This window comes from Intrasporangium mesophilum (genome assembly GCF_054783095.1).
Map to the genome: position 1 here is coordinate 1 of NZ_BAAGRF010000016.1, position 112,349 is coordinate 112,349.

Sequence of the window (112,349 nt, forward strand, 5' to 3'; positions counted from 1 at the left end):
CGGGGTGGAGCGCGTTGGCGACACTCAACCTGTCCACCGACCACCTCGCGACCGCCTACCGCGCGGCTCCCACGGCGGGGGCCCACACCGCCACCGGGACCAGCGGCGGGCAGTGGATGACAACCCTCATCGCCTTCAGGACGGGGTGACCGAAAGGCAGCTGCGCGCGCGGTTCAGGCGGCGATGTTCTCGGCGACCGGCCTGGCGGCGCCGATGGTCGAGACGGCAGCTTTGCCGCGACGGTAGAAGTCGTTGGGCAACGAGAGGCGGAATACCTTCTTCCATGCCGACGCGACCTGGCGATAGAGCGGGCCCGTCGTGTAGCTGAGGCCGTACTTCTGGAAGAGGGCTTGCACCTGCGGCGCGATCTGCTGGTAGCGGTTGCTCGGCAGGTCGGGGAAGAGGTGGTGCTCGATCTGGAAGCTGAGGTTGCCCGTCATGAAGTGCATGGCCTTGCTGCCGCTGATGTTCGCCGAGCCGAGCATCTGGCGCACATACCACTCCCCGCGGGTTTCACCGACGATCGACTTGCGCTCGAAAGTCTCGACGCCCTCGGGGAAGTGGCCGCACATGATGACGGAGTGGGTCCAGAGGTTGCGGATGACGTTGGCCGTCGCGTTGGCGCCGAGTGTGCTGAGAAACGACGGGCCGGACAGCAGCGGGTGGATGACGTAGTCCTTAGTCATCTGGTTGCGGATCTTCCTCAGGGTGACCTTGGCGCGAGCGCGGAACTCCGGGTCCTGGCGGCGCTCCTTGGTCGCGAGGTTCTTGCCGAGCTCGAGGTCGTAGGCCGCGATGCCGTACTCGAAGAAGCAGGCGTTGACGAAGTTCCACAGCGGCTGGGCCGCGTAGAGCGGCACCCAGCGCTGGTCCTCGTCGACGCGCATGATGCCGTAGCCGAGGTCGTTGTCCTTGCCGATCACGTTCGTGTAGGTGTGGTGCAGCTCGTTGTGTGAGTGCTTCCACTGCTCCGCGGGGCTGGCGTTGTCCCACTCCCACGTCGTGGAGTGGATCTTGGGGTCACGCATCCAGTCCCACTGGCCGTGCAGGACGTTGTGCCCGATCTCCATGTTCTCGATGATCTTGGCGACGGCGAGGCCGGCTGTGCCGACAAACCACGCGGGCGGGAACATCGACACGAGCAGGACCGCCCGGCTGGCGAGCTCGAGCTTGCGCTGCGCGTTGATGACTTTGCGGATGTAGGCCGCGTCGTCGGCTCCGCGGGTGTCGATCACCGACTGCCGGATGGCGTCGAGCTCGACACCGATCTGCTCGATGTCCTCGGGCGTGAGGTGGCCGATCGGGTTGTGGGCCTTCTTCTGCAGGACGGTCATGATGACTCCTCTGGTCTGGGGTCGGTTGCTCTGTGAGTCTGGTCAGTGGTCGATGACGCAGGCGCCGGCGGCTGCCGAGATGCAGGTCTGGATCGGCACGCCGCGTCCTTCGGTCTCGCCGGGGGTGGCTGTCGTGACGGCCCCGGTGCGCAGGTCGCGGACGGCCCCTTCGCGCAGCGGCAGCACGCAGCCGAAGCAGATGCCCATGCGGCAGCCCGACGGCATGAGGACCCCGGCGGCCTCGGCCGCATCCAGGATGGGCGTGCCACCATCCGCATCGACGGTGGTGCCCGAGCGGGAGAAGTCGACCGTGCCCCCCTCGCCCACTACCAGCGTGGTCGCGCGGAACTGCTCGGTCAGCAGCGGCAGCCCACGTGCGTCGTGGTGTTGCTGGAGGGCGTCGAGCAGGCCTCCCGGCCCGCACGCGAGCGTCTGGCGCTGGCGCAGGTCGGGGACGAGGTCGTCCAGGTGGTCGACGTCGAGTACGCCGTGGACATCGTCGTAGCGCGCGACGAGCCGGATGAGGCCGGCCGCGTCCAGCGCCCGGAGGTTGTCGATGAAGATCGAGTCGGGCTCGCTCGGCGCCACGTGCACGACGACGATGTCGTATGCCGCCGCGCGGGCCAGGCGCACGACGCCGGAGTCCGCGACCGGGAAGAGGTTGCGCAGCATGCCGATGACTGGTGTGACGCCCGACCCGGCGGTGACGAAGAGGAACTGGCCGCCGTCGGTCGGCAGCACGAACTCGCCCTGGGCCTGCTCGAGGTGCACGAGGGTGCCTGGCCTGGCCTCGCGGACGAGATGCGTGCTGACGAGGCCGTCCGGGACAGCCTTGACGGTGATCGAGATCTGGCCGTCGGGACGAGGGCCGTGGGTCAGCGAGTAGGCCCGCCACTGACGGACGCCGTTCACGTCGACGCCGATGCGCACGTACTGGCCAGGCACGTGGCCGGCCCAGTCCGCGCCGGGACGGATCACGATCGTGGCGGCGTCGGCGGTCTCGGGATGGACTTCGACGATACGGCCGCGCAGGTCGGCGCCGGCTCGCAGCGGGTCGAAGAGGTCGAGGTAGTCGGCCGGCAGCAACGGCGAGGTCGCCCGCTCGGCCAGCTGGACGAAACGTCGACGCAGCGACGGACGGGCGGCTCGGGTCGAGGGTGCGGTCAGGCTCATATCTCCAGCATGACTGACACAAGGGAGTAATATCCTGACCGGAAGGCGTGAGGCGCCCGGGAACTCTTGTTCGGAGGAGATAGTTCATGGCTCCAGAGGGCAGCAGTCCCGCGTTCCGCGGGGCCGCCGCACTGCAGTTGGACCATGCGGTGCTTCGCGTGCTGCGCGAGCGGCTCCCCGCCATCGCGACGACGACGGTGGCGGCCGTGGTCAACGAGGTCCCCGACTACCGGGGCGCTTTGGGGGGCTCGACGGGCGACACGATCGAGAGGGCTGTGCAGATGGCCATCGCCGGTTTCCTCAAGCTCGCGGCCGGGGGCAGCGACGTCGATCCGAGCACCCCTCTGGGCCCTACTCGCGAGGGCGCCTACGCGCTGGGAAGGGGCGAGGCGCGCGGAGGACGGTCCGTGGACAGCCTCCTCGCGGCATACCGGGTGGGGGCCCGCGTGTCGTGGCGCGAGCTCGCCCGGGCGGCCGCCGAGGCCCGACTGCCCGCGACGACGATGGCGAAGTTCGCCGAACTGCTCTTCGCCTACATCGACGAGCTGTCCGCTGCCAGCGTGGCAGGTCACAGCGACGAGCTGACCACGAGCGGCCGAGTGCGCGACCGCTACCGCGAGCGTCTGGGGCAGCATCTGCTCGCCAGAGCCGACGCCGACGTGCTCGCCGCCGCCGCCGCTCGAGCCGAGTGGACTCCACCGACCTCGCTGACCGCCGTGCTACTGCCGGCAGCCGAAGCCCGTCGTGCGCAGGCATCGCTCGGAGCCGACACGCTGCAGGTCGGGGAGGATCTGCAGGGGATCGAGGACATCGACCCCGACCATCCGCTCACGCTGCTGCTGGTTCCCGACGCCGACGGACCCGGGCGCCGTCACCTGCTGCGCGTGCTCGGTGGCCGCCACGCTGTCGTCGGTCCGCCCCGTCGGTGGGTTGACGCTTGGTCCTCCTACGACCGGGCGATCCGCACGATGGCGCTGGGTGAAAGGTCACACGGCGGCATCCCGATCGACAGCGAGCAGCACCTGGCCGACCTCGTCATCACGGCCGACCCGGACGCCCTGGCCGATCTTCGGGCTCAGGTCCTGGCGCCCCTCGCCGAGCTGCCGCCGGCGACGCGGGACCGACTGTCCGCGACGCTGCTTTCTTGGCTCCTGCACCAGGGACGCCGTGACGAGGTCGCCGCCGAGCTGCACGTGCACCCCCAGACCGTGCGCTACCGGATGGGTCAGCTGCGTGAGCTGTTCGGCGACACCCTCGGGGACCCAGCCTTGGTGCGAGCGCTCGTCCTCGCGCTGCCTGGTACCTGACGGGTCGCCGCGATCGACAGCGGCGGATAGGCACCGAGGACCAACGTCGCCGGAGAGTAGCCGTTGCCCGCGACGGTGACGGCGAGGCCGCCTCTCTCAGTCTCGATCGCGCCTGACGGTGCGTCGCGTCGCCTTGACCTCGGAGCGTCTCTTCTTCGCCTCGATCCGGCGCTGTTGGGACCCCCGGCTCGGCGTCGTCGCACGGCGGGATGCGGGGGGAGGGGCGAGCCCCTCGCGCAGGAGCGCAGTGAGGCGCTCTCGTGCCGCCGCGCGGTTGCGCAGCTGGGAGCGGTGCTCCGAGGCGACGACCGAGATTCGGCCTGCGACAAGCCGCCCGGCCCAGGCCGCCGCCAGCCGCTCGCGCTGGGCCTCGGTGAGGGCCGCGGATGTGCCGGGTTCGAAGAGTAGCTCGACGCGGCTGTCGGTCGTGTTGACGCCCTGGCCCCCGGGCCCGGCCGAGCGGCTGAAGCGTTCGACGAGCTCGGACGCCGGGATGGCGAGACCACGGCGCAACCCGGGACCGGGCGCGACGACGAGGTCACGGCCCGGGTCGCTCATGACCACAGTCTGGTGGATGGCGGCATCCCTCGCCCGTATAGGCGGGACGCGCTCGATACAGGTGTCCGTTGGACCAGCATCCGACACCTCACGCGGCCGACAAGCAGTGATGGGGCTACGTTTCATTTCCGGCCCGTCGCGGGCCGTTCCCAGCTAGGCGGAGTATCGACTTGGCCTCCTTCGCGTAACCCAGCGCCAGAGTGGCCGCCACACGAAGTCATCGTGGCAGGCACTTCTCGGGTCGCAGTCGTTCTAGTGCCAAGCGCGGTTCCTCGTAACTGGCTCGGAAACCGATGGGGTGGTGTCGAAGGTCACCGGCGCACCTGGCGACGCGGGGATGCAGCCCGTTACCGGGGCGCTGACGGCGGATGCCATGACGATCCTGCGAATCGCGACGAGCGCTGGACCCGTGCTGGGGTCACGTTCGAGCTGTTCGATGATCGGCTGCGACACCAGCTCGAACGCCCACAGTGTTGACTGCGGTGCGAGCACGATGGCCCCGCCGTGCCTGCAGTACGCGTCGGCGGCTGCGGCATCGCCGTGCCTGATCGCGATCGAGCGGTCGAGAGTGTCGTGAGCCACCGTCAGGAGCAGCGCGCGTTGTTCGGGGCTCAGCTTCTCCAGCGACGCGTCTCGCGCCGCAAGCACGTCGAACCGGGTATACGGCGTCACGTTGCCCGTGTAGACCACAGCACCGGGCAGCGCCTGGTAGTCCGCGAACGACACATCCACGGCACCGATCTCACCTGTCGACACGCCTTCAGCGAAGTCCTCGGCGGTGACGGCCGTGGGAAGCAAGCCGATGGTGCTCAGCGTCTCGAAGACTGAGTCAGACAAGCGTGCTCGCGTCCTCACCCCCCGAAAATCTCCAGGCCTGAGCAGCGGCTGGCCGAAGCTCGCAATGTGGCTCGGGCCCTCAGGGATGAGCACCATCCCGAGCAGACCCGAGGTCGACAGGCGCGCGAGCATCGCCAAGGCCGCGTCGCTCCGGGCCACCGCTTCCGCTGCGGCGTCGGACTGGATCAGGAACGGCGCTTGCAGCACCCGGAAGGCGGCCTCCCCGACCTCGTCGAAAGCGCCCGCCGGGACGAGCGCGAGGTCGATCCTGCCCTCGCTGAGCTGTGTGATGACCGTGTGGTCCCAGGCAGGGTGTGCGTGAGGCGACACCTCGTTCGCGGCGTCCCAGACGATGTTGACCTGCACGGCCCCGTTGGTCCCGCGGGCCACGCTGGCCGCGAAGAACTCAGCGGCGTCACTCGAGGCTGCATCCTTGGGATAAGGCGTGCCCAGCCGGAGCGTGATCGGATGTGCGCCGACACTCGCATCCGCCCCGTCCTCGGAGGTGCACGCCCCGAACGCGAAAGCCATCGCCGCGGCTGTCGCAACGATCCTGACGTGGCGCGTCATTGTGGCACCCCGCATCCGTCCTGAGGCGGCGTAAGCGGCAGCGCGGGTGGTGCGAAGGTTCATGGTGTGCTCCTGAATCGTGTCCGTCGGCTCGCTGCCGACCCCTTCACGTTGGGGTTGCATCCCCCGACAACACATCGGTCGTTCTGACAGTGCTGCCCCGCGTGACTACCTGTTCTCGGCACCGGCCACCCGCCGACCGCGTGGGGCGTACTTCGCGGCTGCGTCAACGGCTCGGCTCGTAGCCGTCATGGCCCGAACCTCGGACCGCCGGCCCACGCCCGCCTACGCTGTGTGATCAGACACAGCGCGGCGTCCGTGGGGAGGTCGGAGGATGAGCGGTGGCGAGCCGCTGATCGGCCGCGAACCGGAGCTGGCCATGGCCGACCGACTGCTCAGGGTGGTCGCGAGCGGTCCGGCACCGGGCGTCGCGCCGCAGGCCCAGACGTTGCTCGTCATCGGGGATGCAGGGGTGGGCAAGACGACCCTGGCCCGAGCGATCCTCGACCACGCCGAACGGATGGGGCTTACCGTCGGTGTCGGCCACTGCCTTGATGTGGCCACGGGCACTCCGTTCGCGCCGGTGATCCAGGCGTTGCGTCAGGTGGTCGACTCGCGGTCCAACGCCGCAGTCCTGGTTCCTCCGGCAGCGCGGTGGCTCTCATCCGACGTGATCGCCAACGACGTGATCGTCGACGGGAACGCGCTGGAGCGACTGCTGGGCACCACCGCAGCGCTCGCTCGTGAGCAGCCCGTCGTCATGCTGATCGAGGACCTGCACTGGTCCGACCGCTCGACGAGGGACTACGTCCTATCTGCAGTGCGCACCAGCCGAGCTCCCGTGCTGCTGGTCGTCACCACCCGCTCGGACGACCTCACAGCAGAGCACCCTGCGCGGCAAGCCATCTCCGACCTGTCACTGTCTGGAGCGACCCGGCTGACCGTGCAGCCCCTCTCGGTGGGCGCGATTGCCGAGCTCGGGCACCGACGGCTGGGTCGGCCGCTCTCCGCGGACGAGCTCGACGCCATCGTGACCCGCTCGGGTGGCAACCCGCTCTACGCGGAGGAGATCATGACGGCCCCTGATGAACGGGTGCCGACGTCACTGCAGGACCTGCTGCTTCGACACGTGGTGGGCCTGTCGCCCCCGGCGGCTGCGCTGGTGCGCCTCGCCTCTGCAGGCGGCGTTGTCATTGATCTCGATCTGCTGCACGACGCATCGGGCTTGGACACGACCACGTTCGAGACGCTGGCCCGCGAGGCGCTTGGGGCCCACGTCTTCACCCGGCACGGGGATCAGTTCGGGTTCCGGCATGCGCTGCTTCGCGATGCGATCGAGGACGGCCTTCTACCGAGCGAACGCGTCGCCCTGCACGGGGCCTACGTCGGCGTCCTACGAGAGCGTGCGGAAGTGGGATCTGCTGCCGCGCGGTGGCGGGCCAACGCGGCTCTCGCCGAGCACGCCCTTGCAGCCAACGACATCCCTACCGCCCTTGTCTCTCATGTCAAGGCCGGCTTGGCCGCCAAGCAGCATGGGGTGCCCGAGGCGGCCGACCACCTCGAGTCGGCGCTCGCCCTGTGGCCGCGCGTGCCTAGGGCCGCCGACCTCGCGGGCATCTCCGACGCAGAGACGTCCGCGGTAGCGGCAGAGGCGCTGGTGCGAAGCGGTCAGGTCGAGCGCATCCGTCGGCTCCTGCGCCATGCCATCGACCGGCTAGAGCATGTGACCGACCCGCTGGCCGCCAGTCGAGTGTTGACGATCGTTGTCTTGGACTGGATCGACCGCGACGGGGACGTGGACACCTGGGCGGTCGCAGACCGGGCCATCGCGCTCGCCTCGGGAAAGCCCGGTCGCGAGCTGGCCGAGGCGTGGGGTGCCAAGGCCGTGATGCACCTTCGTCACCTCGAGTACACCCAAGCCCTTGACGCGGCGGCGAGTGGCATCGCCATCGCTCGCGAGACCGACTCGCTTCTGGCCCAGTACGAAGCCCAAATATCAGCTGCGCAAGCTTTACATCAGCTCGGTCGGCTCCCAGCGGCCCGCGCAGCCATGAAGGCAGCAGTTGCGGTCGCCGAGCAGGCTGCGGCCCCTGGAGCCGCGCTGAATGCACGAGCGCTCCTGGCCGGCGAGCTGATCAGCGCAGGCCGCCTGAGCGAAGCTCGTGCCCTGGCACAACAGGCCGAGGGCGACGCACTCCTTGAAGGCCTTGTCCTCTCAGCTAACTTCAACGTGGAGCAAGAGCTGACGGCCCTGATCTGGCAGGGGCACTTTGCCGAGGCGGGGGCACGCCTTGAGCTCGTCGCCGAGAGCGGTTATCCAGAGCGCCGGAGGCGCTGGCGCGAAGTGGAGGTCCTGATGGCCGTGGGCGATCTCGAGTCGGCGTTGGCGACGGAAGAACTGACCATCGAGGAGAACTACGCTCCACACCTATTCGCCCCGTCGGACACGATGCGGAGGGTCGAGCTCTTTGAGCAACTCGGGAACGTGGCACGTGAGCTCGAAGCCGCCAAGCTGTTGTTGGAGAGCGTGGACACGCAGTCGCCCGTGCGTGCGGCCGTTCGGGCCCGCTGCGGGCTGCAAGCGCTCTGTGCTGCACGGGCTGCCGGACTGGGAGCCCCCGTTGGGTTAGCGGAGGCTTCAGGCACGGCCCTTGCCGTCGCACGTGCTGGCCTTACCGAAGACTGGGCCGAATCCCAATACTGCGCTTACCTCGCAATGGCCGAAGCGTATGCCGCACGTCACGAGGGGCGATCTGCCGTTAGCGAGTGGTCGCGGGCCGTCGACGTCTCAACGCGGTTAGGCACCTACTTCGCCCTTCGCCCGCAGCTAGAACACGCGGGGGAGCAGCTGCGCCAGGGTGAGCGCGACGCGGGCAAAGAGAGTCTCCTGGCAGTGTGGCGGGCAGCCGAGGCCATTGGCGCGCGCTGGTTCGCGCAACAGGCAGCCGCCGAAGCCCGCCGGCACCGGGTCCCGCTTCCGGTGAGCGCGCAGCAGAGCGCGAGCCCACTCGACCGCCTGACGCCACGCGAGCGCGACGTACTGAGGCTTCTCGCGCAGGGCGCTACGAACCGCTCCATCGCAGGCACTCTCTTCATCAGCGAGAGGACGACCGCGCTCCACGTCAGCAACATCCTCGCCAAGCTCGGCGTGGCCAACCGTGGCGAGGCCGCAGCGATGGCTCGAATAACTGGCAATGCGTAGCCAGTGAGGAGCGGAAGTCGTTTGGGATCCTTTGCCGAGGCCGGCGACGCTTATTACTCGTACGGATCCTTTCTGAGAGGCCGGAGCGCCGTTGAACCGGGACGGGGCGGTGGTGTGTCTTGGGCCTGGCAGGGTCGATCGGGCCGAATCGGTATCGCCTTTGCTAACTCGCAGGCGCGAGAACTGTCGTTCCGTCGCGAGGCAGCGGCCACCGTGCCAGGACACATCCGTCAAGCCGTTGCTCGCGCGGGCCGGTATCGCAGGGCGACCGCCCCCGACCGGAACTCATGGCGCTCCACGAGCTCGAGCTGAATGCGCTCGCGCAGACCAGCTAGCAACGTCGGCCCGTGTCCGGCAAGGACCGGCTGCACCAGGAACGCGTACTCGTCGATCAGTCCCAGATCTGCCAACGCCAGGGGGAGCGTCACGCCACCCACGTAAAGGCCCTCGCCTGGCTCTTGCTTGAGCCGTTGAACCGCTTCCCCCAAGTCTCCTCGCACCAGCTCGGCATTCCAGTCGACCCCGCTCAGCGTGCTCGACACGACGTACTTCTTCGTCCGGTCGATGGCCTCGGCGAACGGGATCTCCCATTCACCCATCCAGTCAGGCCACGTCCCCGTCGCCGGCCGCCGCCACGCCGACTCCATCATCTCGTAGGTCACCCGGCCGAATACCAGGGCATCGGCTCGTTCCATCTCAGCGGTCCAGTAGCGCATCGACTCCTCATCGGGCGGTAGCCCTGCCTCGTGATGGCAGCAGCCGTCGAGTGTGACGTTGATCGAGTATCGAAGTGGTCTCATATCGTTGCTCCCTTGATGCGCGCAGCGCGTTTTCACCGGACCGTCCAAGTGCCATCCAGGATCGCTTCCAAGAAACCCCGGACCGGGCTAGGGATGGCCTCCTTCGCAGAACCCAGCGCCGGAGCGCACGCCACAAGGTCCTCGGCGAAAGGACTCACTTTCCTTGTGGCGCGGATCACGGCATGGCAGGAACTGTCAGGGCTCGAAGCTCACGCCCGGACGGCGAGTCCCTGCAGCCAGCTCCGCCAGGCCGGCTCCTCGCGCCGCACGTAGTCCCCGGCGTCGGCGGAGAACAGGTACGCCCGGACGCCCGCCGTCGCTTGGCCCTCGCCCTCACCCCACGTGAAGACATTGAGCATGCCCGGCACGGGCGAGGTGAGCCGGACCAGCGTCTGTCGCTCGCCGACACGCTCGACCGTGCCGGTGGCGCCGCGTATCTCGACTGTCGCGCCCTGCTCGCTGAGCCCGAGCTCGTCGCGCAACGTCGACCAGAGCGCGTCCGCGTCGCCGGGATGGGAGGCGCTGGCCTCGAACTGTGTGGCCTCCTGGCCGGGGAAGTGCGTCAGGTAGAGGCGCAGGTTGTCGAAGAACGGCATCCAGCCAGGGGCCAAGTCGTCCCAGAACTCCTTCTCCCAGGCGGCGCCGGTCCCGAAGCCGCTGCTGGTGACATGAACGATGCAGGTGCCGCCGGACTGCGCCTGGACGAGGAACTCGGATGTCAGCGGGCTGAGCGCGTCGGGGTCCTTGCCCATGAGGGCGGCCCAGTCCTCCTCGTAGACGAGGCGGCGCGGCGGATCCCAACCGGTGACCTGGCCGTCCGAGCCCATCTCGGGGCCCATGGTGAAGTGCAGCGAGCCGCCCTCGCGCTCCTCCATCTGGGTCGGCGTGAACCAGGCGCTCATGCCCTTGGCGGTGGCGATGGCCTGCCAGACCTGCTCCGCAGTGCCCGGAACCTCGACGCTGAACTCCAGGCGGTACGGCACGTTCAGGGTGGTACTCATGTGATCTCCTCAGGAAGGGGGTGTGCGGCGACGACGAGCCGGTGCAGGCGCCCGTCGTCGTGGTGGTAGCGAGCGGCCAGGTCGAGCACCGCCGCGGTCAGGTCGTCCGCGAAGGCCGCCCGATCGGCGGCCGACCGGAAGCCGATCTGCGTGTCGATGGTCAGCGTCGGCAGGCGCTTGCCGGAGGCGCCGGCCCGGCGCGCCAAGGCGCCGACCTCGCGGACCACGCGGGCGGCCAGTGCGACGAGGTACCCCGCCGACAGGTGGTCGGCGTTGGCATCGGGGTCGGCCGCAGCGGCCGTGACGGCTGCCGGCGACACGATGTACGACACCGCCGACGCCTGCAGCACCCGCTCGGTGAGGCCGCCGTGGCGGCGCTCCTCGGCCAGCTGCACGAGGCCGTGCGCCTCCAGTGCCTTGAGGTGGTAGTTGATCTTCTGGCGCGCGATGCCGACCCGGGAGGCCAGCCCGGCCGCCGAGGCCGGGACGGCCAGCTCGGCGAGCAGCCGGGCCCGGACTGGGTCCAGGGCAGCGGCGGCCGCTTCCGCGCTCTCGATGACCTCGACGTCCCGCATGACCCCAAGGTGGCATTGACAAGAAATATTGTCAAGGGTGTCTGAATCGCAAATGGCGAGATGCCGGTGAGTGCCGCGAGCAACGGTGTCGGGACCGCTTGCCGCAGGTCGCGCGGCGTTCCCGTCATCGCTCAGCGCGAGAGTGGGTTCGGGCCGGTCGCGGTGACGAGCCGCTGGGGCACCCAGGCGTCAACGTGATGGAACCCCTCGTCGAACGGGCCGGCATCAAGCTCGACGGACGCTCTGAGTGACAGTCGATAGAACTTCACGTCAGTGAAGTCCTCGAACAAGATGTAGACGGGGTCCGGTGTGCTGTTCGGGCCTTGGAACTGCTGTCCCGTCAGGACGGGCTTGTAGGCCCCGACGAACGCGTCGAAAGCCACGACGCCGAGGTGCTCCAGCCCCATCTTGTAGGCGCGCTGCTCAGCGCGTACTGGCGGACATCGATGTCCCGGGCCAGAAGGCGGCTGTCAGTGAACCCGAAGGTCCGCGCATATGGCGCGGAGGACGTCCGTCCGACCCATGCCGTCGTCGGGATGGGTCGGAAGGAGCACCGAGGATAGGTAGTCACGGGGGCAAGACTGTAAGTACTCCCGATGTGGCGCCTGGGTGTGCAACCGGAACGTGGAAGGCGTCGGCAGTGAGCCGACGGACACGATTCAGGAGCACGCCATGAACCTCCGCACAAGCGCGATCACGGTGATCGCCATGACCAGTCTCGCCATCCCGGCAGGCGCGTCCGCAATGCCGCCACTGCCTGATCCCCCGGTCTCGAGCCTCGACTCGGGCCCCACGACCAGCGACCACACAGGCGACGGGCGGTGCCAGGTCACGGCCCAGGCATCCGGCGAATCCGGTAGCACTACCGGGGCCGACCGGACGTACCGGGTGTCCGGCGCGGGTTCCGCCGCCGCGGCCGAGCGATACATCCAGGACTGCCAAATGCCCAAGACCGACCCAGCGACGACGCTCGTCGCCCTGCTGACCGAGGCATATCGGGGCGCGCCGCTCGCCGAGAAGCGGCGCATCCACAACGACATCGTCCTCATTCTCAACATCGGGATGTCTGGCGTGCTGTGACGCTCGTCGCCAGAACCCCGGTCCACCACCCCACGGCCGCCCTACGCTGGGTGATCAGACACAGCGCGGCGTCCGTGGGGAGGTCTGAGGATGAGCGGTGCCGTACCGCTGATCGGCCGCGAAGCGGAGCTGGCCCTTGCCGACGCTCTGCTCAGGTCCGTCCCGGGCCGGTCCGCGCCCGGCGTCCCGCCGAGGGTCCAGGCGCTGCTCGTCGTCGGGGATGCGGGGGTGGGCAAGACGACCCTGGCCCGAGCGATCCTCGACCAAGCCGTCGATATGGGGCTGTCTGGCGGCGTCGGCCACTGCCTCGACCTGGCTACGGGCACGCCCTTCGCGCCGGTTGCGGCCGCGTTGCGTCAGGTGGTCGAGTCGCGCTCCCGCACTCCTGGCCTGGTTCCTGCGGCTGCCGGGTGGCTCTCGTCTGACGCGATCGCCGACGGGAACGCCCTCGAGCGACTGCTGGGCACCACGGCCGCGCTGGCCCGGGAGCAGGGGATCGTCATGGTGATCGAGGACCTTCACTGGTCCGACCGCTCGACGAGGGACTACATCGGCGCTCTGGTCCGCACCAGCCGCGCCGCCGTGTTGCTCGTCGTGACCATCCGCTCGGACGACTTGACTGCCGAGCACCCGGCTCGGACCGCGATCTCCGAGCTGTCGCTGTCTGCTGGAACGACCCGGCTGGCCCTGGATCCGATGCCGGCGGCCGCATTGGCCGAGCTTGGGCGCCACCGGCTGGGGAGGCCGCTTTCGGCGGCGGAGCTCGACACGGTCATCGCCCGCTCCGGGGGCAACCCGCTCTATGCGGAGGAGATCATGAACGCCCCGGGTGAGAGGGTGCCGTCGTCCCTGCAGGATCTGCTTCTGCGACACGTCGTGGGCCTGTCTGCCCCAGCCGCCGCACTAGTGCGCCTCGCCGCCGTCGGCGGCGCATTGATCGATCTAGACCTGCTGCATGATGCGTCCGGCCTGGACACGACGACGTTCGAGACCCTCACTCGCGAGGCGCTTGCCGCAAATGTCTTCGCGCGGCTTGGGGATCAGTTCGGTTTCCGGCACGCGCTGCTGCGCGATGCTGTGGAGGACGGCCTTCTACCCAGCGAACGCCTCGCCCTGCACCGGGCCTATGTCGGCATCCTGCGCGAGCGCGCGGAGGTGGGTTCTGCTGCCGCGCGGTGGCGGGCCAATGCCGCGTTGGCCGTGCACGCGATTGCGGCCGCCGACACCGCCACCGCCCTTGTCGCTCACGTGAAAGCAGGTTTGGCCGCCCGGCAACACGGCGTACCCGAAGCGGCCGACCACCTCGAATGGGCCCTCGACCTGTGGTCCAGCGTTGCTGATGCCGTCGATCTCGTCGGTCTCGCCGAGGCCGAGGTGGCCGCCCTCGCGGCAGACTCGCTGTGGGGGCCAACTGTCGAGGAGGGCCGAGTGGACCGACTCCTGCGCCACGCCATGAGCCGACTGGACGACGTGACGGACCCGCTGGCGGCAAGCCGCGTGCTGACGGCGGTCGCCGGGTACTCGGCGGGAGTGCCGGGAGTCATCGACAGCGCCACCGCGAGCGATCGCGCAATCGCCCTGGCAGCAGGACAACCGAGCGAGGAGCTGGCCGAGGCCTGGCACATGAAGGCAATCTGGCTGTGCGATCGCCATGAGTTCGGCCCCGGGCTCGCCGCGGCGGAGACGGGCGCAGACGTGGCCCGGCGAGCCGGGTCGCTCAGAGCGGAGTACGGCAACCGCATGCTGGCCAGCTGGCCGCTGCACGACCTGGGGCGACTCACCGACGCCCGTGAGTCCCTGCGGCAGGTGATCGCGCTTGCCACGAGCGCCGGCGCGCCCGGTCGAGCGCTGCAAGCTCAGGCAGGCCTCGCATGGGACCTCATATGTGCTGGCCGGGCCGACGAGGGGTGCGTCCTCGCGCGAAAGGGCGAGGCCGCTGCCCGCAGGGAGGGTCTCAGCTGGCAGGCAAACCTCAACGGCGAGCAGGAGCTGGGTGCCCTGATCTGGCAAGGTCGACTGCCCGACGCAAGGCGACGCCTCGACGAGCTGACAAGCCTTGGGTACGACGAGAACCGTCGGCGGTGGATGGAAGCGGAACTGCTCATGGCCGAGGGTGACCTTCAGGCGGCCCTGGCCGTCGAAGAGATGACTCTCGCCGCGAACTTCAGGCAAGCCATGCATGGCACGGAAGATGTGCTCCGGCAAGTCGAGTTGTTCGAGCAGTTCGGAGACATCGCACGTCAGCTCCAGGTCGCACACCGACTGCTGGCCCAGGTCGAGGTGTCGCCGGTCCGGGCTGCGATTCAGGCACGATGCGGGATGCAGGCCCTCTCGGCTGCCTCGCTGACCTTGCACGCGGTCCCTCGTGGGATGGCTGACGCCGCCGCGGAAGCGATGGAGGTAGCCAGACGAGGACTCACCTCGGACTGGTACGACTCCATGTTCGGCCTGCAGCTGGCTGTGGCGAACGCGTATGCCGCGCGCCTCAACAAGCGTCCGGGCATCGGCGCATGGACGGAAGCCGCCCGCGCCTCTGAACGCTTCGGTGCCTTCTTCGCCCTACGTCCCCAGCTCGAACTGTCGCTCGAGGAGCTACGCCACGGCGAGCGCGGCCCAGGCAAGGAGCATCTCGTGGCGGTCTGGCGTTCCGCCGAGTCCATGGGGGCGCGGTGGTTCGCGGAACGGGCCTCAGCCGAGGCGCGCCGGCATCGGGTCCCGCTGCCCCTTAGCGCGCATGACGAAGCTGGTCCACTGGATCGCCTCACCGCCCGGGAGCGCGACGTGCTCGAACTGCTCGCCCAGGGCGCCACCAACCGCGCCATCGCCCGCACCCTGTTCATCAGCGAGAGAACGACCGCCCTGCACGTCAGTAACATCCTCGCCAAGCTCGGTGCGGCCAACCGCGGCGAAGCCGCTGCGATGTCCCGAAGGACTAGCAAGGCATAAGCCAGCCGGCCGCACGACCCGCCGGTACACGCCCACCCCTCGGCCTAACGCCTGCGGCCTCGATGGCACTCGCCGACAGTACAGATCCGACTCGAGCCCAGCTGCCTGCATGAACGGCAGCTATGCCGCTGGGCAGGCTTGCCGGCATACGGGGGCCACGAAGACCCCATGGACCGCGGAGTGAACGCGCCAGGTGACGGTGGCGGGCCGCAGGCCGCGCGGTCGCCGCCGCAGCGTGGCCCGACCTGTGGCAGTCTGCGAGGGTGAGTCTTCCTCGCCGCGACGTGGATCCTGATGGGCTGCTCGAGTATTCGGTGGTCTTTACCGACAGATCCTTGAACCACATGTCCAAGCGGTTTGTCGGGGTGATGCAGGACATTGTCGACGTCCTGTGCTCGACCTACGGTGCCGAGACGGTCGCGGTCGTCCCGGGTGGCGGCACGTACGCCATGGAGGCGGTCGCTCGGCAACTGGCGACGGGGCGGCGATGCCTGGTCGTGCGCAACGGTCTGTTCTCGTACCGCTGGTCGCAGATCCTCGAGGTCGGGTCGGTGACGAATGAGACGACCGTCTGCCGGGCCCACCCAGTGTCCGATGAGCGTCTTGCTCCGTGGGCGCCGCCGCCGGTTGCTGAGGTGGTCGAGGCGATCGAGCGGACCCGCGCTGAGGTCGTCTTCGCGGCACATGTGGAGACGGCGGCAGGAATGGTCCTGCCGGATGACTACATCCGCGCCATCGCAGCGTCGGCGCATGCAGCGGGTGGGCTCTTTGTCCTGGACTGCATCGCGTCGGGGGCGCTGTGGGTGGACATGACCGAGCTCGGTGTCGACGTATTGCTCAGCGCGCCGCAGAAGGGATGGAGTGGCTCACCATGCGCAGGTTACGTGATGCTCGGTGAGGCCGGCCGGGCGCAGGTCATGTCGACGACCTCGACCAGTTTCGGCGTTGACCTGCAGAAGTGGTTGACGATCAGCGAGGCCTATCTCCAGGGGCAGACGCCGTACCACGCGACGATGCCGACCGACACGCTCGCGCATAACGCCGCATTGATGCTCGAGACCCGCGCCGCCGGGCTCGACAAGCTGCGCCGGGCTCAGGTCTCACTCGGCACCCGGGTCCGTAAGCTGCTCTCGCAGCTCGGATATCCCTCGGTCGCGGCCGAGGGTTTCGCCGCTCCCAGCGTCGTGGTGGCCTTCACCGACGATCCTGAGATCCGCAGCGGCGCAAGGTTCAAGCAACGTGGCATCCAGGTGGCTGCCGGCGTGCCGCTGATGTGTGGCGAAGGGGACGACTTCTCCACCTTCCGTGTGGGGCTTTTTGGCCTGGACAAGCTCACTGACGTCGACGGCACGGTCGAGCGGCTCGAGGCACACCTAGGAAACTGACATCACGTTGGCCGGCCGTGGACCAAACGTTGCGCTTCAACCGGGATAACGGTTCGAGCGACGCGCGCACCGGCGAACTCCGTTGGTCGCATAGGCCGCACAGCCGCCTCGATGGGTGCGGGGTCCCATCACCAGACCTCATGGACCTTCGCGAAGAACGCCCCACACACGATCGGCCGTCACAGTCTCTGGAAAGCTGGTCAAACGCCACGTGGCCCCAGCAGCGGCATACGCGGCCGGGTCTTCGTCGGGCGCCAACGAAATCGCTACATCGCACGGGCCGTTGGAAACCGCGCTTTGGCGGCGTAGTTCAGCGAGCTGAGCGGCAGCTTCGGCGACTTGATCGGGGCTGTCGACACCGATCGGGAAGTAGCCCTGATAGCGAGCTGCACGGCGCAGCGGCTTGACCTTGCCCCGGTAACCGCCGACCCAGACCGGAACTCCGGGCCGTTGCACCGGTCGGGGCAAGAATCGCATCCCGTCGACGGTGTAATGGCGGCCGCGATGCCGCACCTCCTCACCCGACCAGGCCGCTTCGAGGATCAGCAGCGACTCGTCGAGTTTCTCCGCCCGCGTCCGGTCGTCTACATCCTCACCTGTGATCGAGTACTCCTGCCCGAACTCGTCACTGCCGATGCCAACCCCAAGGGTCAGTCGTCCCCCACTGAGGACGTCCAGCGATGCTGTCTCGCGCGCCACCTTGACCGGCCGCCGGCGAGCCAACGGCGTCACCATCGGCCCAATTCGGATTCGCGACGTCGCTGGCCATCGCCGACAATGCAATCCACGGGTCGGCCGCGGCTCGTATGGGCTCCCGCAATCGGATGTGATCCCACAAGAACACACCATCCCAACCCGCGTCCTCGGCAGCTACAGCCATCCGGACGAGGACGCGTGGATCAGAAAGATCGTCAAAGATGGGCAGAAACAGTGCCGAACGCATTTTCACGCTTTCCCTCCGGACACCTCAGATGAACGGTGGTAAACCCTCCGCCAATCAGCGACCCTGCGCAGATGCTCGATGGCGCCGATGCGATAGAGCTCCAGCGCAGAGACGTCCGTGCAAGTCTGGCACAGCAGCGGGCCGCCTTGGAGTGCCGCGAGGAGGGTCGCCGCGTGGAGCGCGGGGCTGCGTCCTGCCACAGCACACGAGGGTCCCTTCAGCTGCTGGACTCGGTCGTGGACGGCAACCATCGTGAGGCTGGTCGACTCGCAGCACTATGACGCACCGGTACGCCCGCGTGGCTTTGGAGGTCTCCACCAGCACCGTTTGTAGGTCAGTGCTGACACCACCCGGACCAGGAGGGCACCCTAGTGTTGGTGGGAGTTGACACCACCCTGGGGGGCGCGCAAGCGGAGCGAGTCCGAGCAGATTGAGTGGAGGTGGGCGCATGTCGGCGACGAAGCTCCTGATACTCGGTATCGTGCACCTCTCCGGCGGCGCGCATGGCTACCAGGTGCGGTCCGAACTGCAGAGCTGGGGTGCGGAGAGTTGGGCCAAGATCAAGCCCGGCTCGATTTATCACGCGCTGAAGAAGGCGGCGGCTGATGGCCTCCTCACCGAACACGCCGAGCGGGGCAACTCCGGGCCGGAGCGCGTTCTGTACCGCGCGACAGCTCGGGGACGTGACGAGATGGTCGAACTGGTCCGCGACGGTCTGCGGCGCACCCACGACCCGGACATGCTCAATGCGTCCATCGCCATGTTGCCCATGCTGACCAGGACAGATGCCATCGCGCAGGTTAACGAGCGGGTCGCGCGCCTGGAAGCGGAGCTCGTAGAGCAGGCCAAGTGGCGGGAGCACCCCAATAGGGACGCCCCCGAGCACGTCCGCGATCAGGCCGAACTGTGGGCGGGACAGGCACGCACCGAACTGGAGTGGGCGAAGAGCCTGAGCAAACGACTGTCTGAGGGCGCCTACACCATGGCCGATGATCCGGGTTCGTGGCGAACGGTCCCCGATCACCTCAAGATGCGCTTCTAATCAAACTTGACTAGACGCTACCTCCTCTGTACTCTGGCCAAGTAATCAAACTTGACTAGCCTCAACCCGAAGACGATTCCCGGGTGGACGCAGGCGGTCGTCGAGGTCAACCCGATCACCCACCTGGCGACCGTGGTACGGCGGGCTGATGGACGGCTTGGTACCCGCCGGGAAATCGGCTGGGTGCTCGTCTCGTCCGTACTTCTCGTCGCGGTCTTCGGTCCCATCACCATGGTCCTCTACCGCAACAAGAAGTAGATGCCGCTACCGCGAGCACTTGGTCGAAATCAACTCCGACAACCCGGCCCACTCGGACAACGCCATCACCGGTACCAGGCCCCGGACACGACAAGGAGAGCCGAATGAGCACCATCGCCAAGAACAACTCGGAAACCGTTGCGCACACGCCCGGGCGGGCGAGCAGCATCGGGGTCTGGATTCTGCAAGTCGTGCTGGCGGCGATAATCGCCGGCGGCGGAATCTCGAAGCTCGCCGGCGACCCGGTCATGGTGGACATGTTCGCCGACATCGGGGCTGGCCAGTGGCTCCGGTACCTGGTCGGAGCGCTGGAGGTCGCGGGAGGGGTTGGACTTCTGATCCCGGCTCTGGCGGGCCTGGCCAGTCTGGGGTTGGCGGCATTGCTGACCGGTGCTGTCATCACCGATCAGTTCGTGCTCGAGCAGAGCCCTTGGCTGCCGCTCGCCCTTCTCGTCGTGGCGGCCGTGATCGCAAGGGCGCGGTGGTCGCGCACCGAGGCCGTCGTCGGCACGCTGCTCAGGCGCTGAGACAAACCTCTCGAACGGAGATGTGAGATGAACGAGATGGCCTTTCGCGTGACATCAAACGATGGCACCACCATCGCCTACGACCGGAAGGGAAGCGGCCCGGCTGTCGTCCTGGTAGGCGGCGCACAGGACGACGGAGCCGAGAACGCTCCCTTGATACCTGCTCTCGCCGAGCACTTCACGGTTTACAACTATGCCCGTCGGGGACGCGGCGCGAGCGGCTTCACCGAGCCCTACGCCGTGGAAAGGGAGATCGAGGACCTGGATGCGTTGATCGCGGAGGCGGGCGGCTCGGCACACCTGTTCGGGGCGTCCTCTGGTGGCGCTCTGGCGCTGGAAGTTGCCGCGGCCGGGGCCGCCATCGACACGATCGCCGTGTGGGAGGTGCCGTACGCGGTCGGGGACGACATACGCCCGCGATTCGAGGAGTACGTCGCGGACACCCGACGCGCCTTCGACGCCGGGCGAGACGAGGAGGTTCTCGAACTGTTCATGCGCATGACCGGCGCCTCCGACGACAACATCGCGGCCAGGAAAGCGGCAGGCAAGCAGACGGCGCATTGGGCGGATTCGGTCGCCCTCGCGCCCACGCTGGTCCACGACAGCCTCTTCCTCAACCGCTACCAGTTGCCGGCCGATCGACTGGCAACGGTCACCCAACCGGTCCTGGTCACCACCGGAGGACCGATCACGGTCCCCTACATGGCAGGCCTGCCCTCGGACTTCTTCGACCGCGCAGCCGACGAGCTTGCAGACCTCCTACCCCACGCTCAACGGGAGACCCTCGAGGGGCCGGATCACGTCGTCGACCCACAGATCGTCGGCCCGCTGTTGCTACGGTTCTTCAGCAGCGAACACTGAGGGGCCCGCGAGGTGTTGCGGGAAGACCGATTAGGCACCGCGCAAGCAGATCTTCGTCGCGCCAGGGACACGGGGCGGACAGGTGGTGTCGAGGTTTGATGTCGTCGGCGGCATCACAGGCCTGATCCAGGGCGTGCTCGTCACCAACGTCTTCGTCACCACGCAAGGCCGGGCCGTCGTACTGACCTGGGCTTCAGTGGGACTCGACCTGGCCTACTCGCTGCTCATCGGCTCCGTCGTCGGTCGTACCCCGCACTCCGGGCCGACTCAGTACCGCCCACCGAAGCCCTGCGCAGCACATGAGCAGGCACCTCGGTAGGGCCAGTGAGTCCGGGCTGTGGTCGCATGCGGTCACCGTTCCCGGGCGGTGGCCGGGTGCCGAAAGTCGTGCCCACGGCGTGCTCACGTCAGGAGTGCCACCGATGACGCAGCCGCGTTCCCGGGTCGACCTGTACGCGGCGATCCGACGGGATGCCCGATCTGGGATGTCCAACCGCGCGCTGCAGCGCAAGCACGGCGTCGGCTTCCGAACCGTGACAGCGGCCGCTGCCGAGCGTGGAGAAGTACGACCAGCTGTTGGCCAGCCGACGTGACACCCCGAACGAAGGAGCCGCACCGTGACCACCAAGCGCCGTGGAATGACCGAAGAAGCAGCCGACGCCGCGATCGACCAAGCGTGCCGGATGCTGCGAATGCCCACCATCCGCAACTCCTTCACCGACTACGCCGACCGGGCAGGGCGTGAGCAGATGTCTTACCGCGGGTTCCTCGCCGAACTATTGCTTGCCGAGTGCGACGATAGCGCCCGACGCCGGTCCGAACGCCGGATCAAGGCCGCCAAGTTCCCCCGCGAGAAGTCCCTGCGGGCCTTCGACTTCGATGCCAACCCCAACATCGATCCCGCCGTGATCCACACCCTCGCCAAGTGCGAATGGGTCCAGAAGGGACAGCCGCTGTGTCTGATCGGGGACTCCGGCACCGGCAAGTCCCATCTGCTGATCGCACTCGGCACCGAGGCCGCCATGGCCGGCTACCGGGTCAAGTACACCTGAGCGACCCAGCTTGCCAACGAGCTCGTCGAGGCCGCCGACGAGATGACGCTGGCGAAGACCATCGCCCGCTACGGCCGGGTCGACCTGCTGTGCATCGACGAATTCGGCTACATGCAACTCGACCGCCGCGGCGCGGAACTCCTCTTCCAGGTCCTCACCGAGCGTGAGGAGAAGGCCTCGGTCGCGATCGCTTCCAATGAGTCGTTCGGCGGCTGGACCAAGACCTTCACCGACCCCCGGCTATGCGCAGCCATCGTCGACCGGCTCACCTTCGGCGGCACCATCCTCGAGACCGGCACCGACTCCTACCGTCTGGCCCAAGCCACAAAGCAGTGGACAACCTGACACCCGTCGAGCGCGGAAGCGGTGTCACGCAAACCAACATCCGCGGCACCGACACGTGCCCGGCGGTGTCAGAACTCGCCAACAAGCGGTGTCGGACGAAACCTCCGCAGCCACCCGCGCGAACGCGTCGCGGCGGATGGGCGTGGGCGGCGTCGGCTCAATCTTCGTCGGACGTGACAAGGCCTCCGCTGTGCACGGGTCGGATCTCGACCCCGCCGCCTTGACGCACCACGGGGTTGCTCGCGGCCGACGCAAGGGCCGACTCCAGATCGGGAGCTTCGAGAAGATACACACCCGCGACGAGGTCAGGCCCCTGGATGAACGGGCCCTCCGTCACCCCCATTGCCCTCACGCTCCTGGCCATGGACCGCGGAGTGAACGCCCAGGCCGCCGTCATGGCAGCTGAGGAGGCCAGCTCCTCTGCGTGGGAGTCGCACGTAGCGATGTCAACAGAGGTGTCCGCACTCTGGCCAGGCTCGTGAGCAGAGTCGCTGGCATAGATGAGAGCAGCAAACAGAGCCATGAACTCGCCTCCCGGGGCGCCTGGGTTTCTCAAAGTGGCCGAAGTCTGACCGCGCACGATACCTCGCCACCGATCACCCGTGCGAGGTGAGCAGCCACACTCCCATCGGCAGCTCCGGTAACGCCCGCATGCCCAGCCACCGGCGGATAGACGCACGTCGAAACCTCTTCAGCGGCGAGCATTTCCTCGTACGGTGTGCGCGTGGAACTCGATCCGGCCGAGAAACGTATGCGCTTGCGCTATGCCGGCACGTGCCGGGTATGTGGGCTGGCACTGCCTGCCAAGGCCGAGGCGATCTACGACCGGAGCACCAGAACCGTCAGGTGCGTGGCACATGAACCCCGCTCGAGCGACGAACAACCCTCGGTGGATCTGATCGAGCCCGGCACGGCGGGAGCGTCAGCCCGTCGCGAGTTCGAACGACGGAAGACCGGTCGGGAGCAGCGCATCCGCGCCAACCACCCCAGACTAGGCGGGTTCATCCTGGCGGTCACCGACCAGCAGCAGTCCACCAAGGCCTGGGACGTCGGCGCGCGTGGCGAGGAGAAGCTCGGCAGGCAGCTGAACCAGCTCGCCTCCGACACGCTCCGGCTGCTACATGACCGACGGATCCCGGGCAGCAGGGCGAACATCGACCACCTAGCGGTAACGCAAAGCGGCGTCTACGTCATCGATGCGAAGAAGTACAAGGGCCGTCCCCACCTGAAGACAGAAGGCGGACTGATCCGTCCCCGCGTGGAGCGCTTGCTCGTCGGATCGCGCGACTGCACCAAACTCGTCGACGGGGTCCTCAAACAGGTCGATGTCGTCCGCGGCGTTCTCCACGACACAGTTCCTGTCCAGGGCATTCTCTGTTTCGTGGAAGCTGACTGGCCGCTGGTTGGCGGGGCTTTTACCACCCGCAGCGTGCAGGCGTTGTGGCCCAAGCTGCTCTATCCCAAGCTCCGCGCAGGAGGATCCCTCAGCGGCGAAGCGCTCGCCGAGGTTCACCGACGCCTGGCCCACGCACTACCTGCCGCCTGACGAACCGTCGAGAGGGACGCGCGGCTTTACGACGCACCCATGGCCGCGCAGCAGGGGGGCCTAAAACAGGGCGATGGTGAAGGTAGCTTCAGGGCAGGTCCGGATCCCGATTGTTCCTGATGAACCGTTGAGCGTCGGCTTCCTCGACCAGCCCCTGGTCGACCAGCCACTCGACTACCCGGACTCGAGCCCTGGCATCGCGCATGGCATGCCAGGCGGAGATCAGCTCGGGGTGGTGGCCGTACACCTCGTTCTTGAAGCGCCGGAATGCCCCCTTTCCCTCCAGCAACGCGCTCAGGCGCAGGCCGGTGGCGCGGTCACTGATGCCGTCGGCGAAGTCGACCATGTCCTGATACCCGACGTAAGACGGGAGCGGCTCGATAAGGATGAGGTCCAAGTCCTCGAGCGCAACAGGGTTCTCACCGTCGATCCCCGTGTCGGTGGTCCAAAAGACCACTTCGCCCGTGGCCGGATCGAACAGCCATCGATGCTCGAAGTCTGACTGGTCCATCAGCGCCGTGGCGATCCCCTCAACGTCGATGCGGTCCAGGTCGAGCACCCCATCAGCGTAGAACCCGAGGCCAGGCTTCGGCCATTGACGACGCCTGCCCGGCGGTGGGTCACGCTCCCTGGTACTCGGGCCATGAAGCTGTAATCCGCCGGTCCATTTGTTCAGCACCCCAGACCGCACCTGGAATGCGCAGGTGACCGCTGCGTGGCGCTGGGCCGGGACGCTTAGCCCTCTTTCTGCGCCTTCAGGTCGTACTTGAAATGGACCCCAACGTCCAGAGAGCCATCCGGCCTCTGCGGCTTGTACTCCAGGTCGACCCTCGCGAACGTGAGCACGACGGCCTCTACCGTGTCATCTCCCTCAGCACTAGCGCTGGTGGAAACTCTGGTCACAAGGACGTCAGTCATCTTGATGACGAGGTACTCCTGCTGGCCTTGGCCCGCTTTGCGGACCGTGATCGTCGCGTCTCTAATGTGCTCACCCGTGGCGCATGCCTTCATCAGGAGGGGCGAGGCCTTGTCAACGTGATGGGTGAAGTTGAAGTCGTCGAAACTCGCCTTGCCTGACCCGCCGCCGCCTCCATGCCCCGCGGTGCCCGACTGGGACACGCCCCACGACCACGACAGAACGTCGATCTCGTCCTTATGTTTGGCATCACGCGACTCACCCTTGATCGCGCCAAGACGGGCGAACATCGACATTGCCACAACACGCTCCTACCCGTGGGCTGCGTTGGCGACCTATCCCAAGGTCGTCCTGTCGGTCGACTGTGTCAACCTCGGTCAGCTCACGCAGCCTCGGGCCGCTGGCCCCCCAAGCCATAGCCGAACGCCGGCCTCGATGGGTGCAGGAGTGGCAGGCCTTGTAGGTCTTGGAAGTCATGCGACGCGCACGTCATTTCGTGGCCGTCACGGGCGCTCCGTGAGCAGCTGCGTCATCAGGCTCAGCAGTTGCCGCTGCTGGGCAGTGGTCAGCGGAGCCAGGAAGGCTCGCTGGACCTCATCGACGACGATGTCCAGGTCGGCGAGGACCGCTGTGCCGTCCGTGGTGATGGTGACGATGTTGCGCCGTCGGTGCGTTGGGTCGACCGCGCGGGCGACGAGACCGCGCGACTCGAGATCGTTCAGGGCGTTCGTGACGTCGCTGCGGTCGATGCCGGTGCTGCGGCCCAGGTCGGCCTGGCTCGTGGGTCCCCGTTCCTCGAGCGCGGCGAGAAGTCGGTAGTGGTAGCCACGAAGGCCGCTTTCATGTGCCTCGAAACCGGCGCTCAAAAGGCCGAACGCGCGGGCGTGCAGCCGGCTGACGAGCCAGGTCGCACGGGTCGCCAGCCGCGCCGGGTCAGGGCCGACGTGGGCGGGTCGGGGCATGCGCCAACCCTACCGGGTTGTGGGTGGCACCAACAATCGATATGTTGGCCGTACCAACATTGATGTCCAACGAGGAGTTGACATGAACGATCCACGACCGGAGCGTGTGCTCGTCGTCGGCCGCAGCCCGAAGGTCCTGGTCGAGGTCGTCGAACGACTGCGGGACCGGGGGTACGCGGCCAACGCGACCAACCAGTTCGACCGAGTCCTCGCCGACTACGACGTCACCAGTCTCGATGTCCTGGTCTTCGGGGGGATGGTCCCAGCACCGACCAAGCAGCACCTGCGTGAGCAGGTCCGCAAGCTCAACCCCGAGGTGGTGTTCCTGCAGGGCCTGGCCGGTATCGCGGGCGTGATCGCTGCCCAGGTCCGGTCGGTCGCCTCGGGTGACCTGACCGCCGGGTTCGCGTACGACGATGTCGAACGCACGCTGCGGGTCACGCTCGAGGCGCCCGCCCACGTCACCGTCGAGGCATGGTGGGCGACCTCGTTCACGCCACCTGAGCCGACGAGCACATCGATAACGGTCTGTGACGACTCGTTTTCGGCCGGGCCTCATGTCATCGCGATACCTGATGAGGTGCCGGCGGTGGCGTCGTTCGCGGCGGTCACCGTCGATGAGCTCGTCCGGGTCTTCACCATCGGACCCATGCCCGAGAGCGTCCAGCGCCTGGTCCCGACGTCCTCGCACGACACGCGACTTCCCAGTGTCGCCGGCGTCACCACCCGGGCCGATGACTGACGCATCGCGGGCCCGGTCGCTGCCGGGACAACGATTCGCCAACGGGCTCGTTCGTGCCCTGCTGGCCACCCCGGGCATCGCGCGGCTCGTCGGCACCCGGCTCGTCACGCTGTACGTGATCGGCAGGAAGTCCAAGCGGCGCTACGCCATTCCGGTCGCCTACCTGCTCGACGGGGACGACCTGCTGATCGGCACCCCATTCGGTTGGGGGCGGAACCTACGCAGCGGTGAGCCAATCCAGCTCCGCCTCAAGGGCAGGCTGCGCTCGGCCGACGTCCAGGTCGACACGGCCGAGCCCGAGGTCGTCCAGGGCTACGCCCACATGGCACGAGCGAACCCCGCGTTCGCCAAGTTCAACCGCATCCGCCTCGGCAAAGACGGAGCACCGGACCATGACGATCTCCGACAGGCGTGGCTCGGCGGAGCCCGCGTGATCCGGCTCAGCCCGCGACGGTGACCGCCGTCCGCGACCAGCGCGACGCCTCAAGTGAATTCTGCTCCCGGCGGGGTGACCTGCCCAGTTCACCGGCGTGAGGTGGGCTGTCGCGGCGGAAGGACGCAGGGGTCGAGCGGACTACAGGAAGAGCCTCGGATCGGCCGTCGCGGCGTGTGGCGCCTCGGCGAGGTCACAGATTGGTAGTCACAGTGTCGTTACTGGCGGCGGCTCGCCACTAGCCTGGCGGTGTGCCGCAGTTCAGCTGGCGACCGGCCAACGACGCGACGAGCGAGGACCTCGATGCCGTGTTCGACGCCGGCGGCGCCCGCAAGTGCCGCTGCCAAGCGCTCAAGGTCCCGGGCTGGATCTGGCGCGACACCACCCAGCAGGAGCGCGACGCCGCGCTCCTGGAGCAGGCCGGCTGCGGCACAAGCGGCCCAACGTCCGGCCTCCTGGGCTACGTCGACGGCGAGCCGGCCGGCTGGGTCGCGGTCGAGCCCCGGGAGAACTACCCGAGGATCTGGGTCCGGCAGAAGTCGTGGATGCGGATGGACCCCGACCTCGAGGGCGTCTGGTCGGTCACCTGCTTCGTCGTGCGCAAGGGCTTCCGCCGACAGGGGCTGATGTACGAGCTCGCCGCCGCCACCGTCGAGTACGGCAGACAGGTCGGCGCTCGCGTCCTCGAGGGATACCCCACCGAGCCGCCGCCGGGCAAGACCGTGATCTGGGACGAGGCGTCGGTCGGGCTGCTCCAGGTCTTCCTCGACGCCGGCTACGAGGTCGAGGCATCGCCCACCCTGCGCCGGAGAGTGGTGCGACACCGACTCCGCGAATCGTCCTGACTGTCGGTTGCGCTCACCTCGGGCGGCTCGCGAGCCGAGCACGCGCCACCACGTAGACGGGTCCAAGCGGCATACCGCTCGACGCGGCGGTGTGACGCACCTCCGGAGTGCCAAGACCTCGGTGTGGGAGTCCTCGCGACCCATCCGGCGTCGCGATCGACACCTCGGTCAGCGACAAGCTCGTGACGTGGCAAGCCCGATGGTTGGCTGAGACGTACGCTCTGAGCGCCACTAGACTCTAGAGCGTGGTCGCGGCTCCCGCCGGGGTCCGGCTCGCCGAACTCGTGGCAACCATCTCGCTGGGCACGGATCTCGGCCTCGGGCAGCCGATGGAGCATGTCATCCGGCAGACCATCATCGCGCTGCGGCTGGCCGACCTGCTCGACTTGTCCGCCGCCGACCGCGAAGTCGTGTACTACTCCGGCCTACTGGCCTGGGTGGGCTGCCACACCGACGCCTACGAGCAGTCGAAGTGGTTCGGCGACGACCTAGCGTTGAAGCGAGATGCGATGTTCGCCGACTGGTCGCCGGTCGGTGCCGCGCGGTTCCTGGCCGGGCACGTCGGCGCCGGTGCACCGCCGATGAAGCGGGTGCGCGCCGGACTGGCGTTCCCGGGCGATGGGCGTCGCTGGTTCTCCTCGATGCTCGAGAACCATTGGAAGACGGCCGACCTGTTCGCGGACCGGCTCGGGCTCGGCGAGGACGTCCGTCGGAGCCTGGCCGAGTCCTACGAGTGGTGGGACGGACGCGGCCTGGCCGGCCTCGCGGGCGAGGAGATCCGGCTAACCTCGCGCGTCGTCTACCTCGCCGATGTGGTGGCCGCGTTCGAGCGGTTCGGAGGGCGTGGCGCTGCGCTAGCCTGCGCGCAGCAACGGAGCGGGTCGCAGTTCGATCCGGCGCTCGTCGAGTTGTTCTGCGCGCACGCGCACGAGCTGCTCACCGGCATTGACGCGGAGTCCCACTGGTCGGAGATCATCGCCGCCGAGCCTGGCCTCGAGCGGATCGTCGACGAGGACGGGCTCGACCGAGTGCTCGCCGCGATGGGCGACTTCGCGGACCTGAAGTCGCCCTACTTCATCGGGCACGCGGCCGAGGTTGCCGACCTGGCCGGCCGCGCCGCCGCCGCGATGGGGCTCGCCGCTGAGAACGTTCGTACGATCCGGTGGGCCGGCCTGGTCCACGACATCGGCCGGCTCGGCGTCTCGAACGCGATCTGGGACAAGCCCGGACCGTTGTCGCTGACCGAGATGGAGCGGGTGCGGATGCACCCCTACCTCACAGAGCGGATGCTCTCGTCCAGCCCCCCACTGTCCGAGATCGCCGCGATCGCCGGACTCCACCACGAACGGCTGGACGGATCGGGCTATCCCCGCGGGCTCTCCGGGTCATCGATCCCGACCTCGGGTCGAGTGCTGGCGGTCGCCGACCGCTACGCGACCTTGACCGCGGGGCGTCCGCACCGGTCGCCGTACGCTCCCGAGGCTGCGGCCGGGCTGCTGCGCGACGACGTGCGGGCCGGTCGGCTCGATGGCCCCGCCGTGGAGGCGGTGCTGACCAGCGCGGGGCACCGGGTGCGACGACGCGCTGCCTGGCCCTCGGGACTCACCAACCGAGAGGTCGAGCTGCTGCGGCTGCTGACGCTCGGCTTGACCAACCGAGCGATCGCCGAACGGCTGCATCTCGCGCCGAAGACCGTCGGCGCGCACATCGAGCACATCTACACCAAGACCGGTGCCACAAACCGCGCCACCGCGGGACTGTTCGCGATGCAGCACGGGCTCATGTCCGACTTCGAAAGATAGGGCGTTCACCCGATTCGGTTCCGGTGTCGGCTTCCTAGCCTCCAGGCATGAGTACTTCCACTGTTGAACGCGCCACCGCGAGCATCCCCGCGAACGGGATCGAGATCCACTACGTCGAAGTCGGGTCGACCGACCTCCCCGACCTGGTCCTCCTGCACGGAGGGCTAGTCACCACCAGCCCGATCTGGGAGCAGGCGCCGGTGGCGTACAACGCTCACCTCGATCTGCTGGCCCAGCAATTCCACGTGATCGCGCCGGACGCCCGGGCCTCCGGCCGCACCCGTCATTTCGGCGGGAAGGTGTCGGTGAGCCTGCTCGCCGATGACGTTGCCGCGCTGATCGCTGCGCTCTGGCTCGAGCGACCCGCGGTCGCGGGCTTCAGCCTGGGCGGCATGGTCGCCACGATCCTGGCGATTCGGCACCCTGGGGCCATCGGCGCGCTCGTCAACGACGCCGGCTGCGACTGCTTCGACCCCGACTCGCCGAGTTTCCCGATGGGGCGCAAGATCTTCGGCGGGTCCGAGGACGCCACGTCCGGCTCGCCGGAGGCGATGGAGGCCCTCTTCGGCGCCGACCCGCACATGAGCGTCGTGTTCGAGCTGATGAAGGCCGACCAGGACGCGGCCGGTGGCCCCGGCGCGTGGCGGACCTACGTCCAGCACTTCTTCGAGACGGCATCGCGGTGGCCCGGCTACGGGTTCGCCGACCTCGAGCGGATCGACGTGCCGGCACTGGTGCTCGGCGGCGACCAGGACTACCTGTCGCGGCCCGAGGACGCCGTACGGACGTACCGCGCGCTGCCGCACGGGGAACTGGCGATCGTGCCGGGGACCGGGCATGAGATCAACGCGGAGAAGGTCGCGATCATGGCCGACTTCCTCGGACGTCAAGAGGCAGGCGGCGCGCGCACTGCTGCCGACGGTCACTGACCCGTCGGGTACAGCGGCGCAGCCGGCCCTCTTGAGTCCGGAGACCGTCCAGCCTCAGGTCGCAAGACCCTTCAGTGGGCACGTGAGCTTGCGTGACTCGGTCTGCAGCACGAGCGTCGTCGTCGGCGAGGTGAGGTCGTCGCCGGTGCTTGCTGGGGTCCAGGTGACCGTGATCGGCGCGCTGGCCCCGGGCGCGAGGTTGGTCTCCGCGTTCGTGGCGACCACCGGGACCGTCATCGGGTCAGGTTTCGCCGCGTCCGCCGGAATGTGGACGGTGTCCTTGCCTGCGTTGACGACCGACACCGTCAGGACCTTGGCCTGGCCGTGCGGAGCGGTCTCGAAGTCCAGAACGGACGGGACGATCGCCATGGGCGAAGTCGGGTTCGTGTCGGAAGCGAGGATGACATCGACGACGCGAGCGACGAGCGTGCGGAACGTCTCCTCGCGGTACCCGATGACGAACGCGATGACGGACAGGATGGCGATGCTCGCGGGTGTGCCGGCCTTACCGTTGGCGTTCGGGTCGACGCTGCGCAGCACCAGTACGACGATAAGGACGGCGACGGAGCCGCATACCGCGCCGAGGAACGGCCGCGCGAGATGCCAGTACCCGTACTCAAGCGCATTCCAGTCGTGCGTGTGGGTCGCGACCCCCACGAGGCTGATCGTGACCCCGCCGAGCGCGCCGGCCCATGGGATCCACAGCGGCATGACGTCCTGAAACGCGAAGGTCCAGTGGGGGAGCCAGCTCCAGGGCGGCTGGACCGAGTACCCGATCGCGATCGCGATCAGGATCACGATCCATACGACGTCATAGATGCAGACCGCGCCAGGCTGCCACTGTGACGGCTTTCGAAGATTCGCCATGAACCCACCCCTGCCCGAGCGTCCTTCCACCAGACTGCACCCGACGCCGCGTGCAGATATGTCGTTTCGTCGGATTCGCCACCGCGGTGGTGACCCTCGGGCTACGCATGTGGCGACCTGGCCGTCCGAGCCGGGCACCCTTGCCGAGGGGCGGTGCGGTGACCGGGGCAGCGCCGGTCAGCGCTGGGTGCGGGCCGTCGCAATGACGCTGACCGTGTCGCGGCGGGATGACGCGCTTTTACGGACGTGCGGATGTTGCTTGGGTGGCGCGGCCGTGGGTCATTTCGAATCTCAGTGGCGCGCCGGAATGCCGTCCTCGACGCCCCACGCCGATGCCGGGTAGCGAAGTCTGCTCAGCCGGAGTCCGTCAGAAGATGGGGCAAGGCTTGTGCGAGCCCGTGCCGCCACGCGGAGAGCTCATGGCCGCCGGGGTGCTCCACATGGACGAGGTCAAGGCCAGCTTGGTCGGCGCTCTCCCAGAGCTCCCGGTTGCAGCGCAGTAGGTCGGGATCCTCGGCGATGCCAGCCTGCATCCACAGGCGAGGGCCTGTGACCCTCTGGACCGCCGCCACGATCTGGCTGCCGGAAAGGTGCGCGTCGTCGCCCGGCCACCAGAGCGCCGCGGAAGCGGTGGCGGCGCCGTCAAAGAGGGCTGGCCAATGCGTGGCGAGGTACAACGCCGCATTCCCGCCCAGGCTGTGCCCCAGCACGACTCGTCGGCCCGGGTCAGCGGTGACTGCCCCGGATTGCTCGAGGAAGCCCTCAAGTGTGGCGACCAGCCTGCCCAGCAGCACGGGATCCGTCAGTGACGCCACCCGCGTCGGACCGCGCGTCGTCGAGCCCTCGATCGACTCAACGTAGAGCGTGGTGAGCGGGCCGATGATCCCCTCGCCCTGCAGCGAATTCATCGTCTCAGAGATGCCTGCGTCGATCATGGGCCGGCCGTCGAAGACAACCGCCAGCGATGTGCCAGTGGAGAGCGGGTCGCTGGCCTGCTGTACCGAGAGCACAGTCCCGTCCTTGAATCCGCGGCGTTGCATCCCGTGCTCCTCCCTTAGAGGGAGTCCCTCGTGGCTGCGGCGGCCCGTCATACGTTCCACAGCACCAGAACACAGCACTCGTAAGCAAGGGCCGTCGCCCTGACGGGCCGACGCAAGCGCCTAAGTGGGCGCGATCGACGCGGGTCGGGGTGTGCTCCTCCTCAGACACCCGCGACGTAAGCGGTGAGGAAGTGGACGCCGTGACGGTCTAGGTTGCCCCGGGCGCGGTCGTCGTGCTCGGTGGTTCGTGGGTCGGCGTGCCGGGCCAGGATCTGCGCGTCTCGGAGCGGGAAGCCGGCATCGAGGGCGTTGGTGATCGCGGCGTGCCGCAGTGAGTGCGGGCCGATGTGCCGGGGTATGCCGGCGGCTTTCGCTATGCGGGCGACCATCCGGTAGGCGTCGCGTCGGTCGATCGGCTTGCCGGAGACGGGTCGCAGCACGAGCGGGCCGCTGGTGCGCTGGCCGCGGCAGGCCTCCAGGACGCGAAGGACCGGCACGGTCACCGGCATCGTGGCGGGCTTGTTGCCCCCTGCCGACCACGCGCATCACGCGGTGGCCGCGCAACGTGTCGGCGTGGTCCTCGATCCGAACGGCGGTCGCTTCGGATGCGCGTAGGGCGTCGATGCCCAGCAGGTACGCGAGGGCGCCGTGGTGGACGGTGATGGTCGGGGCGACCTGGAGGAAGCGGATCAGCTCGAGCCGGTCCAGAACCTGGATGCGGGAACGTCGCGGTGGACCTTCGGGAGCCATCGCTGTCGTGAGGGCGGCGGCGTCGGCCTATCGCACCATGCGTATCTCGACCAGCCCGTCGAGATCTGGATCGACCTGTTCGGTCCCGTCGGCTGTGAATCCGTTCTTCTCGTAGAACCGCCGAGCCCGCGCGTTGTCCTTGGCCACCCACAGCTGTGCAGGCCGCCCGCTCAGAGCCTGGTCAAGGAGAGCTTGACCGACACCGTGGCCGTAGCAGCGGGACAGCACGTAGAGCGCGTACAGCTGCTCATCGCGCTCCGGCAGGTGCCCTTGGTGGTCGGTGGCCGGACCGTGCGCGACAAACCCCACGATTCGGCCTTCGCGCCGGGCGACACGGACCCGCTCCCCGGCATCCTCCTCTGAGAGCAGACCCGACCACATCACCCGCCGACGCTCGCGCGCGGCGTCATCGTAGAAATGCTCCGGCATTAGCGCTCCGTAGGCTTCCCGCCACGCCTGAACGTGGACCGAGGCCAGTTCCGCAGCGTCAGCGAGGTGCGGCACCACCACCTCAAAGTCTGTCCACACGGGCACTCACATCCTCACCAGAGACTCACCAGAGGCGTCGCTCCGACAGCGAAAACGCTATCCCCGGCTCCGCACCGCATCGATGCCGACGAGACCGCTAGCATCGTGGCCGATGGACATCCCCGAGCGGGTCGAGGCTTACCTCGCCAGTCAACCGGAGCCCAAGCAGGCCGATCTCCGGCTCCTGCACGCGCAGATGCTCACGGAATTCCCAGGGTGCAGGCTGTGGTTCAACGACGGCACCAACGAGGACGGCAAGGTCCTGGCCAACCCCAACATTGGCTACGGCGTCTACACCATCGCCTACGCGGATGGGTCGTCGCGCGAGTTCTATCGCATCGGCCTGAGCGCCAACACGACAGGCATTTCGGTCTATGTGCTGGGACTTGAGGACAAAACGTTCCTGGCACGCACCTACGGGGCCTCGATCGGTCGGGCCAGCGTCACGGGCTACTGCATCAAGTTCAAACGCCTCTCAGTCATCAACGCCGACGCCCTTCTGGCGGCCATCCGTCACGGCATGACCCTCGATCAGACGGGGAGAGCGCCGGCGAGCTCCAGCTGACCGGATCCCGAAGCGCATCAGCATGACTGCGGCATCCGCACTCCTTGTGCGGCGTCGGGCATTCGCGGTCAGGGCCACCAGTAATGCTTAGCGGCCGGTCTTGCCATCGATCTGTTCGCGGATGATGTCGGCGTGCCCGGCGTGCTGCGCAGTCTCGCCGATAACCGAAAGGATCGCCCAGCGTAGGTCCCGCACCTTGCCGTCGTGGCTCACCGGTGCCGCGGGGTCTCCCAGGCGTCGCATGATCTCATCGCTGAGGCCACAGGCTGCGCGATAGTCGCTGCGCAACGTCGAGAGGGACACTGAAGGGCTTACCTGCATCGACCGTGCACCGCGACTCGGTTTGCCGCCAGCGACAATCTGCTCGAAGAACTTCGCCTCCACGAATGTGAGGTGCTGGATCAATCCCGCCAGGTTGGTCCCCGAGGGGACGGTGCTCCGACGCGCATCCTCGGCGCTGAGCCCGCTGAGCTTGTCCAGCACACCCGTGCGGAAACAACGCAGCGTCGCCATCAGAGCCTCGAGCTCGGCAGTCGACGACGCTCCCGTCGACTCGTTCACGGCCTCATTCTGGCATCGACGGACTCGTCAGCTCGCACTCTCATCATCGCGCCAAGGACGATTCGTGGCCGCTGTCGGTCTTCGCTGAGCACCAATCCTGCCGTGGGGCGCGCCTGGTCGAGGTTGGCGCCGCAGCGTTCTTCAGCGCAGTTTGCTGAAGAATTCCCGGACGTCGCCGATGAGCAGGTCGGGGGCCTCCATGGCGGCGAAGTGGCCGCCGCGGTCGAATTCGGACCAGTGCACGACAGTGTGTTCGAGCTCGATGGTGCGCCGGATCGACACATCCATGGGGAAGACCGCGACCCCGGTCGGTACCGTTGAGCGCGCACTCGCGCCCCAGGCTCCGGCATGCGCGGTCTCGTAGTAGCTGTTGGCCGAGGACCCTGCGGTGCCGGTCAGCCAGTACAGCATGACGTTGGTGAGCAACAGATCCCGGTCCACCGCATCCTCGGGCAGATCGGCGGCCGGATCGGTCCACTCCTTGAACTTCTCCACGATCCACGCCAGCTGTCCGACGGGGGAGTCGTGCAGCCCGTGCGCCAGGGTCTGCGGCCGGGTGATCTGGATCATCGCGTAGCCCGACTGCTCCGTCTTCATGTACTGCAGGTTCGCCAGCCGCGCCCGCTCCGCCTCGGTCAGCTCTCCCACCTCGTCCGGGTTGACCTCGGTGAACGCGGAGAGCCCGTTCGCGTGCACGCCGACGACCTTGTCGGGGTTAAGCCTGCCGAGCCCCGGGGAGATGACCGCGCCCGTGTCGCCGCCCTGCGCGCCGTAACGGTCGTAGCCGAGCCGGTCCATCAGCTCAGCGAACGCCCTGGTCACTCGGTTGGTGTCCCACCCGGCCTCGCCGGTCGGCCCGGAGAACCCGCTGCCGGGGATCGATGGGATCACCAGGTGGAACGCGTCCGCCGCGTCGCCGCCATGGGCCCTGGGGTCGGTCAGCGGGCCGATGATGTTCAGGAACTCCACGATCGAGCCGGGCCAGCCGTGGATCAGGATCAGCGGCAGCGCGTCCGGCTCTGGCGAGCGCACGTGCAGGAAATGGATGTTCTGCCCGTCGATCCTGGTGGTGAACTGCGGGTACTTGTTCAGCTCCCGCTCGTAGCCGCGCCAGTCGTAGCCATCGCGCCAGTACTCGGCCAGCCCCTTGAGGTAGCTCACCGGCACCCCGCGGCTCCAGCCGACATCGGGTAGGTCCGCGGCCCACCGGGTCCTGGCCAGCCGGTCCCGCAGGTCGTCCAGGTCGGCCTGGGGAATGTCGATGGTGAAGGGCCGGATCTCGCTGTTGGTCTCCATGACGATCACCGTAGAAGCCAGTTAGGTCAGTTCTAGGCCTAGGCTGATGGCAGACTTCAGACCATGCGGGAAACCTCGGCACGGCTGCTGCGACTGCTCTCGCTCCTGCAGACCCGACGCGACTGGTCCGGCGCCGAACTGGCCGAGCGACTGGAGATCAGTCCGCGCACCGTGCGCCGCGACATCGACCGGCTGCGCGGCCTCGGCTACCCCGTTCTGGCCACGGCCGGCGCCGCTGGCTACCGGCTGGGTGCCGGCGCGGAGCTGCCGCCGCTGCTGCTCGACGACGACGAAGCGGTCGCGGTCGCGATGGGCCTGCGCACGGCCGCCGGCGGGTCGATCACCGGCATCGAGGAGACCTCGGTGCGGGCTCTGGCCAAGCTCGAACAGGTACTGCCGTCCCGGCTGCGCCACCGGATCAACGCCCTGCAGTCAATGACGGTGCCGATGGCCAACACCGGCCCCACCGTCGAGCCGAGCACCCTCACCGCCATCGCCGCCGCCTGCCGCGACTCGCTGGGTCTGCGCTTCGACTACCGCACCCACGACGGAACCAGCAGCATCCGCACGACCGAACCCCACCGGCTGGTGCACACGGGCCGACGCTGGTACCTCATCGGCTGGGACGTCGACCGCCAGGACTGGCGCACCTACCGCGTGGACCGCCTCGACCCGCGCACACCCACCGGCCCCCGGTTCACCCCGCGCACCCCGCCAGACCCCGACATCAGCGGCTACACCTCGCGGGCGATCTCCACATCGGCCTACCGCTACCAGGCCCGGTTCACCCTGCACGTCAGCGCCGAGACCGCGGCGGAGCGGATCGCCCCCACCACAGGAGCACTCGAGCCGATCGACGAACACAGCTGCACCCTGCTGGCCGGGTCCAACTCGCTGGACGAGTTGGCCATCTATGTGACAACCAAAGGATTCCACTTCACGGTGCACGAGCCCCCCGAGCTTGTCGAGCACATCAGGACCCTGGCAGCGCGGCTCGCCGGCGCGACAAGATAGTGCCGCGACCGGGTCGGCGCAGCCGGGGTGGCTAAGAAACCGGAACGGGCCCAGTAGTTCCGACCCTTCGGGCCCGACCGGACTGGTGGCCGGCCGCCGGCCACCTAGGCACGGCTTGTAGCCGGGGACTGGCGGACTCAGCCCTGTCTGAGGCCGAGGGTGTTGCCGTCGGGGTCGGTGAACCAAGCGCCGCGGGCTGGACCGAGCTGGGCGATGTGGCCGGTGGTGACGAGCGGTCCTTCGGTGTAGTCCAGGAAGCGAACGCCTTTGGCTTCCAGATCACTGACGGCCTTCTCGATGTCATCGACCTCGAAGTGGGCAAGGGTGTGCTGTGTGTCGAGCCCGGGCCGCTTGAAGAGCGAGAGCTCGCTGTGCTCGCCGACCCGATACCTGACCGAGGCGGGGTTCTCCCAGAGCGAGGCCAGGCCCAGGGTCTCCCCGTAGAAGTCCTTGGCCTGCTCCAGGTCGGTCACCGGGATCGTGGCGACAACCATCGTTGCGGTGAGCATCATCGTCCTCCTCGGGCGTTGTCATAGAGGTGTCACGTTTTACTTGGCATGCCAAGTAAAACGTGACATGCTTGGCATGTCAAGTAACTTGGCTACACTGCTCGCATGGCAGCAGGCGACGTCGAGCGGTGGATGCCCGCCTGGCTGACCCTGACTCGCACGCATGCCCGCTTGTGGGACCAGGTCGAGGCACAGATGCGCCAGCACACCGGCCTGACGATGCCGCGTTACGACGTGCTGATGCAGCTCGAGAACGCTGGCGGCCGACTGCGACTGACCGACCTGGCGGAGGCCGTCGTCCTGTCCCCGTCCGGGCTTTCCAAGCTCCTTGACCGCATGTCCGAGTCCGGACTCGTCAATCGCGAGCAAGACCCCGACGACGCACGATCAACATTCGCGACCATCACACCCAGCGGGCGTGCCATCGTCAGGCAGGCGCGTGAGGGTCACCACGTCTTCCTGCAGCACGCCTTCGGCGACGCGCTCGACACACGAGACCTGCTCAACCTCATGAGGATCATGACCAGGATCGACAAACGGTCCCGACCCTTGTGAACCCGCCCCTGGGTGCTTCTCATCGGCGGACGGCGGCCCGGGACGCTCGCCGCCGAGGGCTCAGCCGATGGCGTGGGTCCGGATCCGGCCCAGCGCACGGGCGATGATGCGCAGCTCTTCGTCGGTCAGGCCGGTGGCGAACTGCTTCTCGATCTGTTCCAGGTAGTCCGGCGCCGCTTTCTCGAAGCGGCGGCGCCCTTGGGTCGTGATCGTCGCGAACGAGGAGCGGGCGTCATCGGGGTTGCGTATGCGGCTGACCAGTCCAGCCCCGACGAGCTCGTCGACGATACGGCTGATCCGGGTGCGGCTGAGGACCGCCCGGTCGGCTAGCTCCGACATCCGCAGTCGGCCGTCGTCGGCCGCGGCGAGCTCGAGCAGCACGTCGTACCACGCGAGGGGCAGGCCGGTGTTGGCGCGGAGGGTGCGGTCGAGGGAGGGCACGAGGTCCGCGTGCGTGCGCAGCAGGGCTCCCCACGCGTTCGCGGCGAGGTGCCGGCGCGACGGTCTGGACATGCCTCGAGCATAGCGGTTGATTACGTGCGTGCGCACGTATATAGTTACGTGCGCACGCACATAAACACCATTGAAAGGCTGTGTCATGACCCGACTGCTGCACATCTCCGCGTCACCACGTGGGGAGGGGTCTGAGTCACTCGCTCTCGCGGCGGCATACCTCGCCGAGCTCAGCGAGCGCCCGGACGTCGAGGTCGAGCACTGGGACCTCTGGGACGGAACCCTGCCCGACTTCGGGCCCGACTCGACCGACGCCAAGATGGCGGTGTTCGCCGGCGAGGAGCCGACCGGCGCGCAGGGCCAGGCCTGGGACCGCGCGCGCCGCGCGTTCGAGCGGTTCGACGCCGGCGACGCCTACCTGTTCTCCGTCCCGATGTGGAACGGGTCCGTGCCGTACATCGTCAAACAGCTCATCGACGTCGTGAGCCAGCCCGGGATGGTCTTCGGGTTCGACCCGGTGGACGGTTACTCGGGTCTCCTCACCGGCAAGAAGGCGGTTCTCCTGCTCACCAGTGCGGTCTACGGCCCGGAGCGGTCGAGTGCGTTCGGCCTCGACTTCCAGCGCCCCTACCTCGAGTGGTGGCTCGACTGGGCCGGCGTCGAGGACATCACCACGATCGAGTTCCGCCCCAACCTCGCGACCGACCGCGCTGACGAGCTCCGGGCCGCAGCCCTCGAGCAGGCCCGCCTGGCAGCCGGCAAGCTCTGAGCCGGCGGTTCCGGGCCGTGACACCCGATGGAGGTATGCCGCTGGGCGAGCGTTGGCCCGGACGCTCGCCCAGCGGCATACCTGGGCTTGCTCACCCGGCAGGTGGTGACGCGATAGCGCCGGCGCGACGAGGGGCTGCGACGCCGAACGGCGGACCGAGGCCCGCCGCGCGGATGTCGAGGCATGGCTATCCAGGTGCGGCGCTGGGCCTCATCGCCGGAAGTGGCTACGGCTGGCGGGCAGGGCGAGCAGCCCGGCGCAGGCGGCCGTCATAGCGAGGAAAACGAGCGCAGGAGACTCGCCGTACACGACGAGCTTGACGAGGCTGAATGCTGTCTGCGCGGCCAGCAGCCCGAGCGCAACGGCCAGGACCCGCGGGGTGCCCCGGCCGAAGCGCAACGCGACGACGATGCACATGCTGGCCATGATCGGTGCCCAGACCGCGACGACGTAGTCCTTGCCCGACATCGGAATCGTGAGCGAGAAGGCGATCGTTGCGACGAGCTGGAACGCCCCGAGCGGGACGAGCAGCAGGAGCTGGGCGGCGCGGACGGAACGCGGCATACGGGATCGGATGGTGGTGGTCGGCTCGGCACTCGCGGTGGTGGTCATGGTGTCGCTCCTTGGTGCATGGGATGTGGATGCACCACATCGTGCGGGTCCCAGGGGGCCGACTCATCGATCCACAGGCCGAACTTCCACGGCGGCCTGGGCTGAGTGCCGGTCAGCCCACGGGTTGATGACACCGCCGAGCCGCGTCGCCTAGCGTGTTCGGCGTGTCACCTGGACGCAGCGTCGTGCGGCTCCTGACGACCGACGAAGTCGTCGCCGCGCTGCTGTGCGTCATCGCCCTGGCACAGGTACTCGTGCTGCTTCCCATTGCGCCGTGGCCCATCGGGGTGCTCGTCGCGGTCGGCTCCACTGCACCTATCGCGTGGCGGCGCAGTCATCCCGCGGCTGCTGCGTTGGTCGGCTCGGCCGTGTGGCTGATCCCGACCGACGGCTTCCTCCTGGTCGGGTACCTCGCTGCCGTGCTGCTGTTCTACTCGGTGACCGCCTATGTTGCGGACCTGTTCCTTTCCGCCGCAACCGTCCTCATCGGGTGCATCTTCGCCATCGTGGCGTCCGCTGAGCAGGGTGTCGGCGTCGGTGAGTATGCCGGCGCCCTCCTCGCCGTCCTCGCCCCCGCCGGGGTGGGGCTGGTGATGCGTCGCCAACGCCAGCAGACGCGGAGACTGGAGGAGCTGACCGAGTATCTGGAGCAGGAGCGCGAACGGCGTGAGCGGGCGGCGGTGGCCGACGAGCGTGCTCGCATAGCGCGCGAACTGCACGACCTGGTGGCCCACGCAGTCAGCGTCATTGCGCTGCAAGCCGATGCGGCGGAGGCCGCTCTGGATCGTGACACGGAGTTCGCGTCACGAGCCATCGCCGTGATCCGAAGCACTGCGACCGAGGCGCTGGCGGAGATGCGCCGTCTGGTCGGGGTCCTGCGGGCCGAGAACGATGATGCGGACTACGGACCACTGCCGAGACTGGCAGAGCTGCCCGCCCTCGTGGACCGCGCCCGCGGCAACGGCCAGGACGTCCAGCTGTCCGTCGATGGCACCCCGGTCGTGCTGCCGTCCAGCCTCGACCTGTCCGCCTTCCGCATCGTCCAGGAGGCCCTGACCAACGCCACCAAGTACGCCCCCGGCGCGCCAGTGTCGATCACCCTCTCCTGGCAGCCCAACACCCTGCGCATCGAGGTGCATGACCTTGGCCCCGGAGCTCGTGGCACACCATCTCCCGACGCGCACGGCCTCGTCGGGATGCGCGAGCGCGTGCGTATCCACGGCGGCGACTTGCACGCCGGCAACGGCACGGATGGTGGGTTCACGATCCGGGCGCTGCTGCCGATCGAGGCGGCATGACCACCGTCCTCATCGCCGACGACCAGGACCTCGTGCGGTCCGGCCTTCGCTTCGTTCTCGAGGCCGCCGGCGTCGAGGTCGTGGGTGAGGCCGCGGACGGGGCCGAGGCGGTCACGCTCGCAGAACGCCTGCGCCCCGAGGTGGTCCTCATGGACATCCGCATGCCCGGCACCGACGGCATCGCCGCGACCCGCAGCATCGTCGACGCCGGACTCGACAGCCGCGTCCTCATCCTGACCACCTTCGACCTGGACGAGCACGTCTTCGCCGCGCTCCAGGCGGGCGCCAGCGGCTTCCTCCTCAAGGACGTCGGACGTCAGCAGCTGGTCGAAGCAGTCCGCGTGATTGCCGCGGGCGATGCGCTGTACGCGCCGACCGTGCTGCGACGCCTCGTCACGCACTACGTCAGCAGCCCGCCCGCGCGGCCACCGTCGCCTGCGCTCGACGAGCTGACCCCACGCGAACGAGAGATCTTGCAGATGATCGGTCGCGGACTGTCCAACGCCGACATCGCTGCCGAGCTGGTCATCTCCATGGCCACGGTCAAGACGCACGTGCGGCACCTGCTTCAGAAGCTCGCGGTCCGCGACCGGGCCCAGGCGGTCGTCCTCGCCTACGAGACGGGCCTGGTGGCACCCGGGGCACCCTCGAGCCTGGGCTAGATCGGCGGGTCCAAATTGAGCGGATCGTGTTCGCGCGTCCGCGATTCCGACTGGGGCAGCTGGATCCCGACGAGCGACTCCTTGGCCAGACGCGCTCGCCGCCCTCGTGGCCGGGCACCGGGATCCATTGACGCTGCCACGGCCGTCGTCTGGTCAGGCAGCAGGCCGTGGTAAGACGCATTCGTTCGCCCTGAGCGGCGTCGCGTCCCTCATCTGTTCGTCCTGGGTCAGCCGGATTGGCTATCCAGCGGACGTGAGGAGCTGAGTCAGGGCGTTGGACATCCGGTCCCGGGCGGTGCCATTGCGACTCCGCACGGTCACGCCGAACTGCGGGTTCGAGGACAGCGTCACCTGCACGGTCCCGGGCGCGACCTCGCGGATGCGAGCGGTGACCTTCTCGCCGAACGCCAGCACCATCCTCCCGGCGGTGAAGACTTGGATGCCGTTCGCCGGGTCTGCGGACAGGTGCTGCATCCCGGTGCGCCGCGCTGCCTCCTGAAGCGCGTTGGCCGCCTCCCCGGTGCTGGCCCCGAAGGACATCGACCATTCGCCAGTTGCGCTCATCTCCACACTTTCTCACGCAGACGCGAGTCCCGTCGCGGCCCGACTTGAACGTCGATTTTCCGCGCGCGACGAGTGTCGTGAGCCCACGCCGGATCGCGACAGCGCGCCCCATGGGCCAACGACGGAAGCTCGGTGGTCGCGCCCCGAGCCACTGGCACCATGCCACCTGCCTCGCTGATCGAAGCTGATCGATCGCGGGCGTGAGCCAGCACGCCTCCGACGTCGAGGGCTACTTCCGCTTCACGTCCTCATCGATCGCCGGTTCCGCGGCAAGAACAAACCCACGGGAGTTGTGACAACAGCTCACACGTCCAGCTATCGGCGTTGCTGCTAGTGGCATCGACTTCCTCAGCAGCACGTCCCGCCACATGGAACCCCGTTCGTGGCGCGACGCAAGTCCGCTGCTGCATGTCTCCAGCTGTCTCGCTCGAAGGTCACCTCGAGAACGTGGCCCCGCAGCCGAACACGATCAGCTTCCGTCCTGCCAACCGCGCCGCGGTACTCGACGACGCGGGACCAAACAGCACCGCAACGTCCGCTGACGTTGTGCCACAGCCCTCACGCCTCGTTCTGCATGCGCAGCAGCTGCCCCAGTCATCAAGCTGCTCTCGACCCAGCCGCATGCCCGACCGACGAGGCAACACTCCAGCTGAGGTCACATGCGTCCGCAGGCGACGGTAAGACGCTCATCGCCACGGCTCCGCAGGAGTACATTTCATGGCAAGTGCCGCGAAATGGGCCCGCCGATTGCGGCAGTCGTCAGGCGGTTGGTTGCAGCCAGTCCAACAAGCGATTGGTGTCGACGAACATTGTTCGTTGTCGCGCGCACGGTGTGTGATCCGTCGAGCTCGATCGTGAGACGGCCCTGCCCTTGTCGCGACAGAGAAAACCGCCCAGTACATCGGGGTCCGGACGCGCGCAAGCGTCTCTATTCATTGCCAACATACCCCCAACTTTGCTCGTGTGTATCGAGAATTCAGTTGCCCCGATTTGAGCAATACCAGCAACCTTGAGCAAAAGTGCTCACCGCGCGGGCGCAGGCGCAAACTGGTAGCCTTCGCCCACGCACGCTAGGGGAGGAATCGTGGCCAGGAGAGTTGCGGGGAGGCGAGGTCGACCCCGGCTGACGCACCCCAACGACCAGACAAGGCATCAATACACGATCGCGCTCATCGCTGCCTTGTCGGCCTTGCTTGGCGCCGGAGTGGGCGGCCTGACGTCATATGCCGTCGCCACACGTCAGATCGAAGCGCAGCACGAGGCAGCAACGGCTCAGTTTCTGCGTGAGAGACGACAAGAGGCGTACACCCAGTTCGTGGAGGCCGGCAACGATGGCCAGCTCAGGATAGTGGTGGAAGGCGACACGTACGACTCGCTTACGAGCAAGAGCAACGCCTACATAGCCCTTGTAGATCGCATAAGGGCTGCTCAGGTTGCCGTCGTTCTCTACGGTTCAGACGAAGCCGTAAGCAGGAGTTTCGCCTTCATCCATGCCTACCAGAACCGCATCACCGCGCTTCTGGACGTCCAGCAGGCGATGCTAGACGAAAGGCGCGAGCGAGCGACGGCGTCCGACACCCGGGACCTTGACAAGTCCATCGCAGCGATGAATGAGGCGGCGACCAGGTTTGAATCTATTGCGCGAGTGGATTTCGGCATCTATCGATAGTGTGAGGAGGGGCAATGCACCAGTTCCTGGGACGCCGGAGCCCGTGGTGATGAACGCCTCGGCCGCCAGTTGACCAGTTCGCCTCCGAGAGGCTTTGGTTCGTCCCAGTGGTTAGGCGCCTTGGAGCGGTATACTCCCGTTCCCCTCAACTCTTGTGCCCTGTCCCGTTTCGCGGCGGAAAGACGCGCTTCGGGCCAGTTCCCGATGCGGCGTGATGGTCAAGTCGGCAGGGCTGGTCGTAGCATCCAACCTCGCCCATGCCTTGTGTATCGTGTCGAGCACCGGGATCTCGCAGTGCAGTCCCGCACGAACTTCGGCCAACCCTTGAGGGCACACCTCCAGGAAAGGTTCGAACTCGGGTCACTAAATCCGGACGCCTACGGCGGTGGCAAATGCGCGCTGACCGGCCACATTCGGGTGAAAGCTGAACGGCGAAACCGAAACTGCGAGGAATCCGTCGTTGAAGACCAGGCCTCGGATCCATGGTGACGTGGTGGCATTTGGATCGTCAATACATTCCACCGAGTGGCCGCGGAACGCATCTCTGGTCTCGACAAAGTCAACGTTAATCCCACGCGCCTTGGCGTCGCGCACTTCAGCCATCAAGGCTGCATCTAGATCATCGCTGATTTGGTTCATGCGATCAGCGGCCGCCTTGCTGATCGTGTAGCTGAACGTCGTTCCAATCCGATTCTGCGCCTGTCCCACGATGCACTTAGCCGGAGGGTCTTCCGGGAAGAGGTGGGGGTACAGCGGGATGACGATGTGCGCGTTCGGTGCTCGATCTCGGATCTTACCGAGGATGCCGTTTAGGTCCGCGACGTTGACCGATTTCCAAGAATTGTTGTTCGCGCAGGTCGGCTGCTTGGCTGCGCCGCAGAAGGTCCAGTCGGATGGCTCATTGACCCGGTAGTTTATCCTTCCGCCCTGCTTGATGAGGAGCAGTCCCTTAGCCGATAGACGGTTTAGTGCCGTAAGGCATTCGACCGCAGCGTGAGGCAGTTGGAATCCGCCGACGCAGGAGCCGAGACCAGTAGCAAAGCCGATGTCGTTGCCTCCGATGGTAAGCGTTACGAGGTCGACGCTCCGGTCAGGCACTCCGAAGGCGGAAATGGCGTCCAACTGGGGGCCTTCGTTCCACTGCCCGCTATTCCCGATCCTATCGGCGATGTCGGCTAGAAGAGCACCGCTGCACGCCTTGAACGTGAACCTAGAGGTTGGAATATTGAGCGAGGAAGCAATGCGTGGGCCGTAAGCATCGCTCGACCGGTGGCACTCGTTCTTGCCGGGGTTGTCAGTCCCGGACATGAAGGAAGGGTTGCCTTCGCCCGAGGAGTAGGAGTCACCGAGGGCGACGTACCTGTCTATGCCGCTTGACGTTCCCGCCTTGACGCAGCTCGCGTCGTCGCTGCCTTGCCAGGTGAGTTCGACGACTACCTCAGAGGGATTGCCCCCGGCTCTGTCCAGAGTGATCAAGAATTGAGGCAACCCCGCCGCGGTGGTCAGGCCCAGTCCCTCGAGTGAAACGGCGCCTGAATCGTCGAGCGGCATTGGGTCTAGCCCAGCGATGGGATTGGCGTTGCCGTCCTGGAACTCGACAGAGCCGTCTGCGTATGTCTGGCGTGCGGGCGCCACCACCCTAAGCCTCGTGTAGGCGGTAGGCCGGCACTCGGCGGACGCAACGATGGAAGTTGAGGCGAGCACGCGGATTGGGCCGTCGCCGCACGTGCTGCCTGTGTACGCGTCAAAGTTCTGGATCTGCAGTCCAGTATCGGCATTGACCCAGAGGCATGTCGGCCGTTGCGGATCCGCATTCACGGTGTAGAGGTAGCTCAGCGAGGGAAACGATTTCGGAAAGTTTGTGCAACTAGCGAGGGCGCTAAAGTCGTAGCAGTGCACCTGCGAGCGCGGGGCATCAGGCACGTACACCCGGGCGCCGATCTGAACCGAGGAGCCGTTCCAGCCAACGGTGACGGGCATGGTGTCGGCCAGGCCGGCTGGAGACGGAATCGGTTCGCCCAGGAGGGACCAACAGGGTGCGCCGGTCCACGGCAGGCACACCCCACCGGCAATCCCGTCGGCGTTGAGGAGCGGGAAGGGGCCACCGGAGGCCGTAAAGAATGGGATGTCGAGTGCCACGGGCCATGAGCCGGCGCAAGCTCCGTGCGAGTCGGTGCTGAAGCACGTCAAGTAGTCAGTCCCCGAGCGCATCGGTACGATGATGCGGTCTCCGATTGCACTGATCGTTGGGGACGGCGGCCAACTGCCGTTGGCGAGGACCCCGGCTGGTGCATCGATCGTGAAGGGCTGGTCGACGCAGGGGCCGGTCTGGTCGAGATCGAAGCAGAGCATGGCGGTTCCCACGGGACCGGCAACCACCCCGGAGACCATGTTGACGGCATACCAGCGACTACCGACGGTGACCGGGTTGGTCAGCCCAGAGATCCCGCCCACCAGCGGCGCCGCTCCCTGCGCGGTCAATGCGGTGAATCCGCAGAATGGGTTTGCTGACGTGTAGGCGCCAACAGTGTCGACGCAGACGACGCCGGCGGTTTGGTCGGAGCGCGTCGCGTACACGAAAAGCCGCTTGCTCTGCTGATTGAAGGTCAGGCCAGGTTGCCCTGAGGTTGCAAAGCTCGATCCGGTCGACGTGTCGGTGATGGTCTTCGGAGCCCAACACTCGCTTGCGTCGGACTGCTTGTGGCACGCCACTTGCAGACTGCCGCTATGATGGAAGACGTTGAAGACTTCGGAGGTCGACATCGCGACTGCCCACCCGTCGCCGCCGCCGCTTCCGGCGTAGTTAGATGCTGGCGGCACTGGGATTGTCTGGGTTGCTGTATACGTCTTGGTAGCCGCTTGGGCCGGTTGAGGCATCGTCAGCGCAGTCGCCACGAGAAGGACCGCAATGGCCATTCGCACGTGGACTCGATGGGTGCGTGCCTTCACAATGCCTCCACAGCGACTCGTGATTTCGGGGCGGCCAGTTGAGCCACGACTCGGTGGCTCCCTGCGTTTCCCCAGTTGCCCACTCCTAAGGGGTCAAGCCGAAGTTACGAGTCGGCTAGGAGCGGGGTCAACCGCCCAACGTGGTGCAGGCTACTTGATGCGACAAACCTTCGAGGGAAGATCTGTTGAGGTCGCGGCATTCGTCCGTCTAACACCCCATATGGCATCTGCTTCATTCTCAAGTTCGGGACAAGCGTGACACGGTGTGGTAGGTAGGGTCACACGCTGGAGGTCAACACCATCCTGGCCCGCCGCTGGCAGGCACTCGGTTGGGCGCCGGACATTCGGATTGGCTCTCGGGCGAGCTTCTGGCCGCCCCCACCTCGCAAGTCCGTATAGGCCCTCGGCGCGCATCGTCAGCGCTGGGCCACGGAGACGAGGAGCGTCTCAGCCTGGGCGACCTTGTCGGGCTCGGCTTCCTGCCGGTCTTCATCGACTTGACGGACGTGCCTTGGCCGCCCGATCCAGCCCCCCCCGGTGGTCTTCGCATTGCGAAGGCTGCACGGAAATGCGCGCCCGATTCCTCGATGCGGCCAACGCTCTGGGCATGGTTCAGTTCGGTCGATTCTGGCTGCCGGACTGGTTGGCCGACTCGCGGCGGTAGGACGCAACGAAACAGCTGTGGGCGAGTGCTGGAACTGGGAGCGTCAGCCGTCTGTCATGAGCTTTCGAACGACCCACTGGTTGATGCTCAGGTTCTCCTCTGCCGCGCGCAAAGCCACCTCTCGGTGCAGCTTCTCGCCCAGTCGCAGGTTGAACTTGCCGGAGTAGCTGCGTTCAGAGATCGGTTCCGGCACGTCCTCGCCTTGTTCCTGCATATCGAGGACAACATCTGTCAGCACGGCTTCGAGCCCTTGCAGCGCCTCGATCTGAGACGGTGCCAACCAGGACAGGGACGGGAACTCTGCCACAGTGGCGACGAACTCATCATCCTGCACCGACCAGGCAACACGGTAGGTGTAGTGAGACACGTCGACCTGCGGCCGCTCTAGCGTGTTCATCACTCGGCCTCCTTCTTGTCGATTGCCTTGATCACTTGGCGAACTTGGTAGGCCTTCGCCTTGCCCTTGTCGTTCTGAATGTTGACGCGAGGGTCACCCGGCCATGGGGTCTTGAACACCGCATGTGATGACCCCGTTTGACGGGGCTTCCCGAAGTAGTGTTCGCAGACTTTGTGGAGGTCGTTGTAGGCGATGTTCTGTTGGTTGTTGCGCATCGATGCAACGATCGACTCCACCGAGGCCATCAACTAATGGTACTACCTGCAGTACCAATCACCAAGGCGGCATGCGCGGTCGTATGGGTGCGGGCCTCGCCCAGGGTGGGATGTGTCGCGCCGACGATGCAGTCCCGCGCCGTGTCGCGAGTCTGGGGAGGATCGTGCTAGACGCCCGCGACGTAGGCGGTCAGGAAATGAACGCCGTGTCGGTCGAGGTTGCCGCGGGCGCGGTCGTAGTGCTCGGTGGTTCGCGGGTCGGCGTGCCGGGCGAGGATCTGCGCGTCGCGCAGCGGGACGCCGGCGTCGAGGGCGTTGGTGATGGCGGCGTGCCGCAGCGAATGAGGGCTGATGTGCCGCGGGATCCCCGCGGTCTTCGCGATGCGCGCGACCATCCGGTACACGTCGCGGCGGTCGATCGGCTTCCCGGAGACCGGTCGCAGCACCAGCGGCCCCGTCATGCGCTGGCCGCGGCACGCCTCGAGTGCCCGTAGGACCGGGACGGTCACGGGCATGGTGGCGGGCTTGTTGCCCTTGCCGACTACATGCAGGACCCGGTGCCCGCGCAGGGTGTCGCCGTAGTCCTCGATCCGGACTGCGGCGGCTTCGGACGCGCGGAGGGCGTTGATGCCGAGTAGGTAGGCCAGGGCGCCGTGGTGCACGGTTATGGTCTGGGCGACCTGCAGGAACCGAATCAGCTCGAGCCGGTCCAGGCCCTGAGTTCGGGACTCGTCGCGGTGGATCTTCGGCAGCCGCGCGTAGATGGCCGGGTCGGTGGCGATGAGCCCGTCGATGTGGGCGAAGCGAAAGTAGCCCCGCACGGCGTGCATCATCGTGTTGACGGAGGAGTCCATCAACCCGCGTTCCCCGAGGTGCCGGATGTAGAGCTGGACGTGGGCTCGCTGAACCCCGGTCAGGGCGTCCAGCCCGTTACGTTCACACCACGCGAACCACCGCTGCAGCTGCAACGCGTAAAGGGTGTGGGTACGCCCGGAATACCGGGCCAGGTAGGACACCGCCGCGAGCTGGGCGGTCGACATCGTCGCCGGTTGGAACGGAAGAAGCGTCGACGGAACGGACATGACCTCACCTCACGCGGCGACTGGCTAACGGGCCAGACCTCGCTCGCCGCCGGCGCGGTCGGGCATCTGGGGTCCAGTGACGCTAGACCTGAATCGGCGCTCGCGTCGGCACGCGGCGGTATGACGCGGGCCCGACCGGGCGAAAACGACATGTGCATCGGCGGCGCGCTTGGTGCAGCTCGTTTCTCGAGAACCACGAGCGGAACTACGCCATCGACATCGTGAACACGCGCCAAGCGGCGTCAACCCAGGTCATGAGGTTATCCTTCAGGCGCGGCGCGATAGCGCAACCAGAGGCGCCGGACCCGTAGAGATGCTGCGGAAGCGACACGGGCGCCGGAGGCGTATGAACGCAACGGCGCGGCGAGCGGGTCGTCACGCGGCAACGGAATGACGCGCGAATTGCCACTCGCGGCGATGCACCGAACGCAATATCGCGCAACCTTCGGGCAGCAGTAGGTGAGGCCGTACGCTCTTGCTGAGACGGGGACGGATATCGGAGTCAGCCGTCATGCCGTTTCCAGTCGATAATTGCTCCGTGCGTTACCGCTCCCGATCCCGCCATTAGCGCTCGGCGCAGAGCTGAGTAATCCATGGCTCCGTCGACCAACAGCGCACCAAAAGCGCCGGTAGCTAGGCGCCCCGTCAGTTGCTCCGTCCACATCCACCATCCTTGGTCGGGGGCGAAAGCGAAGAGTGCGGCGGAAGCGGCGATTAGGGAGAGGCTCAACGCTCCAAGGACTTTAGCGGAGCGGTCAGCCAACGTTTGGCGAAGGAGTGACAGTCTCCCCCTGATAGGGACGACTCGCCCCGTGAACAGATGCTCGTTGGCAACCGAACGTATTTCGACCCTCGTAAATGTCGTGTCGAACGGCGTCGACCTCCCCTTGCGCCTTCCCACCGATGCTGCAGGCGACGTATGCCTTAATCCGCGGGTAGACGTCTTCGACGGGTTCATGGCGGAGACAAAGGAGACGGACGCCGATTGCAGGCGATTGAGATCGTTGCATCTCAATCGCGACTGGAATGCTGACTGCCCGACGGGGTCGGCCCCATACACGCCGAGAAACACGATTCCATACGTTTCAAACTCAGGCCCGACGAAAATCTTCATTTCGCGCTGGAAGGCCTCGCGCCGGTCATTCTCGTCCTTGATTTGAGTAAGGATCAAGATCGCTTGCTCCAGGCAGTTCCGCTCGAAAGTATTGGGAGCGAATCTATTGGTTCCTGGTTGCTGTCCAGTGGCTGGGGCGTTCTTTGACACGTTAAGGTTGAAGTGACGATCTATGGCTGCCTGGATGTACTGACTATCTGGGCTGACTGGCAGATCCCTGTTGGCCCTTGAGGCGGCGTCTATTACGTTCGTGGCGATGGTGACCAGATCGTTTCGTTCGACTGACAGACTGGGCGATACCCATCCATACTCAGCGAGCGACTGCGTAACCCTGTCGCTCACATCGACGCCATCATCGGCTGCCACGGTGAAGCGCATGATCGTTCTCATCTGACCTCCGGAGTGTGTGGTTCCCGCAGCGTAGCGGTAGAGGGAGATCAGGGGAGCGAGGTTGCGAATAACTGAGTGGGGTGCCCGGTGGGCGGGCTCTCCGTGGTGTCGCGTCGACCGCCGATGCTAAGGTCGCGCTCGAACCCTCAGCGGCCTGTAGACTGCTGGGAACCTGGATACACAAGGAAAGCTGATCCGCTCTCACGGATTCCGCTCGCGCCGCAACCGCACCTTCATCACGTCGTAGAAGGGCGCACTGCTTCAAAAGCAGCGAAGCTGCCGGTTTGACGGCCGTCCTGCGTCAACTCCGCTCGAACAACCGTGGGTCTGGACTCCGTCGTCCAACGCGTTCCTCACGTAAGGCCCTTGAGGTGTCCATGCTCGCGAGCCGACAATCCCGAGATAATGCGCCGCCACGGCGGCGCCTGGGTGGTCGTTTGCATCCATATGACTGAACCCGCGTGCTGCCGTCTGCGCTGAGCGGCGCCGAGCTCGGAGACCACACTCTGGACTCACCCCAACGTGCGCGAGCTCTTCGCGGCGGAAAGACTCACGACCGGAGACCATCGATGTCGCATGATCCCGCGCCACAACCAATGAGACGGCATTGAGCGGCATCAGAGACCTCCCTGCGCGTCCACCTCCGTGCCAAAAGGGGGCACACCGGCCGCTGGGCATGGCTAGGCTCGCCAGCGTGGGCGAGCGTTTGATGACTTTGGATCTGCTGGTCGAAGACCACAAGATCGCCCCGGGCTGGGCGGACGCTCTCCGAGCGGTCGCTCCCGACATTGACGGGAAGATCGAGGACTGCCTCACGCGGCTCGCTGCGGCCGGCCCGTACCTGCCATCGGAGAACACCATCTGGCGTGCCTTCAAGGTGCCGCCGACGGGTGTCCGCGTTCTCATCCTCGGGCAGGATCCGTACCCCAATGAAGAGCACGCCGTGGGTCTCAGCTTCTCCACTGGACCCGAGGGACCCGTGCCGGCCTCGCTTCAGAACATCTACGGCGAGCTCCGGCGTTCTGGCTATGAACCCGGCGGGGACGGAGATCTATCCGCCTGGGCGGACCGGGGCGTCATGCTCCTGAACCGAGCGCTGACCGTGCCGCGCGATCCATCGACGCGGCCGCGCCGGCACTTTAAGTGGTGGGCGCCCATCGTCATTCCAACGATGAAGGCGATCGCGGTAGAGGCCGAGAAGCGCTCCGTCGCCGCGATGTTGTGGGGAGTCCCGGCTCATCGCATGCGACGATACCTTGGGCCCAACATCGAGGTCTTCGCGTCGAGCCACCCAGCGCAGCTATCCGTTAATCGCACGGCTGGCTGCGAGGAGCCGTTCCGCGGATCGCGCCCCTTCGCCAGGGTTAATGAGTGGTTCGTTCAGCGCGGGGACCCAGAGGTCGATTGGAACGCACGCTGACGAAGGCCGCGGGCAACCGATGACTCCCCGGTTCGACAACGACGCTGTTCACACCCGATAGCTCGAATCAGATGGCAGGCGAGGCCTTGATCCGGCAGCAAGCGCGCCGCTGCTTTACAGACCGTGCAGCGTCCAGCCTGACATGGCAGCTACGCGGGCCGATGACATGCGCCGCGACCCGGGCTCCGGACCGGGGATGCCTTGCGGCACTCGTGCAGACAGCGCATTGGTCCGACCGGCGACCACGGCCTTGCAAATTGGGGCCTCTGACCGACAGCACAAGATGGGGCCATATCGCCGCGGCAGGCGACGCCGGGGCCCAGGTCGCCCAGGTAGCCCAGGTGGTGGAACTCGCCGCTCCTTTCGACCGCAACCTCCTGGTGCCGCCGTAGCGCCACTTGTCCTCCTCCTGGGCGAGCGACATGTGAACAGGAGCTGTGGATGGTATGGTTTCCCGGGCTCGGCCACTTGCTCAAGCAGCCGCTTGGGCAGGACTGATAAATACGACCTCGTTGTCGTTCGCGTGCGTATGTCTGTGCGCATGTGAGGCTACCTCTGGTGGTGATTGATGTGTTTCTCCGCCGTCTACGGCGAGTGGCCGATGCCCCAACATCTCCGCGTGCGGAAGTGGAAGAGGCTTTGGCGAACCTAGAGCGGCGGGCCTATCGGACCTACAAGTCCCGCCTGGAAGCCCATCGTCGCCTCTCAACTCGCGGCACGGCGTGGAATGTGGCCCTAGTCTCAGTGTCCACCGCACTTACCATAGGATCTGTGGGCATCCTCGTGGACCAGTCGATCTATGGGGAGAAGGGTGAAGTTCTCCTGGCATGCCTTTCAGTTCTCTCCCTCGCCGCATCTCTTGTTGTCGCGAACATGAATTACGGCGTGCGGAGCAGTGCGATGGAAACCAACTACAAACGCTTTCAAAAGATCTCCAAGGACGTGGAGCGCCGCGCAGTACTAGATGACGCCGCGAGGGAACAAATGCTCACTGAATACGCCAGGGAGAGCGATCTCCTAGTTGAGGCCAGTGAAAATCACACTTCGGCCGACTTCTATCGGGCCTTCCCAGAGGGTCAGCAATGGTCCAAAGTTGTCGGGGAACGGACCCTGAGCCTTATTCCCTACGCCTCAGTCCTGATAGCGCTCGCAATGCTCTTGCCTTTCCTTGGTTGGCTGTCTTGACTCGACGCATACCGTCATCTGAGTTTCGCCGAGTCACCGCGCCATCGCACTTGGTGCATGTCTACGAAGACCATGTGAGGGGCGGACTCTCGAGGGGCCGGGATGGATTGATTCCTGAGGCCCTGGCAGGTGATATTCGCGGTATTTCGAGGCGTATGAGCCATAGATTGCGGATGGGCGGGTACCAATTCACTTAATATCGTGAGCTCCTCATCTCGAAAGGGGCGGGAAAGGAGCCTCGTGTAATCTCTATCCCTACAGCTAGAGATCGTGTTGCAATCAAAGCCGTCGCCGGATATCTATTGGACGTCTTTCCAAGTTCACGTCCCGACTTGCCTCAAACCGCAGTCGAGTCAGTTTGTGCAGTGCTTGCAACGAGCCGCTTCAATGCATATGCAAAACTGGACGTTAAGAACTTTTACCCAAGCGTAAGACACAGCGAAATAGCGCGCGTCTTTCGGGCCCGCAGCCGCCAATCCGCGCCCCTTGAGTTCATCCTCGAATCGGTCAGAACGCCAACAGTGGCCGATAGGGCGCCAAAGGTCCGCTCTCATGCAGCGTCCGATGTTGGGGTTCCACAAGGCTTGGCTATTTCGAATCTATTGGCTGAGATTGCCGTTGAAGGAATCGACAGAGCCATGCAGATCAGATCGGACTGTTGGTATATTCGGTTTGTAGACGATGTTCTCATACTCGCTGACTCTTCGACAGTAGAATCTGTGGCCGCGGATTGCGCGCGACTTTTTGAGGATGCTGGCTTCAAACTGCATGAGATGGGCACCTCGGGGAAGTCGAGCACCGGCGTGGTTTCTGATGGCTTCGACTACCTTGGTTACATATTCACTCCCGCTGGGCTATCTGTGCGGAGAGCTAGCGTGTTGCGCCTGGAGAGTGCGCTCGCGCGTGCTTTCACAGCCTACAGGCGGGATGCGGCCGCCGATCCCAAGCGGGAAGCGTTCGCGAGGCAACGATGTATTTGGACCGTGAACCTTACAATCACTGGATGTATATACAATCGGGCCGCGATTGGTTGGTTGCAATACTTCCGCCAGATGAATGACCTCACGCTTCTGTCTCAGTTGGACAACGTCGTATCACGATTCGCCAAAAGGTTCGGGTTCGTGTCAGGTCGCCCTTTCAAGTCGTTCGTTCGGGCGTACTGGTGCGTTAGGCATCCATCCGCTCGACCCCTCCGGTACATCCCCAACTTCGACTTATTCGGCGTTGAAGAGATGAGGCGGGAACTGGAGCGGATGGGTGCTCCCGCCGCAGGCCTCGCGGATCCTGAGATTAGGACGGAGTTCTTCAAGCGAATCCGCCAAGCGGTCAATGAACTAGAGAAGGATGTTGGACTATTCTCTTGAGCCTTGCACGGGTCGCTAGGCACTCCGACCGCATGATCGCCCGTCTATCACGGAGGTGCTGAATGGGAACCGCGCTCACCATGCGTCTAGTGGCGACGCTCGTCACGACCGTCCTTACGCGGCCATGGGGCAGCGCCCCGAGGCGTCCCTGAGGGCGGCAGAGCCGCCCATAGTGGGCGGAATGACGCGCGTCCGGCTGCCCGCAGCCAGATGTCGCGGTTTCCGAGCCCGCCACCGGAATCGCTTTGATGGCGGCCAAGCCACCTTTGTTGGGATCGTCCTCGTCGGCTGGGGCCATCGTCGTCCGTCAAGCAAGGTGAGGGCGGCGATCTCACGCGCGCCTTCCTCCATGGTGGAGGGACGCGAAGCCCAGGCAGGCGTGGACTGGAGGGGAACCAATCGCTAACTACCCGGGAGCACTCAGGCGAATGGCCGGTGGGGTGCCCAGGCCGGCCAGGACGTCCACCTCCGCCGTCATCGCGGCGCTCAGCTTCAGCAGCAGATCGCCGATCTCGCCGTCCGTCCAGCGGTGGCCGGAGATCACGTCCATCACCTCGAACAGGTTGCGCGACAGCGAGTCGCGGCTCGTCTGGTAGTCCTCCAACGCGTCGCGTTCGCTGTCGCCGTCGAGTGCGCCGACGATCGCGCGGACGAGCAGCTCGGCGTCTCGCAGCGCATCGGTGATGCCGTGCGCGCTGAGTGGGTCCTTGAAGTAGCCTGCGTCGCCGACCAGGACCCACCCCGGCCCCCAGGAGCGGCGGACGAAACCGCGCAGGCCGGTGAACGTCCGCGTCGACGGAGGCGGGGCCTCGGCGAGGCGGGCGCCGAGATCGGGGTCCACCGCGCTGAGGATCTCCACGATGGTGCGGGCCCCGCCGCGGCCGATCCGTCGTGGTGTCGCGCTCGCGAAGACGCAGGCCATCCCGCCGTTGGTCGGGATGACGCCGGAGGAGGCGTTCGGGCGGAAGTTCCACTCGTATCCGTCCACCTGCAGGCCGGGCCAGTAGCCGTACGTGGTCGAGCCGACGCCGGAGCCAACCCGGTCGAAGGCCGCGCCGACCCGGTCGGCGATCGTCGACCGGATCCCGTCTGCCCCCACCACAATCCTCGCCTCCGCCCGAAAAGCCTGACCATCGCGCCGACGACCGACCAGGCCCCTCACCCTCCCCGTGCGATCGCGAACCACGTCGGCGATGGCGACCCCGAACTGAGCATCGGCACCAGCGGCGACCGCGGCATCCACCAGGATCGGGTCGAGCACAGTCCGGCGGGGGGCGTACAGCGCGCTCACCCCGTGCGTCGCCTTGATCGGGACGCGGATGACGCGGCTGTCGTAGCGGAAGGTGGCCTGCCGCACCGGCGGCGTGCTCGCGCTGATCACTCGCTCGAGCAGTCCCCACCGGCACAGCTGAAGCACCCCGGCACGCATGAGCGCATGCGTGGACAGCGTGTCGGTGCCATAGGCGGCGCGGTCCACGAGCAGCACCTTCAGCCCGGCGCGGGCCAGCAGGAGGGCGGTGGACGCGCCAGCAGCGCGGGCGCCGACCACGGCCACGTCGTACGTCATCCGGCGTCAACCTCGATCGATACCGGCACGCCGTTGGTCAGCAGGTCGTACACCGCTGAGCGGCGGCGCGACTGCTCGACGACGGCGCGGAGCTTGTCCGGGTCGTCGCCCCGCAGCGCGAAGTGGACCGAGACCTGCTTGAAGCCGTTGCGCGCGTCGTCGGAGAGGCCCAGGATGCCGCGCAGGTCGATGTCGCCCGTGACCCGAGTGGTCACCTGGTCGAGGTTCACGCCGCGCGCCGCGGCGATGTTGGCCAGGCCCGATGCCAGGCATGCGGCGAGGGCGTGGAGGACGTACTCGACGGGGGTCGGGCCGTTGTCGTTGCCGACCAGCACGGCCGGATGGTCGGCGTCGTACGTCCACGTCGACGCGTGCGTCATCTCCTGCTTGCAGCCATGGAAGTCGTGGATCGTCGACCTGTTGTGCGTTCCGCTCACCCACTCGTTCGTCACGCGGAACTGGAACTCGGCGAGCTCCGGGTCGCCCTTGACCGCGTCGAGCGTCGCGAACAGCGCGGGCGTGTCCACGCCGTTGCGGACCGGGTTGTCCCTCGTCGTCATGGAAGTGGCGCTCATGGTGTGCTCCTGTCGGTGATGTGGCCCGCCCTCCGTGGCCGGGCCCGTGACATCGAGAGTCGCCGTGCACCGCGCGCCGGCACATCAGTGCTCACTACCGATGTGCACTACCTACGCGCTTCGTACCCCGCCACCTAGGGGCACACTGGGTGCCATGAGTGGCACGGGTGCCACGGGTGCGGCCTGGACCACGGTGACCGCGCGCGAGGGGGAGGTGCTCGCGCTGGTCGGCCGGCATATGACGAACGCTCAGATCGCGGCGGAGCTCTTCATCTCCGTGCGCACGGTCGAGGCGCACGTTGCGGCGCTCCTGCGCAAGACCGAGCTGCCCGACCGGCGTGCCTTGGCCCGGCACGCCGCGTCGCATTTGGCCGGGGGTGGCGCGCTCCCGGTGCCGGTGACCACGTTCGTAGGGAGGGTGGACGAGCGTGCCGCCCTGGCGCGCACGCTCGGCGAGCATCGCCTGGTCACGGCGATCGGGGCCGGAGGGATCGGCAAGAGCCGACTGGCCCTCAGCGTCGCCACCGACCTCGCCTCGGAGCGCCGGGACGGCGCATGGTTCGTCGACCTCGTGCGGGTCACCGATCCGGCCGGGGTGGTCGGGGCTGTGGCCGATGCCGTTGGCACGTCGCAGCAGTGGGCATCGAAGCCAGAGGCCGCGTTGGTCGCCGCGATGGCCCGCCGCGACGGGGTTCTGGTGCTGGACAACTGCGAGCACCTGCTCGACGGCGTCCGGGACTGCGTCGAGCTGATCGTCAACGGATGTCCCGAGGTAACGGTGCTGGCGACGAGCCGGATCCGGCTGCTGGTGCCCTACGAGAGCCTGTACCCAGTGCCTGGGCTCGCGGTGGATGACGCGGTGGAGCTGTTCCGGGCCCGCGTCGGCGAGGCTACGGGCGAGGTCGTCACCGATACCGCTCGAGTCGCTGGGCTGTGCCAGATGCTGGACGGCGTGGCGCTCGGGATCGAGCTGGCCGCCTCGCGATACCCGGCCCTCGGCCTCGACGGGCTGGAGGCTGGACTCCGCGAGCCGCTGCGCATTCTAACCGTCGGCGGCCACACCGCCGGACGGCACCGCTCGCTGCGCGACACCATCAGCTGGAGCATCGATCTGCTCGACTCCGCCGACCGGGCGTTGCTACGGCGGGTTGCCGTCTTCGCCTCGTGGTTCGACGTCGATGCCGCGTATGCCGTGGCCGCACCGTCGAGGAGCCGCGCCGCGGCCGCCGACGGCCTTGCGCGTCTGGTGGATCACAGCCTGCTGCTCGTCGACCGCAGGGCGGAGACTCGATACCGCGCGCTGGAGACGATCCGGCAGTACGGCCAGGAGCAGCTCGACGCAACGCATGAGCGCCACGAGATCGAGCTGCGCCACGAGGCGTTCTGCCGCGCCAGGCTCGTCGACATCGCGACAGCGGAACCCGACGATGCGTGGTGCATGAGGCTCGACCGGGTTGTCGATGACGCCAGGGCCGCGTTGCTGCGTTGTGCCACGCACCATGGCCACCCTGCCCAGGCCGCTGAGCTGGCCGCTCGGCTGGCCGAGCAGCTCTGGCTCCGCGGCCGAGTCATCGAGGCTCAGCGCTTGTTCGAGCAGGCTGCCGAGTGGGACCCGGCACCGGAACAACGGATCGCACACCTGCGGAACGCCGCTGGAGCAGCGGGAACGGGGTATGCGGGAAACGACATGGTGCGGCTGCTCCGTCGAGCCGCGGACCTCGCTCTGTCGCTGGGCGACACCCCCGGCGCCGCTCGCGACCTCGCGTGGATGTCGCTGATGGTGGTTCGGGCGCCGGGCATCATGTCGGAGCGCCCTACGCCCGACGAGGGTGCGGCTCGCATCGCGGAGGCCACCGCGTACTCGGACGGATCAGACACGGTCGAGGCGGTCGTAGCCGTGGCGCAGGCTTTCGCCGACTACGTCGACCTCACCGTGCCTCGGGCGGAGCAGGTGGTCGAGCTGGCAGGCCGAGTGGGTGACCCGGTCCTCCAGGACGCTGCGCTGGACCTGTTGACCGCATTGCATCTTCGGTTCAACGACCTCCCGTCCGCGGTCGAGACGGTGGGCCGTAGGGACGCGCTGGTGGGCTCGATGCCCATGGTGCCGCGCGCGGGGTTCGAGCACAGCGATCACCTCCAGTACGGGTCCGAGGTCCTGCTTGCGGCCGGTGACCTGACCGGTGCAGTCGAGTACGCCGACCGCCTCGCTCACCTGCCATTCCACCGAGACGGGGACTTTCTCGGCATAGCCCGCCGGCTCAAGGTCAAGGCCCTGGCAGGTCGGTTCGACGATGTCCTACGCGACGCAGCCGGCTTCCGGTCGAGCTGGGATCGCGATGGCCGTCCGGTCGTGCCGAACGTCGCAAGCTGCGCCCACGCCGTGGCCATGGTGCACGGAATCCTCGGTGACGACGCACGCCGCGCCGACTGGGTGCGGGTCACGGAGGACCTGATCGGCGGGCAACCGGCCATCGACCGATTCGCCTGGGAGATGACCTTCGACGCCATGGTGGATCTACATCGGGGAGACGAGGCGAGCGCCTTACGCCGCCTCGCGGTCGACGTCGACGACGGGGCTACCTGGTGGCACGGCGGTCAGACGCTGTTCCGACCGTGGTATGCCGCAGTCTGGGCAGAGTCGGCCGTGCTTGCGCGCCGGGACGATGCAACGAACCGCATCGGACGCGCCCGCCGGGCTACGCGGGGCAACCCGATCACCGCTGCAATGGTGGATCGCGCCGCAGCGATCGCCGCAGGGGACCGCGCTGGGGTCCTCGAGCTCACCGGGACGTTCGCGGCGCTCGGATGTCCCTACCAGGCTGAGCGGACCCGCGTCCTCGCCGGGGGAGACCCGATGGGGTCGCGGCGGTGAACCGCGCTGCTCCCGCCGCAGCCACACGGATCTCTCACGAGATCTGGCTGCGGCGCTCAGCTGCCGGGCGACGCTCGCCGACTGACCAGGCCCGACTCGTAGGCCAGCACGACGAGCTGGGTGCGGTCGCGCGCGTCCAGCTTCATCAGGAGCCGGCTGACATGGGTCTTCACGGTCGCCGCGGACACGAACAGTGCCTCGCCGATCTCCCGGTTCGAGAGCCCGCGCGCGACCAGGCCGAGCACCTCTCGCTCACGGTCGGTCAGGGCACCCAGCGACTGCGGCACGGCAGTTGGGACGCCCGGCTCCGACGTCCCCCGTCTGACGAACTCCTCGATGAGCTGCCGGGTCGCGGTCGGTCCGAGCAGGGAGTCTCCTCGCGCAATGACGCGTATGCCGTCGAGCAGGCCCGCCGGGGGCGTGTCCTTGACGAGGAACCCGCTCGCCCCGGCGCGCAGCGCCGCGAAGACGTACTCGTCGAGGTCGAAGGTGGTCAGCACGAGCACCTTTGTCGCGCAGTCGAGCTCGCTGATCTTGCGGGTCGCGGCCAGGCCGTCCATGACAGGCATCCGGATGTCCATGAGCACCACGTCCGGCGCGAGCGACTCCACGAGATCGAGCGCCTCAGCACCGTCGGCCGCTTCGCCGACCACCTCGAGATCGGGTGCCGAGTTGACCAGCAGCACGAACGCGCCGCGCACGAGCGCCTGGTCGTCCGCGACCACGACCCGGATGTGCTCTGCCGCGGTCATCGCGATGCCGGGACTCGAGGAAGGACTGCTCGCACCCGGAACCCACCGCCCGCCAGCGGCCCCGCCTCGAACGTGCCGCCGTAGAGCGCGATGCGCTCTCGCATCCCGGCCAGCCCGTGTCCGCCGGACTCGACGGGAGCATCGCGACGCTCAGCCGACGTGCGTCCCTCGTCGGTCACCTCGATCGTCATGCAGTCGTCGGTCATCCCCAGGCGCACGTGCGCGACGGGCCCGCCGTGCCGGAGCACATTCGTCAGTGACTCCTGCACGACGCGGTATGCCGTCAGGTCGAGGGAGGCAGGCAACCTTACGTCGGCGGGGCGGTCGAGCAGCACGCCGAGTCCCGACCGTCGCACCTCGGCCACGAGGTCGTCGAGGTCGGCGAGCCCGTGTGCCGGCCGCACGTCGACGGGTTCCGTCCCGTCCCGCAACACGCCGAGCATCCGCCGCATCTCCGTCAGCGCGTCGCGCGACGTCGACTCGATGACATCGAGCGCGGCGCGAGCGCTGGCGACGTCCGTGTCGATGACGTGCGCGCCGACGCCCGCCTGCACGGCGATGAGGGACATCGAGTGGGCGACGACGTCGTGCAGCTCCCGGGCGATCCGGAGCCGCTCGGCGGCGACCGCGGCGCGTTCGCGTTCGGCGCGTTCGCGTTCGACGAGGAGGGCCCGCTCCTCGAGCGCTGCCCACCGCAGACGCCGCTGCCTGAGGTTGTGGGCCCCCAGCCACGCCACCAGAGCTGCCAGGAGCGTCGCGGCCCAGTCGCTCGGACCCGCCACGCCGGGCGGCTGCAGCGCCAGCGCGGCGACGAGTGCGACGAGGGTGGCAACGAGCGAGATGACCGACTCTCGGCGGCGACCACCGTGCAGGGTGATGCCGAACAGCACGGCGAAGACGCCGAGCGCTGGGTACGGCGCGAAGTGCGCCGCCGACCAGGCGACGAGCGCGGCCAGGGCCACGGCCAGGGCCGCGGACGGATACCGGCGGTGGACGGCATACGGGGCACTGAGTCCTATCGCGAGCAACCAGGCGGCCCCGTCGGCGGGGCGCTGCCCCGGCATGACACGGCCCGGGAACGACAGGACGAGCAGAGCCAGGAGCACGGCCGCCACGACCGCGTCGAAGACGCGCGGGTCCATGCGCGGCATCTGCCACCAGCGTCTGGCCATGCGTCCACGGTAGGCGCGCGGCTGAGGACGCGGATCGGCTTTCGGGTGTACGTCCAGAGGCGTATGCCGGGGGGCGTGAAGGTCCCCGCGTCGGCCGTGGGAGGGAGCCGGAGAACCGCCCTCGGGGCCGACGACGACGACCCGGCTCGGGGCGGACCGTGGTGGACGACCCCGAAAGGGGAGCACCCGACAAACTCAGGAGCCGCCATGTCCACACTGTCCTTCCACGAGCTGACGAAGCGCTACGGCGCCGTCACCGCCGTCGACGGGTTCACCGCCGTGGCGATGCCCGGCCGGGTTACCGCCTTCGTGGGGCCCAACGGCGCCGGCAAGACCACGAGCCTGAAGATCCTGCTCGGCCTCGCCGAGCCGACGAGCGGCACCGCCACCATCGGCGGCGTCGCGTACCGCGACCTGCAGTACCCGACCCGCGTCGTCGGGGCCGTCCTCGACCAGGGGTTCCACCCCAACCGGTCCGCCCGCAACCATCTGCGGATCGCCGCGCTCCAGGCGGGCGTCGACCCCGGCCGCGCCGACGAGCTGCTCCAGCGCTTCGGCCTCGGGGGAGCTGCGCGACGGCGCGTCGGCGGCTACTCCCTCGGCATGCGGCAGCGTCTGGCGCTGGCATCGGCCCTGGTCGGAGACCCATCGGTGCTGGTGATGGACGAGCCGCTCAACGGGCTCGACCCGGACGGCATCCGGGAGATGCGTCGGTTCCTGCGTGGCTTCGCCGACCGCGGCGGCACCGTGCTGCTCTCCAGCCACCTGCTCAGCGAGGTCGAGGCCGTCGCCGACGACCTCATCGTGATCAGCAACGGCCGGCTCGCTGCCGCCGGGCAGCTCGCAGACCTCGTCGCCGACAGCGACCTCGAGTCGCTCTTCCAGAGCGTCACCCACCCCACCCACGCCGCCACTGCCGAGGAGTCCTGGTCATGACCCGTCTCATCGTTCTCGAGCTGCACAAGCTCCGGACCACGCCCGCCGCGTGGGTCAGCCTCGCGGTCACGGTGGTGCTCGGAGCGGTGTCGGTCGCCTCCAACGCGCTGGTCCCCAACCCCGGCGGCCCGCCGTTCGGCTCGACCGACCAGGTCAACCACGCCCTGTCCGTGGCGGCGCTGACCTCGATGGTCATGCTCGCCATCGGCATCATCATGATGGCGGGGGAGTACCGCACCCGGACCATCGTCTCGACCTACCTCGCCACCCCGCGCCGGGGCAGGGTGCTCGCCGCCAAGCTCGTCACCGCCGCCGGTCTGGGTGCCATCCTCGGCGCGACGGTCTTCGGCATGGCGCTGCTCGAGGCGCACATCGTGTACGGCGCCCGCGGCGTCGAGTCGCTGCCGGTCGACGTGACCCAGCTGTGGGTCGGGGCCACGGTGTCGTCGGCCTTGTGGGGGATGCTCGGCGTGGCCGTCGGCGCGATCACCCGCAACACCGTCGCCGCCATCCTCGGCAGCCTCGCGTGGGCCCTCTTGGTGGAGACCGGAATCCTCGCGACCGCCGCGCCCGACATCGCCAAGTGGATGCCCGCCGGTGCGGCGCTGGCCCTCACCAGCGTCGGTAGCGCCGGCTCGGCACTGCTCTCGCCCGTGGCGTCGGCGGCGGTCCTGACCGGGTGGGCCATCGCGTTGTCAGCCGTCGCCGCGCGGTTCACCCTGAGTCGCGAATCCCACTGAGAGACAAGCCGAAGGGCCGCCCGATCCGAGATCGGGCGGCCCTTCCCGGCCTCGCCCTAGCCGCCGGCGACGAGCTCGTCGAGCCGTGTCTCGAGCCGCCTGGCGAGCCCTCCTGGATCGGGCAGAGCGTCGGGGTCGGCCACGACGGTGACACCCAGGCTCCCGGCATACGACAGCACGTCGAACGTCACCGAAGTGTTGCCCGGCGTGACCGCTACCGGCACGACCCGGCTCACCTCGCAGCCGCCGAAGGCGAGTGGCCGCGAGGGCCCGCGCACGTTGGTGACGAAGGTGTGCACCAGTCGCTGGTGGTCGATGAAGAGCCGGAAGGCACCGACCTGCGCGAGGGCACGGAACGCCAGGCCCAGGGGGCCGGCGGAGGCCGCCCGTGGCCGCCCGCGCTGGGCGCGCGACTGCTCGGCCACCGAGCGCAGCCGCTCCAGCGCGCTGGACCCGGCGCCCGGGATTCGGAACGGGACGACGCCGGTGCGGTTGCCGAGCTGGTCCGGACCCGCCTCGGCGCGGGACGAGTACGGCACCGACACCACAAGCGACTCGACCCGCTCGCCACGGCCCTCCAGGACGTCCGTCATCGCGCTCACGACGGCGGCCAGGACGATGTCGTTGACCGTGCAGCCGTGCCGGTGCGCCGCCGACACGGCAGCCTCGAGCGGCAGCTCGACCAGGCCGAGGCGCCGGCGCGGGCCAGACGGGCGGTTGAGGGACGTGTGCGACACGAGCCGCGGACGTTGCCGCCCGATCCCGAGGGCCCGGAGGCCGGCTCCTGAAAGTCGAGCCCTGGCTCCCGCATGACGGAGGCCGTCGAGGCGCGCCTGCCAGGCGTCGGTCGCGAGCTCGGCCACCGTCGGCGAGGTATGCCGCGTGCCCGGGTGCGCGGGACGTGGCTCGGGGTGCGCCTGGCCGGCGTCCACCGTACGTCCGGCGACGGCCGCATGATCGGCGAGCGCCGCATGATCGGCGAGGGCCGGCTGGTTGGCGAGCGCCGGCGGGTCGGCGAGCGCCGGCGGGTCGGCGAGCGCCGCATGATCGGCGAGGGCCGGCTGGTTGGCGAGCGCCGGCGGGTCGGCGAGCGCCGGCGGGTCGGCGAGCGCCGCGAGGACGGCCAGGCCACCTATGCCGTCGGCCACGACGTGGTGGGCCACGATGACCAGGGCCGCCCGGCTGTAGCCGATCCCGTTGACCCAGTGGGCAGTCCACAGCGGACGGTCCCGCTGGAGGGGGGTGCAGGCCCGCGCTGCGGCATACTCCCAGAGGCCGGACTCGCCACCCTCGCCGTCGACCCGTTCGAAGTGCAGCTGGCCCTCGATCTCGAACCGGTCGTCGTCCACCCAGTAGGGACGGCCGCAGCCCGGCGGCGCGTGCCGCAGGCGCTGGCGCAGGCGGGGGACCGAGCCCACCCGCTCGCCGAGGAGCCTCGTGACCTCCCGGTGCGCCAGCACCTCGCCGCCGTCCACCACGAGGACGGCGGCGACGTTCATCGGCGCCGGGCCGCGGTCTGTGACCAGTGCCGTGAGGTCGTTAGGGCTGAGCCGATCGATCGGCCCACCGACCCGGGCGACCGCCCGACCCGTGCCGTGCGGAGTCGATGTGTCCACACCCCGACCGTAGGTCCGCGCCGGCCGTCCGCCACCGGTTTGGCCGATGATCCGGGACCGGGTGCGGTGCCGCCGACCGGCTTCAGGAGACGAGGGGGTTCTCGACAGTTCCGGCGAGGGCGGCGTCGAGCGACTCCTGGTTGCTGAAGAACATCGGTCGACCCGCTCCGGCAAGGACGAGGTCGCGCAGGCTGCCCAGTATGTACTGCCCCCAAGCGGTGTTGCACACGTCGTAGCACTCGACATCGTTGGACAGGCCGACGTGCGTGAAGGTCAGCTTCGTGCGACCGGCAGGCCCGTCGGGCTGGGTGATCTCGAACCGCACCGTCGTGCCGGTCCACTCGTGCTTGTCCTCGGGGAACGACAGGTAGCTGTCGACGCAGACCCACTCGACGAGCTCGCCCGGGATGAGCTCGGTCGTGCGGAACTTCGTGTAGTGGATGTCGGGCACGACGTAGACCCACTCGGCGCCGACGGTGTGGGTGTCGCCGACCAGGTTGCCCCACCAGGCGCGGACGTCGGTGATGGCGTCGAAGACCTGGTGCGGCGACTGGTCGACGCTGAACGTGTGGGTGAGGTTGCTGCTCATGGGTGGTGCCCCTCCGGTGCGCTTGGGATACGTACTTGCTTGATGCAAGTGACCCTAGAACGCAGCACTTTCATGATGCAAGTGATTTGGCCTACTCTTCTTCCATGCTCGGCAAGACATACGACTCCCAGGTCTGCTCCCTGGCCCGCGCGCTCGAGCTCGTCGGGGAACGGTGGAGCCTGCTGATCCTGCGCGACGCGGTCTTCGCCGGCGTGACGCGGTTCGGCGACTTCCAGCACAACCTCGGCATCGCGACCAACGTGCTCTCGACCCGGCTCGAGGCGTTCGTCGCCGCCGGGATCATGCAGTCCGACGATGGGGAGTACGTGCTGACAGACAAGGGACGTGACCTCGCACCGGCCATGGTCGCGCTGACGCACTGGGGTGACCGGTGGGCGGCGCCCGGCGAGCCGCCGATCGTCTACCTGCACGACGACTGCGGCGGGCAGGTGCACGTGGAGGCCGTGTGCCAGACGCACGGAGCTGTGCCCGCGGCCGAGATCGGTGTCCGACCCGGCCCCGGGATGCCGGCCGAGTACCTCGCCGACCGCAGACCCAGACCCTCCTGATCGCGGCCGGCTGCGCCGCAGCAGGCGCGCTCACCGAGCTGGGCTGTGGCGTCATGGTCGTCGCACGCGATGCTCGGCGACAGGAGCCTTGTCCTATGCCGGACCTGGCTGGCCCTGTCGATAGGGGTACCGGCAGGGGCTGCCACGACGTCTCTCGGCTATCTAGCGTGGAGACCGTGAACCCCAAGGACGAGCTCCGCGACTTTCTGGTGACCCGCCGGGCGCGGCTGACCCCCGAGCAGGCCGGGCTGCCCGTGTACGGGTCGAACCGCCGCGTCACCGGCCTGCGTCGCGAGGAGGCGGCGCTGCTGGCCGGCATCAGCGTGGAGTACTTCACCAAGCTCGAGCGCGGCAACGTCGGCTCGGTGTCCGACACTGTCCTGGACGGTGTCGCCCATGCCCTGCAGCTGGACGAGGCCGAACGTGACCACCTCTACCGCCTGGTCCGGTCGGCCGCGACGGGCAGGCCGACCCGCACGGCGCCGTCGCGTCGGCGCGTCAGGCCCACCATCCAGCGGATGCTCGACCTGATGCCGACGCCGGCCTACCTCCGCAACGGCCGCTTCGACATCCTTGCCGCGAACGACCTCGGCCGAGCCCTGTACAGCCCGATCTTCGAGGAGTCCGACCACCCGAACACAGCCCGGTTCGTGTTCCTCAACCCGGACGCCGCGGAGTTCTTCACCCACTACGAGAGGGTCCAGGGCGACGCTGTCGCGTACCTGCGCGCCGAGGCCGGCCGCGACCCCTACGACAAGGAGCTGCAGGACCTCATCGGCGAGCTGTCCACGCGCAGTGAGAGATTCCGGCAGCTGTGGGCGGCGCACGACGTCCGCTACCACCGCTCCGGCACCAAGAGCTTCCACCACCCGCTCGTCGGCGAGATCACCCTCGACTTCGAGGCGTTCACGCTGCCCGGCGACGAGGGCCAGCGCCTGAACGTCTACACGGCCGCACCCGACAGTCCGGCCGCGGACGCCATCGCCCTGCTCGCCAGCTGGACGACGACACCCAGCGCACCCACCGCACCGACCGCCCCCTTGTCAGGGCCCGCGCCTTCTGTCGGCGCTCGACACGAAGGGCAAGCATGAACTACCGACCGCTGGGACGCACTGGCGTCCACGTCAGCCCACTGTGCCTCGGCGCCATGATGTTCGGCCCCTGGGGCAACCCGGACGTCGATGACTCCGTTCGCATCATCCGCCGGGCTCTCGATGCCGGCATCAACATCATCGACACCGCCGACGTGTACTCCGCCGGAGAGTCCGAGCGCATCGTCGGCAAGGCTCTCAAGGGACGCCGCGACGAGGTCGTGCTGGCCACCAAGTTCTTCATGCCGATGGGCGATGACCCCAACCACCGCGGCGGGTCCCGCCGGTGGATCATGCGCGCCGTCGAGGACTCCCTGGCTCGGCTCCGCACCGACCACATCGACCTCTACCAGGTGCACCGGCCCAGCCCGGACACCGACGTCGAGGAGACGCTGTCGGCCCTGACCGATCTCGTGCGCCAGGGCAAGGTCCGCTACATCGGATCGTCGTCGTATGCCGCCAGCCAGATCGTCGAGGCCCAGTGGGTCACCCGCGACCGGGGTCTCGAGCGGTTCAAGACCGAGCAGCCGCCCTACTCGATCCTCGTGCGCGGCATCGAGGCGGACGTGCTGCCCACCGCGCTCCGGCACGGCATGGGCATCCTGACCTACAGCCCCCTTGCCGGGGGATGGCTCTCGGGCCGGTGGCGCAAGGGCGCTGACGCCCGGCCCACCTCCACCGCGCGGCCCAGCGCCCGGTTCGACATGTCCAGCCCCGCCAACCAGCGCAAGCTCGACGTCGTCGAGGAGCTCGCGCAGCTGGCCGAGGAGGCAGGTATGCCGCTCATCGAGCTGGCCATCGCGTTCGCGGTCAGCCACCCCGGTGTCACCGCAGCCATCGTCGGGCCACGCACCATGGACCAGCTGGAAAGCTACCTGCCCGCCGCCGAGCGCACCTTGACCACAGACGTCCTGGACCGCATCGACGAGCTCGTCGCGCCAGGGGTGACCCTCAACCCTGACGACAACAGCTACGGCGACCAGGAGCTCCGGCCCGACCAGCGCCGCCGCTGACCAGCGGGCTCTCGGGCCGACAAGCAGACACCCTCCCGGAAAGGACCCCTGATGCAGACCCTGACGCTCAACAACGGCGTCCGTATGCCGGCCCTCGGCCTGGGCGTCTTCCAGACGCCTTCCGACGAGACCCGCGCCGCCGTCACTGCAGCGATCGAGCTCGGCTACCGACACATCGACACGGCTGCGGCATACGGCAACGAGCGCGAGGTCGGCGACGCTATCCGCGACTCCGGCATCCCGCGGGACGAGATCTTCGTCGAGACCAAGGTCTGGATCAGCGACTACGGGCGCGACGAGACCCTGCACGCCTTCGACAAGAGTGCCCGCAAGCTGGGCGTCGACCAGGTCGACCTCCTCATCCTCCACCAGGCGTTGCCGAGCAACTTCGACAAGACCCTCGCGGCCTATGGCGCGCTGGAGACGCTCCTGGCCGACGGCTTGGTCCGCGCCATCGGCGTCAGCAACTTCATGGTCGACCACATCCGCGCGCTGCTCGAGGTCGCGTCGGTCGTCCCGGCGGTCAACCAGCTCGAGATCCACCCGTACTTCCAGCAGCGGGAGGTCCAGGACGTAGACGCCGAGCACGGCATCCTCAACCAAGCGTGGTCACCCATCGGCGGCATCACCTTCTATCGCGACAGCGGCCACACCAGCGCGCTCGAAGACCCCGTCATCGGCAGAGTCGCCGAGGCCCACGGCAAGTCGCCCGCTCAGGTCATGCTTCGCTGGGGCCTCCAGCACGGCCGATCCGTCATACCCAAGTCCACCAAGCCCGCGCGGATCGCCGAGAACATCGACGTCTTCGACTTCATGCTCACCGAGGACGAGCTCGCCGCCATCGACGGCCTCGACACCGGCAGGCGTGGTGGCCCAGAGCCCGAGGACATCAGCCTGGCCAAGCACGGGCTGCCGATCCCCGAGGCCTGAGCCCCGGCGGCATGATGACCTCGAGGTCCCCGGTGTTGGAGTCGTCGCCATGGGCGCCGTTGCGGCAGCGAACTTTCGCGGTGCTGTGGGTCGGGGTGCTGATCTCCGGCATGGGGACCTGGATGCAGACCGTGGGTGCGCAGTGGCTGCTGGTCGACGCCCCGGGTGCGGCGGCGGTGGTGGCGCTGGTGCAGGCGGCGAACACGTTGCCGGTGATGCTGCTGGCGTTGCCGGCAGGGGTGCTGGCGGACTCCTTCGACAAGCGATGGCTGCTGTTCGGCGTGCAGGTGTACTTCCTGGTGGCGGGGGTCGCGCTGTTGGCGCTGACGCTCATCGGGCGGATGCCGCCGTCGCTGCTGCTGGCGTTCACGTTCCTGCTCGGGGCTGGTGCGGCGGTGCAGCTGCCTGCCTGGCAGGCCAGCACCCCGGAGCTGGTCCCGCGTCCACAGATCCGGTCGGCGGCGCGGCTGGAGATGGTCGGCGTCAACGTGTCCCGGGCCGCCGGCCCGGCGCTCGCCGGCATGGTGCTCGCGAGATTCGGCGTGCCGACGGTGTTCGCGTTGAATGCGCTGTCGGTGATCCCGCTGGCGGTCGCGCTGCTGTTCTGGCGCCGCGTCCCCACCGAGACCACGTCGACTCGGGAACGGTTCTGGCCGGCGCTGCGGGCCGGTGGCCGGTACGCGTGGCATGACCTGGCTGCACGCCGGATCCTGGTCCGGCTGTCCCTGTTCCTGTTGCCGGCGTCGGGACTGTGGGCGCTACTTCCGCTGATCGCCTCGCGACAGCTGGGCGTCGGGCCGGGCGGGTACGGGGTGATGTTCGCCGCCCTGGGGATCGGGGCGATCGCGGGTGCGCTGGTGCTGGGCCGGGTCCGGCTGGTCCTGTCGACCAACGCCACACTGACCGTGGCAGGGGTGCTGATGTCTGCAGCTCTGCTGGCGACCGTGAGGACTTCGAGCTTCGGCCTGACGCTGGTGATCCTGGTTGCCGCGGGCCTGTCCTGGACGACGACGATCTCGACGCTGGTGGGGGAGCTGCAGCTGTTCCTGCCGCGCTGGGTGATGGCGCGCGGTATGGCGATCTGGACGATGGTCTTCACCGGATGCCAGGCGGTCGGCGCCCTGATCTGGGGCGTCGTCGCCGCGCGCGTCGGGCTGGTCGCGTCGTTCACGGTCTCGGCTCTGCTGGCCTTGGTGGCCGTTGGCATCGGTCTGGTCCGGCGCGTGCCCGATGCGGGCGCCGACGACCTGGACCCGGTCGCCTACTGGGGCGAGGCCCGCGTCGCCCTGCCGCCGGACCCGGCGACCGGGCCGGTGCAGGTCGCGGTGAGCTACACGATCGCGCTCGAGCGGGAGCAGCAGTGGCTGGCCGCGATGCAGCAGCTGCGACGATCCCGGCTGCGCACGGGTGCGATCCGGTGGGAGCTGTCCCGCGACGCTGAGCACCGTGACCGGTTCGTGGAGCAGTTCTGGGTTGCGACCTGGGAGGAGCACCTGCGCCAGCACGAGGGCAGGCTGACCGGTGCCGACCAGGCGGTCGAGCAGGCCGCGCTCGGCTTCTCCGACCCGCCGGCGACGGCCATCCACCTCCTGCCCCCGTGACGCCCATCGACCCGTCGAGTGAGCACTCCGTCCCACGCGCCCCAGCCGGATGCCGCCCCCAGACCCGTCGAGTGGGCGCCCCGTCACACGCGTCACCGTTGCCCTGTGACTGTTGCCTGTGACGGGTGGGACTGAGCGCCCACTCGACGGAAGGGTCGGCCGGGCTGGGTGGTGAGCGGGGCGGGACGGTCGAGTGAGCACTCCGTCCCACGCGCCCCAGCCGGATGCCGCCCCCAGACCCGTCGAGTGGGCGCCCCGTCACACGCGTCACCGTTGCCCTGTGACTGTTGCCTGTGACGGGTGGGACTGAGCGCCTACTCGACGGAAGGGTCGGCCGGGCTGGGTGGTGAGCGGGGCGGGACGGTCGTCCGGGAACTGTGACGGGTGGGAACGAGCGCCCACTCGACGGCGGCCATGACCAACCGGGACGCGCCGCCGCCATCGCTTTAGGTGGGCGGCTCAGACCACCTCGACGGTGACGCCGGCCGCCCGCAGGTCCGCCACGGCGGCGGGATCGGCGGACTCGTCGGTGACGAGGACGTCGATCCGGCTGGCCGGGCAGATCCGCGCGAACGCGCGGTCACCCAGCTTGGCACCTGTGGCGACGACCATCACGCGTTCGGCGCGCCGGACCATGAGCGAGTTGATGCCGGCCTCGCCCTCGTGCCGGCAGGTGGCGCCGGCCTGGGCCGAGACGGCGTCGACGCCGATCACCGCGGTATCGAGCCACAGCTCGCCGAGGACCATCGAGGCCAGCGGGCCGGTGAGCTCGTAGGACTCCGGCCGTGCGACCCCACCCAGCGACACGCAGCGCACGAACGGTCGCAGCACCATCTCGGTGGCGATGTTGAGGGCATTGGTGACGACAGTGATCGCAGGGTGCGTGGACGACTCTGCGAGGTCGGACCGCGCTGCCAAGCGGCGCGCCACCGCGCTCGTCGTCGTCCCGCCGTTGAGCCCGACGACCGTGCCCTCCAGGAGGATGTCGGCGGCATAGGTCGCGACGCGCTCCTTGGCGCTGTCGCTGCCGGCCTGCTTGTACCGAGCGGGGAGATCGTAGGCGACAGCCGTCGCGACGATGCCGCCGTGGGTGCGGGTGGCCAGCTGCTGTGCGGCCAGGTCGCCGAAGTCGCGGCGGACGGTGGCCTCGGAGGCGCCGAGCGACTCCGCGGCCTCGGCGACGCTGAGCCGTCCGCGCTCGGCGAGCAGTCCGAGCAGGGTGCTCCAGCGCGAGCCGCGGTCGGCGGCCCTGGACCGTTGTGCGGTCATGACCGCTCCCGGACGGAGTTGAGGGCGCGGCGGCCATGGTCGATGGCTTTGGTGATCGGAATCAAGCGCCTTTCCCCTCTATCCATCAATGTGTGGCGCGCAACGCGCTCGCGATGAGTGGTTGTGCCTGCTGGCGTGCCTGTCGCCAAGACCTTGACTGATTGATTTCGATCGGGAGGGGTTCGAATCAGTCGAATCTAATCACATTTGTCGCTGAATGTGAACGCGGCGCGCGTGTCGTCGTCCCTCCACGTGGTCTCGGGCATGACCCGCATGGGCATGCCTCGCGCGCGTCCGTCGCCGCGGCACCACCGACGCCGGATGGGAGGCGGCCCGCCTCCGCACTCGGCCGGGCTCGTCTACTTCAGCGTGCCCTGGGAGAGTGAACCCTGGAGCTGTCGCTGCGAGAAGATGTAGACCGCCAGGACGGGGACGATGGTGATGACCACGGCCGCGAAGAGCTGGCCGAAGTCCACGGCATACCCCGCCTGCGAAGCGAACCGCGCCATGCCCTGGGACAGCACGTAGTTGTCCTCGTTGGTGTTGAGGGCGATCGGGAGCAAGAACTGGTTCCACAGCCCGAGGAAGTTGAAGATGGCGATCGCCACGATCCCCGGCCGCGCCATGGGGACCATGACCTGGGCGAACGTGCGCCACTCCCCGGCGCCGTCGAGCTCGGCGGCCTCGGCGATCTCCTGTGGGAGGGCCCGGAAGAAGGGATAGAGAAAGAACACGGTGAACGGGAACGCGAACGCGACGTACGTGGCCACGAGTCCTGGCAGCGTGTTCAGCAGCCCGGCGTTCTTCAGCACGAAGAACAGCGGCACGATCGCGAGGAAGATCGGGAAGGTCAGACCGGCGAGGATGAAGTAGTAGACGACGCCGCTGCCGGGGAACGGGTACCGGGCGAGGGAGTATGCCGCAGCGGAGCCCAGGACCATGACGATGACCAGTGCCGAGGTCACGACGATGACCGAGTTGAGCATGTACCGGCCGATGTGCGAGTCGGTCCAGGCGCCGATGTAGTTGTCGAAGCTCCAGTGCTGGGGCAGCGCGAGCGGTGACTTGAAGATCTCGCCGGTGGTCTTCCACGACGACAGGAACACCCACACCAAGGGCAGGATCACGATGATCGACCACATCGTGAGGACGATGTGCGACACGGCGGTGACGGCTCGCTCGCCCCTCGGCGCCGGGCTGGGCACCTGCTCCTTCGGTGCCGTGGCCGTCGTGGCGGTGCGGGGCGGGTTGGCGACGCCCATCAGCGGTCCTTCCCCTTGGTCAGGCGGTTGACGAGGAATACGACGGCGGCGAACAGCAGCGTCAGGACCGCGAGGACCACACCCATGGCGCTGGCGAGGCCGAACTGCCCCTTCTTGAACGCGGTGTTGAACAGGTCCTGAGTCATCGTCAGGGTGGAGTTCTGCGGGCCTCCGCTGGCGTTGAGGGCGGCCATGTAGACGAACGCGTCGAGCGCGAGGATTCCGAGATAGATGTAGGCCGTCTGGATCGTCTCGCGCACCATCGGCAGGGTGACCATCATGGTCATCCGGATCCGGCCCGCGCCGTCGACCCGGGCCGCGTCGTAGAGCTCGGCCGGGATGCCCTTGATGGCCGCGATGAACAGGACCATGTAGAACCCGACGAAGCCCCAGATGATGACGAACATCGACACCGGCATCGCGGTGCTGACCTCACCCAGCCAGGCGAACGACGTGAACTGGCTCAGCCCCAGACTCGTGAGGAGTCCGTTGACCAGCCCGCTGGACGGGTCGAACATCTGCGACCAGATCAGGCCGATGACGATCGCCGGGATGGTGTACGGGAAGAAGGAGACGATCCGGTAGAAGGAGGAGTGGCCCAGGCCCCGGACTGCGCCGGTGCTCGACCCGCCCACGGTGACCAGCGTGGCCAACGCCAGCGCCAGCGTGATGCACACGAACGGTACGACGATCGCGAGCAGGAGGTTGTTGCGGACGGCCTGCAGGAAGGTGTCGTCATTGAGCAGGGCCGTGTAGTTGGAGATGCCGACGAAGTCGAACGTGTCAGAGAACCCGCTCCAGTTGGTGAGCGAGTAGATGAACGCCTGCGCGAACGGCCAGAGGACGAACACCGTATAGAACAGGAACGGGAGGCCGAGGGTCAGCAGAACGAAGGCCCGGCGCGACGCCGGCATACGTCGGCGACGCCGTTTTGACACCGTCGGTGTGCCGGTCTGTGGAATGACTGCGGTCATGGGCGCTGTCCCCTTTGCTGCTGCGGGTCGGCTGGTGCCACTAGCACGGCTGCCGGCCCACCCGGCACCGGCAGGTGGTGGACAAGAGTGTGCCCGGCCCGGCTGTGTGGCACCGGGCCGGGCACCGGGTCACTTGACCTCGACCTTCTTGACCGAGGAGTCGTTCGCGACCTTGTCGGTGATCTTCTGCAGCTCGCTGGTGAGCGCCGCTGCGTCGATCTGCCCTGAGAGGAACGCGTTCCACGGGACCAGCTGGTCCTGGTTCATGCCGTAGACATCGACGAAGTTCCACGTGAACACGTCGGTGCCGGCGTCCGCGAGCATCTTGCCCTGGGACTGCAGCGCCGTGGAGCCGAACCCGTCGGCCGGGACCGTGTCCTTGACGATCGTCGGGGCGAGCTTGGTCTTGGCGAAGTTGGTGGCCGACTCCTTGGACAGCATCGCCCGCAGGAGCTCCTTGCCACCGGCGACGTTCTTGGCCTTGCTCGGGACGACGAACGGCTCGCCGGCCGCCGAGTGCAGGGCCGTGTAGGGCAGCTTCGAGCCCGACGTGAGCGTCAGCTCGGGCGCGCCGGTCATCTTGAAGCCGTCCTTGGTCTGCTTCTTCATCTCGTTCTCGATCCACGAGCCCGAGGGGTACAGAAGGGCGGCCTGGTCGTTGCTCCACTGGGCCTGGGCGGCGGTGAACTGGGTGCCGGCGCCGCCGGGCTTCATGTAGCCGTTCTTGACGATCGTCTCGAGCGCCTTGAACACGCCCTGGACGGCCGGCAGGCTCCAGGCGTTCGGCTTGAGGTTCTCCAGTGCGAGCCGCACCTCGTCGCCGCCCTCCTTGATGGCCGAGGCGATGGCGAGCGTCTGGTAGTAGGTCGCGGCCTCCTTGCCCCAGAGCATGAGGTACTTGCCCTTGGCCTTGGCCTTGGCGCCGAGGGCGATCGCCTCGTCCCACGTCTTCGGCACGGTCCAGCCGTTCTCCTCGAAGAGGGCGGCGGAGTACCAGATGGCGTAGACGGTCTGGACGTAGTTGATGGCCGCGAGCTTGCCGTTGATGGTGCCGGGCGCCTCGACGCCCGGGTAGAGGGTGTCCTTGATGGTCGTGCCCTCGAGGTTCTTGGCCTCGAACACGTCCTTGAGGTCCTCGAGCTGGTCGACGATCGTGTTGAGGCCGATCGCGTTCGCGCCAGAGTTGTCGATGAGGTCCGGCGGGTTGCCGCCGACGAACCGCGGCTGGAGCTCCTGCGCGATCTGCGTCGAGGGCTTCACCGTCACCTTGCTGCCAGGCTGCGCCTTCTCAAGCACCGCTGCGGCGAAGGTGACGTAGTCGAAGCCGTAGCCACCGTTGAAGATGACCGCCTCGACCGTGCTGTTGGCTGCCATGCCGAACGGGTTCTTGTCGCTCTTTGCGGCGCCCGCGGCGCTCGTGTTGGTCGACGAGCCGCCGCCACTGGTCGCGCATCCTGCGAGGGACAGCGCGGGCAACACCACACCGCCCGCCAACGCCACCCGCAGGATTGTGCGCCGATCAACCTGGTGGTTGTTCCGAGGATCCATCCGCTCCCTACTTCCTGGGTCGCGCGAGGCCCGGTGCCCCGCCCGTGCTTGGCGACACGCTGGGTGCCGTGATCACCACATGGTGGAGTCAGTGATTGATTGTGTCAAGGATCTTGACCAAAGCAATCAGTAACAATCAGACTCCATTCGTGACCGCGCCCCGATCCGCCCCCTATGCGCATCGCAGGGCCCTGGTCCTGACCGGCTCCCTGCCCGGCCCGGCGAGCCCTCTGCCGGCACTCACGCCGGTGCGCGGGCCGATCACCACGCGGGTGAGCGACGAGGCCCCCTCGGACATGATGGAGCGCGTCCGACGCGGGCGCATCTCGTCACCTCTCCCGTACGGCGTCCGAAGCGACTACGACCGCGCGGACCACGAGGTGGAGCTCCAGGCCATCGAGCTCGGCAACGGCTGCATTCGCGCTCTGGTGCTGCCCTCGCTCGGTGGCCGGGTCTGGTCCCTGGTGGACGAGGCGAGTGGTCGCGAGCTGGTCCACCAGAACCCACGCCTGCGCTGGGCGAACTTCGGCCTCACCGACGCGTGGTTCGCCGGAGGCATCGAGTGGAACCTCGGCTCGACCGGCCACAGCACCACCTCCAACCTGCCCATGCACGCTGCCATCCTGGACACGCCTCTCGGCCCGGTGGTGCGCCTCTGGGAGTGGGAGCGGACACGCGACCTCGTCCTGCAGGTCGACCTGTGGCTCACCGGCTCCCGCCTGATGGCATCCACCCGCGTGCTCAACCCGGACCCCGAACCCAAGCCCCTCTACTACTGGACCAACATCGCCGTGCCGGAGACGCCGGGAACCCGGGTCCTCGTGCCCGCCGACAGCGCCTGGCGCACGGACTACGCGGGCGTGCTCGAGCGGGTGAACGTGCCGTTTCCCGACGGCCCGGTCGACGTCAGCGTGCCCAGCGCCAGCCGGTATGCCGCCGACTACTTCTACGAGGTCGGTGACCAGGAGGGCCGGCTGGTCACCGCCGTGGAACCCGACGGTCGTGGGATCGCCCAGACGTCCACAGCGGCCCTTCGCGGTCGAAAGCTGTTCCTGTGGGGGCATGGACCCGGTGGCCAGCACTGGCAGGACTGGCTTGGCATCAAGGGGACCCGCTACCTAGAGATCCAGGCGGGTGTCTGCCCGACCCAGCTCGAGCACGACCTGCTCGACGGGTTCGCCAGCAGGACGTGGACGGAGGCGTTCGCGCCGCTGGAGCTCGACCCTTCCGTCGTGGCGGCGGACTACGGCGCTGCGGCGGGTGCCGCACGTGACGCCGTCCATGCGATGACTCCGCCCAGCTGGCTTGCGATGCAGCACGACCGGTGGCTCAGAGACGTGGCTGACCTCGCTCCCGGCGAGGCAGTCCACACCGGCTCGGGCTGGGGCCGGGCCGAGCTGGCCCTTCGTGGCGCACCACAGCTGCCGGGCACGCCCTTCCCGGAGGTCGGGGACGAGAGCCTGCCCCTGCTCCGGCTCGTCGAGTCGGACGACCTCACGGCCCTCGACCACATCGACCCGACGCGACCGACCCTGCCCGTGGTCTCTGACCGCTGGGTGGCGCGGCTGTCGGAAGCCGTGGACCGAAAGGATGGCTGGTGGGCCCAGTATGTGCTCGGCACCGCACGCCACCTGCGGGGTGACCTGGACGGCGCGCACACGGCATACCGTCGTAGTGCCGGGCTGCAGCCCACCGCGGTGTCGCTGCGCGGTCAGGCGCTGCTCGCCGGGGACGCGACGGCGCGAGACGAGCTCTACCAGCGCGCGTCCTCCCTCGCTCCGGACGACCGTCGCCTCGCGGTCGAGCGTCTCGTGGCCCTGCGCGACGCGGGGCGCCCGGACGACGTCGTGGCCGTGGTGGCCGCCCTCCCGGAGGCGGTGCGCGACCACGGGCGCACTCGGATGCTTCTGGCCGAGGCGCTGGCCGCGCTCGGGCAGGACGCAGCGGCGCTCGAGATCCTGGATGCGCTCGAGGTGCCGGACCTCGCCGAGGGCGACCGGACCCTGTCCGAGGTCTGGCAGCGGCTGCGCCCCGGGGACCCTGTACCGCGGCACCTGGACTTCCGGATGTCGCCCGGGGCAAGCCCTGACCAGAGTCTGACGTAGCACGACGATAGGAGAAGCGAATGTGGGCCGAAGCCCCCGATGACGTCGCGGCATACGCCGCGGAGGTTGGCACGCGACTGGACACCATCACCCGGCTCGCCTCCGAAGGTGGGCTGGACCCCGCCATCACCATCCTCGCCGAGTGCATCGAGCGCGGCGGAGTGATCCACGCCTTCGGCACCGGCCACTCCGAGGCGTTTGCGATGGAGATCGCAGGTCGGGCCGGCGGACTCATCCCCACGAACAAGGTCGCCCTCCGCGACACCGTCCTCTACGGGCAGCACACGCTCGCCGAGCTGGACGGCCGCCCCCCGCTGGAACGGGACCCTCAGATCGCCGAGGACCTGTTCGCCACGGTGAACCGGCACCCCGAGGACGTCTTCGTGATCGCGTCCAACTCCGGTGTCAACGGCTCGGTCGTCGGCCTGGCCCTGCTGGCGCGCCAGCATGGTCACCGCGTGATCGCGGTGACCAGCCTCGAGCACACTGCGCGGGTGTCGCCGAAGCACCCCAGTGGGCAGCGACTGGCCGATGTCGCTGACGTCGTCATCGACAACCTGGCGCCCTACGGCGACGCCACCCTCGTCACCGACCTCGATGCCCCCGTCGGGGCGGTCTCGTCGATCACCGCGGCGTACATCGCGCAGCTGCTGACCATCGGCGTCGCCAGGACGCTCTCGCAGTCGGGAGGACAGGCACCGCTCTATCTGTCCGCAAACATCCCCGGCGGCGACGAGCACAACACCGTCCTCGAAGGACGCTACGAGGGCCGGATCCGGCGTACCGCCTGACCTGGAGAATGGCTGAGTGAGGGAAACCGGAGTGCTGCTGGCCATCGACGCGGGCGGCTCGCACACGCGTGCGGTCGTGGTCTCCGCCGATGCCGAGTGCCTGGGTTACGGCGCCTCCACGAGCGGCAACGCCACGGCGGTCGGCGCCGACAATGCCCTGGCAGCGCTGGCCGAGGCCGCCTCGGCTGCACTGGCCTCGGCCTCGCTCGGACCGGACGACGTGCGCGGGCTGGTGCTGGCGGCCGCGGGCGAGGAGCACCTGCTCCAGCGGCGGGCCGTGGCGCAGGCGCTCGGAGTGCCGGAGGCCGAGTTCACGAGAGCATCCGACATCCTCGCGATGTACCACTCATCAGCCGTCGAGCCAGCGGGAGTCGCCCTCGTCGCAGGCACGGGGGCCATCGCTGCCCGCTTCCAGGACCTGGTCACCCAGCGCATCGTCGACGGGACGGGGTGGCTGCTCGGCGACTCTGGGTCAGGCTTCTGGATCGGTCGCAAGGTCGCGCGCGCGGTCGCGGCCGACCTCGACCGGGCCGGCGAACCGACTGACCTGACGCGTCTGGTGATCGAAGAGCTCGGCCTGGGACTGGCGGAGGCAGACCGGTCGGCGCTGCTTCGGGCCCTGGTCAGCTGGGCCTACAACGGCCAACCGGTGCGGCTCGCCCGGCTGGCGCCGCTGGCGTTCCGCGCCGAGGCCACCGATGCGACCGCGGCGGCGATCACGGCGCAGGCGGAGGAAGCACTGGCCAGGACACTGCGCCTGGTGCGTGACGGACACCACGAGCTGCCCGTGGTCCTCGGGGGAAGCGTCGTCGTCAAGGGGCTCCTCGACCCCAGCCGATCGTCGGGCGGTGCGCTGACGACGGAGCTCCAGGGCGCCGACGTCCGCACCGCCCACGACGGCGTGGCCGGTGCGGCGATCGTCGGGCTGCTCCGCGGCCGAGCCGTCGTCGACAGCGACACGCTGGCTCGCCTCACACGGTCCATCGACCAGTTGAGGGGTCGAGCATAGGACCAGCGCTGGATCGCCGACCGGCGGAGCGCGCGGTCATGACGGTGGGTCCGTCGGTCCGCTGACTGCGTGGGCCGGCCGGTGCTTCTTGGTCAGGTCCAGCGCGCGGTCGAGCACGGCGCGAGACCGCCTGGTGCTGAGGATCGAGCAGTTGCTCTCCTCGCTGAGGATCGAGCAGTTGCTCGTGTCGCTGAGGATGGAGCAGTTGCTCCGGGCCCCGAGCATGGACATCACGGAGGCCCAAGAGCTGATCGATCCGACCGAGAACACCGACCCGATCGATCCCACGGAGGCGATGGAGCCGATGCTGCCCACGGACAGGATGGATCCCGTGGAACAGATGGAGAGGAAGGACCCCTGGGAACGCCACGAGAGCACGTCATCATCCCTTCCGCTGGACTGGGACCGCGGGTGTCATGCGGCGCGGGCGAGCCGAGTGACGGCCACGGGCGGCGTGCACGTGCATGTCACGACACCGTGTGGGCGGCCGCAAGGATGAGCTCCGTGGTCGCGGCCGGCCGAGACTGCATGGCCACGTGGGAGGAGCTGACCTGAGTGATCGTCGCTCCCGCGCGGGTTGCCATGTAGGACTGCGTCGCCGGTGGAATGGTCCTGTCGCGGGTCGCGAGAAGGTACCAGGACGGGATCGTGTGCCACGCCGCCGGTCCGGCCGGCTCCGAGAAGGCGGCCGCGGCAAGAGGTCGCTGCGTCGCCCACATCAGCCTCGTCGTCTGCTGGGGCAGGTCGGCGGCGAACGCCTCCCGGAAGACGGACTCCTTGAGGTAGAGGTCGACGGCCGTCCCGCCGCCGGCGGTCGGGTAGGGCCGCACCGTGAGCGCGTCCTCCGTCACCAGGCTGCCGGGGTTCAGCTGCGTGAGGAGGCCGACGGGCTCGCCTTCGTCGGGCATGAATGCCGCGACGTACACGAGTGCTTTGACGTTCGTTGCGCCCGCGGCGGCACCACTGATGACGGCGCCGCCGTACGAGTGACCGACCAGGACGACCGGTCCGTCGATCGTGTCGAGGATGCTGCGCACGTAGGCGACGTCGGACGTGAGCCCCCGCAGCGGGTTCGACACGGCCATGACCGGATAGCCCTTGTCGCCGAGCGCCCGGATCTCGGCGTTCCAGCCGGAGGAGTCGGCCCAGGCGCCGTGCACGAGCACGATCGTGGGCTTCGTTGCGTGGGGCCGAGCTGCCGACTGCGCGGTGGTTGACGAGGTGGTCGTCGCAGACGCCGGCGGCCGCGCGGCGATGAGCAGGGTCGCGGCGAGGGCGACGACGAGGACGAGCCATCCCAGGCGGGACAGGGGTCGTCGGAACGAGTGGGGCATGGCTGGGCTCCTGATGTGAGTTGTCCTGCGGGAGTGGAAGCAGGCGGTGGCGGGTTGGAACGGATCAGCCGCTGACGGCCAGGACGGCCTTCGTGATGAGCTCCGCGGCGACCGCCGGCTGGGAGAGCATCAGCAGGTGGGACGCCTCGACCTCGAGCGTGGCCACGTTCGCTCGCTTGTAGGCGAAGCGCTGGACGTCAGGGTTGATGGTGTGGTCGGCGGTCGCGACGATGCCCCAGGCGGGCTTGGTGTGCCACGCTGCCGCGGTGGCCTTCTCCTCGAAGGCTGCTGCCGAGAGTGGGCGCTGGGAGACTGCCAGGGACCGTGCGGTCAACGGGTCCACGTCCGCCGCGAAGACGGCTGGGAACTGCTCCAGCGCTACCGTGAGGTCAACACCTCCCGGGACCGGTGTCGGCACCAGTGCGCCGGCCAGGTCGGAGTCGGCGAAGCGGCCGGCCAGCTCGCCAAGACTCTCGCCGGCGTCGGGGACGAACCCCGCGAGGTAGACGAGGCTGGTCACGTTGTCCGCCATGCCGGCCACCGTGGCCACCGCGCAGCCGTAGGAGTGACCGACGAGGACCACCGGTCCCGGGATGGTGGCCAGGACGGCGGCGACGTAGGCAGCGTCTCCGTTGAGCGAGCGGTTCGGGACGGCCGGCGCGAGCACCGAGATGTGGTCCTCGAGCAACCGAGGGATGACCTCACCGAAGCTGGACGCGTCGGCGAAAGCGCCGTGGACGAGGACGACGGTGGGCGATGGGGGTGCTGGCAGTGTCATGAGGACCTCTCGTCGTGACGTCTCTGGTCGGAAGGGATTTCCAGTCCATCAGCGGCCACTGAACAACTTGTGGATCGTCAGGAGGGCGGCGTTCAGTCGCCCGGTGGCCCAGGTTCCGGCGCTGTCCGACAAGAACCTGTCGACGTTCGGCGGTCGGTCCGGCACGCTAGGACCGACGCCCCACCGCCGGGCGTCACCAGACCTGAAGCCGACCGGGTCCTTTGGGGGGCACGATGTCTGACGCTGTTTCGTCACCCTCACTCGCGTTCCAGATCCTCGGCCCGTTGCGGGTGTGGCGTGACGGCTGCGAGCTCGACCCCAGGCCGCGGCAGCAGGCCTACCTGTTGGCGATGCTGCTGTTGCGCTCCGGTCGACCCGTCAGCACCTCGGAGCTCATCGACCTCGTCTGGGACGAGGACATGCCGACCTCGGCGCTGAACATCGTGCACAAGTACGTCGGCACCTTGCGCCGCATCCTGGAACCAGACCTACCGGCTCGAGCAGCAGGCTCCTACCTCCACCGCCGCGGCAGCGGGTACCAGTTCACCGTCGGCGATGCTGCCCTCGACCTGGCCGAGTTCCGCGCGCTGCTCGCCGACGCGCGCGTCCTGATGTCCGGGCACCGGATCGACGAAGCGGTCACGGCATACGAAGCGGCTCTGGGCACATGGCGCGGGCCGGCTGGCGACGGTCTCGTGCTGAGCACGGCCGCAGTCCCGCTCGTCGCTTCCGTCAACGAGGAGCTGCTCGACGCGTGCGTGGAGGCGGCGCATGCGGCCGTGCCACACGGTCATGCCAAGCGGATCCTCCAACCCCTTCGCCTGGCCGCGTGGATCGCGCCGTACGACGAGACCGTGCAAGCCACCCTGATCACCACGCTGGCTGCCGCGGGACATCAGGCGGAGGCGTTGTCGGTCTTCGAGTCGGTCCGGACCCGGCTCGTCGAGGAGCTCGGCATCGACCCCGGCCCGGTGCTTCGGGAGGCCCAGGCCCACGTCCTGCAGCAGGCTGGGCCCGCCCCGCTGATCACCCCGGTGCGTCAGCCGGTCCCGGGCATCCACGACGGTCTGGTGGGACGGCGGGAGGAGCTCGCCCTGGTCCGACATGCACTCGACTCGGCGGCATTCTCTCGACCTCAGATCCTGGTCGTGGACGGACCGCCAGGGGTGGGGAAGAGCCGTCTGATCGCCCAGGTGACCGAGGAGGCGGCGACCCGCGGTGCACAGACCGTCTGGGGTCGTTGCCAGGACGGCGAAGGTACGCCGTCGATGTGGCCATGGGTCCAGATCATCGAGACACTGCTCGGGTTGCTGCCCGAGGGCCGACGTGCCTCATGGCGGACACCCGAGCTGGATGCTCTGCTCGAGCTGCCCGCGGGACGCGACACCTCGCCGGTGCAGCTGGACGCCGGCGCGAGGTTCCGGCTGTACGAGCGCGTGACGGCGTTGGTCGCCGAGGCCGCGAACCGACCCCCTCTGGTCATCGTGGTGGACGACCTGCACTGGGCGGACTCGGCCTCGCTGCAGCTGTTCGGGCACCTCGCCCAGTCAGTGCCGGCTGGTTGCGTACTGATCGGGAGCATGCGAAGCCACGCGCCCTCGCCGAGCCAGGCCCTGCAGCACCTGCTGGCGGTCGTTGCCCGTCAGGAACATCACCGTCGAGTCGTGCTGGGCCCCCTCGAACCCAGCGATGTCGCCGAGCTCGTCCGACGCGAGACCGGCCAGACACCAGCCCCGGATGTCGCCCGGAGCATCCAGGCCCGGACCGAGGGCAACCCGCTCTTCGTGAGGGAGCTTGCGCGCTTCCTGGGCGACGAGGGCGCACTGTCGGACCCCACGGCTGCTTTGGCGGCTGTCCCATCCACCGTGCGCGACATCGTGCTCGACCGGACGAGGAGGTTGGACAACGACGACCGGTGTCTCATCGAGCTCGCGGCGTTGATGGGCCGTGAGATCGACGTACGGCTGCTGGCAAGCGCCGCGGCTGTCGATGCCACCCACTGCCTCACCAGTCTGGAAGCGCTGGACTCGGCGGGACTGGTCGAGCCGCCGTCAGATCCAGCAGGGCCATGGCGGTTCGTCCACGACCTGGTGCGCGAGGCCGTCGAGCGCTCAGTCCTGCGGACCGAGGCGAGCCTCATGCACCTGCGCATTGCCGACGCCCTCCAGGACAGCGCACCGGTGCCGGCGGACCGCTTCGCGGAGGCGCTCGCCCACCACCTCTGCGGCGCTGGCCCACTGGCCGAACCGGCGCGTGTGGCACAGGCGCTGGTCGCGGCGGGACGCATCGCAGCGCGGCGATCGGCGTACGACACAGCCGAGAGGGACTTGACGTCCGCAGCCGAGATCGCAGGGAGAGCAGGACTACCGGAGCTCGAGCTCGCCGCGCTGACCGAGCTGACGGCGGTGGCGGGCATCCATGCGGGTTTCGTCGGCAGCGCGACGGGACACCTCGACCGGGGGGCGGAGGTAGCCCGCTCCCTCGGCCGCGACCGCGAGGCGGCTGGGTTCGTCTTTTCCCGGTTCCTCGGCCACGCGCAGGGGATCCAGGTCGAGGCCGCTGGGCAGCTCGCGCGTCGGATGCTCGATGACGGCCTTCGCTCGACGGATCCCGTTGTCCAGGCGACCGGGCATCATGCGTGGGGCGTGTACCAGTGGAGTGCGGGCAACATCGGCGAGGCGTACCGCAACCTCAGCCGGTCCGACGAGATCATGCAGGCGGCTCCGGAGAGCGAACCTCTACGACACCGGTTACAGATGGTGACACCGGTGATGCTCGCTCTCAACACCGCCTTGCATGGCGACCTGGACGGGTCTCGTGCCCTTTTCGATGCGGTGGAGGTCGACGCCCATGACAACCCCTATGCGATCAGCATCTGGGGGTCGTTCAGTGTCACCGCGGCGGCCGCCGCCGGGGACCCGGCCTGGGCAGCCCGAGCGGCCGACACGGCGATCGCGGTGGATCCAGAGTTCTCCTTCTCCTTCTCAGGCAGCTACCCGCGCCTGGCCCGTCAGTGGGCCCTCGCCATGTCCGGCGACGACGCAGGTGCAGCAGCAGCAGAGGCGGAACGGATCATCGCGGCGACCCTGGTCGATCCGCCCAGATCCAACCTGGCAATCTGGTACGCGCTGCTCGCGGAGATGCAGCTGGCCGCCGGCGACCCCAGGGCTGCAACGAGCTCGCTCGACAAGGCAGAGACCTTCATCGCCGCGTACGGCGAACGGTACGCCGAGGCTCTGGTCCTGCTGATCCGCGCCAAGACACTGCACGGCTTGGGCGCCGCCGAGCCGGAGGTGCTCGCGGCTGCCCGTCGGGCCTCCGACCTCGCTCGGAACCGCGAGGCACATCTCTTCGCCGCCCGGGCCGCCGACTTCCTTGAAGAGATCAGCTAGGGCAAGAGGAGAACCATGCGCCAGATCGTTTGCTCCACCTAGGTCACTCTCGACGGAGCGGAACACCCCCAGTCGAGTGGGCGCTCCGTCACATCGGCCCCACCGTATGCCGCTCCTACACGATCCAGCCGCGGCAGCACCTGGTAGCCGACTCGCCCAGAACTTCGGTATTCGCTCACCCGCGGCTGGATTCTGTAGGGCGGCAACGTCCGAGGACCACGCCCGGTCGAGTGGGCGCTCCGTCACGTCGGCCCCACCGTATGCCGCTGGGTTGCTAGCGGCTGATCGGCCCCAGGGGATCAGGGAACCCGCGCAGCGGCATACCCAGGTCGTCCCGAGACACGCGGAAGGCCACGAACCCCGCCGCACGGCAGGGTTCGTGGCCTCCGTCGGTCGTCAGCCGACGGCTTCGAGCGTGTGGTCGGGTCCGGAGTGCTCGCCGGTGAGCTGGTCGACGCGTTCGGGAAGCTTCTTGACCTCGAAGGCCGCCACGATCTCCAGCAGGCCGTACAGCATCGCGGTGAACCCGACCGCGAACACCAGAGCCAGCAGCGTCACCTCCGGGCGGCTCAGCAGGTAGAAGGCCACGAGCACCTCGATGATGCCGGCGACCAGGACCAGGCCCCAGTACGGCATCACCGCCCGGCCCAGGACCGCCCCGATGATCGCCATCGTGCCGCGGAACACCAGCAGCCACCCGATCGAGAACGCGACCACCAGCAGCGCCGGGCCCGGCCACACGAACACCCCGACCCCGACGAAGACCTCGATCACGCCCAGCACGATGGACCAGGTCCGGACCGAGNCGACGATGCCGGTCACCAGCAGCACCCACCACGCCCGGCTCATCGCCGCGACCTGGGCCCGGCTGAGCCGGCGCACCGCGTCAACGGGGCTGGTGACCATCATCAGCGGTTCACCCCCTGGCCCGACTGGCCGGACTGGGTGGCGTGGCCGGGCTGGCCGGGCTGGGTGGCGGCGAGCTCGTCGTACTCCTGCCGGGCCAGGGCCGCATCGAGCACGGCATACTCGGCCTCCTGCACGGCCGCGTCCACGTAGTCCAGCAGGTACGAGGCGTACTCCTCGGCCTCCTCGGCATCGCGCTGGGCCGCCGACAGGTCGTGCCGGGCCCTCTGCTGATCCACCCGTTCACGCATCCGGGTGACGTGCCGGTCCCAGGACCGACCCACCTCGGTCCACCACGCCGAGACCTCCGCGGCGTCCGCCTCCGCGGACTTGCGAAGGGCCTCGGCGCTGGCTCGGGAGACCTCACGGGCCGCCTTGACGTCCCCCTCCAGCTCGGCGTGTGCCTTGCTGCGCGCGGCAGACGCGCGCCGCTCAAGCTCCTGGGTGCGGGCCGACAGCCGGCTCAGCTGCTCTGACAGTGACATCTCGTTCCCCTCTCAACGTGGTGTGGGTCTGATCGATCGGTCGTGGGCTGCCCCGCCCTGCTGGTCCAGCAGGACGAGGCCGCTCCATACTTTCGGCCGTCCGGAACGCCCGACAATGTCCGCGCGGCCAGCGATCAGCTGGACTCGATGTCCGCGCGAACACCTTGTGGCGCAGGGCGATCCGAAGGTCGCTCAGATGCCCGGTGCCCTTGGACGCTCCACGGCGCGCACCCGGGCGTACGCTGCTCGCACCGACGAACGGACCCGCGATGAAACGCTCCGAGCAGCCCCAGCTCGCCGCGCTGGCCGAGTCCATGCTCGACGACCTGGACGAGCTGGTCGACGGCGCGACCACCGTCATCTCTCGCGAAGTCGACTTCTACCGGGCGACCCAGGTCCTCGACGTGGCCGACCTCCGGGAGAGCGTGCGCCTGAACATGACGCTCGCGCTGACGCCCTTCGTCACGGGCGCCCCTTCGGCCGATCCTGCCGCCGGCCGGGCGATCTGGAGGTCGAGGGCGCGCGAAGGCGTGCCCCTTCCGGCGCTGATGGACACCATCCGGATCGGGTCACGCTTCCTGTGGCAGGAGCTCGTGGGGCGTGCCGCTCAGGGCAAGCGGGTGCCCGAGAGCGAGCTGCTCACGGCAGCATCCGAGCTCTGGGACACCCAGGAGATCTTCACGACCGCCATGGTCGAGAGCTACCGGGAGGCTCGAACCGCCCACGTCCTCGAACACGAGCATGAGCGCTCCGCGCTCGTCGAGGCCCTGCTGACCGGCCGGATCGCCGAGCAGGAGACCCTTTGGGAGGTCGCCGACGTGCTTGGGATCGGCGCGTCGGGGCCGTATGCCGTTGTCGCTTGCGATCTCCCGTCGGTCGGTCGCCCGGCGCTCGCGGGCATCGAAGCGGCACTGCGGGCGGTCGGGCTCTCCTCGGCTTGGCGGCTGATGCCCGACCTGCAGGTCGGATTGGTGCGCCTCGACCGCGCCGAACACGAGCCCAGGCTGGTTGGCCTGCTCGACGAGCGGGCCGTCACCAGGGTGGGCATATCCCCTGTGTTCACCGACCTGCGCCGTACCTCGGATGCGCTGCGGCTGGCTCGGCTGGCGATGGCGGCGAGCCTGCCGAGACGACTCGTCACGCCGTTCGAGGCAGACGCCTTGGGCGTGACCACGATCGCCTCGCCCGACATCAACCTGCGGGTGGCCCGAACCGTGCTGGGCGGGCTCGACGACGTTGCGGACAGCGACCGCAGGGTCCTGCTGGACACCTTCGACACCTGGCTGGACTGCGACGGCTCCGCCAGCCGGGCAGCCCAGCGGCTCTACGTCCATCCGAACACAGTTCGGCAGAGGCTGCGGCGGCTCGAAGCGCACACCGGACGATCGCTGAGCCGGCCACGGGACGTCCTCGAGCTCTGCCTAGCTCTCGAGACCGAGCGCCGACTCGGCGGCGATACGGCTGGAAGTCCGGGCGGGTCGCCATGACCGGGCCCGAGAGTCACGCCTGATCAGCAGGGAAGTCCTACACGATCCAGCCGCGGCAGTACCTGGTAGCCGACTCGCCCAGAGCTCCGATGTCGCTCACCCGCGGCTGGATTCTGTAGGGCGGCAACGTCCGAGGAACACGCCCGGTCGAGTGAGCGCCCCGTCACATCGGCCCCGCCGTATGCCGGCCCCCTAGCGGCTGATCGGCGCTTCGATGTCGATCTGGCCCAGCTTGGCCGGGTTGCGGACGGCATAGATGCGGCGGATGAGGCCGTCCTCGACGACGAAGCTGATCGCCGTGTCGTAGCCGTCGTCGGTGCCCACCACTCGGGCCCCGACCGTGCCGTTGAGCATGATCGGCAGGATCTGTGCACCCGGGGCGAGCCGCGTGAACGGCCGCAGCAGGTTGGCGACCTTCTTGGCGCCGGCCACGGGGTTGACGACCGCCTGGGCGACTCCGCCACCGTCGGCCACGAGGACGACATCGGGTGCCAGGACGTCCAGCAGCCCCTGCAGGTCGCCGTGAGCCACGGCCGCAAGGAACCGCTCGACCACCTCCTGTTGCTCACCGCGACTGACCTCCATGCGAGGCCGCCGCTGCGCGACGTGCTCGCGCGCCCGGTGGCCGATCTGCCGAACTGCGGCCGCGGACTTGCCGACAGCTTCTGCGATCTCGCCGTACGGTGTGTCGAACACCTCGCGCAGCACGAAGACTGCGCGCTCGCTGGGTGTCAGCGTCTCGAGCACGGTGAGCATGGCCATCGACACGCTGTCGGCGAGCACGACGTCGTCGGCCAGGTCCGGGGCGGTGAGCAGCGGCTCCGGCAACCACTCGCCGACGTAGTCCTCGCGCCGTCGGGCGTTCGAGCGCAACCGGTCCAGTGCCTTGCGGGTGACCATCCGAACGAGGTACGCGCGCGGGTTGTCCACTGCGGCGCGAGCCTCCTCACCGATGGCGTCCCACCGCACCCACGTGTCCTGCACAACGTCCTCGGCGTCGGCCGCGGACCCGAGCATCTCGTACGAGACGGTGAAGAGCAGCCCCCGGTTGGCGATGAACGGGTCGTCGGTCACGGTCACTGTCACGACACTACGGCTGTCCGCTGGGCGAGCGGCTTCAGGCCGCACGCTGCCGCGAAGCCGTCGGACTCGATGCCGAGGGCGACGTTCCCACGCGTCGTCAGGTTGGCGAACGCGATGGTCGCCGTGAGCTCGACGAGCGCCGCCTCACCGAGCTGGGCGCGAAGCGATGCGACCATCTCGTCGGTCACCGTCGGCTCGGTCACGGTCATCGCCTCGGCGTAGGCCAGCACCTCGCGCTCGAGCGGCGAGAAGACATCCGCCTCGCGCCACCGCGGGATCTCGCGGGCCTTGTCCATGTCGAGGTGCTTGTTGTGGGCCTCGAAATAGTTGAAGTCCAAGCACCAGCTGCAGCCGACCTGGGCCGCGACGGCCATGTGCGCGAACGACTTGAGCTGCTCGTCGCAGGCGTCCCACTTCTGGACCTTGCCGCCGACGGAGGTCATGCTCATCAGCACCTTCTGGTTGTGCCAGTAGACACCGAGCGAGCTCGGCACCTGGCCCAGAGCCTTTCTCGCGAATCGCTTGATCAGGGCACCCTTGAAGCCGGTGATGTCGGCGGGAGGAATGCGGGTCGTTCCAGTCATGTCGTCCTCCGGTTAGTCGGTATGACATCCAGACGCCGGCCGGCCGCACGTTGTGACACACCGTGGGGCTCAGCGCTCATCGACCCGGCGAGTGGCAGGCGGCGGGGTATGCCGCTGGGCTCAGTCTGAGTGGGGGGCGGGGTATGCCGCCGGGCTCAGTCTGGGTCGAGTGAGCGCTCCGTCTCACCCGTCACGGGGCGCGGGCCCGCGCGGGAATCCAGTGGGCAGCAATGATGTTGAGGTCTATCGTGATCCGCATGTTCGCCGTAGGCACCGCGCTCCCGACAGTTCTTCTGTCGGTCGCAGCGCCCTGCCCTGCCGCGAACCCGCACCTGACCGGCGCGCGACGCTGACCCTCCTCCCGCTCCAGCGGGACTGAAGGAGGAGGGTGGTTCCTCCCCGGTCCCGGGCGCTGGTGGATTTGGCATGCCGCCGCGCCATGTCGCACGCCGACGGATCAGACACAGAAAGCAGATCATGGCCAAGAGCCAGTTCGTGCGGACCAAGCCGCACCTCAACATCGGGACGATGGGTCACGTCGACCACGGCAAGACCACCCTGACAGCCGCGATCACCAAGGTGCTCGCGGATGCAGACCCGAGCCAGAACACCTTCGTCGCCTTCGAGGGGATCGACCGCGCGCCGGAGGAGATCCAGCGCGGGATCACCATCAACATCGCGCACGTGGAGTACGAGACTGCCATCCGTCACTACGCCCATGTCGATATGCCTGGACATGCGGACTACGTCAAGAACATGATCACCGGCGCCGCTCAGGTGGACGCCGCGATCCTGGTCGTGTCCGCTCAGGACGGCGCGATGCCTCAGACGCGTGAGCACGTGCTGCTCGCACGGCGGGTCGGCGTGCCCTACCTCGTGGTCGCGCTGAACAAGTCCGACGCTGTCGACGACGACGAGCTGCTCGATCTCGTGGAGCTCGAGATGCGTGAGCTGCTCAGCGACTACGGCTTTCCCGGCGACGAGGTGCCCGTGGTCCGGGTGTCCGCGCTCAAGGCGCTCGAGGGTGACCCCCGGTGGACGCAGTCGATCATCGACCTGCTGCAAGCGGTGGACGACTACGTGCCGGTGCCTGACCGGGAGCTCGGCGAGCCGTTCTTGATGCCCATCGAGAACGTGCTCACGATCAGCGGCCGCGGCACGGTCGTCACCGGTGCCGTCGAGCGTGGCTCGCTGCGCGTCGGCGACACCGTCGAGGTCGTCGGGCTGGGCCAGACCGTCGCGAGTGTGGCGACCGGGCTGGAGACGTTCGGCAAGACGCTGGACGAGGTTCAGGCCGGCGACAACGCAGCCGTGCTGCTGCGCGGGGTGCGTCGTGAGGACGTACGCCGTGGCCAGGTGCTCGCTGTCCCTGGATCGGTGACGCCGCATGCGAGGTTCGCCGCGAACCTGCACGCGTTGACCACGGCCGAGGGCGGCCGGCATACGCCGTTCGCAGCGGACTACCGCCCGCAGTTCTACTTCCGGACGACTGATGTCTCCGGCGGCATGGATCTGGGCGAGGTGTCGATGGTGATGCCCGGTGACACGGTCGAGGTGACCGTCGAGCTCGGCAAGCCGATCGCGATGGAAGTCGGCCTGGGCTTCGCCGTTCGCGAAGGCGGGCGGACCGTCGCCGCCGGCACGGTGACCGGTCTGCTCGACTGAACAGATCGGCTCAACCCATGGACGGGGGTGCCAACCCCCGTCCGTGGCCCGGTCGGCGAGCGCAGCGGCGGATGGCCGCCGAGGAGGTCCCAGAGTCTTCCAAGGTCCTCTCCGTACCGTGCCCAGGTGGAGCGGCCGTTGACGGGAGGGGCTGACTCGCGCGTGCGCTTGCCGGCCACGGGCGCGACACCGGTCCAAGAGGTCTCGGCCGTATGAGCACATTCCATCCGACGACCGTTCTCGACAAGGTCTTCGAGGGCGGCATCCTCATCAAGGGCGCTACGGGAGTGCTCGAGTTCCTCGCCGGGCTGCTCCTGCTCTTCGTGAGCCCGGCGCAGATGCACCAGTTCGTCGTCCTGCTCACCCAGCGCGAGCTGCTCGAGGACCCGAACGACCGGGTCGCGAACCTCCTTCTCAACGCCACCTCGCACTTCTCTTCGGGAGGTCAGGCGTTCGCAATCGCCTACCTGTGGATTCACGCCACCATCAAGCTCATTGCCGTGATCGGCATCCTCAAGAACCAGCTCTGGGCGTACCCGTTCTCACTCATCACGCTGGGGCTGCTGATGGTGTACCAGGTCTACTCGATCGTCTTCGTCAAGCCGTCCGTCGGGATGATTCTCCTGACGGCGTTCGACGTGTTCATCCTGTGGCTGATCTGGCGCGAGTACGGCAAGGTCAGGGACGGGTCTCAGGCGAGGGCGCCCATCACCGCCGGCGAGGGGTGAGGTTCCACCCGGTCAGCAGCACGGGGGACGCCGAGGTGTCAGTCGCGCGCCCCCACGCCGACGCAGGACCGCTAGATCCAGCGCCTGCGCTTGAAGACGGAGTAGAGAACGAGGCTGACACCCAGCATGAGCAGGATCGCGAGCCCATAGCCGTACTGCCAGTGCAGCTCCGGCATGTTGTCGAAGTTCATCCCATAGACGGTGCCGACCAGCGTCGGGGCGAACAGGATCGCGGCCCAAGCGGAGATCTTCTTGACCTCCTCGTTCTGGGCGTTGCTCGTCTCGCTGAGGATCTTCATCTCCTCGTTCTGCTTCTGCGCCACCAGCGTCGCGTTGACGGTGAGGATGTCACGCAGCAGCTGGCGGAAGCCGTCGATCTGCTCGATGACCTGGGTCAGGTGGTCATCGACGTCACGTAGATACCGGCGCAGCTCCTCGTCGGTTCCGTACTTCTCGAAGCCGGCGGCCAGGGCCTGGACGACAGCCGCCAGCGGTCGCGTCGCGCGCTCGAACTCGATGACCTCGCGCGTCAGCTCATAGGTGCGCCGGGACACCGCGGGGTCACCGCGGAACACCTCGACCTCGATCTCGTCGATGTCGTTCTCGAGCCCGGCAACCACCGGCAGGTACCCGTCGACGACGCGGTCGAGGATGGCATAGAGGATCGCCTCCGGGCCCAGGCTGAGCAGGTCCGGGTTGCTCTCGAGTCGCCGACGCACCGCAGCCAGGTCGGGGGACTCGCTGTGACGCACGGTGATCACGTAGTCGGGACCGACGAACAGGTGCAGCTCGCCGAAGTCGACCTCCTCGATCTCGTCGCGGTACCGGGCCGCGCGCAGGACCACGAAGAGCGTCTCGCCGTATCGCTCGAGCTTGGGCCGCTGATGGGCCACGATCGCGTCCTCGACCGCAAGATCGTGCAGGTCGAACTCCTTTGCCACGGCAGCGAGCTCGTCGTTGCTCGGACGGTACAGGCCGATCCACGCCACCGCCCCGTCTGTGGAGCGAAGCTCGCGGAACGACCGCGCCAACGAGCCGGGCGATGACACCCGCTCGCCGTCGACATAGATCGCGCTGTCAACCAGGCTCGAGGGCGCGGGTGTGGCAGTCGCCGCCGCGGAGCTCTCAGGTGCTGGGACAGCCGCAAGGGTGGCGCGGCGCGCGACGCGCGTGGTCAGGCGGCGCCGGATCGACGGCAGCGAACGCTCGGACATGGCAGGACCTCGGATCGGTGAATGGGCACGGTGATACCGGCCCCTTCGAGCGACCGGTCAGCAGATGCCAGCGCGACGACTGGCAGGGCCGGTATGCACGGCAACCACCTCCAGTCGACAAGGTCCCCGCCCGATGCGGAGCACCGACATGCTACCCCGGCGCATCGGCATCCCGGCGCGAATCGGACCCATCGGCGTGAGCATGGAGCCTGGGAACCGTGGCACTCCGGAGCCGCCGTACCTCGATCCTCCGGGCCCCGCGACCGACGTGTCATCAAGTTCGCGTCAAGAACCGTCAACCCCATGTCAAGGGTCAAGAACGGCCCCCGCGCCCCCGGTAGGAACGACCCATGGTCATCAACATCCTCCTAGGCATCGTGGCATTGGCCGTGCTCGCTTACCTCGTCCACGTCCTGCTGCATGCGGATCGCTTCTGATGAGCGACACCGTCAGCGGGCTGCTCACCATCGCCGTCCTCGTCGCGGCTCTCGCGATCGTCCACGTGCCACTCGGCAACTGGATGGCGAGGGTCTTCACCGACGAGAGGCACTGGCGCATCGAGCGATACTTCTACCGACTTGTGCGGGTGGATCCCCGCTCGGAGCAGCGATGGACGACGTATGCCGTCGCCGTCGTCGCCTTCTCGGTCGTCGGCGTCGTGCTGCTGTTTCTCATGATCGCGCTGCAGGGCGTGCTGCCGTTCGCCCGGGGTGCCGCGATGAACGTCGACACTGCGCTGAACACTGCCGTCAGCTTCGTGACGAACACCAACTGGCAGTCGTATGCCGGTGAGGCCGGGACGTCGCCGTTCGTGCAGACTGTGGGCCTGACCGTCCAGAACTTCGTCTCACCGGCCGTGGGGCTCGCCGTGGCGATCGCCCTCGTGCGCGGCCTGGCGAGATCGAGTGGCTCGGAGCTCGGCAACTTCTGGGTCGACCTCGTCCGGGGGCTGCTCCGCGTCATCCTGCCGATCGCCGTCATCGGTGCGGTCGTGCTGCTGCTCGGCGGGGTGATCCAGAACCTCACCGAGCCATCGACGATCTCGACGCTGTCCGGTGGGCACCAGGTGATCCAGGGCGGCCTCGTGGCCTCGCAGGAGTCGATCAAGGAGCTCGGGACCAATGGCGGAGGCTACTTCAACGCCAACTCCGCCCATCCCTTCGAGAACCCCAACGCCTTCACCAACCTCGTCGAGATCTTCCTGCTGCTCGTCATCCCGTTCTCCCTGCCGCGCACCTACGGCGTCCTGGTCGGCGACAAGCGTCAAGGATGGGCCGTTCTCGGCTTCATGGCGACCCTGTGGGGGCTCATGCTGGCCGTGGTGACGTGGGCGGAGGTCCACGCTGCGTCCGGCTCGCTGGGTGGCCTGGAGGGCAAGGAGCTCCGCTTCGGCGTGTGGCCCTCGGCGCTGTTCGCGGCGAGCACGACGAGCACCTCGACCGGAGCGGTCAACTCGATGCACGAGAGCTTCTCTGCGCTCGGCGGGGGAGGCGCGATGTTCAACATGATGCTCGGCGAGCTGTCGCCCGGCGGTGTCGGAACGGGCCTCTACAGCGCTCTGCTTGTCGCGACCCTGTCGGTCTTCATCGCGGGGCTCATGGTCGGCCGGACGCCCGAGCTGCTCGGCAAGCAGATCGGCCGGCGCGAGATCACCCTGACTGCCCTGGCCCTGCTCGTCATGCCGACCCTCGTCCTCGCCTTCACCGGTATCGGGATGGTGGCCCCGCTCGTGTCGTCGCAGATGCTCGCTACTGGTCCGCACGGCCTCACCGAGGTGATGTACGCCTACACCTCTGCGGCCAACAACAACGGCAGCGCCTTCGCCGGCTTCTCAGCGGACACCCCGTACACCAACCTCACCCTGGCCCTGTGCATGTTCCTCGGTCGGTTCGTCCCCATCGTCCTCGTGCTCGCGCTCGCCGGCGCCCTTGTGGCACAACGCCGCCGGCCGGTCACAGCAGGCACGCTCCCCACCCACACCTCAACCTTCATCGGCATGTACGTCGGGGTGGCCGTCATCGTCGGCGGTCTCACCTTCTTCCCGGCGCTGGCCCTCGGTCCCTTCGCGGAGGCACTCTCATGACCCGGTCGTCCATGACGTCCAGCACGACCACCCAACCGCGCGTCCCCGCCGCATCCGAGCGTGCGGCGACCGCCCTCGCCCCCCACCACCACAAGCGGGGTGAACAGCTGATCCGGCCAGGCCGCGCGAGCACGTCGTACACCCAGCTCGGGCGACAGCTGGTCACGACCTTCCCCCAGGCGGTCGTCAAGCTCGACCCGAGGCACGTGTGGCACAGCCCCGTCATGTTCGTCGTGTGGATCGGCTCTGTCGTCACCACCGTGCAGGCGGTCGTCGACCCCTCGTGGTTCGCCTGGGCTGTGACGATCTGGCTCTGGGCCACAGTCCTGTTCGCGAACATGGCCGAAGCGGTCGCCGAGGGTCGCGGCAAGGCGCAGGCCGCCACGCTGCGGGCGACCAGGAAGACCACCACCGCGCAGCGCCGGACGTCCGACGGCTCGCTCGAGACCGTTGCCGCCTCCCACCTGAGGATCGGCGACATCGTGGTGGTCCGCCCCAACGAGGTCATCCCCGGCGACGGCGACGTCATCGAAGGCATGGCCACGGTCGACGAGTCGGCCATCACCGGCGAGTCGGCGCCGGTGATCCGCGAGTCCGGCGGTGACCGCAGCGCCGTCACGGGCGGGACCACCGTCCTGTCCGACGGGATCACGGTGCGGATCTCGACCAAGCCCGGCGAGACCTTCATCGACCGGATGATCGCTCTGGTCGAAGGGGCCTCCAGGCAGAAGACCCCGAACGAGATCGCGCTGACCATCCTGCTCACGGTGCTGACGATCATCTTCCTGCTCGCCGTCATGGCGATGCAGCCGATGGCCATCTACTCCGGACAAGCACAGTCGGCTGTCGTCCTCGTGGCGCTGCTGGTCTGCCTCATCCCCACGACGATCGGCGCACTGCTGTCCGCCATCGGCATCGCCGGCATGGACCGCCTGGTCCAGCACAACGTCCTCGCCATGTCGGGACGCGCCGTCGAGGCCGCCGGTGACGTGTCGACGCTGCTGCTCGACAAGACAGGCACCATCACCTACGGCAACCGCCGCGCCACCGAGCTGCTCGCCGCACCGGGTCTGGGCAACGACGAGATCACCCGTGCGGCATACGTCTCCTCACTGGCGGACGAGACGCCCGAAGGGCGCTCGATCGTCGAGCTGGCCGGCTCTGGCATCGACACTCCGACTCGGGACTCCTTGGACCGGCTCCCAAGGGACGGCGCGACGTTCGTCGAGTTCAGTGCCACGACGCGGATGTCCGGCGTCGACCTGCCTGACGGCACGGCATACCGCAAGGGTGCGGCGGACGCGGTCGACCGCTGGGTCACCAGCCAGGGCGGTGAGATGCCGGGGGGGATACGAACCGAGGTCAACGGCATCGCGTCCTCGGGCGGCACCCCACTCGTCGTCGCGGTCCAGGAGCCCGGCCGACCGCCGCGCGCCCTCGGAGTCGTCCACCTCAAGGACGTGGTCAAGCCCGGCATGAAGGAGCGGTTCGCGCAGCTGCGGGCCATGGGCATCAAGACCGTCATGATCACCGGCGACAACCCGCTCACGGCCACGTCGATTGCAGCGGAGGCCGGCGTCGACGACTTCCTCGCTGAGGCGACGCCGGAAGACAAGATGGCACTGATCAAGCGCGAGCAGCACGGCGGCCGGCTCATCGCCATGACGGGTGACGGCACGAACGACGCGCCGGCCCTGGCGCAGAGCGACGTGGGCGTGGCGATGAACACGGGCACGATGGCGGCCAAGGAAGCGGCCAACATGGTCGACCTCGACTCCGACCCGACGAAGCTCATCGACATCGTCTCGATCGGCAAGCAGCTGCTCATCACCCGCGGGGCGCTCACGACGTTCTCGATCGCCAACGACATCGCCAAGTACTTCGCCATCATCCCGGCGATGTTCGTGCTCATCTTCCCGGGGCTTGACGCGCTGAACATCATGGGACTCGCGTCTCCGAAGTCGGCCATCGTCTCCGCGGTCATCTTCAACGCGCTCATCATCATCGCGTTGATTCCGTTGTCGCTGAAGGGGGTTCGCTACCGCGCAGTCGGCAGCACGGCCCTGCTTCGACGCAACATCCTCATCTACGGCCTGGGCGGCATCGTGGCCCCGTTCATCGGGATCAAGCTGCTCGACCTGGTCGTGAGCCACCTCCCCGGAATGATGTGATCCCTGTGACCAGCACCGTGAACTCGTTCGTCAGGCAGTCCTGGGCGGGCCTGCGCGCGATGATCGTCCTGACCGTCCTGCTCGGGCTGCTCTACCCCGCCGTGGTGTGGGGGGTCGGGCAGGTCGTGGCCCGGGACCAGGCCGCCGGCTCGCTCGTGAGCGTCAACGGCCACGTCGCCGGCTCCTCGCTGATCGGCCAGCAGTGGACCGGCGACCAGTGGTTCTGGGGCCGCCCGTCCGCGAGCGACTACTCAGGTGACACGAGCGGCGGCTCGAACCTGTCCGGCAGCGCGCTCGCCGACGAGGTCGCCAAGCGAGCGGCGGCCGCCGGCCTCGACCAGGCCACCGCTCCCGCGGATGCGCTGACCGCTTCGGGCAGCGGCCTCGACCCGCACATCTCACCCGCGTATGCCGCCGCGCAGGTCGCGCGCGTCGCCGCTGCGCGCGGCCTGCCGGAGGACCGGGTGGCAGCGCTCGTGGCCGAGCACACGCAGGGACGTTCGGCCGGCTTCCTCGGGGAGCCGAGGGTGAACGTGCTCGAGCTCAACCTCGCGCTCGCCCGCCTCTCCGGCTCCGCGGGCTGACCAGAGGATTCGGGTCCATGGGTCGTGGTTCGCTGCGCATCGACCTTCTGGCAGACCGGATGGCCGCACTGAGCAGCGTTGACCGAGCCGCAGATGCCCGCGCGAAATCCATTGCCCGGCAAGGGCGCCGCGAGCTCGACGTGAACGGTCAGTGGTCGGCTGACGGGTTGCTCGGCTCGACCGGCTCGCGCACCGTTCCTGGCTCGAGATGATAGGGCACGCTGGTCACGACGACCCCGGGGACGGTGAGCAGCCGCAGCTTGAGGCGAAGCGCGCTCTGGTTGTGCAGAATGCCCTCCCACCATCGGTCGACCACGTACTCGGGGATGAAGACGACCACGAGGTCGCGAGGGTTGTCCGTGCGGAGCCGCAGCACCTGCTCGACGATGGGCGTCGTGATGTCTCGATAGGGGGAGTCGAGGATGGTGAGTGGCACGGGCACGTCAGCCTCGACCCAGCTGTCCTCGAGCGCGCGCGTGTCGTCGGCGTCCACGGTCACGGTCAGGGCGGTGAGGGTTGAGGGCCGGGTCGCACGGGCGTAGGCGACGGCACGCAGGGCCGGTTCGTTGACGCTCGAGACCAGGACGAGGGCGTGGACCCTGCTGGGCAGCAGCCGGGCGCTCCGGTGGGGCTGCAGCTCTCGCGACACCGTCGCGTAGTGCCGGTTGACCCCGCGCATGAGCAGGCACATGAGGGGCACGGCGATGACGACCAGATACGCACCGCCGGTGAACTTGGTGACGAGCACGATGAGGAGCACGAGGCCGGTGAGGGTGGCGCCGAAGGCGTTGATGAGGCGAGACCCGCTCATCCGGCGGCGGACACCTGGCGCGATGACGACCTTGAGCTCGCGGTTCCAGTGCCGGACCATTCCAGCCTGGCTGAGGGTGAACGAGGTGAAGACGCCGAGGATGTAGAGGTGCAGCAGCTGGGTCACGTTCGCCTGGTAGGCCACGATCAGCAGGCCCGCGACGAGGGCCAGAGCGAGTATGCCGTTGCTGTAGGCGAGCCGGTCCCCGCGGGTGCGCAGCTGGGTCGGCATGAGCCGGTGCCGGGCGAGCAGCGATGTCAGCATCGGGAAGCCGTTGTAGGCGGTGTTCGCCGCGAGGACGAGCACGAGAGCGGTAGCGGCCTGGACGACATAGAACATGATGCTGCCCGCGCCGAAGACAGCAGTCGCGAGCTGCGCGATGACTGTCGGCTGTGGGTCCGTCTGGCAGTTGCCGGGGAAGCCCACGAGGTTGCACGTGTCCTCGGCGACGTGGACGTGCGTGATCATGGCGAGCACGGTGATGCCGGAGAACATCGTCACGGCCAGGGCGCCCATGGCGAACAGAGTGCGGGCCGCGTTGCGAGACTTCGGTGGCCGGAAGGCGGGCACACCGTTGCTGATCGCCTCGACCCCGGTGAGCGCGGTGCAGCCGGACGAGAATGCCTTGAGGGCGAGGAAGAGGATCGCCACCTCGGTGAGTCCCGACTGCACTGGGCGCACCGAGTAGCCGGCGCTCTCGGCGACGGGGGTGGCGCCGAGCAGGGTGTGCATCAGGCCGACTCCGATGACGGCCAGGATGGATGCCACGAACACGTATGTCGGTAGGGCGAACGCCCGACCGGACTCGCGTGTGCCGCGCAGGTTCACGAGAGTCAGGGCGATGACCACCGAGACGGCGATGGTGACGCGGTACGCGTTGAGTCCCGGAAAGGCCGAGATGACGTTGTCGACGCCGGCGGCCACGGACACCGCGACCGTCATGACGTAGTCGACCATCAGCGCAGCGGCAACCACCGTCGAGGCCGTGGGACCGAGGTTGTCTCGCACTACCTCGTAGGAGCCGCCCCCGCCGGGGTAGGCCCTGACGACCTGCTGGTACGAGATCACGACGACGACAAGGAGAATGACGACCGCGGCCCCGATCCAGGGCGTGAGGTAGAGGTACGCGAGACCTCCCAGGGTGAGGACCTTGAGAATCGCCTCGGTGGCGTATGCGACGGACGAGAGCGGGTCGGAGGCGAAGATCGGCAGCGCGATCCGCTTGGGCAGCAGGGTCTCGTCGAGCCTCTCGTTGCGCATGGGCCGCCCGACCAGGATCCGTTTGGCGGTGTTGAGCTGGGTCAGCACCCTTCCGACGCTAGGACCGCCGCCGCATACGTTCTGCAAGGGAATCCGGTCCTGTCGCAAGGAGTGCGCAAGGATGGTTCAGTGCCGCAAGACGGGTCGGACGACGTGGGTATGCCGCTGGGCACGCTCCCTGACACGGCTGCCGTCAGTGCCCTGCCGCTCTCCCGGCGCCTGAGCGGCCTGGCGCTCGCCCTCGTCCTGCCGGTCGGGCTCACCGCGGGCCTGGTGTGGCTGGGCGCGTCGGTCGGGTTGGCCGGTGACGCCCTCGTGCTGCTGATCGGCGTCATCGTCACCGCACTGGTCGGAGGCATGTGGGCCGCGGTCTTGTGCGCCGTGCTCAGCTCGACGTTGCTCATCTACTGGTTCATCCCCCCGGTGCACACCTTCGAGATCGGGGAGCCGCACAACATCTGGACGGTCGTGGGCTTCGTCATCGTCGGCCTGCTGGTCAGTGGCGTCGTGAACCGAGCCGCAACAACCGCCTCGGCTGCAGCGCGCGCGGCGGCCGAGGCCAGGACCTTGTCCGAGGTCGCGCAGGCCACTCTGCGCGGTGAGGATGCGCTGCCGACCTTGCTGGAGAACATGCGTCGGGCCTTCGGGATGACATCGGCCAGCCTGCTGCGGCGAACCTCAGACGGGGCGACGGACTGGGCGGTCGTCGAGGCCTGCGGGCCAGATGCCCCGCGCCACCCGGGGACCGCCGACGTGCACGTGCCTGCTGGCGAGGAGCTCGTGCTGGCACTCTCGGGACGCTCGCTCGGCTCCTCGGACCGCGTCATCCTCGGCGCCTTCGCCGCGCAGGCTCAGGCTCTGCTCGAACGCGACGAGCTGGAGCGCAGTGCCGCCCTGGCAGCCCGACTCGAAGCCTCCGAGAGACTCCGGGACGCGCTGATCGCCGCCCTCGGTCACGACCTGCGAACCCCCCTTGCCTCGGCGACGGCCGCGGTCACGAGTCTGCGCAGCCAGGACGTCGCGTGGACCGCCGAGGAGCAGGACGAGCTGCTGGCGACTGCCGATGAGTCCCTTGCCCGGCTCGGGACCCTGGTCTCGGACGTCCTCGATCTCTCCCGGCTGCGAGCCGGGGTGCTGAGCGTCATGCGTCAGACGTTGTGGCTCGACGAGCTGCTGCCGCCGGTGCTCGACGAGCTCGGGCCGCAGGCGGCCAGGGTCGTTGTCGATCTGCCGGACGACCTGCCTCCGGTGGTCGGAGACGCGGCGCTCGTCGTGCGCGTCCTCGTGAATGTCGTCGGCAACGCGTTGCGCCATGGTTGTTCGGCCGCCGACCCGCCCACGGTGACGGCCCAGCTGGCGGGCGATCACGTGGAGCTGCTCGTCATCGACCACGGGTCTGGGGTGCCCGAGGCCGACCAGCAACGGATCTTCCGGCCGTTCCAGCGCCTGGGAGACACGGACAACACGTCGGGACTAGGCATCGGGCTGGCCCTGTCGCGCGGCCTCGTCGAGGCGATGGACGGCACGATCACACCGACGTCGACACCGTCCGGCGGGCTCACCATGGTGATCTCCCTGCCTGCCAAGGCCGGACCAGAGGACGTGCCGACGTGACGAAGGTGCTCGTTGTCGACGACGACCCGCAGCTGGCGCGGGCCCTGCGGATCAACCTGCGCGCCCGTGACCACGACGTCCATGTCGCCGCCACGGGCGCCGAAGCCTTGCGGGTGGCGGCCTCCGTCGAGCCTGAGCTCGTCATCCTCGACCTCGGTCTGCCTGACATCGACGGCGTCGAGGTGATCCACGGTCTCAGGGGCTGGAGCGAGGTCCCGATCATCGTTCTTTCCGGGCGCGGCAGCGGGCCGGACAAGGTAGCCGCCCTCGACGCCGGAGCGGATGACTACGTCACCAAGCCGTTCGGCATGGATGAGCTGCTCGCTCGCATCAGGGCCGTCACTCGTCGCGTCCCTTCTGCCGACGCAGCGGCCGCCCCCTGTGTCGAGTTTGCCGACATCAGGGTCGACCTCGCCCAGAAGCTCGTCACCCGCCAGCGGCCGGACGAGGTCGTCGAGAGCGTCCACCTGACCCCGACCGAGTGGAACCTGCTCGAGGCACTCGTGCGGGCGCCCGGCAAGCTGATGTCGCAGCGGCAGCTGCTCACACAGGTGTGGGGTCCGGCATACGTGAACCAGCCCGCCAACCTGCGCCTCTACATGACCCAGCTGCGCCGCAAGCTCGAACCCGAACCGACCCGGCCTCGCCATCTGCTCACCGAGCCGGGCATGGGCTACCGGTTCCGGCCCTGACCGAGCGCCGACGGGCACCCTCGCGCACCACTCTCGTGCGCGTGTTGCGCTTCCTTGCCGAATGGGCTTGACCTTGACGCTACGTCAACCCTGCACGCTGTCGTCATGTCCACAGATACTTACCTGACAGACGAGCAGGTCCGGGGTCCCGCGATCCACGTGCAGGCCCTGGAGAAGTCGTATGGCGAGCTGCAGGTGCTGCGCGGCGTGCAGTTCGACGTCGCGCGAGGCAGCATCTTCGCGTTGTTGGGGTCCAACGGTGCTGGCAAGACCACTGTCGTGAGGATCCTGTCCACTCTCCTCAAGTCCGACAGGGGGACCGCCAGCGTCGAGGGCTTCGATGTCACCGACGAGGCGGCGAGCGTCCGGGAGTCGATCAGCCTGACTGGCCAGTTCGCCGCCGTGGACGAGATCCTCACCGGCCGGGAGAACCTCGTGCTCGTGGCTCGCCTGCGGCACCTGAGGGACGCCGGCCGGATAGCCGACGACCTGCTCGCGCGCTTCCAGCTCACCGACGCTGCGGACCGGCGCGTGTCGACGTACTCCGGAGGCATGCGACGGCGACTCGACATAGCCATGAGCCTGATCGGAGACCCGCCGGTGATCTTCCTGGACGAGCCGACGACGGGGCTTGACCCGCAGGCTCGCATCGAGGTGTGGAAGAGCGTCAGGGAGCTCGCCGGCAAGGGCACGACGGTGCTGCTCACGACCCAGTACCTGGACGAGGCCGAACAGCTGGCGGACCGGATCGCGATCCTGCACGGGGGACGGATCATCGCCAACGGCACTCTGGCCGAGCTCAAGGCACTCTTCCCGCCCGCCACCGTCGAGTACGTCGAGAAGCAGCCGACCTTGGAGGAGATCTTCCTCGCGATCGTCGGCGACAGCCAAGACAAGGCCGACAACGGCGACAACGTCAGCTACCCCGGAGACGGCGCGGTCAAGGCCGCCGTCGACGGCACGGACCACTGAGGAGCAACAGAAATGAGCACCGCCACGCACTTCGTCGGCGACACCAGCGTCCTGCTGGGCCGGTCCATGCGGCACATCACCCGCAGCGTCGACACCATCATCACGGTCACGATCATGCCGATCGCCATCATGCTGATGTTCGTCTACGTGTTCGGTGGCGCGATCGACACCGGCTCGGTCGAGTACGTGAACTACATGCTGCCCGGCATTCTCATCATCACGATCGCGACAGCGACCGCATATACAGCCCTGCGGCTCTTCACGGACCTGCAGAACGGGATCTTCGAGCGATTCCAGTCCATGCCGATCGCCCGCTCGAGCGTGCTGTGGGCCCACGTGGTGACCTCGCTGGTCTCGACCCTGATCTCGCTCGTGCTCGTTGTGGCCGTCGCCGTCATCATCGGGTTCCGTTCTCCTGCAGGGGTGCTCGCCTGGCTCGCCGTCGCGGGGATCCTGGTCCTGTTCACGCTGGCGCTGACGTGGATCGCCGTCATCGCCGGCCTGTCGGCGAACAGCCCGGACGGCGCGGGTGCCTTCTCCTACCCGCTGATCTTCCTTCCGTTCGTGAGCTCGGCGTTCGTGCCCACGGACACCATGCCCACCGTGGTGGCCGCCTTCGCCGAGCACCAGCCGGTGACGCCCATCGTCAACACGATCCGCAACCTGCTCACCGAGCAGCCGGTCGGTTCCGACGCCTGGGTCGCTCTGGCCTGGTGCGTGGGCATCCTCGTCGTCGCCTACGTGTTCGCGATGGCCGCGTACCGGCGCAAGGTCGCCTAGGGCGGCTCGTTCGGGCAGGCTGTGGCCGTGCTGACGATCGGACGACTCGCATCGTATGCCGGGGTGACCATCCGGGCGGTCCGGCACTACCACCAGGTCGGGCTGCTTCCGGAGCCGGAGCGCGACGCGTCCGGCTACCGGACGTACGACGCCGCGGCGGTCGTGCGGCTCATCCGGATCCGGACCCTGGCCGAGGCCGGCGTGCCTCTGGCCAGGGTCCGCGAGCTGCTCGACGCTGACCCGGAGACGTTCGCAGCCGCGACCGCCGAGATCGACGGTCAGCTTCGTGCGCAGATCAGGGCGCTCCAGGAGCACCGGCGGCGGATTGCGCAGCTGGGCTCCGGCGACTCGTTGGCCCTCCCGGCGGAGGTGGTCGACTATCTGGACCGGCTCCGTGCCACCGGAGCGTCGGAGGCCATCATCGCGCCCGAGCGCGATGCGTGGATCCTGATGGCGGCGCGATATCCGGAGCTGCTCCCGGCAATGATGGCCGACAAGGTGGCCCAGCTGGACAACCCGAAGGTCGTCCGGCTCTACCAGCTGATCGGCCGAATCTCTGAGAACTGGCAGGACGAGGAGCTGCTGCGCGAGACAGCCGACCTGATGAGCGAGCTGCTCGAGCAGGCCGCAGCCAGCGGGGAGCTGGATGAGCAGGACGAGCTCATGCCGGACGCGGCGTTCATCGGGCTGATGGACTCGTTCGCCGACGCAACCCACCCTGTCGTCGGGCGGCTGCGGGACCTGCTCGCCGAGCGTGGTTGGACCGGGTGGACCAAGCTCGAGAAGCGCCAGCCCTGAGCGCCGGGCTGCAGGTCTAGAGGATGACCGTGGCGCCCATGGCGACGGTGCGGTCCTCAGGGAGCCGGAAGTACTGCGTCGGCGATGCGGCGTTGTGGGCCAGACCCAGGAACAACCGCTTGCGCCACGGGGGCATCTCGCGACCGGGGCCGCGCTGCAAGGTGATCCGGGACAGGAAGTAGTAGGCGGTGTCCGGGTCGACGGCGAAGATCTTGAGGTCGCGCGCCACCGCCAGGGCGCGTGGGACGTCCTGGTCTTCTTGGAAACCGAAGTGCACCGTCAAGTGGGTGATCGCGTCGTAGGGATCACCGAGGTGGTCGAGCACGACCCGCTCGTGGTCGGCGACGAATGGCACGTTCATCGAGGCCGTGCTGACGATCAGGACCGTCTCGTGGATGACGTGGTTGAACATCGCGTTCTCGCGCAGCGCCAGGGGAGTCGACAGCTTGTCAGGGTGCAGGAACACGGCCGTTCCGGGCACCTTCGACACCGGGTCCTCGTGCAGCCATTCCACGAACGGGTCGAGCGGGCCCTCCATCGCCACCCGGCGCTCGGTGACCAGGACCCGGCCGCGTTGCCAGGTGAGCATCACGGTCGCGACGATGACCGCGATCAGCACGGGGAGCCAGCCCCCGTGGAACAGCTTGGTGAGGTTGGCCCCGAAGTAGGTCAGCTCGAGAACCGCCAGCGGCACGCCGAGCAGCAGCAGCTGCCCGCGGCTCCAGTTCCAGGCCGCCTGGGCATAGATGAGGAACAACGTGGTGGTGATCAGGAACGTGCCGGTCACCGCCAGTCCGTATGCCGTGGCGAGCCGTTCCGACGACTGGAAGATGACCAGCAGCAGGATGACGCCGACATACAGGGTCCAGTTGATGGCGGGTACGTAGATCTGCCCGCGTTCCTCCGTGGAGGTGTGGTGCACCGTGAGCCTGGGCAGGTAGCCGAGCCGCTCGGCCTGGCGAGACACCGAGTAAGCCCCGGAGATCACGGACTGCGAGGCGATGACCGTGGCCACGGTCGCCAGGATGACGAGCGGGAAGCCGAGTGCGTCGGGAGCGAGGTGGAAGAACGGGCTCGCGGCTGCCGACGGGTCGTTCAGGATGAGCGCGCCCTGGCCGAGGTAGTTCAGCGTCAGGGCGGGGAAGACGACGACGAACCAGGCCCGGCTGATGGGTCGGCGACCGAAGTGGCCCATGTCGGCATACAGCGCCTCGGCGCCGGTGATCGACAGGACGACGGCGCCCATCGCGACGAACGCGACGACAGGGTGCTCGACGACGAAGAGCAGCGCGTAGTGGGGCGACAGCCCGGCGAGGATGGCTGGGTCGCCGATCACCTGGCCGAGACCCATGACCGCGAGCACGACGAACCAGAGCACCATGATCGGGCCGAAGAACCGGCCGACCAGGTGAGTGCCGAAGCGCTGGCCGGCGAACAGGGCGGTGATGATCGCGGCGCCGATCGGCACGACCAGATGGGCGAGCGATGGGGTCGAGACCGACAGGCCCTCGATCGCCGACATCACCGAGATCGCCGGCGTGATCACGCTGTCGCCGTAGAACAGCGACGCGCCGAGCACGCCCAGCAGCATGACCAGCCCGAACCGCTTCCCGCCAGGGCGGACTGCCGTGCGAGCGAGAGCGGCAAGTGCCATGACGCCGCCTTCGCCGTCGTTGTCGGCGCGCAGGATGAAGGCGACGTACTTCACCGAGACGACGAGCGTGATCGACCAGAACACGAGCGAGATCACGCCGTACACGTCGCCCGGTGTCGTTGCGACCATGTTGTCGTCGATCGAGAAGACGGTCTGCAAGGCGTAGAGGGGACTGGTGCCGATGTCGCCGAACACGACGCCGAGGGCTCCCAGGGCCAACGGGGCCCAGCCCTTGCGTGCGGTGGCATGGCTGTCGTTCACGTCGGTCATCCTTGCAGTCGCGCTCCGGTCCGTCTGGCCTCCAACGACCATGACCGCGTTAAGACCGCATCAAGATCGGGGCCGCCGCCTGCCGCGCGATCGAGGTGATGTTTCCGGCGTCGTGGGCGTGCGGCGCCGGTCACTACTCTGTGCTACAGTCTAGTGGTAGCTAGTGATACGGAGTAGTTGGTCGACGATCGAAGGAGGCTGCCACGGACAACCTGACTGAGATGCTGAAGGGCACGCTCGAAGGTTGCGTGCTCACGATCGTCGACGCCGAGGCGACGTACGGATATGCCATCACGCGGCGCCTGAACGAGCTCGGCTTCGCCGATGTCGTCGAAGGGACGGTCTACGCCATCCTGCTGCGGCTGGAGCGGAACGGCCTGGTGACCGTGTCCAAACGGCCGTCCGACGTGGGGCCGCCACGGAAGTTCTACGAGCTCAACGACGCAGGTCGCGACGAGCTTGCGTCGTTCTGGGTCAAGTGGGAGTACGTCTCATCGCGGATCAACGAGCTCAAGGAGAGCAGATGAACGTCTGGGAGAAGGTCACGGGGAGCGATCTCACTCGTGACTGGAAAGCATTCGAGGCTCGGGCCGAAGCCCTGCCGACCGACTACCAGCAGGCATGGGCGGAGATCAAGCTCCAGCTCCTTCCTCACGGTGACTTCACCGGCCGCAACCTGATGCCTGTACTCGATGGCGTGCTCGGCCTGTTCGAAGAGACCGCGGCCGACGGGCAGAGCGCCCGTGAGGCAGTAGGCGACGACGTCGCGGGCTTCTGCGCTGCCTTGGTCGGGAACGACGGCGCCAGGACCTATCGCGACAAATGGCGCGAACAGCTGAACAAGAACGTCGCAAGAAAACTTGGTCGATGAGGAGAATGACATGGGCATCCGCGACGTGATCGAGGGCAAGCGGCAGTGGCGAGCGCACCTGGCACGGGTCAAGGCGCTCCCGGCCGACTACCAGGTCGTCTACCACGAGATCCAGAAGTACTACTTCAAGGTCGGCCCGGTCGATCTGGTCGACGGTGACCTCCTTCCCGGCATCGTGACGTTCTTCGAGGAGGGAGCTGCTGCGGGCAAGACAGTCCTGGAGCTCACCGGCAGCGACGTGGCCGCGTTCTGTGACGACCTGATCAAGGACACACCGACCTACGCCGACAGGTACCAGGACGCGGCACAGAAGCAAGCCCGTCGATCACGGGGGTGACACTGGCAGGCGGTCAGCTCGGCCCGTCAAGCTCGGTTCTCGACGCAACGGCCAGTCGGGCCACGGTGGGCACCACGTCGGCGATGGTGTCTCGGCCGGCGAGGGTGTCGTAGGTCTCGAACGAGGTCAGGGCATAGACCGCGCGGATGGCCTCGGGGCCGGCCCCGTGTTTCGCGAACAGCGCGGTGAGGGCACTGAGCCGGCGCTCGTCGCGGGCTGCGATGACGGCTGCAACGTCCGCGTCGAGGGCCGCCAAGGCGCGCAGACGCCGCATCGCCGTGCGGTCCACGGACCAGAACTGCCCGAACACGCGCACGAGCTCGGCGAGTGCGCCGTCCAGATCGGGACGCTGGAACGCGCCGGCAAGACCTGACACCCCGCCCTCTTCGGCGAGGTCGTCGCACACCGCCTCCAGAAGGCCGCTGCGCGAGCCGAACTGGTAGTAGACGGTCGCGCGCGCGACATCGGCGTGGCGCGCGACCGTGTCCACCGAGAAGCCGCCGCTGTCACCTCCGAGCACCGCGCGGGCGGCATCCAGTACGCGGCGGCGGCTCTCGTCGATCTGCACCTGCCGCTTGCCGAGCTGATAGGGCCTGGGTGACATCGCCTTGACTCTACGGCGCGTCGGGCTAGATTTGGTCATACACACTGACTGAATGAAAGAGGAGACGACGATGGTCATGGACCTCGAAGCCGCCCAGCGGCGCCGGAAGATGATGCGCCGAGTCAACGTGCCGATGCGCGCGGTCCTGGGCCTGCCCTTTCCCACGCCCCTCGGGCGATCGCTGATGCTGCTCCACTACACCGGGCGCAAGACCGGCAGGACCTACCGTCAGCCGCTCAGCTATGTGCGCGACGGCAATGTCCTCCTCACCCCTGGTGGTGGGCGGTGGACCCTGAGCCTCGAGGCCGGCGAGCCGGTCCGGCTGCGGATCCGAGGGCGCGATGTGATGGCGAGGCCGGAGCTCCTCACCGACCCCGAGGAGATCCAGCGGCAGATCCGAGCGATCGAGGCGGGGAACCCGCGTGCGGGCGGCTTCATCCCGATCCCGCGCGAGGCCGACGGCAGCCTGGAGCCGGCATCGTTGCAGGCCGCCATCGACCATGGCTTCTGCATCGTGCGGTGGCACCCGACCGAGAGCTCAGCTCGCGGGTGACCCCTCGTGAGCACGCGGCATACGCGGGCCACACGCCACGGTCAGGGTCGTCGCGTCTGTGACACGCCCTGCGCCGGCCGGAGCCTGGCAAGCAGGTCGCGTCGCCCCTTGGCGGTCAGGCCGATAGCCCTCGCACGAGACAGGTCGATCTTTCCGACCAGCAGGCCCAGAACGGCGCGGGCGGGGCCCACGAGGGTCAGGTCGGGACTGTCGGTCTGACCCGCCCGGGCGCGGACGGATCCGTCGCCGAGCTCGACCACGGCGTGTTCGTCGTCGGCGACCAGCTGGATTGCGGCAGCCGGCCCGGCGGGGTCTGAGTCGGTGGTGAACCAGGCCGGAGCGTACGCAAGCCAGCTGGCCTGGAACGCATCGTCCGGCCGCTCGTCGTTCATGTAACGCAGGCCCCACAGCCCCAAGGCCTTCAGGACGGGTTCGAGTGCGGCGCCGTCCTCGGTGAGCTCGTACACCTGGGTCGCGATCGGCGGGGGAGCGTCCTCGCGTCTGACCAGGCCGATCTGCTCGAGCTCCCTGAGACGGACCGCAAGGAGATTGGCTGCAACGCCGGGCAGCCCGTTCTTCAGGTCGGTATAGCGAGATGGCCCACGGAGCAGGAGCTCCCGCACCAGCAGCAGGGTCCATCGGTCGCCGACGAGGTCGAGCGCGCGGGCGATCGAGCAGTACTGGCCATAGCTTCTCACTCCGCCATCCTACGATCTGGTAGAGATTTTGGACTTGATGATTGAAAAACTAAAGTAATCAGGCTTACCGTGTGAGACATGACCCGTATGCCGTCCAAGCCGCTGATCCTTACCGCCCTTCTTCTCGCCTCCTTCGTGATCAGCCTCGACACGACTCTGGTGAACGTCGCTCTGCCGACCCTCTCCCGGGAGCTGGGTGCTACGACCTCTGAGCTCCAGTGGGTCGTCGACGCCTACAACCTGGTGTTCGCCGCGCTCATACTCACGTCCGGAAGCCTGTCCGACCGGTTCGGTCGCAAGGGCATGCTCCTCGGTGGGCTGGCCGTCTTCGGAACAGCCAGCTTCGTCGGCGGATTCGCCACTACACCAAGCGAGCTGATCGCAGCTCGGGCCGTGATGGGTCTCGGGGCCGCGATGACCTTTCCGGCGACCCTGTCTCTGCTGACGGGAGCCTTCACCCAGCGCAAGGAGCGGGCGATGGCGATCGGGCTGTGGGGCGCGACGGGCGGGATGGCGATCGCACTCGGCCCCATCGTCGGCGGATTCCTCCTGGAGCGGTTCGCGTGGTCCAGCGTCTTCTACACCCTTGGCCCCGTGGCGGTCGCGGTCATCGGTCTTGTCGCGGTGGGTGTGCCACGACGCGCAGGCGACGCGCGGCACCGACTTGACGCGCTGGGCCTGATCACCTCCGCCGCGTGCATGGGCGTCCTCGTCTACACGATCATCGAGGCGCCGGATCGTGGCTGGACGTCGCCCCAGTCGATCCTCGGCTTCGCCGCAAGCGCGGCACTGCTGGCGGCGTTCGTCGCCAGCGAGCGGCGAGCGGCCGTTCCGATGCTCGACGTCCGACTGTTCGCGAACCCGCGCTTCAGCGCCGCCAGCGCCTCGGTCTCGGTCGCGTTCTTCACGCTGTTCGGCTTCATCTTCCTGATGACCCAGTTCTTCCAGTTCGTCCGGGGGTACAGCGCACTCTCCGCCGGCGTGCGCCTGCTGCCGGTGGCGATGGCGGTGGCCGTGGGCTCGACTCTGGGCACCAGGCTGGCGATCAGGGTCGGCACCAAGGCCGTCGTGACCGTCGGGATGCTGCTGCAGGTGGCGTTCTACTTCTGGGTCGCCAGCGATGTCTCGCCGTCGTTCCCCTATGGGGTGATCGCCATTCAGATGGTGGTGTTCGGGCTCGGCATGGGACTGACCTCGGCACCTGCCACCGAGTCGATCATGGGCGCGATCGCTGACGACAAGGCCGGCGTCGGATCGGCGGTGAACGACGCCACCCGACTGCTCGGCGGCACTCTCGGGGTGGCCGTCATCGGCAGCGTCTACGCCTCGCTGTACCGCGAACGCATCCAGGACGTCGCGCAGCACCTGTTCCCGACGGTGCCGCACGGGATCGATGAGTCGATCGGAGCCACGTACGGCGTCGCCGCCCGTCTCGCCGCCCAGGGGCACACGGCCGCAGCAGGTGCGCTCCGCGACGCCGCTACCGCGGCATTCGACCACGGCGTCGCGCTCGGCTGCGTCGTCGCCGGGGTGGTCGCGCTCATCGGCGGCATCGTGTCGTGGCTGTTCCTTCCTGCCCAGCCCCCAAGCCGGCCCGAGGCCGCACCCGGGTGGCTGCAGGAGCCGACGGGCGAGATCGCAGTGGCCGCCAAGCCCTGAGGGCACCGGCAGACCGTGCGCGGTCCGGCACAAGCGAGAAAGGGCTGCCGCGACCTGTCGATTCCAGCCCTTCCCGTTCGACGCATGGGTGAGTCAGGGTTGTCTCGGTCGATGGGACCGGTCCCGGACGGACGAGAAGGAGCGCAGCGATGAGGGTCATGATCATGGGCAAGGCGACGGCCCAGTCCGAGGCCGGCGAGCTCGGCAACCCCGAGGACTTCGTAGCGATGGACCAGTTCAACCAGGAGCTCACCGAGGCGGGCATCGTCCTGGTGGCCGGCGACGGACTCCAGCCTTCCAGCAAGGGCAAGAGGGTCGCCTTCGACGCCGACGGCGGCGCCACCGTGATCGATGGCCCGTTCGCCGAGACGAAGGAGCTGATCGCCGGCTACAGCATCTGGGAGGTCTCCTCCATCGAGGAAGCCGTCGAGTGGGTGAAGCGCTCGCCACTGCGCGGCAGCGAGGTCGAGATCCGCAAGATCCTTGATGCCGACGACTTCTCAGACTCCTTGGCAGCCGAGATCGCGGCGGCCGAGGAACGAGCGCGCTGAGAGCTGCATCAGGCAATGACCTCAGCGACCCAGCGGGCGATAGACGCGGTCTGGCGGATCGAGTCCGCCAGGCTGATCGCCGGCCTGGCCAGGGTTGTGTCCGATGTCGGGGTGGCCGAGGACCTGGCCCAGGACGCCCTTGTCGCAGCGCTTGAACAGTGGCCCGAGTCGGGTGTCCCGGACAACCCGGGCGCCTGGCTCATGGCTGTCGCGCGCCGCCGCGGCGTCGACGTGGCGCGTCGAGCCGCGACACTGAGAAACAAGGTCGCGCTGCTCGGTCGCGAGCT

General features: G+C 68.0%; 106 protein-coding genes and 2 pseudogenes (1 of these 108 running past the window's edge). 58 read left to right on the top strand and 50 right to left on the bottom strand.

What is annotated here, in order from left to right; genetic code table 11:
* Nucleotides 1-173: 173 nt before the first annotated feature.
* Nucleotides 174-1,334, bottom strand: coding sequence for a fatty acid desaturase family protein (locus tag ACYVLP_RS15075; RefSeq protein WP_460628160.1), 1,161 nt, complete (start codon nt 1,332-1,334; stop codon nt 174-176).
* Between the two features lie 42 nt (nt 1,335-1,376).
* Entirely contained in the window at nt 1,377-2,507 is a 1,131-nt protein-coding gene (locus ACYVLP_RS15080) for a ferredoxin reductase (protein WP_460628161.1), read from the bottom strand.
* Between the two features lie 86 nt (nt 2,508-2,593).
* Here ACYVLP_RS15080 and ACYVLP_RS15085 point away from each other — a divergent pair, with 86 nt between their 5' ends.
* Complete coding sequence (locus tag ACYVLP_RS15085) at nt 2,594-3,814, top strand: helix-turn-helix domain-containing protein (protein WP_460628162.1); 1,221 nt, start codon at nt 2,594-2,596, stop codon at nt 3,812-3,814.
* 96 nt (nt 3,815-3,910) lie between these two features.
* Here ACYVLP_RS15085 and arfB read toward each other — a convergent pair whose 3' ends face one another.
* Both arfB and ACYVLP_RS15095 read right to left on the bottom strand, forming a co-directional pair.
* Nucleotides 3,911-4,372, bottom strand: coding sequence for an alternative ribosome rescue aminoacyl-tRNA hydrolase ArfB (gene arfB, locus ACYVLP_RS15090; protein WP_460628163.1), 462 nt, complete (start codon nt 4,370-4,372; stop codon nt 3,911-3,913).
* A gap of 252 nt (nt 4,373-4,624) precedes the next feature.
* Nucleotides 4,625-5,779: a TRAP transporter substrate-binding protein gene (locus ACYVLP_RS15095; protein WP_460628164.1), complete on the bottom strand. Its 1,155-nt coding sequence runs from the start codon at nt 5,777-5,779 to the stop codon at nt 4,625-4,627.
* A gap of 334 nt (nt 5,780-6,113) precedes the next feature.
* On the opposite strand from ACYVLP_RS15095, the gene ACYVLP_RS15100 reads away from it, so the two are divergent.
* Complete coding sequence (locus tag ACYVLP_RS15100; protein WP_460628165.1) at nt 6,114-8,981, top strand: helix-turn-helix transcriptional regulator; 2,868 nt, start codon at nt 6,114-6,116, stop codon at nt 8,979-8,981.
* Nucleotides 8,982-9,211: 230 nt separating this feature from the next.
* Here ACYVLP_RS15100 and ACYVLP_RS15105 read toward each other — a convergent pair whose 3' ends face one another.
* The 4 genes from ACYVLP_RS15105 to ACYVLP_RS15120 all read right to left on the bottom strand — a co-directional run bounded on the left by ACYVLP_RS15105 (nt 9,212) and on the right by ACYVLP_RS15120 (nt 11,764).
* Nucleotides 9,212-9,781 carry a dihydrofolate reductase family protein gene (locus tag ACYVLP_RS15105; protein WP_460628166.1) on the bottom strand — a complete coding sequence of 190 codons (570 nt, stop codon included), beginning with the start codon at nt 9,779-9,781 and terminating at the stop codon, nt 9,212-9,214.
* A 209-nt stretch (nt 9,782-9,990) separates the two neighbouring features.
* Complete coding sequence (locus tag ACYVLP_RS15110) at nt 9,991-10,782, bottom strand: SRPBCC family protein (RefSeq protein WP_460628167.1); 792 nt, start codon at nt 10,780-10,782, stop codon at nt 9,991-9,993.
* Nucleotides 10,779-11,357: an ArsR/SmtB family transcription factor gene (locus ACYVLP_RS15115; protein WP_460628168.1), complete on the bottom strand. Its 579-nt coding sequence runs from the start codon at nt 11,355-11,357 to the stop codon at nt 10,779-10,781. The genes ACYVLP_RS15110 and ACYVLP_RS15115 overlap by 4 nt, the downstream gene beginning before the upstream one ends.
* A 131-nt stretch (nt 11,358-11,488) precedes the next feature.
* On the bottom strand, nt 11,489-11,764 hold the full coding sequence (locus ACYVLP_RS15120; protein ID WP_460628169.1) for a hypothetical protein: 276 nt from the start codon (nt 11,762-11,764) through the stop codon (nt 11,489-11,491).
* Between the two features lie 265 nt (nt 11,765-12,029).
* On the opposite strand from ACYVLP_RS15120, the gene ACYVLP_RS15125 reads away from it, so the two are divergent.
* From ACYVLP_RS15125 to ACYVLP_RS15135, 3 genes are all read left to right on the top strand, one after another.
* Complete coding sequence (locus ACYVLP_RS15125) at nt 12,030-12,437, top strand: hypothetical protein (RefSeq protein WP_460628170.1); 408 nt, start codon at nt 12,030-12,032, stop codon at nt 12,435-12,437.
* 90 nt (nt 12,438-12,527) lie between these two features.
* Nucleotides 12,528-15,383: an AAA family ATPase gene (locus tag ACYVLP_RS15130; RefSeq protein ID WP_460628171.1), complete on the top strand. Its 2,856-nt coding sequence runs from the start codon at nt 12,528-12,530 to the stop codon at nt 15,381-15,383.
* Nucleotides 15,384-15,697: 314 nt separating this feature from the next.
* Nucleotides 15,698-16,768, top strand: a complete 1,071-nt coding sequence (locus ACYVLP_RS15135; RefSeq protein ID WP_460628307.1) for an aminotransferase class V-fold PLP-dependent enzyme — start codon at nt 15,698-15,700, stop codon at nt 16,766-16,768.
* Nucleotides 16,769-16,906: 138 nt separating this feature from the next.
* On the opposite strand, the gene ACYVLP_RS15140 is transcribed toward ACYVLP_RS15135, so the two are convergent.
* Nucleotides 16,907-17,503, bottom strand: coding sequence for an LLM class flavin-dependent oxidoreductase (locus tag ACYVLP_RS15140; protein ID WP_460628172.1), 597 nt, complete (start codon nt 17,501-17,503; stop codon nt 16,907-16,909).
* A 656-nt stretch (nt 17,504-18,159) separates the two neighbouring features.
* Between ACYVLP_RS15140 and ACYVLP_RS15145 the strand changes: the two genes are divergently transcribed.
* The 6 genes and pseudogenes from ACYVLP_RS15145 to istB all read left to right on the top strand — a co-directional run bounded on the left by ACYVLP_RS15145 (nt 18,160) and on the right by istB (nt 21,796).
* Nucleotides 18,160-18,753 (top strand): PadR family transcriptional regulator, encoded by a 594-nt coding sequence (locus tag ACYVLP_RS15145; protein ID WP_460628173.1) that lies wholly within the window; start codon nt 18,160-18,162, stop codon nt 18,751-18,753.
* Between the two features lie 51 nt (nt 18,754-18,804).
* A complete protein-coding gene (locus ACYVLP_RS15150) occupies nt 18,805-19,011 on the top strand; it encodes a hypothetical protein (RefSeq protein ID WP_460628174.1) in 207 nt (68 codons plus the stop codon).
* Nucleotides 19,012-19,115: 104 nt separating this feature from the next.
* Nucleotides 19,116-19,538, top strand: coding sequence for a DoxX family protein (locus ACYVLP_RS15155; protein WP_203851602.1), 423 nt, complete (start codon nt 19,116-19,118; stop codon nt 19,536-19,538).
* A 27-nt stretch (nt 19,539-19,565) separates the two neighbouring features.
* Nucleotides 19,566-20,399: an alpha/beta fold hydrolase gene (locus ACYVLP_RS15160; protein WP_460628175.1), complete on the top strand. Its 834-nt coding sequence runs from the start codon at nt 19,566-19,568 to the stop codon at nt 20,397-20,399.
* Between the two features lie 85 nt (nt 20,400-20,484).
* Entirely contained in the window at nt 20,485-20,718 is a 234-nt protein-coding gene (locus ACYVLP_RS15165; protein ID WP_460628176.1) for a hypothetical protein, read from the top strand.
* A gap of 319 nt (nt 20,719-21,037) precedes the next feature.
* A pseudogene (istB, locus tag ACYVLP_RS15170) lies at nt 21,038-21,796 on the top strand (IS21-like element helper ATPase IstB).
* Nucleotides 21,797-21,953: 157 nt separating this feature from the next.
* Here istB and ACYVLP_RS15175 read toward each other — a convergent pair.
* Nucleotides 21,954-22,319: a YciI family protein gene (locus ACYVLP_RS15175; protein ID WP_460628177.1), complete on the bottom strand. Its 366-nt coding sequence runs from the start codon at nt 22,317-22,319 to the stop codon at nt 21,954-21,956.
* Between the two features lie 201 nt (nt 22,320-22,520).
* Here ACYVLP_RS15175 and ACYVLP_RS15180 point away from each other — a divergent pair, with 201 nt between their 5' ends.
* The gene (locus tag ACYVLP_RS15180; RefSeq protein WP_460628178.1) at nt 22,521-23,342 is read left to right on the top strand and encodes a nuclease-related domain-containing protein; all 822 of its coding nucleotides are present in this window, start codon (nt 22,521-22,523) and stop codon (nt 23,340-23,342) included.
* Nucleotides 23,343-23,430: 88 nt separating this feature from the next.
* Here the strand turns inward: ACYVLP_RS15180 and ACYVLP_RS15185 are convergent, their stop codons facing one another.
* The 3 genes from ACYVLP_RS15185 to ACYVLP_RS15195 form a co-directional block, all read right to left on the bottom strand.
* On the bottom strand, nt 23,431-23,901 hold the full coding sequence (locus tag ACYVLP_RS15185; RefSeq protein WP_460628179.1) for a UPF0158 family protein: 471 nt from the start codon (nt 23,899-23,901) through the stop codon (nt 23,431-23,433).
* 176 nt (nt 23,902-24,077) lie between these two features.
* Nucleotides 24,078-24,554 (bottom strand): Hcp family type VI secretion system effector, encoded by a 477-nt coding sequence (locus tag ACYVLP_RS15190; protein WP_460628180.1) that lies wholly within the window; start codon nt 24,552-24,554, stop codon nt 24,078-24,080.
* Between the two features lie 207 nt (nt 24,555-24,761).
* Nucleotides 24,762-25,220 carry a MarR family winged helix-turn-helix transcriptional regulator gene (locus ACYVLP_RS15195; protein WP_460628181.1) on the bottom strand — a complete coding sequence of 153 codons (459 nt, stop codon included), beginning with the start codon at nt 25,218-25,220 and terminating at the stop codon, nt 24,762-24,764.
* An 82-nt stretch (nt 25,221-25,302) separates the two neighbouring features.
* Here ACYVLP_RS15195 and ACYVLP_RS15200 point away from each other — a divergent pair, with 82 nt between their 5' ends.
* The 5 genes from ACYVLP_RS15200 to ACYVLP_RS15220 all read left to right on the top strand — a co-directional run bounded on the left by ACYVLP_RS15200 (nt 25,303) and on the right by ACYVLP_RS15220 (nt 29,971).
* The gene (locus tag ACYVLP_RS15200; protein WP_460628182.1) at nt 25,303-25,962 is read left to right on the top strand and encodes a hypothetical protein; all 660 of its coding nucleotides are present in this window, start codon (nt 25,303-25,305) and stop codon (nt 25,960-25,962) included.
* The gene (locus ACYVLP_RS15205) at nt 25,955-26,419 is read left to right on the top strand and encodes a hypothetical protein (RefSeq protein ID WP_460628183.1); all 465 of its coding nucleotides are present in this window, start codon (nt 25,955-25,957) and stop codon (nt 26,417-26,419) included. The genes ACYVLP_RS15200 and ACYVLP_RS15205 overlap by 8 nt, the downstream gene beginning before the upstream one ends.
* Nucleotides 26,420-26,646: 227 nt before the next feature.
* Nucleotides 26,647-27,240, top strand: coding sequence for a GNAT family N-acetyltransferase (locus ACYVLP_RS15210; RefSeq protein WP_460628184.1), 594 nt, complete (start codon nt 26,647-26,649; stop codon nt 27,238-27,240).
* A 245-nt stretch (nt 27,241-27,485) separates the two neighbouring features.
* Nucleotides 27,486-29,042, top strand: coding sequence for an HD domain-containing phosphohydrolase (locus tag ACYVLP_RS15215; protein WP_460628185.1), 1,557 nt, complete (start codon nt 27,486-27,488; stop codon nt 29,040-29,042).
* 47 nt (nt 29,043-29,089) lie between these two features.
* The gene (locus ACYVLP_RS15220) at nt 29,090-29,971 is read left to right on the top strand and encodes an alpha/beta fold hydrolase (RefSeq protein ID WP_460628186.1); all 882 of its coding nucleotides are present in this window, start codon (nt 29,090-29,092) and stop codon (nt 29,969-29,971) included.
* Nucleotides 29,972-30,025: 54 nt separating this feature from the next.
* On the opposite strand, the gene ACYVLP_RS15225 is transcribed toward ACYVLP_RS15220, so the two are convergent.
* The 4 genes and pseudogenes from ACYVLP_RS15225 to ACYVLP_RS15240 form a co-directional block, all read right to left on the bottom strand.
* Complete coding sequence (locus ACYVLP_RS15225) at nt 30,026-30,838, bottom strand: hypothetical protein (RefSeq protein ID WP_460628187.1); 813 nt, start codon at nt 30,836-30,838, stop codon at nt 30,026-30,028.
* A 353-nt stretch (nt 30,839-31,191) separates the two neighbouring features.
* The gene (locus ACYVLP_RS15230; protein ID WP_460628188.1) at nt 31,192-31,848 is read right to left on the bottom strand and encodes an alpha/beta hydrolase; all 657 of its coding nucleotides are present in this window, start codon (nt 31,846-31,848) and stop codon (nt 31,192-31,194) included.
* A gap of 191 nt (nt 31,849-32,039) precedes the next feature.
* Nucleotides 32,040-32,390 (bottom strand): annotated as a pseudogene (locus tag ACYVLP_RS15235) (tyrosine-type recombinase/integrase); the annotation flags it as partial.
* A gap of 265 nt (nt 32,391-32,655) precedes the next feature.
* Nucleotides 32,656-33,162, bottom strand: a complete 507-nt coding sequence (locus ACYVLP_RS15240; protein ID WP_460628189.1) for a GNAT family N-acetyltransferase — start codon at nt 33,160-33,162, stop codon at nt 32,656-32,658.
* A 106-nt stretch (nt 33,163-33,268) separates the two neighbouring features.
* Between ACYVLP_RS15240 and ACYVLP_RS15245 the strand changes: the two genes are divergently transcribed.
* A complete protein-coding gene (locus tag ACYVLP_RS15245; protein WP_460628190.1) occupies nt 33,269-33,721 on the top strand; it encodes a DUF1801 domain-containing protein in 453 nt (150 codons plus the stop codon).
* Between the two features lie 87 nt (nt 33,722-33,808).
* On the opposite strand, the gene ACYVLP_RS15250 is transcribed toward ACYVLP_RS15245, so the two are convergent.
* Together ACYVLP_RS15250 and ACYVLP_RS15255 are read right to left on the bottom strand one after the other, a co-directional pair.
* The gene (locus tag ACYVLP_RS15250; RefSeq protein ID WP_460628191.1) at nt 33,809-34,282 is read right to left on the bottom strand and encodes a DinB family protein; all 474 of its coding nucleotides are present in this window, start codon (nt 34,280-34,282) and stop codon (nt 33,809-33,811) included.
* 141 nt (nt 34,283-34,423) lie between these two features.
* Nucleotides 34,424-35,578, bottom strand: coding sequence for an epoxide hydrolase family protein (locus ACYVLP_RS15255; protein WP_460628192.1), 1,155 nt, complete (start codon nt 35,576-35,578; stop codon nt 34,424-34,426).
* Nucleotides 35,579-35,641: 63 nt separating this feature from the next.
* On the opposite strand from ACYVLP_RS15255, the gene ACYVLP_RS15260 reads away from it, so the two are divergent.
* Complete coding sequence (locus ACYVLP_RS15260; RefSeq protein WP_460628193.1) at nt 35,642-36,592, top strand: helix-turn-helix transcriptional regulator; 951 nt, start codon at nt 35,642-35,644, stop codon at nt 36,590-36,592.
* 137 nt (nt 36,593-36,729) lie between these two features.
* On the opposite strand, the gene ACYVLP_RS15265 is transcribed toward ACYVLP_RS15260, so the two are convergent.
* On the bottom strand, nt 36,730-37,104 hold the full coding sequence (locus tag ACYVLP_RS15265) for a VOC family protein (protein WP_460628194.1): 375 nt from the start codon (nt 37,102-37,104) through the stop codon (nt 36,730-36,732).
* Nucleotides 37,105-37,206: 102 nt separating this feature from the next.
* Between ACYVLP_RS15265 and ACYVLP_RS15270 the strand changes: the two genes are divergently transcribed.
* Nucleotides 37,207-37,656 carry a MarR family winged helix-turn-helix transcriptional regulator gene (locus ACYVLP_RS15270; protein WP_460628195.1) on the top strand — a complete coding sequence of 150 codons (450 nt, stop codon included), beginning with the start codon at nt 37,207-37,209 and terminating at the stop codon, nt 37,654-37,656.
* 60 nt (nt 37,657-37,716) lie between these two features.
* On the opposite strand, the gene ACYVLP_RS15275 is transcribed toward ACYVLP_RS15270, so the two are convergent.
* A complete protein-coding gene (locus tag ACYVLP_RS15275) occupies nt 37,717-38,169 on the bottom strand; it encodes a MarR family winged helix-turn-helix transcriptional regulator (RefSeq protein ID WP_460628196.1) in 453 nt (150 codons plus the stop codon).
* An 85-nt stretch (nt 38,170-38,254) separates the two neighbouring features.
* On the opposite strand from ACYVLP_RS15275, the gene ACYVLP_RS15280 reads away from it, so the two are divergent.
* On the top strand, nt 38,255-38,878 hold the full coding sequence (locus ACYVLP_RS15280; RefSeq protein ID WP_460628197.1) for an FMN-dependent NADH-azoreductase: 624 nt from the start codon (nt 38,255-38,257) through the stop codon (nt 38,876-38,878).
* Between the two features lie 210 nt (nt 38,879-39,088).
* Here the strand turns inward: ACYVLP_RS15280 and ACYVLP_RS15285 are convergent, their stop codons facing one another.
* Nucleotides 39,089-39,490 (bottom strand): hypothetical protein, encoded by a 402-nt coding sequence (locus tag ACYVLP_RS15285; RefSeq protein WP_460628198.1) that lies wholly within the window; start codon nt 39,488-39,490, stop codon nt 39,089-39,091.
* Between the two features lie 164 nt (nt 39,491-39,654).
* Between ACYVLP_RS15285 and ACYVLP_RS15290 the strand changes: the two genes are divergently transcribed.
* Nucleotides 39,655-40,788, top strand: a complete 1,134-nt coding sequence (locus ACYVLP_RS15290) for a sensor histidine kinase (RefSeq protein ID WP_460628199.1) — start codon at nt 39,655-39,657, stop codon at nt 40,786-40,788.
* Entirely contained in the window at nt 40,785-41,450 is a 666-nt protein-coding gene (locus tag ACYVLP_RS15295; RefSeq protein WP_460628200.1) for a response regulator, read from the top strand. Before ACYVLP_RS15290 ends, ACYVLP_RS15295 begins: the two co-directional genes overlap by 4 nt.
* 240 nt (nt 41,451-41,690) lie before the next feature.
* Here ACYVLP_RS15295 and ACYVLP_RS15300 read toward each other — a convergent pair whose 3' ends face one another.
* Entirely contained in the window at nt 41,691-42,014 is a 324-nt protein-coding gene (locus tag ACYVLP_RS15300) for a hypothetical protein (RefSeq protein ID WP_460628201.1), read from the bottom strand.
* 1,084 nt (nt 42,015-43,098) lie between these two features.
* Between ACYVLP_RS15300 and ACYVLP_RS15305 the strand changes: the two genes are divergently transcribed.
* Nucleotides 43,099-43,683, top strand: coding sequence for a hypothetical protein (locus ACYVLP_RS15305; protein ID WP_460628202.1), 585 nt, complete (start codon nt 43,099-43,101; stop codon nt 43,681-43,683).
* A gap of 363 nt (nt 43,684-44,046) precedes the next feature.
* Here the strand turns inward: ACYVLP_RS15305 and ACYVLP_RS15310 are convergent, their stop codons facing one another.
* The 5 genes from ACYVLP_RS15310 to ACYVLP_RS15330 all read right to left on the bottom strand — a co-directional run bounded on the left by ACYVLP_RS15310 (nt 44,047) and on the right by ACYVLP_RS15330 (nt 50,494).
* Nucleotides 44,047-46,446: an SGNH/GDSL hydrolase family protein gene (locus ACYVLP_RS15310; protein WP_460628203.1), complete on the bottom strand. Its 2,400-nt coding sequence runs from the start codon at nt 46,444-46,446 to the stop codon at nt 44,047-44,049.
* An 893-nt stretch (nt 46,447-47,339) separates the two neighbouring features.
* Entirely contained in the window at nt 47,340-47,693 is a 354-nt protein-coding gene (locus ACYVLP_RS15315; RefSeq protein WP_460628204.1) for a type II toxin-antitoxin system HicB family antitoxin, read from the bottom strand.
* Complete coding sequence (locus ACYVLP_RS15320; protein WP_460628205.1) at nt 47,693-47,938, bottom strand: toxin HicA; 246 nt, start codon at nt 47,936-47,938, stop codon at nt 47,693-47,695. The genes ACYVLP_RS15315 and ACYVLP_RS15320 overlap by 1 nt, the downstream gene beginning before the upstream one ends.
* Before the next feature lie 137 nt (nt 47,939-48,075).
* On the bottom strand, nt 48,076-48,990 hold the full coding sequence (locus tag ACYVLP_RS15325; RefSeq protein WP_460628206.1) for a tyrosine-type recombinase/integrase: 915 nt from the start codon (nt 48,988-48,990) through the stop codon (nt 48,076-48,078).
* A 502-nt stretch (nt 48,991-49,492) separates the two neighbouring features.
* Nucleotides 49,493-50,494 (bottom strand): hypothetical protein, encoded by a 1,002-nt coding sequence (locus ACYVLP_RS15330; protein WP_460628207.1) that lies wholly within the window; start codon nt 50,492-50,494, stop codon nt 49,493-49,495.
* Nucleotides 50,495-51,188: 694 nt separating this feature from the next.
* On the opposite strand from ACYVLP_RS15330, the gene ACYVLP_RS15335 reads away from it, so the two are divergent.
* The 3 genes from ACYVLP_RS15335 to ACYVLP_RS15345 all read left to right on the top strand — a co-directional run bounded on the left by ACYVLP_RS15335 (nt 51,189) and on the right by ACYVLP_RS15345 (nt 54,463).
* Nucleotides 51,189-51,914, top strand: coding sequence for a uracil-DNA glycosylase (locus ACYVLP_RS15335; protein WP_460628208.1), 726 nt, complete (start codon nt 51,189-51,191; stop codon nt 51,912-51,914).
* A 627-nt stretch (nt 51,915-52,541) separates the two neighbouring features.
* Complete coding sequence (locus ACYVLP_RS15340) at nt 52,542-53,099, top strand: SLATT domain-containing protein (RefSeq protein ID WP_460628308.1); 558 nt, start codon at nt 52,542-52,544, stop codon at nt 53,097-53,099.
* A 212-nt stretch (nt 53,100-53,311) separates the two neighbouring features.
* Complete coding sequence (locus ACYVLP_RS15345; protein WP_460628309.1) at nt 53,312-54,463, top strand: reverse transcriptase domain-containing protein; 1,152 nt, start codon at nt 53,312-53,314, stop codon at nt 54,461-54,463.
* 406 nt (nt 54,464-54,869) lie between these two features.
* On the opposite strand, the gene ACYVLP_RS15350 is transcribed toward ACYVLP_RS15345, so the two are convergent.
* Both ACYVLP_RS15350 and ACYVLP_RS15355 read right to left on the bottom strand, forming a co-directional pair.
* Entirely contained in the window at nt 54,870-56,030 is a 1,161-nt protein-coding gene (locus ACYVLP_RS15350; protein WP_460628209.1) for an NAD(P)/FAD-dependent oxidoreductase, read from the bottom strand.
* Nucleotides 56,027-56,605 (bottom strand): OsmC family protein, encoded by a 579-nt coding sequence (locus tag ACYVLP_RS15355; RefSeq protein WP_460628210.1) that lies wholly within the window; start codon nt 56,603-56,605, stop codon nt 56,027-56,029. Before ACYVLP_RS15355 ends, ACYVLP_RS15350 begins: the two co-directional genes overlap by 4 nt.
* Before the next feature lie 154 nt (nt 56,606-56,759).
* On the opposite strand from ACYVLP_RS15355, the gene ACYVLP_RS15360 reads away from it, so the two are divergent.
* Entirely contained in the window at nt 56,760-59,477 is a 2,718-nt protein-coding gene (locus tag ACYVLP_RS15360) for an ATP-binding protein (protein WP_460628211.1), read from the top strand.
* A gap of 56 nt (nt 59,478-59,533) precedes the next feature.
* Here the strand turns inward: ACYVLP_RS15360 and ACYVLP_RS15365 are convergent, their stop codons facing one another.
* Nucleotides 59,534-60,229, bottom strand: a complete 696-nt coding sequence (locus ACYVLP_RS15365) for a response regulator transcription factor (RefSeq protein WP_460628212.1) — start codon at nt 60,227-60,229, stop codon at nt 59,534-59,536.
* Nucleotides 60,226-61,401 carry a sensor histidine kinase gene (locus ACYVLP_RS15370; protein ID WP_460628213.1) on the bottom strand — a complete coding sequence of 392 codons (1,176 nt, stop codon included), beginning with the start codon at nt 61,399-61,401 and terminating at the stop codon, nt 60,226-60,228. The genes ACYVLP_RS15365 and ACYVLP_RS15370 overlap by 4 nt, the downstream gene beginning before the upstream one ends.
* Nucleotides 61,402-61,608: 207 nt before the next feature.
* On the opposite strand from ACYVLP_RS15370, the gene ACYVLP_RS15375 reads away from it, so the two are divergent.
* Together ACYVLP_RS15375 and ACYVLP_RS15380 are read left to right on the top strand one after the other, a co-directional pair.
* Entirely contained in the window at nt 61,609-62,337 is a 729-nt protein-coding gene (locus ACYVLP_RS15375; protein ID WP_460628214.1) for an ABC transporter ATP-binding protein, read from the top strand.
* Nucleotides 62,334-63,077, top strand: coding sequence for an ABC transporter permease (locus ACYVLP_RS15380; RefSeq protein ID WP_460628215.1), 744 nt, complete (start codon nt 62,334-62,336; stop codon nt 63,075-63,077). Before ACYVLP_RS15375 ends, ACYVLP_RS15380 begins: the two co-directional genes overlap by 4 nt.
* A gap of 56 nt (nt 63,078-63,133) precedes the next feature.
* Here the strand turns inward: ACYVLP_RS15380 and ACYVLP_RS15385 are convergent, their stop codons facing one another.
* Nucleotides 63,134-64,693 carry a wax ester/triacylglycerol synthase domain-containing protein gene (locus tag ACYVLP_RS15385; protein ID WP_460628216.1) on the bottom strand — a complete coding sequence of 520 codons (1,560 nt, stop codon included), beginning with the start codon at nt 64,691-64,693 and terminating at the stop codon, nt 63,134-63,136.
* Between the two features lie 82 nt (nt 64,694-64,775).
* On the bottom strand, nt 64,776-65,282 hold the full coding sequence (locus ACYVLP_RS15390) for an SRPBCC family protein (protein WP_460628217.1): 507 nt from the start codon (nt 65,280-65,282) through the stop codon (nt 64,776-64,778).
* 104 nt (nt 65,283-65,386) lie between these two features.
* Between ACYVLP_RS15390 and ACYVLP_RS15395 the strand changes: the two genes are divergently transcribed.
* The 5 genes from ACYVLP_RS15395 to ACYVLP_RS15415 all read left to right on the top strand — a co-directional run bounded on the left by ACYVLP_RS15395 (nt 65,387) and on the right by ACYVLP_RS15415 (nt 70,486).
* Nucleotides 65,387-65,851, top strand: coding sequence for a winged helix-turn-helix transcriptional regulator (locus tag ACYVLP_RS15395; RefSeq protein ID WP_460628218.1), 465 nt, complete (start codon nt 65,387-65,389; stop codon nt 65,849-65,851).
* A gap of 176 nt (nt 65,852-66,027) precedes the next feature.
* Nucleotides 66,028-66,942 carry a helix-turn-helix transcriptional regulator gene (locus ACYVLP_RS15400; protein WP_460628219.1) on the top strand — a complete coding sequence of 305 codons (915 nt, stop codon included), beginning with the start codon at nt 66,028-66,030 and terminating at the stop codon, nt 66,940-66,942.
* Entirely contained in the window at nt 66,939-67,955 is a 1,017-nt protein-coding gene (locus ACYVLP_RS15405) for an aldo/keto reductase (RefSeq protein WP_460628220.1), read from the top strand. Before ACYVLP_RS15400 ends, ACYVLP_RS15405 begins: the two co-directional genes overlap by 4 nt.
* Before the next feature lie 51 nt (nt 67,956-68,006).
* The gene (locus tag ACYVLP_RS15410; protein WP_460628221.1) at nt 68,007-68,885 is read left to right on the top strand and encodes an aldo/keto reductase; all 879 of its coding nucleotides are present in this window, start codon (nt 68,007-68,009) and stop codon (nt 68,883-68,885) included.
* Between the two features lie 11 nt (nt 68,886-68,896).
* Nucleotides 68,897-70,486, top strand: coding sequence for an MFS transporter (locus ACYVLP_RS15415; protein ID WP_460628222.1), 1,590 nt, complete (start codon nt 68,897-68,899; stop codon nt 70,484-70,486).
* Nucleotides 70,487-70,945: 459 nt separating this feature from the next.
* Here ACYVLP_RS15415 and ACYVLP_RS15420 read toward each other — a convergent pair whose 3' ends face one another.
* The 4 genes from ACYVLP_RS15420 to ngcE form a co-directional block, all read right to left on the bottom strand.
* Nucleotides 70,946-71,755, bottom strand: coding sequence for a DeoR/GlpR family DNA-binding transcription regulator (locus tag ACYVLP_RS15420; protein ID WP_460628223.1), 810 nt, complete (start codon nt 71,753-71,755; stop codon nt 70,946-70,948).
* Nucleotides 71,756-72,114: 359 nt separating this feature from the next.
* On the bottom strand, nt 72,115-73,017 hold the full coding sequence (locus ACYVLP_RS15425; protein ID WP_460628224.1) for a carbohydrate ABC transporter permease: 903 nt from the start codon (nt 73,015-73,017) through the stop codon (nt 72,115-72,117).
* On the bottom strand, nt 73,017-73,991 hold the full coding sequence (locus tag ACYVLP_RS15430; RefSeq protein WP_460628225.1) for a carbohydrate ABC transporter permease: 975 nt from the start codon (nt 73,989-73,991) through the stop codon (nt 73,017-73,019). Before ACYVLP_RS15430 ends, ACYVLP_RS15425 begins: the two co-directional genes overlap by 1 nt.
* Before the next feature lie 129 nt (nt 73,992-74,120).
* Nucleotides 74,121-75,539, bottom strand: a complete 1,419-nt coding sequence (gene ngcE, locus ACYVLP_RS15435) for an N-acetylglucosamine/diacetylchitobiose ABC transporter substrate-binding protein (protein WP_460628226.1) — start codon at nt 75,537-75,539, stop codon at nt 74,121-74,123.
* 149 nt (nt 75,540-75,688) lie between these two features.
* On the opposite strand from ngcE, the gene ACYVLP_RS15440 reads away from it, so the two are divergent.
* From ACYVLP_RS15440 to ACYVLP_RS15450, 3 genes are read left to right on the top strand one after another with little or no spacing between them, the layout of a single operon-like run.
* Nucleotides 75,689-77,644, top strand: a complete 1,956-nt coding sequence (locus ACYVLP_RS15440; RefSeq protein ID WP_460628227.1) for a DUF5107 domain-containing protein — start codon at nt 75,689-75,691, stop codon at nt 77,642-77,644.
* A gap of 20 nt (nt 77,645-77,664) precedes the next feature.
* Nucleotides 77,665-78,435 (top strand): sugar isomerase domain-containing protein, encoded by a 771-nt coding sequence (locus tag ACYVLP_RS15445; RefSeq protein ID WP_460628228.1) that lies wholly within the window; start codon nt 77,665-77,667, stop codon nt 78,433-78,435.
* Nucleotides 78,436-78,451: 16 nt separating this feature from the next.
* Nucleotides 78,452-79,444, top strand: coding sequence for a BadF/BadG/BcrA/BcrD ATPase family protein (locus ACYVLP_RS15450; protein ID WP_460628229.1), 993 nt, complete (start codon nt 78,452-78,454; stop codon nt 79,442-79,444).
* Nucleotides 79,445-79,480: 36 nt separating this feature from the next.
* Here the strand turns inward: ACYVLP_RS15450 and ACYVLP_RS15455 are convergent, their stop codons facing one another.
* From ACYVLP_RS15455 to ACYVLP_RS15465, 3 genes are all read right to left on the bottom strand, one after another.
* Nucleotides 79,481-79,822 carry a hypothetical protein gene (locus tag ACYVLP_RS15455; protein WP_460628230.1) on the bottom strand — a complete coding sequence of 114 codons (342 nt, stop codon included), beginning with the start codon at nt 79,820-79,822 and terminating at the stop codon, nt 79,481-79,483.
* 89 nt (nt 79,823-79,911) lie between these two features.
* Complete coding sequence (locus ACYVLP_RS15460) at nt 79,912-80,778, bottom strand: alpha/beta hydrolase (RefSeq protein WP_460628231.1); 867 nt, start codon at nt 80,776-80,778, stop codon at nt 79,912-79,914.
* A 64-nt stretch (nt 80,779-80,842) separates the two neighbouring features.
* Nucleotides 80,843-81,556, bottom strand: coding sequence for an alpha/beta fold hydrolase (locus ACYVLP_RS15465; RefSeq protein WP_460628232.1), 714 nt, complete (start codon nt 81,554-81,556; stop codon nt 80,843-80,845).
* A gap of 233 nt (nt 81,557-81,789) precedes the next feature.
* On the opposite strand from ACYVLP_RS15465, the gene ACYVLP_RS15470 reads away from it, so the two are divergent.
* On the top strand, nt 81,790-84,948 hold the full coding sequence (locus ACYVLP_RS15470) for an ATP-binding protein (protein ID WP_460628233.1): 3,159 nt from the start codon (nt 81,790-81,792) through the stop codon (nt 84,946-84,948).
* Nucleotides 84,949-85,344: 396 nt separating this feature from the next.
* On the opposite strand, the gene ACYVLP_RS15475 is transcribed toward ACYVLP_RS15470, so the two are convergent.
* Both ACYVLP_RS15475 and ACYVLP_RS15480 read right to left on the bottom strand, forming a co-directional pair.
* Nucleotides 85,345-85,857: an HdeD family acid-resistance protein gene (locus tag ACYVLP_RS15475; protein ID WP_460628234.1), complete on the bottom strand. Its 513-nt coding sequence runs from the start codon at nt 85,855-85,857 to the stop codon at nt 85,345-85,347.
* On the bottom strand, nt 85,857-86,339 hold the full coding sequence (locus tag ACYVLP_RS15480) for a hypothetical protein (RefSeq protein WP_460628235.1): 483 nt from the start codon (nt 86,337-86,339) through the stop codon (nt 85,857-85,859). Before ACYVLP_RS15480 ends, ACYVLP_RS15475 begins: the two co-directional genes overlap by 1 nt.
* A gap of 269 nt (nt 86,340-86,608) precedes the next feature.
* Here ACYVLP_RS15480 and ACYVLP_RS15485 point away from each other — a divergent pair, with 269 nt between their 5' ends.
* Nucleotides 86,609-87,826 (top strand): PucR family transcriptional regulator, encoded by a 1,218-nt coding sequence (locus tag ACYVLP_RS15485; RefSeq protein ID WP_460628236.1) that lies wholly within the window; start codon nt 86,609-86,611, stop codon nt 87,824-87,826.
* Between the two features lie 192 nt (nt 87,827-88,018).
* Here the strand turns inward: ACYVLP_RS15485 and ACYVLP_RS15490 are convergent, their stop codons facing one another.
* Together ACYVLP_RS15490 and ACYVLP_RS15495 are read right to left on the bottom strand one after the other, a co-directional pair.
* On the bottom strand, nt 88,019-88,906 hold the full coding sequence (locus ACYVLP_RS15490) for an RNA polymerase sigma-70 factor (RefSeq protein ID WP_460628237.1): 888 nt from the start codon (nt 88,904-88,906) through the stop codon (nt 88,019-88,021).
* Nucleotides 88,907-88,908: 2 nt separating this feature from the next.
* Nucleotides 88,909-89,493 carry a carboxymuconolactone decarboxylase family protein gene (locus ACYVLP_RS15495; RefSeq protein WP_460628238.1) on the bottom strand — a complete coding sequence of 195 codons (585 nt, stop codon included), beginning with the start codon at nt 89,491-89,493 and terminating at the stop codon, nt 88,909-88,911.
* Nucleotides 89,494-89,970: 477 nt separating this feature from the next.
* On the opposite strand from ACYVLP_RS15495, the gene tuf reads away from it, so the two are divergent.
* The gene (gene tuf / locus ACYVLP_RS15500; protein ID WP_460628239.1) at nt 89,971-91,158 is read left to right on the top strand and encodes an elongation factor Tu; all 1,188 of its coding nucleotides are present in this window, start codon (nt 89,971-89,973) and stop codon (nt 91,156-91,158) included.
* 212 nt (nt 91,159-91,370) lie between these two features.
* Complete coding sequence (locus ACYVLP_RS15505) at nt 91,371-91,886, top strand: DUF2127 domain-containing protein (protein ID WP_460628240.1); 516 nt, start codon at nt 91,371-91,373, stop codon at nt 91,884-91,886.
* A 71-nt stretch (nt 91,887-91,957) separates the two neighbouring features.
* Here ACYVLP_RS15505 and corA read toward each other — a convergent pair whose 3' ends face one another.
* A complete protein-coding gene (gene corA, locus ACYVLP_RS15510; RefSeq protein ID WP_460628241.1) occupies nt 91,958-93,100 on the bottom strand; it encodes a magnesium/cobalt transporter CorA in 1,143 nt (380 codons plus the stop codon).
* A gap of 350 nt (nt 93,101-93,450) precedes the next feature.
* On the opposite strand from corA, the gene ACYVLP_RS15515 reads away from it, so the two are divergent.
* From ACYVLP_RS15515 to kdpC, 4 genes are read left to right on the top strand one after another with little or no spacing between them, the layout of a single operon-like run.
* Nucleotides 93,451-93,537, top strand: a complete 87-nt coding sequence (locus ACYVLP_RS15515) for a potassium-transporting ATPase subunit F (RefSeq protein ID WP_452267606.1) — start codon at nt 93,451-93,453, stop codon at nt 93,535-93,537.
* Entirely contained in the window at nt 93,537-95,183 is a 1,647-nt protein-coding gene (gene kdpA, locus ACYVLP_RS15520) for a potassium-transporting ATPase subunit KdpA (RefSeq protein ID WP_460628242.1), read from the top strand. Before ACYVLP_RS15515 ends, kdpA begins: the two co-directional genes overlap by 1 nt.
* Nucleotides 95,184-95,194: 11 nt before the next feature.
* Nucleotides 95,195-97,354: a potassium-transporting ATPase subunit KdpB gene (gene kdpB / locus ACYVLP_RS15525; RefSeq protein ID WP_460628243.1), complete on the top strand. Its 2,160-nt coding sequence runs from the start codon at nt 95,195-95,197 to the stop codon at nt 97,352-97,354.
* 5 nt (nt 97,355-97,359) lie between these two features.
* A complete protein-coding gene (gene kdpC, locus ACYVLP_RS15530; protein ID WP_460628244.1) occupies nt 97,360-97,938 on the top strand; it encodes a potassium-transporting ATPase subunit KdpC in 579 nt (192 codons plus the stop codon).
* A gap of 148 nt (nt 97,939-98,086) precedes the next feature.
* Here the strand turns inward: kdpC and ACYVLP_RS15535 are convergent, their stop codons facing one another.
* Nucleotides 98,087-100,057, bottom strand: a complete 1,971-nt coding sequence (locus ACYVLP_RS15535; RefSeq protein WP_460628245.1) for an APC family permease — start codon at nt 100,055-100,057, stop codon at nt 98,087-98,089.
* Nucleotides 100,058-100,138: 81 nt separating this feature from the next.
* Between ACYVLP_RS15535 and ACYVLP_RS15540 the strand changes: the two genes are divergently transcribed.
* The 5 genes from ACYVLP_RS15540 (at nt 100,139) to ACYVLP_RS15560 (ending at nt 104,865) form a co-directional block, all read left to right on the top strand.
* Nucleotides 100,139-101,623 carry an ATP-binding protein gene (locus ACYVLP_RS15540; RefSeq protein ID WP_460628246.1) on the top strand — a complete coding sequence of 495 codons (1,485 nt, stop codon included), beginning with the start codon at nt 100,139-100,141 and terminating at the stop codon, nt 101,621-101,623.
* Nucleotides 101,620-102,315, top strand: coding sequence for a response regulator (locus ACYVLP_RS15545; RefSeq protein WP_460628247.1), 696 nt, complete (start codon nt 101,620-101,622; stop codon nt 102,313-102,315). The genes ACYVLP_RS15540 and ACYVLP_RS15545 overlap by 4 nt, the downstream gene beginning before the upstream one ends.
* Nucleotides 102,316-102,420: 105 nt before the next feature.
* Nucleotides 102,421-103,287: an ABC transporter ATP-binding protein gene (locus ACYVLP_RS15550; protein WP_460628248.1), complete on the top strand. Its 867-nt coding sequence runs from the start codon at nt 102,421-102,423 to the stop codon at nt 103,285-103,287.
* A gap of 12 nt (nt 103,288-103,299) precedes the next feature.
* On the top strand, nt 103,300-104,067 hold the full coding sequence (locus ACYVLP_RS15555) for an ABC transporter permease (RefSeq protein ID WP_460628249.1): 768 nt from the start codon (nt 103,300-103,302) through the stop codon (nt 104,065-104,067).
* 27 nt (nt 104,068-104,094) lie between these two features.
* Nucleotides 104,095-104,865, top strand: coding sequence for a MerR family transcriptional regulator (locus tag ACYVLP_RS15560; protein WP_460628250.1), 771 nt, complete (start codon nt 104,095-104,097; stop codon nt 104,863-104,865).
* Between the two features lie 16 nt (nt 104,866-104,881).
* On the opposite strand, the gene ACYVLP_RS15565 is transcribed toward ACYVLP_RS15560, so the two are convergent.
* A complete protein-coding gene (locus ACYVLP_RS15565; RefSeq protein WP_460628251.1) occupies nt 104,882-106,780 on the bottom strand; it encodes a potassium transporter Kup in 1,899 nt (632 codons plus the stop codon).
* A 230-nt stretch (nt 106,781-107,010) separates the two neighbouring features.
* Here ACYVLP_RS15565 and ACYVLP_RS15570 point away from each other — a divergent pair, with 230 nt between their 5' ends.
* The 3 genes from ACYVLP_RS15570 to ACYVLP_RS15580 are packed head-to-tail and all read left to right on the top strand — an operon-like array spanning nt 107,011 to nt 107,997.
* Nucleotides 107,011-107,316: a PadR family transcriptional regulator gene (locus ACYVLP_RS15570; protein WP_460628252.1), complete on the top strand. Its 306-nt coding sequence runs from the start codon at nt 107,011-107,013 to the stop codon at nt 107,314-107,316.
* A complete protein-coding gene (locus ACYVLP_RS15575) occupies nt 107,313-107,660 on the top strand; it encodes a DUF1048 domain-containing protein (RefSeq protein ID WP_460628253.1) in 348 nt (115 codons plus the stop codon). The genes ACYVLP_RS15570 and ACYVLP_RS15575 overlap by 4 nt, the downstream gene beginning before the upstream one ends.
* Nucleotides 107,661-107,670: 10 nt before the next feature.
* Complete coding sequence (locus tag ACYVLP_RS15580; RefSeq protein WP_460628254.1) at nt 107,671-107,997, top strand: DUF1048 domain-containing protein; 327 nt, start codon at nt 107,671-107,673, stop codon at nt 107,995-107,997.
* Nucleotides 107,998-108,010: 13 nt separating this feature from the next.
* Here ACYVLP_RS15580 and ACYVLP_RS15585 read toward each other — a convergent pair whose 3' ends face one another.
* Complete coding sequence (locus ACYVLP_RS15585; protein ID WP_460628255.1) at nt 108,011-108,601, bottom strand: TetR/AcrR family transcriptional regulator; 591 nt, start codon at nt 108,599-108,601, stop codon at nt 108,011-108,013.
* Between the two features lie 52 nt (nt 108,602-108,653).
* Between ACYVLP_RS15585 and ACYVLP_RS15590 the strand changes: the two genes are divergently transcribed.
* Nucleotides 108,654-109,154 carry a nitroreductase/quinone reductase family protein gene (locus ACYVLP_RS15590; protein WP_460628256.1) on the top strand — a complete coding sequence of 167 codons (501 nt, stop codon included), beginning with the start codon at nt 108,654-108,656 and terminating at the stop codon, nt 109,152-109,154.
* Nucleotides 109,155-109,195: 41 nt separating this feature from the next.
* Here the strand turns inward: ACYVLP_RS15590 and ACYVLP_RS15595 are convergent, their stop codons facing one another.
* Complete coding sequence (locus ACYVLP_RS15595; protein ID WP_460628257.1) at nt 109,196-109,852, bottom strand: winged helix-turn-helix transcriptional regulator; 657 nt, start codon at nt 109,850-109,852, stop codon at nt 109,196-109,198.
* Nucleotides 109,853-109,930: 78 nt separating this feature from the next.
* Between ACYVLP_RS15595 and ACYVLP_RS15600 the strand changes: the two genes are divergently transcribed.
* From ACYVLP_RS15600 to ACYVLP_RS15610, 3 genes are all read left to right on the top strand, one after another.
* The gene (locus tag ACYVLP_RS15600; RefSeq protein WP_460628258.1) at nt 109,931-111,511 is read left to right on the top strand and encodes a DHA2 family efflux MFS transporter permease subunit; all 1,581 of its coding nucleotides are present in this window, start codon (nt 109,931-109,933) and stop codon (nt 111,509-111,511) included.
* A gap of 149 nt (nt 111,512-111,660) precedes the next feature.
* Nucleotides 111,661-112,062: a YciI family protein gene (locus tag ACYVLP_RS15605; RefSeq protein ID WP_460628259.1), complete on the top strand. Its 402-nt coding sequence runs from the start codon at nt 111,661-111,663 to the stop codon at nt 112,060-112,062.
* Between the two features lie 15 nt (nt 112,063-112,077).
* On the top strand, nt 112,078-112,349 hold the start of the coding sequence (locus ACYVLP_RS15610; RefSeq protein ID WP_460628260.1) for an RNA polymerase sigma factor. The gene runs 970 nt beyond the window's last position; 272 of the gene's 1,242 nt are visible here — the first part of the coding sequence; the start codon lies at nt 112,078-112,080; its stop codon lies off the right edge, out of view.

What these genes read in the sequence shown, in the direction of transcription:
- ACYVLP_RS15075 (WP_460628160.1), bottom strand. Translation starts at nt 1,334, where the DNA reads ATGACCGTCCTGCAGAAGAAGGCCCACAACCCGATCGGCCACCTCACG.
- ACYVLP_RS15080 (WP_460628161.1), bottom strand. Translation starts at nt 2,507, where the DNA reads ATGAGCCTGACCGCACCCTCGACCCGAGCCGCCCGTCCGTCGCTGCGT.
- ACYVLP_RS15085 (WP_460628162.1), top strand. Translation starts at nt 2,594, where the DNA reads ATGGCTCCAGAGGGCAGCAGTCCCGCGTTCCGCGGGGCCGCCGCACTG.
- arfB (WP_460628163.1), bottom strand. Translation starts at nt 4,372, where the DNA reads ATGAGCGACCCGGGCCGTGACCTCGTCGTCGCGCCCGGTCCCGGGTTG.
- ACYVLP_RS15095 (WP_460628164.1), bottom strand. Translation starts at nt 5,779, where the DNA reads ATGACGCGCCACGTCAGGATCGTTGCGACAGCCGCGGCGATGGCTTTC.
- ACYVLP_RS15100 (WP_460628165.1), top strand. Translation starts at nt 6,114, where the DNA reads ATGAGCGGTGGCGAGCCGCTGATCGGCCGCGAACCGGAGCTGGCCATG.
- ACYVLP_RS15105 (WP_460628166.1), bottom strand. Translation starts at nt 9,781, where the DNA reads ATGAGACCACTTCGATACTCGATCAACGTCACACTCGACGGCTGCTGC.
- ACYVLP_RS15110 (WP_460628167.1), bottom strand. Translation starts at nt 10,782, where the DNA reads ATGAGTACCACCCTGAACGTGCCGTACCGCCTGGAGTTCAGCGTCGAG.
- ACYVLP_RS15115 (WP_460628168.1), bottom strand. Translation starts at nt 11,357, where the DNA reads ATGCGGGACGTCGAGGTCATCGAGAGCGCGGAAGCGGCCGCCGCTGCC.
- ACYVLP_RS15120 (WP_460628169.1), bottom strand. Translation starts at nt 11,764, where the DNA reads ATGGGGCTGGAGCACCTCGGCGTCGTGGCTTTCGACGCGTTCGTCGGG.
- ACYVLP_RS15125 (WP_460628170.1), top strand. Translation starts at nt 12,030, where the DNA reads ATGAACCTCCGCACAAGCGCGATCACGGTGATCGCCATGACCAGTCTC.
- ACYVLP_RS15130 (WP_460628171.1), top strand. Translation starts at nt 12,528, where the DNA reads ATGAGCGGTGCCGTACCGCTGATCGGCCGCGAAGCGGAGCTGGCCCTT.
- ACYVLP_RS15140 (WP_460628172.1), bottom strand. Translation starts at nt 17,503, where the DNA reads ATGGTGACGCCGTTGGCTCGCCGGCGGCCGGTCAAGGTGGCGCGCGAG.
- ACYVLP_RS15145 (WP_460628173.1), top strand. Translation starts at nt 18,160, where the DNA reads ATGTCGGCGACGAAGCTCCTGATACTCGGTATCGTGCACCTCTCCGGC.
- ACYVLP_RS15155 (WP_203851602.1), top strand. Translation starts at nt 19,116, where the DNA reads ATGAGCACCATCGCCAAGAACAACTCGGAAACCGTTGCGCACACGCCC.
- ACYVLP_RS15160 (WP_460628175.1), top strand. Translation starts at nt 19,566, where the DNA reads ATGAACGAGATGGCCTTTCGCGTGACATCAAACGATGGCACCACCATC.
- ACYVLP_RS15175 (WP_460628177.1), bottom strand. Translation starts at nt 22,319, where the DNA reads ATGGCTCTGTTTGCTGCTCTCATCTATGCCAGCGACTCTGCTCACGAG.
- ACYVLP_RS15190 (WP_460628180.1), bottom strand. Translation starts at nt 24,554, where the DNA reads ATGTCGATGTTCGCCCGTCTTGGCGCGATCAAGGGTGAGTCGCGTGAT.
- ACYVLP_RS15195 (WP_460628181.1), bottom strand. Translation starts at nt 25,220, where the DNA reads ATGCCCCGACCCGCCCACGTCGGCCCTGACCCGGCGCGGCTGGCGACC.
- ACYVLP_RS15200 (WP_460628182.1), top strand. Translation starts at nt 25,303, where the DNA reads ATGAACGATCCACGACCGGAGCGTGTGCTCGTCGTCGGCCGCAGCCCG.
- ACYVLP_RS15205 (WP_460628183.1), top strand. Translation starts at nt 25,955, where the DNA reads ATGACTGACGCATCGCGGGCCCGGTCGCTGCCGGGACAACGATTCGCC.
- ACYVLP_RS15220 (WP_460628186.1), top strand. Translation starts at nt 29,090, where the DNA reads ATGAGTACTTCCACTGTTGAACGCGCCACCGCGAGCATCCCCGCGAAC.
- ACYVLP_RS15225 (WP_460628187.1), bottom strand. Translation starts at nt 30,838, where the DNA reads ATGGCGAATCTTCGAAAGCCGTCACAGTGGCAGCCTGGCGCGGTCTGC.
- ACYVLP_RS15245 (WP_460628190.1), top strand. Translation starts at nt 33,269, where the DNA reads ATGGACATCCCCGAGCGGGTCGAGGCTTACCTCGCCAGTCAACCGGAG.
- ACYVLP_RS15255 (WP_460628192.1), bottom strand. Translation starts at nt 35,578, where the DNA reads ATGGAGACCAACAGCGAGATCCGGCCCTTCACCATCGACATTCCCCAG.
- ACYVLP_RS15260 (WP_460628193.1), top strand. Translation starts at nt 35,642, where the DNA reads ATGCGGGAAACCTCGGCACGGCTGCTGCGACTGCTCTCGCTCCTGCAG.
- ACYVLP_RS15265 (WP_460628194.1), bottom strand. Translation starts at nt 37,104, where the DNA reads ATGATGCTCACCGCAACGATGGTTGTCGCCACGATCCCGGTGACCGAC.
- ACYVLP_RS15270 (WP_460628195.1), top strand. Translation starts at nt 37,207, where the DNA reads ATGGCAGCAGGCGACGTCGAGCGGTGGATGCCCGCCTGGCTGACCCTG.
- ACYVLP_RS15275 (WP_460628196.1), bottom strand. Translation starts at nt 38,169, where the DNA reads ATGTCCAGACCGTCGCGCCGGCACCTCGCCGCGAACGCGTGGGGAGCC.
- ACYVLP_RS15280 (WP_460628197.1), top strand. Translation starts at nt 38,255, where the DNA reads ATGACCCGACTGCTGCACATCTCCGCGTCACCACGTGGGGAGGGGTCT.
- ACYVLP_RS15285 (WP_460628198.1), bottom strand. Translation starts at nt 39,490, where the DNA reads ATGACCACCACCGCGAGTGCCGAGCCGACCACCACCATCCGATCCCGT.
- ACYVLP_RS15295 (WP_460628200.1), top strand. Translation starts at nt 40,785, where the DNA reads ATGACCACCGTCCTCATCGCCGACGACCAGGACCTCGTGCGGTCCGGC.
- ACYVLP_RS15300 (WP_460628201.1), bottom strand. Translation starts at nt 42,014, where the DNA reads ATGAGCGCAACTGGCGAATGGTCGATGTCCTTCGGGGCCAGCACCGGG.
- ACYVLP_RS15310 (WP_460628203.1), bottom strand. Translation starts at nt 46,446, where the DNA reads ATGTCGACCTCCGAAGTCTTCAACGTCTTCCATCATAGCGGCAGTCTG.
- ACYVLP_RS15315 (WP_460628204.1), bottom strand. Translation starts at nt 47,693, where the DNA reads ATGAACACGCTAGAGCGGCCGCAGGTCGACGTGTCTCACTACACCTAC.
- ACYVLP_RS15320 (WP_460628205.1), bottom strand. Translation starts at nt 47,938, where the DNA reads ATGGCCTCGGTGGAGTCGATCGTTGCATCGATGCGCAACAACCAACAG.
- ACYVLP_RS15325 (WP_460628206.1), bottom strand. Translation starts at nt 48,990, where the DNA reads ATGTCCGTTCCGTCGACGCTTCTTCCGTTCCAACCGGCGACGATGTCG.
- ACYVLP_RS15330 (WP_460628207.1), bottom strand. Translation starts at nt 50,494, where the DNA reads ATGAGAACGATCATGCGCTTCACCGTGGCAGCCGATGATGGCGTCGAT.
- ACYVLP_RS15350 (WP_460628209.1), bottom strand. Translation starts at nt 56,030, where the DNA reads ATGACGTACGACGTGGCCGTGGTCGGCGCCCGCGCTGCTGGCGCGTCC.
- ACYVLP_RS15355 (WP_460628210.1), bottom strand. Translation starts at nt 56,605, where the DNA reads ATGAGCGCCACTTCCATGACGACGAGGGACAACCCGGTCCGCAACGGC.
- ACYVLP_RS15360 (WP_460628211.1), top strand. Translation starts at nt 56,760, where the DNA reads ATGAGTGGCACGGGTGCCACGGGTGCGGCCTGGACCACGGTGACCGCG.
- ACYVLP_RS15365 (WP_460628212.1), bottom strand. Translation starts at nt 60,229, where the DNA reads ATGACCGCGGCAGAGCACATCCGGGTCGTGGTCGCGGACGACCAGGCG.
- ACYVLP_RS15370 (WP_460628213.1), bottom strand. Translation starts at nt 61,401, where the DNA reads ATGGCCAGACGCTGGTGGCAGATGCCGCGCATGGACCCGCGCGTCTTC.
- ACYVLP_RS15375 (WP_460628214.1), top strand. Translation starts at nt 61,609, where the DNA reads ATGTCCACACTGTCCTTCCACGAGCTGACGAAGCGCTACGGCGCCGTC.
- ACYVLP_RS15380 (WP_460628215.1), top strand. Translation starts at nt 62,334, where the DNA reads ATGACCCGTCTCATCGTTCTCGAGCTGCACAAGCTCCGGACCACGCCC.
- ACYVLP_RS15390 (WP_460628217.1), bottom strand. Translation starts at nt 65,282, where the DNA reads ATGAGCAGCAACCTCACCCACACGTTCAGCGTCGACCAGTCGCCGCAC.
- ACYVLP_RS15395 (WP_460628218.1), top strand. Translation starts at nt 65,387, where the DNA reads ATGCTCGGCAAGACATACGACTCCCAGGTCTGCTCCCTGGCCCGCGCG.
- ACYVLP_RS15405 (WP_460628220.1), top strand. Translation starts at nt 66,939, where the DNA reads ATGAACTACCGACCGCTGGGACGCACTGGCGTCCACGTCAGCCCACTG.
- ACYVLP_RS15410 (WP_460628221.1), top strand. Translation starts at nt 68,007, where the DNA reads ATGCAGACCCTGACGCTCAACAACGGCGTCCGTATGCCGGCCCTCGGC.
- ACYVLP_RS15415 (WP_460628222.1), top strand. Translation starts at nt 68,897, where the DNA reads ATGATGACCTCGAGGTCCCCGGTGTTGGAGTCGTCGCCATGGGCGCCG.
- ACYVLP_RS15420 (WP_460628223.1), bottom strand. Translation starts at nt 71,755, where the DNA reads ATGACCGCACAACGGTCCAGGGCCGCCGACCGCGGCTCGCGCTGGAGC.
- ACYVLP_RS15425 (WP_460628224.1), bottom strand. Translation starts at nt 73,017, where the DNA reads ATGGGCGTCGCCAACCCGCCCCGCACCGCCACGACGGCCACGGCACCG.
- ACYVLP_RS15430 (WP_460628225.1), bottom strand. Translation starts at nt 73,991, where the DNA reads ATGACCGCAGTCATTCCACAGACCGGCACACCGACGGTGTCAAAACGG.
- ngcE (WP_460628226.1), bottom strand. Translation starts at nt 75,539, where the DNA reads ATGGATCCTCGGAACAACCACCAGGTTGATCGGCGCACAATCCTGCGG.
- ACYVLP_RS15445 (WP_460628228.1), top strand. Translation starts at nt 77,665, where the DNA reads ATGTGGGCCGAAGCCCCCGATGACGTCGCGGCATACGCCGCGGAGGTT.
- ACYVLP_RS15460 (WP_460628231.1), bottom strand. Translation starts at nt 80,778, where the DNA reads ATGCCCCACTCGTTCCGACGACCCCTGTCCCGCCTGGGATGGCTCGTC.
- ACYVLP_RS15465 (WP_460628232.1), bottom strand. Translation starts at nt 81,556, where the DNA reads ATGACACTGCCAGCACCCCCATCGCCCACCGTCGTCCTCGTCCACGGC.
- ACYVLP_RS15470 (WP_460628233.1), top strand. Translation starts at nt 81,790, where the DNA reads ATGTCTGACGCTGTTTCGTCACCCTCACTCGCGTTCCAGATCCTCGGC.
- ACYVLP_RS15480 (WP_460628235.1), bottom strand. Translation starts at nt 86,339, where the DNA reads ATGTCACTGTCAGAGCAGCTGAGCCGGCTGTCGGCCCGCACCCAGGAG.
- ACYVLP_RS15485 (WP_460628236.1), top strand. Translation starts at nt 86,609, where the DNA reads ATGAAACGCTCCGAGCAGCCCCAGCTCGCCGCGCTGGCCGAGTCCATG.
- ACYVLP_RS15495 (WP_460628238.1), bottom strand. Translation starts at nt 89,493, where the DNA reads ATGACTGGAACGACCCGCATTCCTCCCGCCGACATCACCGGCTTCAAG.
- tuf (WP_460628239.1), top strand. Translation starts at nt 89,971, where the DNA reads ATGGCCAAGAGCCAGTTCGTGCGGACCAAGCCGCACCTCAACATCGGG.
- ACYVLP_RS15505 (WP_460628240.1), top strand. Translation starts at nt 91,371, where the DNA reads ATGAGCACATTCCATCCGACGACCGTTCTCGACAAGGTCTTCGAGGGC.
- corA (WP_460628241.1), bottom strand. Translation starts at nt 93,100, where the DNA reads ATGTCCGAGCGTTCGCTGCCGTCGATCCGGCGCCGCCTGACCACGCGC.
- ACYVLP_RS15515 (WP_452267606.1), top strand. Translation starts at nt 93,451, where the DNA reads ATGGTCATCAACATCCTCCTAGGCATCGTGGCATTGGCCGTGCTCGCT.
- kdpA (WP_460628242.1), top strand. Translation starts at nt 93,537, where the DNA reads ATGAGCGACACCGTCAGCGGGCTGCTCACCATCGCCGTCCTCGTCGCG.
- kdpB (WP_460628243.1), top strand. Translation starts at nt 95,195, where the DNA reads ATGACGTCCAGCACGACCACCCAACCGCGCGTCCCCGCCGCATCCGAG.
- ACYVLP_RS15550 (WP_460628248.1), top strand. Translation starts at nt 102,421, where the DNA reads ATGTCCACAGATACTTACCTGACAGACGAGCAGGTCCGGGGTCCCGCG.
- ACYVLP_RS15555 (WP_460628249.1), top strand. Translation starts at nt 103,300, where the DNA reads ATGAGCACCGCCACGCACTTCGTCGGCGACACCAGCGTCCTGCTGGGC.
- ACYVLP_RS15570 (WP_460628252.1), top strand. Translation starts at nt 107,011, where the DNA reads ATGCTGAAGGGCACGCTCGAAGGTTGCGTGCTCACGATCGTCGACGCC.
- ACYVLP_RS15575 (WP_460628253.1), top strand. Translation starts at nt 107,313, where the DNA reads ATGAACGTCTGGGAGAAGGTCACGGGGAGCGATCTCACTCGTGACTGG.
- ACYVLP_RS15580 (WP_460628254.1), top strand. Translation starts at nt 107,671, where the DNA reads ATGGGCATCCGCGACGTGATCGAGGGCAAGCGGCAGTGGCGAGCGCAC.
- ACYVLP_RS15585 (WP_460628255.1), bottom strand. Translation starts at nt 108,601, where the DNA reads ATGTCACCCAGGCCCTATCAGCTCGGCAAGCGGCAGGTGCAGATCGAC.
- ACYVLP_RS15590 (WP_460628256.1), top strand. Translation starts at nt 108,654, where the DNA reads ATGAAAGAGGAGACGACGATGGTCATGGACCTCGAAGCCGCCCAGCGG.
- ACYVLP_RS15600 (WP_460628258.1), top strand. Translation starts at nt 109,931, where the DNA reads ATGACCCGTATGCCGTCCAAGCCGCTGATCCTTACCGCCCTTCTTCTC.
- ACYVLP_RS15605 (WP_460628259.1), top strand. Translation starts at nt 111,661, where the DNA reads ATGAGGGTCATGATCATGGGCAAGGCGACGGCCCAGTCCGAGGCCGGC.